A 111,886-nucleotide genomic window follows, 5' to 3' on the forward strand; every position below is an offset into this window, starting at 1 on the left:
CAACCGCCGCAACAACACTGGCCAGCATCAGGCCGAACGCATTACGCATCGCTACTCTTTCCACATACTCAAGGGGCACACAGGCGACATGCCATTAATGCGAACAAGGTCTTAACGCCTCCCCAACACGATCCGGTTCGGCCAATAAAAATAGGCCCTTGGCCAGAGTGACGTCGGTCACAGTCGGGTGGTCCGATCCGGCGCATGGTCGGGTCACCAACAACGGGCCCGCGTCGTGCGGTGCCAACGGGAGCCGAACATGACCGCCACTTTCACCAGCAGCTTTTTCACCAGCAGCTTTCGCAAGGCCGGTTTGGCGCTGGTTTTCACGGCCTCGATTTCAGCGCTTTCGTCGACTTCGGGCTTTGCTTTCAGCGCTGAAGCGCAGCAGATGTGCACCGGTGACGCGTTCCGTCTGTGCAGTTCGGAGATCCCGAATATTCCGGCCATCACTTCCTGCATGATCAGTAAGCGCGCCAGCCTCTCCAGCGGTTGCCGCACCGTCCTGGACCGGGATCTCGCCGCGCAGAAGTCCGGCAAGCTCGCCGCGCAGTAAGCGGTCGCCCCCCGATTTCCGACAAGCGCTTGCGGCGATGAGACGCAGGCGCTTTTTTCGGCCTCCCTGGCGTTCTTCCTCCCGAGCCGCTTGCCCGAACCGGTTTCCACTTCACTCGAAAACGCTATAGAACGCCCGGATCGCGTCCATTCGGTGTGAAGGCTTATTAAATGACCAAAATCCTGTTCGTCATTCCGTTGGTGCTGTTCGCTTCCACCGCTTCCGCGCAGCAGCAGGGGCATGACGCCTGCGCGCGCGACGTCTCGCGGTTTTGCCGGGCCCAGATGCAGGACGGCGACCAGATCGTGCTGGCGTGCCTGAAGCAGAACCGCGCGCGCATCAGCAAGGCCTGTCAGGCGATGCTGGCGAGCCACGGGCAGTAAGACATTCACCCGTCATTCCGGGGCGCGAAGCGAACCCGGAATCTCGAGGTTCCCCGATGCGCAATTGCGCATCTGAGGTTCATGCTTCGCGTGCCCCGGAATGACGGTGGAGATCAGGCTAGGCGGCGCCGCCGCCGGGCCCTCTTTTCGCGTCCCATTCTACTTTGCATGGGGTTGTTTTCGCGATTTTGTTGATGGACCCCCCATAGATCGTCCTCAGATGCGCAATTGCGCATCGGGGGATGACTTACGTACTGCTGCCCGCCGCCGTTGCGACCACCGGCAACACCTCGTTTGCCGCGTGGTCTGGCGTATCTTCTTTCCAGCGCACCGAGCCGAACGGCCGCTCCAGCATGCGGCGGACACGGACCGGTTCGGGTCCCAGATGAAAATCGATCGCCCGCTGATGCAGCGCGCGTTCGGACTGGGTGGCGCGGTTGCGCTGGCGCAGATAATCCAGCCAGGTCGGGCAGTGGTAGCGCTCGGTCCATAATTCGGGATCGGCGATATCGCGCGCGATCGACCAGCCATAGGCGCCGTTGCGCTGGCGGCTGAGCTGCACTTCCTGCATCACATTGTGGAACAGCCGGGCGTTGTCCTGCGAGACCCGGTACTCGATCTCGACCACCAGCGGGCCGCTGCGTCCGGTCAGCGACAGCCGCACCTCGGGGTCGGCGAGCACCTCGCTGGCGGCTTCGTTGCGTGCGCCGACCGGGGGCATGCGCAGCCATATCCCGAGCAGCGGTGACAGCAGCATCAGGCCGGCAGAGACCAGCAAGGCGGTTTCCACGCCCACCGCATCGGTAAGGTGTCCCCAGCCCCAGCTACCCATGGCGATGCCGCCGGCGATCGAGGCCTGGAACGCCGCCAGCGAGCGACCCGCGACCCAGCGCGGCGCCGAGAGCTGCACGCCGATATTGAACAAGGCAACCGCCAGCATCCAGACGCCGCCGGCCAGCACCAAAGCTGCCGCGGTCAGCACCGGCTCCCTGCTGAGCGCCACCGCGGCAATCGCGCCCGCCATCGATATCGCGCAGGCGCGTATCGCGGCCTCGCCGCTCACGCGCCGGCGCACCTCGGCGATATTCAGCGCGCCGATGACCGCGCCCATCCCGAAAGCACCCAGCATGATGCCGTAGGTCTGCGCGCCGCCATGCAGGAGATCGCGCGCGACCAGCGGCATCAGCGCCGAAACCGAGCCGCCGATCAGGCCGGTGACCAGCGTTCGTATCAGCACGATGCGGATCGACGGCGAGTTGGCGATGTAACGCACGCCGGAGACGATGGCGCGGTTGAGGCGCTCGCGCGGCAGGCGCGACGGTTCGTTGGCGCGGTTCCACAGAAACAGCACGATCATCAGCGGCAGATACAGCGCAGCATTCACCGCGAACGCCGCCACGGCGCCCGCGGTCGCCACCACGATGCCGCCGATCGCCGGGCCAAAGCTTCGGGCGATATTGTAGCTGATGCCGTTGAGCGCGACGGCCGACGGCAGCGTTTCCGCCGGCACCTGTTCGCTGACCGAGGCCTGCCAGGCAGGCCCGAACAGCGCCATGCCGCTGCCGACCACGAAACACAGCGCCAGCAGGATATTCGGGGTGACGAGGTTGAGCCACGCCAGCACCGTCAGCGCGGTTGCGCCCGATAGCGCGATGGCGAGCGAGACCAGCGCCACGATGCGACGGTCGTGCATGTCGGCGATGGCGCCGGCCGGCATCGCGATCAGCATGATCGGCAGCATCAGCGCGGTCTGCACCAGCGCTACCTTGTCGGCGGAGGACGTCATCTGCGTCATCGCCCAGGCGGCGCCGACGCCCTGGATCAGGATGCCGAGGTTGGAAACGAGGCTGGCGAGCCAGATGCGCCGGAACACCGAATGGCGCAGCGGGGCGGTAATGCTGTCGGGGGCAAAAGACTGGCGCTTCGGCTGGTCGGACATGTCCCGTTCCATTGGCCGGCTGTCACCGGCTCGATTCCATTGGAATTCAAAGTGATGCCTGCGAAAACCCCGCCCTGTCCAGTGGTTCCGCCGCTATCGATGGTGCTACAGCACAGCTAAGGTCCTGAAAAGTAACGGGAGGTTCCGAAATGAGCGTGTCGCGGCGGTTGATTCTGAAGAGCGTCGGGGCATTGCCCTTGCTGGGTGGTCCATTCGGCTTTTCGGCCTTTGCCCAGACCGCCCCCACAGCGCCCGCGCCCGCGGAAATGCCGCCAGTCCTGTTTGTGCATGGCAATGGCGACCATGCGGCGCTCTGGATCACCACGATGTGGCGGATGGAATCGAACGGCGTCGCGCGCGATCGGATGTTTGCGATCAATTTCACCAATCCGCTGGCGCGCACCGACGACGGGGTGGAGCAGGCCGATCGCTCCTCGACCGAGGACCAGCGCCGCGAACTTGCCGAGGCGGTCAAGAAATTGAAGCGCCGCACCGGAGCGTCGCGGATCGCGCTGGTCGGCAATTCGCGCGGCGGCAATTCGATCCGCAGCCTCATCAAGAACGGCGGTGGCGCCGATGTCAGTCATGCGGTGCTGTGCGGCGTTCCCAACCATGGCGTCTATGATTGGGACGAGGGCCTCGGCGGCGAGTTCAATGGCCGCGGCCCGTTCCTGCGCGGATTGAACGAGGGCGAAAACGAAGTGACGCCGGGCACGGCGTTCCTGACGCTGCGCAGCGACGGCCTCGACAAATATGCGCAAGCCGACGGCCGATTCGTCGGCAAGCCGGGGACGCCGACCGGCGTGACGGCGGAAGGGCCGGCGCTGAAGGGCGCGACCAATCTCGTGCTCGGCGCCGTCGATCATCGCGAGACCGCCTATCACCCGCGCGCGTTCCGCGAGATCTACAAATTCATCGCCGGCCGCGAACCGTCGCGGATCGAGATCATCCCGGAAGCGGCCGTCACATTGAGCGGGCTTGTGACGGGCACGCCGGGCGGCGTTCAAACCAATCGTCCGGTGCCGGGCGCTTCGGTCGATGTCTATCGTGTGTCGGCCGATACCGGTGAGCGGATCGGTGGCCCCGTCCATTCATCGCAGACCGGCGCGGATGGCCGCTGGGGTCCGGCCAAGGTCGAGCCGGTCTGGTACCTGGAAATCGTGCTGACATCGGCCGGCTCGGCGACGACGCATTTCTACCGCTCGCCGTTTCCGCGCTCCTCCGACATCGTGCATCTGCGCGCGGCGCGACCGCTTGGACCGGCCGATGCCGGCGCTGGCGCCGTGGTCCTGATGTCGCGGCCGCGCGGCTATTTCGGCCTGCCGCGCGACATCGTGTTGATCGACGGCAAGGAGCCGACGGATGTAAAGCCGGGAGTACCGACCGATTCCGTCACGACGTTGCGGCTTCCGGCTGCGGAGGCCGGCCGCCCCGTGGTGGCGGTGTTCAACCAGGAACGGATCGTGGCACGGGCCTGGCCTGCCTCCGAGAACCGAATTGCGGTAGCCGAGTTGACCTATTAGCCGTCTCCCGGAGCGTCGCGCCTTTGTCGCGCCCGGATCGGATACATAGATGGGCTCAAGGCGCTGTATCAACGCCGGGAAATGGCAGATCAAAATATGAGCATCGCCGAAGCCCACGATATGCCCGTCGCGCGAGAGCTGCTGATACCGCCGAGCCCGCCCCGGGCGCCCGCGACCATGACGGTGCTGGGGCGGATGATGGCGATGCGCGAAAGCATTCTCGGCACCTGGAGCCAGCGCGCTTACGAAGAGGACATCATTCAAGGCCGCTTTTTCGGGCGCAGCAGCTTCATCCTGAATACGCCGGATGCGATCCGGCATGTGCTGGTCGACAATTTCGAGAATTACACGCGCACGCCGGCCGGCTTTCGCGTATTGCGCCCCATCCTCGGCGAGGGGTTGCTCATCGCCGAGGGGCGGGCCTGGAGATATCAGCGCCGGACGTTGGCGCCGGCCTTCACGCCGCGCGCGGTGACCACGCTGGTTCCACACATGCTGGCGGCGACCGACGATACGATTGTCAAGCTCAGGGCCGCCAGCAACGCGCCGGTGGATTTGCGCGAGGCGATGCAGCGGATGACGCTCGAGATCGCCGGCCGCACGATGTTTTCGTTCGGCATGGACCGCCATGGTGCCACGCTGCGCGATTTCGTGATGGAGTATGGCGAACGGCTGGCGCGTCCGCATTTTCTGGATTTGCTGCTGCCGCTGAACTGGCCGAGCCCGCAGGATTTCTCGCGCGCCCGCTTTCGCAAGCGCTGGACCGCGTTCATCGGCACGCTGATGGCCGAACGCCGTGCCGCCGGCAAGAGCGAGGGCGCTCCGCCCAACGATCTGTTCGACCTGATGGGCGCGGCGCGCGATCCGGAGACCGGCGAGGCCTTTACCGACGAACAGCTCGGCGATCAGGTGGCGACCATGATTCTCGCCGGCCACGAGACCACAGCCACGGCGCTGTTCTGGTCGCTCTATTTGCTGGCGCTCGATCCGGCCACCCAGGAACAGGTCGCGGCCGAGGTGCAGGGCGCAACCGCCAACGGCGCGCTTGATCTCGATCGTCTGAAATTTACCCGCGCGGTGGTCGACGAGACCATGCGGCTTTATCCGCCGGCCTTCCTGATCGCGCGCGCGGCGGCAGGACCCGACACGATCGCCGGCATGCCGGTCAGGAAAAACGACGTCATTCTGATTGCGCCATGGCTGTTGCACCGGCATGAAAAGCTCTGGCGCGATCCGAACGCGTTCGTGCCGGCCCGCTTCATGACCGGCCCGCCGCCCGATCGCTTTGCCTATCTGCCGTTCGGTGTCGGCGCGCGCGTCTGCATCGGCGCGCATTTCGCCCTGGTGGAAGCAACCCTTGCGCTCGCCAAGATGATCGGCGCGTTTCGGGTCGGCTTACTCGACAAGGAGCCGGTGCTGCCGCTCGGCGTGGTGACGACCCAGCCTGACCGGTCGCCGATGTTTGCCATTACGCCGCGGTAGCGGGAGGGTTTTCGAGCGAAGTGGGTGTCGGTTGGGGTGAAGAAAACGCGTCGAAACAGGTTTCGAGCATTGCTGGTAGGCCGTTACGATCCCATCTAGGTTACCGGACATGAGCGATATCCAGGCCCAGTTTTCCGTGCTGAAGCAGACCGTCGATCCGGCGGTGGCCGATGCCATCGCGCGCCTGATCGAGACCGGCGAAGACCACGAGCTCAACCGCGTCAATGTGCTGGATTTCGCGCGGCAAACGGGGCTCGACGAGGAGCTGATCATCTCGGGCTTCCTCCACGCCTCGCGGCTTGGTCTGTTCGAACTCACCTGGAATGTGCTGTGTCCCGGCTGTGGCGGGGTGCTCGATGCGCATTCGACGCTGAAGTCGCTGCGGCATGATGATTACAATTGCGCGCTGTGCGCGGCGGGCTACGAAGCCTCGGTCGACGAACAGGTCGAGGTGGCCTTCACGGTGAGCCCGCGCGTCCGGCGCATCGCCGCGCATGACCCCAATACGCTGCCGATCTGGGAATACTTCAAACAGATCTTCTGGAGTTCCGGCGTCGACTTCAACAAGGAGTCGTTTGCGGCGCTGACCGACGAGGTGACGCTGGACGCGCTGGAGCTGCCGGCCGGCGAAAAAGCGGTCCTGTCGCTGCAATTGCCGGCGCAATTCATCATCGTGTTCGAACCGGTGACCCATGCCGCGCAATTCATCGACGTCCAGGGTGAGCCGACCAAGGAGCGTCAGCAACTGTCGCTGATGTACAACAACGTCCATGCCCCGACCGGAACCACCACCATGCGTCCCGGCCCGTTGCGGCTGTCGCTCGACAACCAGACCGGCGTGCGGGTGCTGCCGTCGGTGTTCATCGCCGCCGACGGGCTCCATCACCTGATCGGCAAGCGCAAGCCGTTCCTGACCGCCAAGCGGATGTTGACCAACCAGACCTTCCGTGACGTCTACAAGGCCGACAACCTCAATATCGATCAGCGGCTGAAGATCACGTCGCTGACATTCCTGTTCACCGACCTGAAGGGGTCGACGGCGCTGTATGAGCGGGTCGGCGACCTCACCGCCTTCGATCTGGTGCGCGCGCATTTCCACGCGTTGCTGGAAATCATCTCGTCCGAAAAAGGTGCGGTGGTCAAAACCATCGGAGATGCCGTGATGGCGACCTTCATCCGGCCCGAACACGCGCTGGCTGCGGCGCTTCGCATGCGGTCCGCAATGGCCGCGCTCAACGTCCGGCGCGGCACCGAGGATCTGGTCGTGAAGATCGGAATTCACGAAGGCCCGTGTCTCGCCGTGATGCTGAACGAGCGCCAGGACTATTTCGGTCAGACCGTCAATATCGCGGCGCGGGTGCAGAGCCTGTCGACGTCGCAGGAAATTCACATTACCGGCCCGGTGATCGACTCGCCCGCGGTCGCCACGATCCTGGAGCGGGAGGCGATCAAGCCGATCCAGAAGGAAGCGGCGTTGCGCGGCATCGCCGACAAGATCGTGGTGTACGAGATACCGTGAGATGAGGCCGTCATTCCGGGGCGCGAAGCGAACCCGGAATCTCGAACTTCCGGGTCTGGTGCTAACGCACCATCCCGGAATGACCGGGTTACATCGAGATTGCCGAAACGTAATGCTTGTCGCGGAGCCGGCGCAGATTGCGCCGGGTTGAATTCCACGCCATATAATCGGTATCAAACTTCATTCGATAGAGATCCCGATGCTCGACGGACTTCGTCAATTCATTGCCGACATTGTTTCCCCCAGCGAGCACGAGGAGCGGGCGTTCGATGATACCGGCTCCCGTCTGGCCGCGACCGCGCTTCTGGTCCACGTCGTCTCGCTCGATGGCGAGCCGACCGAGGTCGAGAAACGCAAATTGCACGGCCTGATCGAGAGCAGCTTCAAGCTCGATCCCGGCACCGCGGACCGGTTGATCGCCTCGGCGACCAAGGTCGAGGGCGAGGCGGTCGATCTCTACCATTTCACCAGCGTCATCATGCGCTCGGTCAACGAGGAGGGCCGGTTGCGCATCATCGAGATGATGTGGGAGCTGGTCTATGCCGACGGGCAGGTCAGCGAGTTCGAGGACAACGTCGTCTGGCGTGCCGCGGATCTGCTCGGCGTTTCCTCGCGCGACCGGATCGATCTCAAGCACCGAGTGGCGGAGCGGCAATCGGTCGGGTCCCCGGGCGCTTCGAAATCCGCCGACGCGGCGATGTGACATGCCGCCGTGCGGCGCTCCGCACTGAACTTAACAAAACTTTAATGTGCGGCGTCACGCGATAAGTCTCGAAAATACTGCATTTTCCGTGCGGGCGTCGCGGGTTTTCATACCGATATGCCTGCCGGTGGCTTGCGTCACACCACAAGCCTATGCTCTCGTCGCGTTGTTCGCAGTGTAACCTGAAATTGAATTAAGAGCTTTCAATCGTGACCGAGCGTGTGACGCTGATTACCGGTGCATCGGCGGGCATAGGCGCCGAGTTGGCGCGCGTTTTTGCAGCCAAGGGTCATCGTGTCGCGCTGGTCGCGCGCCGGACGGATCGTCTGACGTCGCTGGCGGGTGAGATCACGGCTGCGGGCGGCGCCGCGCCGCTCGTCATTCCCTGCGACCTTACGCAGCCCGATTCGGGCGACAGGATCGCCGAGGCTTTGGCTGCTGCCGGCGTCGAGGTCGACTACGTCGTCAACAATGCGGGCTTCGGCGTGTTCGGCAGGGCGGTCCAGCGCGACCGCGCCGACCAGCTCGACATCATTGCGGTCAATATCCGTGCGCTGACCGACCTGTCGTTGCGGTTTTCCGATCAATTGATCCGCAACCGCGGCGGCATCCTCAACATCGGTTCGATCGCGGGCTTTTTGCCGGGGCCGGGCATGGCGGTCTACTACGCATCCAAGGCTTATGTGCTGTCATTCACCGAAGCCTTGCGCGCCGAGTTGGCGCCGCGCGGCGTCCGGGTGACCGTGGTCTGTCCGGGCCCGGTGCCGTCGGAATTTCAGGCGCGTGCCGGATTTACCCCCGGCTTCGATTCGGCGGTGCTCAATGTCATGCCGGCCAATGTCGCGCAGCAGGCCTATCGCGGCCTGATGGCCAACAAGCGGGCAGTGATGCCCGGGCTCGGCATCAAGATCGTGCCGTTCTTGCTTCGCCTGTTCCCGCGCTCGTTTATCCTGGGTGCGGTCGGCCGGCTCCAGCTGCGCGAGCGCTGAGATTCCCCCGTTTTGAGCCGGAGCGTGACGCGGGACACAGCGTGGCCCACGATTTGCTTATATTTTTGCAAGTCCAGGATTTCTGCAAGTTCAAGTGAACTCACCCGAAATTAATACCCACCAAGGTATGGTTTTGGTTCGAGGTGCTCCAGGCAACGTCGATGTCGTTCTGGTCGAGCAAAAATGGCGACAATATCCTGCCCTTTCCGGGGCGAAGGGTGGTGCTTGCACCTGAGCCAGCGCCGCTATTGCCGGTCCTGATCGTTCTGCACCAGGAGACCTCGACCCCGGGCCGGGTCGGTAACGCGCTCCGCGCGCTCGGCCATCCCCTCGATATCAGGCGCCCGCGGTTCGGCGATCCCTTGCCGGAAACGCTGGATCGGCATGCCGGCGCGGTCATTTTCGGCGGCCCGATGAGCGCCAACGATTCCGATGAATATATTCGCCGGGAAATCGACTGGATCGAAATCCCGCTGCGCGAGCAGCGGCCGTTCCTGGGCATTTGCCTGGGCGCGCAGATGCTTGCCAGGCAGTTGGGGGCGCAGGTCGCGCCTCATCCCGAAGGCCGGGTTGAGGTCGGCTATTATCCGATCCGTCCGACCGAGGCCGGCCATGCGCTCTGTCCGAACTGGCCGGAGCGCGTCTATCATTGGCACGGCGAGGGATTTCAATTGCCCTGGGGCGCGGAATTGCTCGCCGAAGGCAATGACTTTCCGGTGCAGGCATTCCAGCACGGCCATGCGTTCGGTTTGCAGTTTCACCCCGATGTCACCTACGCGATGATGCATCGCTGGACCACGCGTGGCTGCGTGCGGATGGATTCGCCCGGCGCACATCCGCGTCATCTGCACTTTGCCGATCGCGCGGTGCACGACATGACCGAGCGGGCATGGCTGAAGCGCTTCATCGTTGGCTGGCTCGCGCGCATGCCGGCCTCGATCATGTCGGAAGCCGCGGAATAGCCGCCACGCGGAATTTGCGTCGCGGGTCCGGACATCTTTCTAAATCTGTGAATGTGCTAGTGTTGCTTCCGCAAGCAGGCGTACGGCCAACGCGGAATTGTCGACGACTAGACCGCGGCACGCCAACGAGAAAAAATCACAGGGAGATCGCCGTGGACTATCAGCATATTCTCTACGAGGTCAGCGACAAGATCGCGACCATCACGCTCAACCGGCCCGATCGCATGAATGCGTGGACGGCGATCATGGAGCGCGACGTGCGCCACGCGATGGAGACGGCCGCCGCCGACGACAATGTCCGCGTCATCGTGCTGACCGGCGCGGGGCGCGCGTTCTGCGCCGGCGCCGACATGGAGGGATTGAAGGCGATCGATCCCAGCGAGATCAGGCGCGGCGAGAACACACCGTTCGACATGAATCGCCGTGCCGACTGGCAGACGCGCTACGCCTATTACCCCGCGATCCCCAAGCCCGTGATCGGCATGCTGAACGGCGCCACCGCCGGCATCGGCCTCGTCCACGCGCTCTATTGCGACCTGCGGTTTGCCGCCGACAATACCGTGTTCACGACGGCCTTCTCACGCCGCGGCTTGATCGCCGAGCACGGCATCAGCTGGATGCTGCCGCTTCTCGTCGGCCATGCCAATGCGCTCGATCTCCTGATGTCGGCGCGCCGCGTCTATAGCGACGAAGCGCTGCGCATCGGACTGGTCAACCGGATCTACCCGCCGGATCAACTGCGCGAGCAGACCTATGCCTATGCGCGCGATCTCGCCGACTTCGTTTCGCCCAGCGCGATCTCGGTGATCAAGCGCCAGCTCTACGACGTACCGTTCCAGACGCTGGCGGAGGCGACCATCGACGCCAACCGCGAAATGCAGATCGCGCTCAAGGGCAGTGATTTCAAGGAGGGGGTGGCGAGCTTCATGGAGAAGCGGCCGCCAAGGTTTACGGGGAAGTAGGGGGGTCCTTCGCTGAGGCAGCCCGTCTTCGCCCTTTGGGCTACGCCGGGCACCACGCTTCGCCCGTTGGCCGTCACGTGGCTGCGCCACGCGAAGCCCAAAGCGTCGCCGAGTGAACCGGCGGCGAGAACAAATAGGATTGTTAGGATTACCAGCCCGTCTTCGCGGGCTACGCCGGGCACCACGCTTCGCCCTTCGAGCATCTCGTGGCTGCGCCACGCGAAGCCCGAAGGGCGAAGCGTGGTGGAGCCAGGCGGGATCGAACCGCCGACCTCGTCATTGCGAACGACGCGCTCTCCCAGCTGAGCTATGGCCCCGTTGCGACCGCCTTTAGGTATCCCTTGGGATGGCCCGGAAGCGGTGACAATCGGCGCCATTTACAGTCTGGCCCAAGGTCAAGTCAAGAACGGTGAAAGTGCCCGATTTCGGTGCCATTTTGCCGGGAACTTCCCTTGTTTGCCGGGGGCCGAACGGATATCTAGCAGATGTCCCACCTGCGAGCCCCCCTCACATGCGCGCCGTCCTCGACATCGTCATCATCGTCCTCGACCTCTATGTCTGGCTTTTGATCGCTTCGGCCATCCTTTCCTGGCTGATCGCCTTCAATGTCGTGAACACGCGTAACCAGTTCGTCTCGGCGGTGGCCGAATTCCTGTACCGGATTACGGAGCCGGTGCTGGCGCCGATTCGCCGGTTCCTGCCCAGCATGGGTGGGCTCGACATCTCGCCGATCATCCTGATCCTGATCATCATGTTCATCCAGCGGGTGATCGCCTACTACATCTACCCCAACGTCATCTGATCGCGGGCGCCCGTCGCTGACGGACGCTCCATGGATACAAAATGGATCCTTGGCGCTATTCCACCGAGGGCATCAGCATTGCATTGCGGGTAACCCCGCGCGGCGGCCGCGACGATATCGACGGCATTGAAACGCTCGCCAACGGGCGCAGCGTGGTCAAGGTCCGGGTTCGCGCCGTCGCCGATGGCGGCGAGGCCAACCGGGCGGTCATGGAATTGCTGGCAAAGGCGCTGGGCGTGCCGAAGGCCAGGGTCAGGATTCTGTCCGGCACCACCTCGCGGATGAAGCAGGTTGCCGTCGATGGCGATCCCAAAATGCTCGGCGAGATTCTTGGCGAGACCTTGCGGAAGGCAACGGCCGTCAAATTCGAAAAGACAAAGGGATTGAGATGACGGCAAGCATCATCGATGGAAAAGTCATTGCATCGGAGCTTCGTGGGCGCGTCGCCGAAGAGGTCGCCCGGGTCAAGCGCGATCATCAATTGACGCCGGGGCTGGCGGTGGTGCTGGTCGGCCATGATCCCGCCAGCGAGGTCTATGTCCGTAGCAAGCACAAGCAGACCCAGGCCGCCGGCATGGCCTCGTTCGACCGCAAACTGCCTGACGACGTCGCGCAAGCCGATCTGCTGGCGCTGATCGCAAAACTCAACCGCGACCCCGCGGTGCACGGCATTCTCGTGCAATTGCCGCTGCCGAAATCGATCCACACCGAAACCGTCATCAACGCCATCGATCCGGCCAAGGATGTCGACGGGTTGCATCCGAACAATGCCGGGCGCCTCGCCGGCGGCTTGACCGCGCTGTCGCCCTGCACGCCGCTCGGCTGCATCATCCTGACCAAGAGCGTGCATGCCTCGCTCGAGGGTCTGAACGCAATCGTCATCGGCCGCTCCAACCTGGTCGGCCGTCCGCTGGTGCAACTGCTGCTCAACGAAAATGCTACGGTGACGATCGCGCATTCGCGCTCGCGCAACCTGCCGCAACTCTGCGCCCGCGCCGATCTGGTCTATGCCGCTGTCGGCAAGCCTGAGATGGTGCGCGCGGACTGGGTCAAGCCGGGCGCCACCGTGATCGATGTCGGTATCAACCGGTTGCCGACATCAGAAGGCAAGACCCGGCTGGTCGGCGATGTCGCGTTCAAGGAAGTGGCTGAAGTGGCCGGCGCCATCACGCCGGTGCCCGGTGGTGTCGGACAGATGACGGTGGCGTGCCTCCTGGTCAACACGCTGCGCGCGGCGTGTGCGATCCACAAGCTGCCGGCGCCGGGAGTTTAGGCGGCTGTCATTCCGGGGCGATGCAAAGCATCGAACCCGGAATCTCGAGATTCCGGGTCTGGACCTTCGGACCATCCCGGAATGACGACTACGTCGTCACCCCGCGCTATTCTCGATCAACCGCCGGTAGAACCGGATCATGTCGGCATAGCCTTCGACGCTGAGGCGTTCGTTGGTGCCGTGAAAGCGCTTCAGGTCGTCGGAATTCGCGCGCACCGGCGAGAAGCGGAAAATCTTGTCGGTTACGCCGACATAGTGCCGCGAGTCGGTGGCGGCCACCATCAGGCCGGGCGCGACAACGACATCCGGAAAGACTTCGCGGATGGTGCGGTTCAGCATCTGGAACGATGGGCTTGCGGTTGCTGTTACCGGCGGCGGGTCGGTATTGCCGGGAAACGGTGTGATCGAAATGCGCTCGTTGGCAATCGTGGTCCGCACATGATCGACCACGCTCGATTGAGTGTCGCCGGGGATCAGGCGGAAGTTGACGGTCGCCTCGGCATTGCCGGGCAGGACGTTGTCCTTGTCGCCGGCGTTGAAGATGGTCAGCGCCGTCGTGGTGCGCACCATCGCCTCGGTGGGCCCGCTCTTTTCGAATTCGCGCAACAACAGCGGCTTGAACAGCCAGAGGTTCGACAGCGCCACGCGGTTGAAGCCGGCCATCTCGGGCGCAAGGGTGTCGAACATTTCCGCCACCGTGTTGCGCACCTGCATCGGCAGGCGATGATCTTCCAGCCGCGTCAGCGCCGCGCTCATCATGCCGATCGCGGTATCGCGCGGCGGCATCGACGAATGGCCGGGCGTCGCATGCGCGTTCAGCACCACCGTCGCGTAGCCCTTTTCGGCGACGCCGATCAGCGCGGCCGGCTTGTCGAGGCCCTTCATGATGCCTTCGGTGATCAACAGGCCCTCGTCGATCACGAAATCGAGGTGCACGCCGCGCGAGGCCAATAGCGCGGCGATCGACTTGGCGCCTGATGTACCCGCGGTTTCCTCGTCATGGCCGAAGGCAAAATAGACGGTTCGCTTCGGGCGGAATCCGGCCTTGGCCATCGCCTCGGCGGCTTCCAGCATCGAATACAGGTTGCCCTTGTCGTCCCAGGAGCCACGGCCCCAGATGTAGCCGTCGGCGATGACGCCGTCATAGGGCGGTTGTTGCCAGTCCTTTTCGGTGCCCGGTGCGACCGGCACCACGTCCTGATGCGCGAGCAGCCCGATCGGCTGCGCCTTTGAGTCGTTCTTGGGGTCGGAGCCCTCCCACGTGTAGAGCAGGCTGTAGTTGGCGACCAGTTCACGCCTGGCCGCGGCGTGGAACGCCGGAAAGCTCTTTTCGATATGGGCCTGCATGCCGCGCAGCGCCTCGGCGTGCTGCTCGGGCTTTTCGTAGCTCGAAATGGTCCGGAACCGGATCGCCTCGCTCAGTCGCGTCGCGGCCGCCTGTGCGTCGACCGCCGCGCGCGGCACCGCGACGACCTGAAGCTGTCGCGAGCCATGGGTGACGACATTGAACGCCAGCACCCCGGCGACAACGACGATTGCCGCGATCGCAAGCAGCAGGATGTTGCGGACAAAGCGGATGACGCGGCGCATGATGGGATCCTTGCTCCGAGTTTGTCATTCCGGGGCGCATCGAAGATGCGAACCCGGAATCTCGAGATCCCCAGATGCGCAATTGCGCATCTGAGGTTCGATGCTTTGCATCGCCCCGGGATGACGCTACGCGTCACTTTCCCTTGGCGCGCGCGATGCCTTCCAGGATCAGCTTGCGGGCGTCTTCGGCGTCGCCCCAGCGCAGCACCTTCACCCATTTGCCGGGCTCGAGATCCTTGTAGTGCTCGAAGAAGTGCTGGATCTGCTGCAGCGTGATGTCGGGAAGATCGTTGTAGTTCTTCACCTTGTCGTAGCGCTGGGTCAGCTTCGACGAGGGAACGGCGATGATCTTCTCGTCGCCGCCGGCTTCGTCTTCCATCAGCAGCACGCCGACCGGGCGGACGCTCATCACCGCGCCCGGGACGATGGCGCGGGTATTGGCCACCAGTACGTCGCAGGGGTCGCCGTCGCCCGACAGCGTATGTGGGATGAAACCGTAATTGCCGGGATAGCGCATCGCCGTATAGAGGAAGCGGTCGACCACCAGCGTGCCGGCGTCCTTGTCCATTTCATATTTGATCGGCTCGCCGCCAACCGGAACTTCGATGATGACGTTGACCTCGTGCGGCGGATTGTTTCCGATCGAAATGGCGTCAATGCGCATGGAGGGCTCCGGCTTTGCGTTGAGGGAGGCGCCCTGAAGCAGGCGCGTATCAGGTCCGGTTTAGACCGGCAGCAAAGCAGGGAAAAGGTTGAATCAGGCCTGATTCGAAAAAGTCGGCACCGGTTTTCCCTCGCGGCAAACGCGGAACGCGTTTGCGCGGAGATGATGCTCAATAAAGATGATGCTCAATAAAAGAGCGTCGGCTCAGTTGGTCCAGGCGAACGCGACCTTGTCGAGCGACTTCGGCCCGAACTTCTCCGAGGAGCGGGCGACCATGCGGCCGCCGAGGGCGCGGTAGAATTCCGTCGCCGGATCGTTGTCGGACAGCGCCCAGACCACCATGCTCTTCAGCCCGCTCTGCACCAGATCGCGCCGGGCGGCGGTGAACAGGCGGCGGCCGAAGCCGAGGCCCTGGAATTCCGGCCGCAGGTAGAGTTCGTAGATCTCGCCTTCGAAATGCAGGCTGCGGGCGCGGTTGCGGCCGTAGTTGGCGTAGCCGGCAACCTTGTCGCCGAACACCAGCACGCTGACGCGGCTGCCCTTGCGGATCGCGCTGTCCCACCATTGCGGGCCGCGACGGTTGATCAGCTTCTCAAGTTCGGCGCCGGGGATGATGCCCTGATACGCTGAGCGCCAGGCTTCATCATGGGTAGACGCTACCGCAGCTGCATCCGCAGCTTTGGCCGGTCGAACCTCGATCAGGGTTGTGCTCATGACCCAATCAAAGCAAGTCGGCGGCCCGGCTTCAAGGTCCATCCTTAATTATCGGTTAACCTGTGGATTTTCTGCATCAGTTTTTAACCCTTCTGTACCGAAAGAGGACAAGGAGCTGCATTCCCCGGCACTTGGCTGAAGCGAGGGATGGCAAAACCCTCCCGGAATCGCTTCGGTGAATGCCGCCGCGAAATCTCGTTCACGGAAAAATGCGCTGGATTTGATTCGCCGCCGGTATTCTGTTGGTCCATCCGCGTCTCCCTCCTTGGCTGCGTCAGGCCCATCCATGCATCTGGTGAGAGTGTTTTTCGCTAGCCTGGTCCTCGTTGCGCTCGGCGTCACGACCGTATCGGCGCAACCGGCTTTCGGCCCGCAGGGCGCCGAAGGAGAGCCAAATCGCCTGCAGCAATGGCTGGTGCCGTCGCCGGATCCGGGCACGCCGGCACATGCGGTGCTGTTTCGCCCGCCCGGCGATGGGCCGTTTCCGCTCGCCGTGATCGCCCATGCCACCACCCAGAACGTGCTGCGACGCGCGCAAATGCCGCAGCCGGAATACCGCGCACTGGCGGCATGGCTGGCGGGTCGCGGCTTTGCCGTGCTGGTTCCGGAACGTCCGGGCCATGGTGCGACGGGCGGGAAATACCTCGAAGACCAGGGCGGCTGCGACGAGGCCGACTACGCCAAATCCGGCCACGCCACCGCCGACGAAATCGCGGCGGCTGCAGACTTCCTGCGCAAGCAATCCTTCATCCGGCCGGACGGCATGGTCGTGATCGGCCATTCGGCCGGCGCCTGGGGCGCGCTGGCGCTGGCGAGCGAAGACCCCAGGGACATCGCCGCCATCATCGCCTTTGCGCCCGGCCGCGGCGGCCGTGCCAATGATTTTCCCAATCAGGTCTGTGCGCCGCACACGCTGCTTTCCGCCGCCGGTGCGTTCGGCAAGGCCGCGCGCGTCAAGGTGACGTGGCTGGTGGCGGCCAATGACAGCTATTTTTCGCTGGCGCTCTCGCGGCAACTGGCCGATGCGTTCCGTAACGCCGGCGGTCAGGTCGATTTTCGCCCGCTGCCGGCTTACGGCAGCGAGGGACACTGGCTGCCGGAAACCGAAGCCGGTGTAAAACTGGCCGGACCCGACCTCGATCGCGCCTTGAAGTCGCGATCCGCTGCTCCGGCCAAAAAGCGATGACGCTGTATTTGCCGCCTGGTGGCTTTGTTGACGCTGGATAACCGATGACCGACCGATGGCCCGACGACGACGTGATCCTGTACGACGGCGTCTGCATCTTCTGCTCGCGCTGGATCCGCTTCGTCGCCACCCGCGACACCGCGCGCCGCTTCCGCTTTACGGCGATTCAATCGCCTTACGGTACCAGATTGGCGCAAGCCTTCGGCATCGATCCCAACGATCCCGACACCAACGCGGTGGTTCGCGGCGGCGTCGCATACTTCAAATCCGATGCGGCGTTGACCGTGCTGAGTTCGCTGCCGGGATGGGGATGGACGCGCGTATTGTTTTGGGTGCCGAAGCCGGTTCGCAACGCGGTCTATAACCTCGTCGCGCGCAATCGCTACCGGATTTTCGGGAAATATGAGGAATGCTTCGTGCCGGACGCGGAGATGCGGGCACGGGTGATGGAGTAAATGGTATGGATTGCAATTCTGTAGCGTCCCCGAAATTCCAAGTACCCGCGGGCGAAGATTTTCTGCTGCTCCCGCCGACAGCGCAGGCCTACGCGTACCGCAATGTTGATCGCATGTTCGCGACGCGGCCGATCCACCGTGGCAATACGGTTTTGCAACTCGAGCGGGGCCTGGAAATATCGCCGCAGTACCAGGCCGATCAGGCGACGCATGGCGTCGACGCATATATCGATCGCGCCAACGTCGCGGGACTGCTGGTCATCAAGGACGAGAAGATCGTGCTGGAGCGCTACTCGCTCGGGCTGGAGGAGAACGTGCGCTGGTCGTCGATGTCGATGATCAAGTCGCTGACGTCGACATTGGTCGGCGCCGCGCTGCAGCAGGGCGCCATCTCGAGCCTCGATGATGCGGTCTCGAAATATATTCCGGCGCTGCGTGGCTGCGCCTACGACGCGGTCACCGTGCGCAGCCTGCTCACGATGTCTTCCGGCGTGCGCTGGAGCGAGGATTACACCGACCGGAATTCCGACGTGAACCGTTACAGCAAATCGCTCGGCGACAAGGTCCCCGGCGGCGTCCTGGCGCTGATGCGCAGCCTGAAAGCCGAGCACCCGCCCGGCCGTCATTTTTCCTACAATACCGGCGACACCTATGTGCTCGGCTGTCTGGTATCGGCGGCCACAGGAAAAAATCTCGCCGACTTCATGTCGGAGACGATCTGGTCTCCGCTCGGCATGGAGTTCGACGCGTTCTACACGCTGGAATCGGATGGCGGGCAGGAGATCGGCGGCAGCCGCGCCGGCATCGCGCTACGCGATTTCGGCCGCTTCGGCGTGTTTCTGCTGCGCAACGGCGTGATCGACACCACGCCTGTGCTTCCCGCCGACTGGATCGAAAGCGCGAACCGCCGATCGTTCGTCTTCGACTCCGAAACCAATCGCTATGGCGCAACGGGATACGGCTATAGCTGGTGGATCGATCCGGATGGCTCCATGGCCGCCGTCGGCTTTGCCGGCCAATCGCTCTACGTGAACCGCAAAGCCAGCGTCGTCATCGTTACGCTGTCATGCCAGCCGCAGCCGCCCTATTCGGAGAGCTACCGTGTCGATCTGAAGGCCGAGTACCATGCGTTCAAGAACGCGGTGCTGGCGGAGTTGGGTTGATACTCACGACTCTCCAGGTGATGAACTCATAAATTCAGCCCGCCAGCGACCTTAGTGCACTCAAATTTCGCGTCACTCTCAGTTGGCGGGTGTCGTTTCTTGAAATTCGCGAGCGATATCGGCCAAGGTTATCTTGCCGAACTGCTCCTTCAATACGACTTCAGCATTCGCAAATGCTTTGGAGAGTCGAGCATTTACTGCCTGCTCGACGGGGCACTTTGGATGATCTGACGACAAAGCCAGAGTGAAAACCGAGGTATCGGTTATGGCTCGATGAATTTCTAGAACAGTCACCTCTTCGGGTTTACGCAAGAGCTTCCAACCGCCGCCCGGGCCTCCTTCCGATGAGACGATTCCTTGCTGCTTGAGCTTGGCCATGGTTCGGCGCACCACCACCGGATTGGTGTTGAGCATGAGCGCAATTGTGTCTGACGTTTCAGTTCCCCCAAGAAGTTGCATGTGTGTGAGCACATGGAGCATTCGTGACAGGCGACTATCGGTTCGCACGGCGAACTCCCCTCGTTCTGACGAGACCATAACATCGTTTGTTACGCATTGGTTGACTCAGCCGAATTTGTAACATATGTAGTTACGGATTAGAAAGCGCGACGGTGCGACGCCGTTCATTCAAGGCGACGTCGGCTCGATCACTTTTCCAACTTTCACAGGATGGCCCACGCTCAGAGCGTCAGTCGGAATCTGCCCCGGCCATGGGAGAAGAAAATGCCGTATAGGTTTGTCGAAGCGAATGGCATCCGCATGAACGTCGCGGAACAAGGGAAAGGCCCTCTTGTTCTACTCTGTCACGGCTTCCCGGAAACGTCGCACTCATGGCGACATCAACTCGCATCTCTGGCCGACGCAGGTTTCCGCGCTGTGGCACCTGACATGCGCGGATATGGAAAGACTGACAGCCCCATCGAAACCGACCAGTACACCGTCTTTCATCTGGTAGGTGACATGGTAGGCCTGCTTGACGCCCTGGAGGTGGAAACAGCGACTATTGTTGGCAATGACTGGGGCGCAACGATCGCGTGGCAAGCAGCCTTGATGCGCCCGGATCGTTTTCGAGGCGTGGTGGCTCTCGGCGTCCCGATGATGGGCCAGTCCCCAATGCCTCCAACCCAGATATTCCCGCAGACCAGTCACGCACTGCTGTATGCACTCTATTTTCAAGCGCCAGGGACGGCCGAAGCGGAGTTCGAGCGAGATGTACTGACGACAATGCGAAAACTGCTTTTCGGCGCGTCTGGCGAAGCTGGGCCGCGTCGAGAAAATGATGGCACGCCCAATCCCTTCGGAATGGTGTCTCGTTGCGACGGACTTCTCGCGCCGCTACCGAATCCGGCTCGGTTGCCCATCTGGTTATCAAAAGCGGACCTGGAGATTTTTGCAACGGCCTTCGCTGAAAGCGGCTTTCGTGGTGGGCTCAACTACTACCGGAACCTCGACCGCAACTGGAGGCTTCAGGCTGCGCTGAATGGCAAAACGGTCGATATCCCGGCGCTGTATATCGTCGGCGAACGTGACGTGGGTCTGAGCATCCCGGGCATGAGGGAGTTAATCGCCGCAATGCCCGGTCTTGTTCCCATGCTTAAGGAACCGATATTTTTGCCGGGTTGCGGGCACTGGGCGCCGCAAGAGCGACCTCAGCAAGTCAGCACCGCGATCATCGACTTCGCGCGGAGCCTTTAGAAGCTCGGTCGTTACGCACTCCGTGATCGGTATTCCACGAGCCGCAGGCTAGTGGACTCGCACAGTTTCGAGCGAAGCAATAGATCGCGCCGCACGAAGAAAGAATGGATTGCTTCCGCCTTCGCTCGAGGAACTACGGCGGACAAGTCGTCGCGTTGCTCCTCGCAATGACGGTCGCTGAAGTCATTCCTTCAGCAGCGCAATAATCTCCCCCGCCGCTCGCTCGCCCGAATCCCGCGCCCCATGCGCGGTCGAGAAAAATCCCGGCGAGGTCGCTTCGCCCGCAAAGAACAGCCGCCCGTCGACCGGTGCGGCCAGCACCGCGCGCTTGTCGGCGTGGCCGGGCAAGGCATGGGAGTAGGAGCCGCGGGCGAAGGGATCGTGCGCCCAGCGCGATTCCGCGAGCGGTTTTAGCTTGCGGCGAAAGTCGTTGCCGAGGAAGGCCACGATCTCGTCGATGCTATGTTCGGCGAACGCGCCTGGCCCGGCGTCTTCCAGCGATTGTGCGAAACGGCCGCCGAAAAAACCTTCAATGCAGGGCTGGCCGAACGGGCGGATGTGATAGGTGCCCATCTCGGTGCGCATGGTAGCGCCGCGCAGATTGCCTTCGACCGGTAACGCTTCAGGTTCGTCGAGAGCGAGCGTCACCTTGTCGGCGAGGCCGAGCGGCAGGCCGCGCGCGGCGTCGACCTTGGCAGGCAGAGGCGGATCGAAGCGGATCGCCTCGTCGGCGATCAGGTTGGTCGGCACGGTGACGATCACCTTGTCGGCGCGGAGCGTGCCTCGCGAGGTCTCGATGCGGATGCGCTGGCCGGAATGATCGATCAGCGTCACCTCGCAATTGAGCGCGAGCGGGCATGATGCACCGTAGGCCGCCACCAGCGCGCCATAGCCGCGCCGGACGCGCCAGTTGGTCTCGGTGTCTTCATAGGCGTCCATGTCCAGGATCGAGACCTGGTCGAGTTCGCAGCCGTTGATGTAGGTCGAGATCGCGTCGATCATCGGATTCCAGCGATTGCCCGGTTCGAGGCAGAGACCGGCGGCGCTGTCGCGGCGATTTTTCTTGGCGACCTTGGCCGCTTGCTCGGCGCGGTCATAGAAGGCGTCGAGGGCAGCCATGAAATGGTCGCGCTCTTCCTTCGGGAACGCCTTGCCGTAGGCGCGTTCGCGCCAGGGCGGCAAGGTCTTGTTGATCTCGAAGTCGAGCTGTTCGGCGATTTTCACGAACGAGTTTTGGTCGGCCGAATGCAGCCAGCCACAGCCGACGTCGAAGACGACGTCAGGCGAGGCCATGATGCTGTGGGCGCGGCCGCCGACGCGGTCCCGCGCTTCCAGCACGAGGGTGGAGAGGCTTGAATGCTTCAGGGCATGCGCGGCGCCGAGGCCTGCGGCGCCGGCGCCGATGATGGCGACGTCTATTTCCGAGGGGAGAGACATGAGAAGGGGCGAATGGCGAATAGGGAGTGGCGAATAGGAAGGAAGCGTATCGCAGATCGAGCGGGCCCGAAAATGCTTTCTATTCGCTATTCGCTATTCGCTACTCGCGCCCTTACGCCACTTCCTGCTTGGACTTTTCCGCGCGCTTGCGGTCGTTGGCGTCCAAGAACTTCTTGCGCAGGCGGATCGACTTCGGGGTGATCTCGACCAGTTCGTCTTCCTCGATATAGGCCAGCGCCTTTTCCAGGGTCATGCGGATCGGCGGCGTCAGGCGCACCGCTTCGTCCTTCGATGTGGTGCGGATGTTGGTGAGCTGCTTGCCCTTGAGGATGTTGATCTCGAGGTCGTTGTCGCGGGTGTGCTCGCCGACGATCATGCCCTTGTAGACCTTCCAGCCCGGCTCGATCATCATCGGGCCGCGGTCTTCCAGCTTGAACATGGCGTAGGCGACCGCCTCGCCCTGATCGTTGGAGATCAGCACGCCGTTGCGGCGGCCCTGGATGTCGCCCTTGTAGGGCAGGTAGTTGTGAAACAGGCGGTTGATGATCGCCGTGCCCTTGGTGTCGGTCATCAGTTCACCCTGGTAGCCGATCAGGCCGCGGGTCGGCGCGTAGAATACCAGGCGCAGGCGGTTGCCGCCGGATGGGCGCATCTCGATCATCTCGGCCTTGCGCTCGCTCATCTTCTGCACGACCACGCCGGAGAACTCCTCGTCGACGTCGATCACGACTTCCTCGACCGGCTCCAGCAAGGTGCCGTTCTCGTCCTTGGTCAGCACCACGCGCGGGCGCGACACCGACAGCTCGAAACCTTCGCGGCGCATGGTCTCGATCAGGATCGCGAGCTGTAATTCGCCGCGGCCCGACACTTCCATGGCATCGCGGTCCTGCGATTCGACGACGCGGAGCGCGACGTTACCCTCGGCCTCGCGAAGCAGGCGGTCGCGGATCAGGCGGCTGGTGACCTTGTCGCCTTCGGTGCCGGCGAGCGGGGAGTTGTTGACGATGAACGACATCGACACCGTCGGCGGATCGATCGGCTGCGCCTGGATCGGCGTTTCGACGCTCGGATCGCAGAAGGTGTCAGCGACGGTGCCCTTGGGCAAGCCCGCGATCGCGACGATGTCACCGGCCTCGGCGAGGTCGACCGGCTGCCGTTCAAGGCCGCGGAACGCCAGGATCTTGGTGATGCGGCCGGTTTCCACCAGCTTGCCGTCGCGCGAAATCACCTTCACCGACTGGTTCGGTTTGACCGAGCCGGAGGCGATGCGGCCGGTGATGATGCGGCCGAGATAGGGGTTGGCCTCAAGGATGGTGCCGAGCAGCCGGAACGGGCCTTCCTCGACCACCGGCGGCGCCACGTGCTTGATTACGAGGTCGAACAGCGGCTGCATGCCGTCCTCATGGGAGGCCTCCGGGGTGGTCCCCATCCAACCGTTCTTGCCGGAACCGTAGAGGATCGGGAAATCGAGCTGGTCGTCGGTAGCGTCGAGCGCGGCGAACAGGTCAAACACCTCGTTCACGACTTCGGTGATGCGGGCGTCCGGACGGTCGACCTTGTTGATGGCGACGATCGGCTTCAGGCCGAGCTTGAGTGCCTTGCCGACCACGAACTTGGTCTGCGGCATCGGGCCTTCGGCGGCGTCGACCAGCACGATCACGCCGTCGACCATCGACAGGATGCGCTCGACCTCACCACCGAAATCGGCGTGGCCGGGGGTGTCGACGATGTTGATCTGAGTGTCTTTCCACTGCACCGAGGTGCACTTGGCCAGAATAGTGATGCCGCGTTCGCGCTCCAGATCGTTGGAGTCCATCGCGCGCTCTACCTGACGTTCGTTGTCGCGATAGGTGCCCGATTGTTGCAGCAGCTTGTCGACCAGCGTGGTTTTGCCGTGGTCGACGTGGGCGATGATGGCGATGTTGCGAAGCTTCATGATTCTCTTCTGCATCAGGACATAGGCTGGAGCGCGATCTCGCCGGAAAACCGGGACCCACTTTTCCGGATCGTGCTCAAAACCTGAAATTCGGGGGACACTTGGTCCCAAAAAGGGAAGCCCGGCCAAAAGGACCGGGCACACCTTACTCGTTGCGGCGCAATATATTCAGAAAACGTCAAAAAACAAGGGTTTATTGGCCGGTTGGTTAGCCGATTTCGGCATGGCAGTCGCTTGGCAGCGGCCTAATTCCCCTTTTCGGGGTCAGGATAGACCCCCCGTAAAACGTCCTCGAAATGGTTCTTCACGGCCTCGTTGCAAAGGCAGGACCGGGTCCGCAGGGCATCGGGGTTGCGGACCAGGATCGAGCCCCGGCGGGTCTCCAAAATACCCTCCGCCTTGAAGGTCTGGATCACCCGGCTGGTATAGGAGCGGCCGACCCCGAGCAGCGTCGCGAGCTGTTCATGGGTCAGCGGCACGACCTCCTCGCCATCCGTGCGCTCCATCGCCGAAATGATCCATTTCGCGGTTCGCTGCTCGATCGAATGGATGGCGTTGCAAGCCGTGGACTGGAAGATCTGCGCCAGCATACAGTCGGCGTAGCGGGCGAAAACATTGCTCAGCGTGCGCGATTTCGACTTCGCCGCATCGAGCTTGCTTACCGGCAGCCGCACGAAGGGGCCGGCGAATTTGACCATGATCCGGGTATAGGCCGGCAGAAAGCCCTGGCTGACGATGCCGCCGACCGCGCCTTCGCGGCCGATCAGGATGGTTTCGACGTCGCGGCCGTCCTCATTGGGAACCATGTAGGACGCCAGGCTGGGGCCGCAGGGGAAGTGCACGATCTCGACATTGTCGCCCGGGTTGTAGAGCAGGTCGCTGGGATTGCCGTCGGTCGCGGTCAGATACGGTTCGATCAGGGCAAAATCGGCGCTGTTCAGGCGGCGCAGCAGGTTGTTGAACGGCCGCTCGCCGGCCGCCTCGTTTGGTCGCGTCGGCATGACAGGTTCCCGTTCTGCGGCCCGGGGCACAATAATCCGATTGATACCGTCGGTATGTTCACAAGTGGACAGACGGTAGAACGGCGATGTGGTGGTTTGAGTTCCGGAACCTGCGGCGCGCTCCTCCCGAGGCGCCGGGCCCTCAGGTACTTCTTCGGGCTTCCGGCGAGGCATCCATGTTGAACCTGTCATCCGGTGCGGTCATGAAACCCGGCTTTGTCGACGGCGTGCCCAACGACGTGTTGATCGTCGAGGACGACCCGATCATCGCGCTCGACTTCGAAGACACGATTCTCGGCTTTGGCGTGAAGACGGTGCGCACCGCGGCCAGCGTGGCCAGGGCGCTCGATCTCGTCGACGAACGGCCGCCGGATTTTGCGCTGCTCGACGTCGGCCTGATCCGCGAGAAGAGTTTTGCGGTCGCCGAACGGCTGGAGGCGCTGAAGATTCCGTTCGCCTTCGTCACCGGCTATGGCAGCGATGCCCGACTGCCCGCGGCCTTCGCCAACAAGCCGCGGCTGCCCAAGCCGTATTCGACCGATGCGCTTCGGGCCTTGTTGAGCCAAGGCCGCGCCGCACGCTAAGCGTCGTCGAGTCTTTCAAACCGTCTTCGGATCGAGTGTCGTCGACCACAACGCAACGTCGGCGCGATCGCGCAGCGTCACCGTCATCTGCCCGCTGGCGCCATCGATCTTGACGTGGCCGAAGAACTGCATGCCAGCGGATGGCGGCAGGTTTTGCTTGTCGAGCCCCGGCGCCTTGATGAATCGCACCTCCGGACCGAAGGTGTTGTCGAGTTCGTTCGGGCCGAACGTGCCGGCGTGCAGCGGGCCGGAGACGAATTCCCAGAACGGATCGAATTCCTGGAACTGGGCCTTGTCCGGGTTGTAGTAGTGCGCGGCGGCGTAATGCACGTCCGCCGTCAGCCATACCGTGTTGACGACGCCTGACGTCTTGATGAAGCGAAGGATGTCGGCGATCTCCAGTTCGCGCCCGCGCGGCGGTCCGTCGCCCTGCGCAAATGCTTCCGAGCCCTTCTTGTTGGGCGCATCGTCATAGACGATGATGCTGAGCGGCATGTCGGAGGCGATCACCTTCCAGGTGGCGCGCGAGTTCAACAGCGCGCGCTTCAGCCAGGCAAGCTGATCGGGCCCGATGAAATAGCTGTCGGGCCCATAAGTGGTCTGCAGGTTCGGACCGTTGGGACTGCGATAGCTGCGCTCGTCCAGCATGAACACGTCGAGATGCGGACCGTAATTGAGCGTGCGATAGACCCGGCCCGGCTCCACGATGCTTTCACGCATCGGATACATTTCGTGAAACGCGCGGGCGGCGCGCGCCGCGAGCAGGGTGATGTCGCGCTCCTTGTAGGCGGCAGGCAACTGCTTCGAGGCCGACCAGTTGTTGGTGACCTCGTGGTCGTCCCACTGCACGAAGATCGGCACCTCGGCGTTGAAGGCGCGCAGGTTGTCGTCCATGAAATTGTACTTGTGAGCGGCGCGGAATTCGTCGAGCGTTTCGGCGACCTTGGCCTTTTCCGGGATCGTCACGTTCTTCCAGAGCTTGCCGTCGGCAAGCTTGACCTCGGCAGGGATCACCCCATCGGCATAGATGGTGTCACCGGAATGCAGCAGGAAATCCGGGCGATGCTTGCGCATGGTGGCAAAGGTGAACATGCCGCCGTCATCCGGGTTGATGCCCCAGCCCTGCCCGGCGACGTCGCCGCCCCAGACGAAACTGACGTCGCGGCGATCGGCCGGCGCGGTGCGGAATCGTCCGACCACCGCCTCGCTCTGGATATCGGTGTGGGAAAGGTCGCGAAAGCGGACACGGTAGAAAATGTCCTGTCCCGCGGGCAGGTTTTCCAGCAGCATTTTTGCGGTGAAATCGCTTTCGGGCAGAGCCGCGATCGGCGGCAGCGACCGCGCATTGGCAAACGATTCCGTGGTGGCGACCTCGACCATCATCTGCGCAGGCCGGTCGGCGCGCGCCCACACCACGCCGCCATCGGCGCCAACGTCGCCGGATTGCACGCCGTGCGTGATCAGTGGCCGGTCAGCGGCACGGCTGAGATAGGGCATTGCCAGCGCGCCGATGGCGCCGGACCCCGCGGTGGAAAGAAAGCGGCGTCGGGAAATGCGGAACGTCATGCGAGCCTCGTTTTTGGTTTGACGAGAATTGTCGGAGTGCGGTCATTCCGGGATGGTCCGAAGGACCAGACCTCAGGGGTGCAATTGCACCCCGGGGAATCTCGAGATTCCCAGATGTGCAACTGCACATCCCAGTTCGATGCTGACGCATCGCCCCGGAATGACTCGGAGTGAAAACGCTATAGGAAAGTTCCGTGACGGCCCGATTACAGAAATACGCCGCTCAGGCGGTACCGGCGGCCCGGAATTGCGCGCTCGCCCGCTGCAGGTTTTGCGGCATGCTCACCAACAGCGCCTTGCGGTCGGCGACGGCGCTGTGGAATTGCTCGATCGCGATGTTGAAGGCGGTCAGGGTTCCGTCCTCGATTGCGCCGTGCTCGAAGCACAGCAACGTATCGCGCAGGATGGCGTCGGCTTCCGACTGCATCCGGTCGAGTTCGTCCATCGAATCGCAGCTGCGGGCGGCGGCGAGCATGTCGAGCAGCCGGTCGCGCTGCGATGTGTTGAGGCTGCGCTCGTCCTTTTTCAGGTAGCCGGCAAACCACGCACCGGCGGAGCCCATCGCCGACAGTCCCATCAATCCCCACCAGATGAAATCGCTGTAGCGATCGAGGAAGGTTTTTTCCTCGCCGTCGACAAACGCGGCGGCGCCGGGATGGACCGGGATGGTGGCGTCCTTGTCGGTGTCAGGCGTCTCGATTTTCGCCGCCAGCGGAAATTCGGTCTTCAGGTTTTGCCGGATCGCAAATAATTGCCGGGTGAAGGCGGCGATGGTCGATTCCGAAACGCCTTTGCGCGCCACGATGTGGTGCGAGAAACTGATCGTCTTGACCTCGTCCTCGGGCTTGTCCGGCCCGGCGCCAAAGGTTCCGGCCGGGATTTCGGACGCCTCATAGGCCGGGTGGTTCTGCGCAATCGCGTCGGCCAGATCGATCGCCAGGAATTTCGGCGTTCCGCCGTCGCGGGTCGAAGCCGCGATCGCATCCGCGGTGATCTTGCTGTTGACGGGACCTGCGGCGAGATAGGCATCCGCCTTCTGGTTGCGAATGGCGTCGGCGGCCTCGTTGGCCGGGAACTGGATGATCTCGACCTTGGCAGGATCGACGCCGTATTGCTGCAGAACCACTTTCAGCAAATTGACGTTGGCCGGGGTGCGGCCGACGACGCCGACCTTGCGGCCGGCGAGCTGCGCGATTTTCGAGATCTTCGGCGCGGCCTTCTTGCCCTTGGTCTTTTGCGCGGGGGGCACCCAAAGCACCACGACGTTCTTGCGCAGCGTCGCCACCGCCAGTGCGTTCTTCGGCACATCGAGGTCGCCGCGGATGATGGCGAGATCGGCCTTGCCTTCGCCGAGCAGATTGGCGCTGGCGCCGGCGCCGTCGGTCTGAAGCGGGCGCAGCCGGACCTGGCTGCGTTGCTGATTGTTGAAGGCCTGCGTCAGCGCCTGGACCACCTTGAGGTCGTCGCTGTTGGCCGGGCCGACCGCGATCCGCAGCGTCACCGGGCGCATCGCAAAATAGTAACCTGCCGCCAGCGCGCCGACGATCGCCAGCACGCCGGCCAGCATGACGAATGTCAGCCGCTGCTTGGCCGGGCGGGCCGCGGGTGGGGCCAGCTTTTCGGCAGCGTCGGAGCCGTCGGTCATCAATCCCTGAACAATCGTTTGAGCTGCATTGTCATGTCGGCGACCTGCTTATGGGGCCATTCTAGCAAAATTCCCGCCGAACCGGGGTTACATCTACGTCATGGTTACCGGGGGCCGCGCGTGGCTATTGGACGCGCCTGTCGGTTCGTTTGGGCTGGGGATCCCGCGGGCGCCTATCGGTGTTAGGTTAGGTCGGTGTGAAACAGGGAGGCGATCATGGCGGAACGGTTGTCGGCGGAGGCGCGCCGAGCGGCGCTGGCGGAACTGCCCGGCTGGTCCGAGACCAGCGGTCGCGAGGCGATCGCCCGGACATTCTCCTTCAGCGATTTCAACGAAGCCTTCGGCTTCATGACCCGCGCGGCCCTGGTGGCCGAAAAGAAGGACCATCATCCGGAGTGGAAGAACGTCTACAAGACGGTGGACGTGGTGCTGGCGACCCATGACGCCCACGGCGTCACCCGGCTCGATATCGAGCTGGCCCTGGCCATGAATGCGATCGCGAGGCAACTGGGCGTCAGTTGATTCCGCGCCTCGTTCGGCCTTGCGGCAGCGGCCGGACGTCCCCAACTGTTGAGCGTAGCGTTTTCAGGCGAAGCGACCCGCCGCGCCGGCTTCGAGGGGGAGTGCCGTGATGGCATCGTCCGAACATACCGTGGGTTTCGAGCCAGCCGATCGGCTGGCGCAGGACCGCGAGAGCGTGCGCCGGCGCTTCTGGATCAAGCTGAAGCGGGTCGTCGCGAAGCTTCCCTTCGCCGAGGATCTGCTTGCGGCCTATTATTGCGCGTTCGACAAACAGACGCCGCGTCACGTCCAGGCGGCGCTGCTCGGCGCCATCGCCTATTTCATCCTGCCGTTCGACTTCATCCCCGACATGCTGCCGGTGCTCGGTTTCACCGATGATGCCGCGATCCTGGCCACCGCCATCCGCATGGTCGCGGGGCACATCACCCCGGAACATCGTGACGCCGCCCGCGCCGCGCTGAAGCGCGGAATTGAGACTTCAGAGGCGGAATAGCAAACGAAGTCCGCAGAGAACGCGACCAGCATTCATTTACAGTCATGCCCGGCCTTGTGCCGGGCATCCACGTCTTTGCTTTACATCAAACAAGAAAGACGTGGATGGCCGGGACAAGCCCGGCCATGACGAGGTTTACTTCGCCGCGCCGGCCGGGCGGACCTGCGCCCGCGCGTTCTTGTCGGCTTCCCACGCCTGGAACTGCTTGAACAGCGCTTCCCGGTCGGTATCGTTTTTCACGCTGGCGGCGGTCGTCGGACTTTGTTTCAGGAATTCGTCGAACCTGGCGCGCGTCACCGCTTCGATGTTGTGGTTCTTCAGCCATTGGTCGGCGGCCGGAAAGCGCTGCCAGTCCTGCAGCGGGGCCGACAGCGAGACTTCCTTCCACTTGGGATGGAAAGGCGGGTTCTGGAACGTCGGAAACTTGGTGAAGAAGGCGTCGACGAACAGCGCGAGCTTGCGATACCGGTCGGTGTTCGGCGCCCAATTATAGGCCGCCAGTACCGCGGGAACCGCGATGGTGTCGACGCGCTCTTCTCCGGAAATCAGGTTCGGATAATCCTTCGCGGTCAGGCTCGCGGGCAGATAGTCCTTCTGCAGCGGCTTGTCGTAGTTGACGTTCACGAGATGGAAGCGGTCGTCCTTGAACGTGCTGACGGACTTGTAGGGCTTGCCGCCGCAGACGATGACGGCGTCGATTTCGCCGGCCTTCAGCTTTTCCATCGCGATGCGCTGTTCGATATAGACGACCTTGGGCTTCATGCCGAGCCGCTCGAACACGGTCAGCGCGGTAACGAAGGTGCCGCCATTGGGAAGGTCGACGCTGACGGTCTTGCCCTCGAGATCCCTGAGGCTGCGGACCGATTTCGATGCGATGACGTGCACTTCCTCATTGTAGAGCTTGGTCACATAGGTGAACTGCTTCTTGATGTCCTTCGCAAAGCCCTTCCGCTCGAGATAGTCGAGCGTGTCGGAGCGCACGATGCCGAGATCGACGCCCTGCAGGAACAGAATATCGGCGACGCTCTGCACCGAACCGCGGCCGACGATCGGGAGTATGCGCAACTTGTTGCCGTCGTCGAGCACGGAGGCGAGGTCGGCGCCGAACTGTACGTAGGTGCCGCCGATCGTTCCCGAGATCAGCGTGACCGTGTTCTGGTTAAGCGCCTGCTTGGTGGCGGTCGAACCGAACTGGAAAATCGCCTTGAGGCTTTCGCTGACCTTGGCCGGATCGTATTCCGTTTCCTCGGCCTGCGCCGCCTGGCCGCAAACCATCGCGATGGCAACCAGTGCCAGTCCAAACAAACGTCGCATGTATCCCCCTGGGTATTGCCTGCCTTCGAGTAAGCTTAGTTTTGAGTCTGGAGGCGGCGCCTAGCGTCGACCGAGCCGAGTTGGGCCGCCTTCTGGTACCAGAGCCGCGCCGCGGCCGGATCGGGCGTGATGCTGCGCGTGTCCTGGGTGCCGAGCACCTGCGGGTCATACGTCCCCGCCAGCATCAGCGCCGCGTCCGCTTCCTGCGCATCCGCCGCACGCTCGAGCAGCAGGCGGGCGGAGGTGATGTCGCCGATCGCGAGCAGTCCCTTCGCGCGCTTCAGCAGCGTCGCAAGTTCATCCGGATCGATGCGCCTTGCCGACGGCGGCGGAACCACCTCCGCCGGGGCCGCTTGCGTCGCCGGTTCGATCGCCACCACCTTGCTCTTGAGCGCGTCCTGATAGGCGGCTGCGATTTCGTCGCGCGTCGGCGAGACCGATGTCAGCCCGGCAGGCTGAATACGCCGGGGCGTCGCATTATCCGGCGCCGGTTCGGAATTTGTCGGCCGCGCGGCGACGCTTTGTGGCGGCAGTGCAGCCTCTGTTGCGCTGAGCTGACCGGGTGTGTCGCCGGCGAGCGAGGCCTTCGCATTGGCAAACACCGAAAGCGGATTGTCCATCGACATGATCGCCAGCGCGATGCCGGCAACGGATGCTGCCGCGATTCCGCCCTTGAGAATTCGCGACCAGAGCAGCGCACGGCTGATGTTCCGCTCGCCGCCGCTGCCAAACCGGTGGTTGGGTTCGTCATCTTCATAATTGGAAAGGAATAGCGGAACCGGCTCGTTGGCCAGCGCATCGTCCTGCAGTTGTTCCGGCGCCTCATACAGCCCGACGGCTCGACCCGGTTGGCGCGTCTCATACAATCGGGGATCGCGGATGGCTTCGTCGAACCTGTCGTACGGATCCCTTGAATGAACCTGCCTTGTAATTTCAACCATGGCGATGCTCCCACTACGAACGCAACTGTGGGCATCCCGGCAACTGGTTGTAATTATTTCTGGCGCGCGGGAACCCTTACTGATTTCTAAATCGCACGCTGAATGGGTTCAAAAAACGACGCTCGCCGGCGCGAATTGGGAGATATTTTGGTTTGATTGAGGCGCGATCGCCTAATTCAGAGAATTGAAGTGCGGATTAACTAGCGAGTAAGTATCTCAAAATGCATGCGGGAACGAAGCGGTGAACGTCGCGAACATTCGGCCCGATGCGCGCGATCATGCGGCGCGAGTGTCCTGCAATGATACGGCGGCCGAGCATTGGCCGCCGTCTGTAACAAATGAACCGTTGTCGCTGCCGGCGGCTGTGGCTCGGCCAAACAACGACAACGTTATCGCCGGCAAAGCGCTGCGTCTCAGGGATGCAGGATCACCTTGCCCATCGCCTGCCGGCCGGCGAGGACTTTCAGCGCCTCGGCGGTTTGCGCCAGCGGGAAGGTGCGGTCGACATGCGAGGAGATCTTGCCTTCCGCCGTCCACTTCACGAGCTTCTCCAGATTGGCGCGGTTCTTTTCCGGGTTGAGCTTGGTCCATGCGCCCCAGAATACGCCGCGGATATCGCAGCCCTTGAGTAGTGCCAGGTTGAGCGGCATCTTCGGAATGTCGCCGGCGGCAAAACCGATCACCAGGAAGCGACCTTCCCATGCGATGGCGCGCAACGCGGCTTCGGCATAGCCGCCGCCGACCGGATCGAAAATAATGTCGACACCCTTGCCGCCGGTCAGCCGCTTCAGGCCTTCCTTCAGGTCTTCCTTGGTGTAGTTCAGCGTCAGCTCGGCGCCGTGCGCCTTGGCGAATTCGAGCTTTTCGTCCGAGGACGCGCAGGCGATCACCTTCAGGCCCATCAGTTTGCCGAGTTCGCAGGCGGCGAGGCCGGTACCGCCGGCAGCGCCCAGCACCGCCAGCGTCTCGCCGGGCTTCGGGCTGGCGCGATCTTCCAGCGCGTGCAGCGCCGTGCCGTAGATGATGATGATTCCGGCGGCGCGATCGAAATCCAGATTGTCCGGAATCTTCACGATCGTATTCGCCGGAAGCGCGATCTTTTCGCGCGCGCCGTTGTGGCCGCAGGAAGCCACCACGCGATCGCCGACCTTCAGGTCGGTAACCCCGGCGCCGACGCTTTCGATCACGCCCGCGACTTCGGCGGCCGGCGAGAACGGGAACGGCGGTTTGATCTGGTACTTGCCCTGGATCATCAGGATGTCGAAGAAATTCAGCGCGGCGGATTTGATCGCGATCACGGCCTGGCCCGGCTCGGCGACGGGATCGGGCACGTCGGCCAGCACGAGATCGTCGGGTTGGCAATATTGCGAGCAGAGAATGGCTTTCATGGACACACCTGATTTTCGGACGCACAAGGAAGGCTGGATGCTTCATGCCGGATTTGAAGCCGGGCTACAATCCGATTCGGATGCATTTGGGTTGTGCGCAGGACGACCGTCCCTCGACTGGATGCAGCGCCGAACAAACGCCTCGCCATGACGGGGCAACAGGGAGTGAAACAATGTTTGAAAAAGGCCTGCTGGCGGGGAAGCGGATTTTGGTCACCGGCGGCGGCTCCGGGCTCGGGGCCGCGATGGGGCGCCGCTTCGTCGAACTCGGCGCCGAGCTGATCATTTGCGGCCGCCGGCTCGAACTGCTGGAGGCGACCGCGGCGCAGATGCGCAGCGAAATCGGCGGCAAGGTTTCGGTGGCGCGATGCGATATCCGCGACGGCGCCGCGGTCGACGCCATGATGGATACGGTCTGGGGCGAGGCGCCAATTGACGTGCTGGTCAACAACGCCGCCGCGACCTTCATCGCGCAGACCGAACATTTGTCGTTCCGGGCCGCGGATGCGATCCTGGCGCCGACGCTGCATGGCACGATGTATTGCACGCTTGCCGCCGGCAAGCGCTGGATCGAGGGCAAGCACAAGGGCGTGGTGCTGAGCATTCTGTCGACCTCGACCATCACCGGGCGGGCCTTCACGGTGCCGTCGGCGATGGCAAAGACCGCCGTGCTGGCGATGACCAGGAGCCTTGCGGTGGAATGGGGCCCGAAGGGCATCCGCACGGTCGCGATCGCGCCGGGAGCCTTTCCGACGCCGGGCGCGGCGGGCCAGTTGCGGCCGGAGGGCCGCGACGAAAGCTGGGCGCATCGCAATCCGCTCGGTCGCGCCGGTGAACACAGCGAACTCGCCAATCTGGCGAGCTTCCTGATTTCCGACCAGGCCGGCTACATCAATGGCGAGATGGTGGTGCAGGACGGCGGCTCGCATTTGCGCAGTTCCGGCGCGGAGGATCTGCTGCAATGGACCGAAGCGCAGTGGGAGAAGCAGCGCGCCGGCCGCGCCGGTGGCTGAGTTCGCAGGCTGTGTAAAGCTTCCGCTAAAAGGTTTTGCTAAGAAGACTTGCATCAGAACGCGGACGTCGCGGCGGGTCAGCCGGTAACTGCCTTCCCAAAAAGGCATTTCCCGGCTATCCATGCTTGGCGGCACGGTGCGCCGCTGGGCCATCTTCCAGTCACAATGATAAGGGAATCAGTCGCCCGTGCGGGGAACACTGACATCTCTGATTGCTGCAGCTGTGTTGTGCGGGGTGACATCCTTCGCGCACGCGCAAACTGCTGCGCCTAAAGCCGCCAAGGATACGGCAAAGCCCGCGGCAGCGAAGCCTGCTGCCAAGCCGGATCCGGCGGCAACTGCAGCCGCAGGCGGCGCGGAGCCGAACCTGATCGGCCAATTCGGCACATGGGGCGCCTACACGGCGATGCCGAACGGCAAGAAGGTGTGCTTCGCATTGGCCAAGCCGTCTTCCTCGAAGACCAATCCGCCGAACCGTCCGCGCGATCCGGCCTACGCGTTCGTCTCGACGCGCCCGGCGGAAAAAGTCGTCAACGAAGTCTCGATCATGATCGGCTACGCGCTGAAGCCGGGCTCGGAATCCTCGCTCGAGGTCGGTGGCGCGTCCTATGCGATGTACACCCAGGGCGACGGGCTCTGGATCAAGAACGCCGCCGAGGAAGAGCGGATGGTCGATGCCATGCGCAAATCGGCCGATGTTACCGTCAAGGGCGTCTCCGCCAAGGGCACCGAGACCACCGATACCTTCTCGCTGAAGGGTTTGTCGCAGGCGCTCGACCGGCTGGCGCAGGATTGCCGGCGCTAAAGCATGATCCGGAAAAGTGGTCACCGGTTTTCCGGAAAGATCATGCTTCAAACAAGATGAGCTGCTTTTAAGCCCAAAATAGCGTTGTTTGTCGGCCCTGGAAGGCCTATTTGATCGCTATCTCCCCTCATGGCGAGGAGGCGCTTGCGCCGTCTCGAACCATGAGGCCCGGCTCTCATGCTTCGAGACGCGCTTTGCGCTCCTCAGGATGAGGGAGAAAATTTCTCAAGAACAGAAATTCAATGACCGTAAATTCAATCGAGACCGGTTCTGCGGCTGGAGCTCCCCTTGAGAAGCTCCCGCTCGAGACCTACGTGCCGCCCGCCAAGCCTTCGCTGATCGGCCTGTCGCGCGCCGAGATCGCGGATCGATTGGGCGAGATCGGGGTTGCGCCGGGCCAGCGCAAGATGCGGACGCAACAACTCTGGCACTGGATGTATGTCCGCGGCGCCAAAGAGTTCGACGAGATGACCAGCATTTCCAAGGAAATGCGCGCGCAGCTCGTGCAGCACTACACCGTCGCGCGTCCCGAAGTGGTCGCCGAGCAGATTTCCAACGACGGCACCCGCAAGTGGCTGCTGCGGCTGCCGAGCGGCGACGATGTCCAGAAGGCGCATGAAGTCGAATGCGTCTACATTCCCGAGACCGACCGCGGCACGCTGTGTGTCTCCTCGCAGGTCGGCTGCACGCTGAACTGCTCGTTCTGCCACACCGGCACGCAGCGGCTGGTACGCAACCTCACCGCGGGCGAGATTGTCGGCCAGATCATGGTGGCGCGCGACCGCCTCGACGACTGGGCCGATCGCGAGACCCCGACCGGCAGCCGCCGCGTCACCAATGTGGTGATGATGGGCATGGGCGAGCCGCTGTATAATTTCGACGCGGTGCGCGATGCGCTGCTGATCGTTGCCGACGGCGAAGGCATCGGCATTTCCCGTCGTCGCATTACGCTGTCGACCTCGGGCGTGGTGCCCAACATCATCCGTACCGGTGACGAGATCGGCGTGATGCTGGCGATCTCGCTGCATGCGGTGCGCGACGAATTGCGCAACGAGCTGGTGCCGCTCAACCGCAAGTATCCGATCGCCGAGTTGCTGCAGGCCTGCCGCGATTATCCGGGATCGTCGAACGCGCGACGCATCACCTTCGAATATGTGATGCTGAAGGGCGTCAACGATTCCCTCGATGACGCCAAGCTCCTGGTGAAGCTGCTCAAGGGCATTCACGCCAAGATCAATCTGATCCCGTTCAATCCGTGGCCGGGTACGCGCTACGAATGCTCGGACTGGGAGCAGATCGAAAAATTCTCCGAGTATATCTTCAACGCCGGCTACTCCTCGCCGGTTCGCACCCCGCGCGGCCGCGACATCCTCGCCGCCTGCGGCCAGTTGAAGTCGGAGACGGAAAAGTTGTCCGTGCGCGAGCGCGACGCGCTGCGCGCGATGGCGATGACGGACTAGATTCGATGGCGCTGATCGGCCGTCTCTTTGTCGTCTTCTTTGCTTTCCTGCTCGCGTGCTTCGCGGCCGGGGCGATCGTGGTCATTGCGGTGCTGTATCCGGAATTCAGCGATCTTGCGACCGGGCCGATCGACCAGAGCGCGATCAATGTCGTGCTCGGTTTCGGCTTCATCTTTCTTTCGGGCTTTGCGTTGTTGCCGGCGCTGATCGTGGTGCTGATCACCGAGGCCTTCTCTATCCGGGGCGTGCTCACTTACGCGGTCGGCGGCGCGATCGTCGGCGCGGCCTGCTATCTCGGCCTGACTCCGTTCGATCCGCAGACGATGCAATTCGACGGTATCGTGCGCCGTCACCTCGAGATCATGACCGGCGCGGGCATCGTTGCCGGTCTCGTCTACTGGATGATCGCCGGCCGCAATGCCGGCGCCTGGCGTGAACCGCCGCGTCCGTTGCGGCCGCCGCCGCCCTTGCCGTCGCAGTCGAGGCCGCTGCCGTGATGCTTTCCAACGCTTACTACCTCGGCTAAACCCCGCGCCATGAACCGGACCGGACTTCTCATCGCGCTCGCGCTCGCGCTTGTGATCGGATTGCTGTTCGGGATTTTCCCCGAACTCGATCTGAAGCTGGCGGCGCTGTTCTACGATCCCGCGACCAAATCGTTTCCGCTGAAGTCCGACGCCGTGGCCGCGTTCGCGCGCGATGGCGCGATGTGGGTGGCGTGGGCGCTGGCGCTGCCGGCACTGGTCGCCATCGTCGCAAAGCTGCTGCGGCCGGACCGGCCGATGTTGATCCCCGGCCGCGCCGCGGTGTTCCTGCTGGTCACGATACTTCTCTCCGCCGGCGTTCTCACCAACCTCACCTTCAAGAGCTATTGGGGCCGGCCGCGGCCGGTGATGGTGACGCAGTTCAACGGGCCCTGGGAATTCGTGCCGTATTGGGACCCGCGCGGGGAATGCGGGCGCAACTGCTCGTTCTTCTCCGGCGAGGGCGCCACCGCGTTCTGGACCTATGCTCCCGCGGTGCTGACGCCGCCGGCGTGGCGGCCGCTGGCCTATGCGGCGGCGACCCTGTTCGGGATCACCACCAGCGTGCTGCGGATGGCGTTCGGCGGGCACTTCTTCACCGATGTCGCGGCCGCTGGGCTGGTCAGCTTTCTGGTGATTTGGCTGGCCTATGCCTGGATCTACCGCTGGCCGTCGACCCGGCTGTCGGACGCGGCGATCGAGGCCGCGCTGGAGCGGTTGGGCCGGCCCGGCTATCGGCTGTGGCAGCGATGGCGCGGGCGCTCCCACTGGAGTAATCCGTCGGCGGGACCCTGACCCAGGCTCGCCCGCAGCGCCTCTTAAAACGCGTGCCCAGCCGCGTGAAATTTGCTATTCGCGCCCTCAACCCGCAAACGACAGGGCATTTCGAGCGATTGGAAGGTTTATGAGTACGATTTTGAAGAGCCTGCCCAAGGGCGAAAAAGTCGGCATCGCCTTCTCGGGCGGTCTCGACACCAGCGCGGCGCTATTGTGGATGAAGCAAAAGGGCGCGCGCACCTTCGCCTATACCGCCAACCTCGGCCAGCCTGACGAGGCCGACTACAACGAGATTCCGCGCAAGGCGATGGAATACGGCGCCGAGAAAGCCCGGCTGGTCGATTGCCGCACGCAACTGGTGCACGAAGGCATTGCCGCCATCCAGTCCGGCGCCTTCCACATCTCGACCGGCGGCATCACCTACTTCAACACCACGCCGCTCGGCCGCGCCGTGACCGGCACGATGCTGGTGGCGGCGATGAAGGAGGACGGCGTCAACGTCTGGGGCGATGGGTCCACCTTCAAGGGCAACGATATCGAGCGCTTCTACCGTTACGGCCTGCTGACCAATCCGAGCCTGCGCATCTACAAGCCATGGCTCGACCAGCAGTTCATCGACGAACTGGGCGGCCGCGCCGAAATGTCGGCGTTCATGACCGCGCATGGCTTCGGCTACAAGATGAGCGCCGAGAAGGCCTATTCGACCGACAGCAATATCCTCGGCGCCACCCACGAGGCCAAGGATCTCGAGCAGCTCGACAGCGGCATCAAGATCGTCAATCCGATCATGGGCGTGCCGTTCTGGCGCGACGACTGCGCCGTCAAGGCCGAGAAGGTCACCGTGCGGTTTGCCGAGGGCCAGCCGGTCGCGCTGAACGGCCAGACCTTCGCTGATCCGGTCGCGCTGTTCCTCGAGGCCAACGCCATCGGCGGCCGGCACGGCCTTGGCATGAGCGACCAGATCGAGAACCGGATCATCGAGGCCAAGAGCCGCGGCATCTACGAAGCGCCCGGCATGGCGCTGCTGCACATCGCCTATGAGCGTCTGGTCACCGGCATCCACAACGAAGACACCATCGAGCAGTACCGCATCAGCGGCATGCGTCTCGGCCGGTTACTCTACCAGGGGCGGTGGTTCGATTCCCAGGCGCTGATGCTGCGCGAAACCGCGCAGCGCTGGGTGGCGCGCGCGGTCACCGGCGAGGTGACGCTCGAGCTGCGCCGCGGCAACGACTACTCGATCCTGAACACCGAGAGCCCCAACCTGACCTATGCGCCGGAGCGGCTGAGCATGGAGAAGGTGGAGGATGCGCCATTCACGCCGGCCGATCGCATCGGCCAGCTGACGATGCGCAACCTCGATATCGCCGATACCCGCACCAAGCTCAATCTCTACGCCGAGAACGGCTTGCTCTCGAGTGGGGAAGGCTCCGACATCTTCCGGCTCGGCAGCGACAAGGGCTGAATTGTTCGCAACTCTACCCAGGTCATTGCGAGGAGCGTAAGCGACGAAGCAATCCACGCTTCATTTGAGTGGCGAGATGGATTGCTTCGCTCCGCTAGCAATGACGATAAAAATGGCCGGGATTGCTCCCGGCCATTTTCATTTGATGACGACCTGCCTCGGCGGCTTCGGCCTTACCGCGGCGGCGCGACGCCGGGCGGGGGCGGCGGCAGCGACGCCTGCCCACCATTGAGCAGCGGCGTGATGCGGCGGACGGTAACGCGCCGGTTGATCGCACTCGGCCCGTCGGTCTGCTCCTTCAGGTACTGCTTGCCGTAGCCCTGCGAGGTCAGGTTTTCGGCCGGCACGCCAAACTGCTGCGTCAGCAGCGTGGCCGCGGATTCGGCGCGGCGGTCCGACAGCGACAGGTTGTCGGTGTCGCTGCCGACCGCGTCGGTGTGTCCCTCGATCAGGAACACCTCGCGCGGGTTGCGCTGAATCGCCCGGTTGAGGCCGTCGGCGATCGCCTGCAGCTTCGCGGCCTGATCGGGCGGAATTTCCCACGATCCGGTTGCGAAGTTGATGGTGTTGACGTCGATGCTCGGCATCAACTGGCGCACGTTCGGGCTGTAGCGGATTTCGTCGAGCGTATAACGCCGCTCGATCCGGTCCACCGGCGGTGCCACCATGGTGTCGTAGATCAGCTCCGGCGGCGCTTCCTCGGAATCGACGATGTATCGATCATAGGGGATGCGGACCACCGGCGGCGGCAGGTCGACATAGAAGCCGCCGACCGCACGCGGATCGCGGTAGCTGTTGTCGATGATGATGATCTCGCGACCGCGGTCGTCGCGGCGAATCCGCCGCAGCAACTGGCCGTCGGGGCCGATCACCGTGATGATCTCCGATCCGTCGGGCCGGATCACGACCGTGCGGGTTTCGCCGCCGATGGTCTGGGTCCGGATGTCACGCGCACCGTACTGGAAGCGATCCATCTCGTTGTGACGGACATACTCCTGCCCGCCGGGATCGCGGATGATGATCCGGCCCGGCTCGGTGATGACGGTACGTCCGCCCTCCTGGACCTCGCGGCGTTGGCCGCGGAAGTCGCTGAGGTTGCGCGGTCCCTGCATGGCGGCACCCGGTGCGATCGGGGCCAGCGCGACAGCGGGCGGCGGTGCGGCCGGCAGCGGCGCGGTGATCTGAGGCGCGCGCTGGAATGCCGGCGTGACCGTCGGCGGCGCGTTCTGCGCGCGACCCGGAGGCACCGCGGAGTTCGGCCCGGCCGGCACCGCGGTGGGTGCCGCAGGTGCGCCCGCGGCCGCAGGTGCGCCCGCGGCCGGAGGTGCTCCAGCCGGAGCTGTCGTAACTGGAGGTGCCGCTCCCGGGACAGCACCCGGTGCGCCGCCCGGAGGCGGCCCGCCGGGACGTCCCTGCTGACCGGTTGGCCCACTTGTACCGGCAGGCGGTGTACCGGCAGGCGGTCCGCCCGGCGTACGCGGCGGCGGCGCCGTCGTCGGACTTCCACCTGCAGGAGGGGCAGCTGTCGGAGGCGTTGCCGTCGGTGCAGGTGTCGGCGCCGGTGCCTGCTTGGCGCCGGGAGGCGGCGGAGGTGGAGGCGTCGTCGGTTGCTTCGGCGCAACCGGAGGCGTCGTCGCTGCCGGGGGCGGCGGCGGAGGCGGTGGCGGCGTATGAACGGGCGGGGCCGCCGTGGGCGGAGCCGGGGGGGCCGGACGTGCGGGAGCAGCGGGCGGAGGCGGCGCGGGCGGCGTTGGACGCGCGGGCGCAGCCGCGGGAGGCGGCGGTGGCGGGGCCTGATGCTGCGGAGGAGGCGGTGGCGGCGGAGCCGGACGCGGAGCTGCAGCCGGGGGCGGTGGCGGAGCTGGACGCGGAGCTGCAGCCGGGGGAGGTGGCGGCGGCGGTGTTGGACGCGGGGCTGCAGCCGGGGGAGGTGGCGGCGGCGGTGCGGGATGCGGTGCTGCGGCGGGCGGCGGCGCCGGTTGCCTTGGCGCGGCGGCCGGCGGCGGCCCCTTCGGCCTTCCATCAGGGCCAAGCTCTTCCTTGGCTTGCGCCACGACGAGCGGCGCAGTTTGCGCATGCGATGTGGAAGTCGCCAGCTGTGCCACGGTCAAAGCAGTGGTGGCCAGCAGCAGGATGCGAAGGTTTGTCATGATGTCCTTAGGTCCCGGAAGGTTCTTGAAAGGCATGGATTAGCTTTTACGGATAAGCTTTTACCGAAGGTCTCGGCAGATCGATCAACGGCTAATCGTTAGGCCGGATTGTGGCAGGCTATGAAACTCGAATGCGATATATTTCGTCCACGCAACAGCATGCATGCATCATTGTTCATTACTCATTCAGGCCGCCCCCATTCAGGCCACGCTTTCAGCTCCAGGTCATGTTGTTGCCGAAATCAGTAGCCGGATTCGGCGTGCGAGGTCCATCCGGTCCGCGCAACGGAAGCTCGTCAGGCATCTTGCCCGGCAGCTCCTGCGGTGGCGGTGGCAAGCCCGGATCGTGCACCGGCGGCGGTATCTCCGGACGCGGATTGCCCGGAGGTGTTTCCTGCGGCGGTTCGGTCGGATGTCCCGGCGTTGCCGGCGGAATTTCTGGAGGTTCGATCGGCATCCGGGACAACGGCGTAGATGCGGCGATGTTCCGTGCGCATTGCAGTCACGACCTAACCGGAACCGCGAACCAGCAGCGTGTTGCTGCGGGTCTTGCCGGTCTCGGCGTAGCCGCGGGCGCGCATGTCGGCGATACAGTCTTCGAGCCACTCGTTTGCCGATAGATGCTCGATCACCACGGCGCGGGGCCACAGCGTTTGTGGGGCGTCCTTGAAGAAGGGAATCAGCGCGCGGTCCTCGAAACCCTCGATGTCGATCTTGAGCGCGTCGACCTGCGTAACGCCGGCATCCTCGAGGATACGCTGCAGCCGCAGCGACGGCACCTTGATGGCCTTGCTGGAAGCTTCACCCGTGACGATATGGCTGGCGCCGAAGTTGTCGCCATCGGTTTCGATCATCAGCTCGCCATCGGCGGCGCCGGCGGCGGCGGCCACCAGACTGACCTGGGTATAGCCGGAGGCTGAATTGTTGAAGGCGAGCCGCGCGTGGGTGACGGGATGCGGTTCGATCGCGATCACCTTGCCCGCAGGCCCGACATGGCGCGCCAGCACCATGGCGTAGGTGCCGACATTGGCGCCGACGTCGACGAACACGCCGCCGACAGGCGTATGCGCGCGCAGAAAATCCAGCTCGTCGATATTGTAATCGGGATTGAACAATGCGCCGCGTTCGGTGGCGCTGGCCTGGTGATAGAAGCGAAACGACGCGCCCTGATAGATGACATCGACGGGTCCGGCGCGCAGCAGATTGACCAGCCGCGACAGCATCGGGCGAAACGCGCCGCGCTTGAGCCGCGAACGATGCGCCAGCCGGATGATGGCGGCCTGCGCAGCAGTCGGGGCGAACGCGCCGAACGGCGCGGGCGAAGGGTCATTGTCGGGCGTCAAGCGGTTATCCTCGGTGAAAGCGGCACATGCATAGCCGGTTTTTCGGCGGCGATACAACGGCGCATCGGGCGTCCTCGGCGTGAATCGGATGGGTATCGCTTCGCTCCACCCATCGAATCTCGAATACGACTTCGCTATCTCGCGACACACTGCGCCCGAGTTTTGCCAATCATTCGCCTCTCTCGAAATCAAAGGGCGCAGGGAAGACCGGGGGTGCGCTGCACCCGCGGTCTCGCGTGCATGAGATGCGAGAAGATGCGCACACGAGCATGCAGGTCAGGTCCACACGACTTCACCGTAGGCAACGACAGCGCTCATCTTTCGCCGGGCAAAGCTGACCTGAAGGCATCTCCGCTTCAGGACACCTTAATGTTCGACCCGGTACAGGCGCCATCGCTTCGGCACGCCTTTGAGTTGGTGAACGCCGCGATCCTCGAAACGAATTCCGGACTGCGACATCTGATCCTTGACCGCGCTCGAGACCAGGACTTCGCCGGCGCGCGCTTTCGCGGCGACGCGCGCGCCGATGTGAAACGCGAGACCGACCACTTCGCCGCCGCTCACCGTGTATTCGCCCGCATGCAGGCCCACCCTGATCTCGAGACCCAGCGTGCGCACGGCCTCGCGGATCGCGGCCGCGCAACGGACGCCGGCTGCCGGCGCCTTGAACGTCGCGAGCAGTCCGTCCCCCGTCGTCACGACTTCCTTTCCGCGCAAGGTCTTCAACTCCTTGCGGACGGCGGCGTAATAGTGACCCATCACCTGCGTCCAGCGGGCATCGCCGAGCCGCGCGGCTTTTTCGGTAGACCGGACGATATCGACAAAGAGGATCGTGGCGAGCGCTTGTTCGAGCTCGGAGCTACGATCGGCGGTTCGGCGCCGGGTCGCAATACTTCCAGTCAGCAGTTCGTAGCGATGGTTGCGCCGCCGCGCGATCGCGGCTTTTGCATAATCGCTGGCACGCTGCACCGTGCCGCAACGAATTGTCTTGTCCCTGGGTGGAAGCGTCCAGTAGACCTTTCGTCCATCGCCGGCGCCATGGACCTCCACCGCGCCCCACTTCAGGAAAACTGCCGAGCCAACCCGTCGAATACACCATGCCTTTGACGTGTATCCGGAAACGTTTGACTGATGGAGTCCGACGCGAAGGAATTTGGGCATGAACGTGCGGCCGATCGAAAGGCGGTTTAGGCCTACCTGGGGTAAAGCGTAGTCATCCATTCCCGCATTGGCAACAGTACTGCCAATCGAAAACTTGCCAATGGTTCACGCGCCAATTCGCGTCGCAAGCACCCCGACGAGAGCGCTCCGGGTTAGTTCCGTAGGGCTCCGCGTTTTTCCTGCGCTGTTGCCGAAACGCGACAATCGCGAATCCGTCGTGTGGTACGCTCGGAGCGACCGTACGGATCGTGCGATGTAATGGTTCGTGATGGTTGGTTCACAAGGGGGACCACGGAATGAACCAGCGCTTCCTGCCGCTGACTTGTTTCCTCACCTTGACGGTGCTCGCAACGGTTTCGGGCGAAGCGACGGCGCTCGCCAGCCAAAAGCAAACCCATCATGCCAAGAAGGCGCATGGGGCAATGGGGGCGCGGCATCACCGCAATGCCGAACTGAAAAAGCATGGGCACGCGGCGCATGTCGCGGTGGCGCGACGCAAGTCGGCGCCGTCTGTCGATGCCGCAGCCGCGCCTCCACTCTCGGGCGACCTCGCAGCGGTCAAGAGCGCGATCGACTTGGCCCGCAGAGCCAAGACGGGTGAAGCGACCGTCATTGAAAAAGCAATCGGCGACCCAACGGCCCAGAGACTTGTCGAATGGTTCATTCTGCGACATCCGGATGCCGACGCGAGGTTCGACCGGTATGCGGCGTTCATTGCCGACAACCCGAACTGGCCGGGCATGGGGTTAATGCGAAGGCGCGCGGAGGCGCGCCTATGGCAAGAGCGGATTGACGCGACCACGGTTCGTCGTTTTACGGGCGATCGGCCGACAAGCACGAAGGGCCGTCTTGCGCTTGCGCGGGCGCTTCTTGACGGAGGCGATCGTGAGGGCGCCCGACGCTGGGCTCGCGAGGCCTGGCGGTCGGAGGAGCTTTCGGAACGCGCGGAAACCGAGGCGTTCGAAGTGTTCCGCGACCTGCTCACACGCGAGGACCACCGGGCACGGATGGACAAGCGCATCGGCGCGAAGGATTTTTCGGCAGCGAAGCGCGCAGCACAACGTCTCGGTAGCGACGAGGTTTCGATCGTGAAAGCCTGTGTGGCTTCGATGGCGAACGAGACCAAGGCGCTCGACCAGCTTGACGCCGTCGAAACCGCGGCACGGCAGGACCTTGGCTACACCCTATGCCTCATTCATTGGATGCGGCGTCACGATCGGATTGAAGGCGCAACCCGTCTGGTGCTGGCGGCGGTGCCGGAAACCATGGCGTTCCAGGACACCGATGAATGGTGGCGAGAACGGCGCCTTCTCGCTCGCAAGCTGCTTGATCTCGGCAGGTTCCGGACCGCCTATGAAGTCGTGCGCGACGCCGCCCCGCCGGCCAGTGAGAATTACCGGGCGGACTTTCATTTCATGTCCGGCTGGATCGCGTTGCGCTACCTGAATGATCCTGCGACGGCGCGCGCACACTTTGCCCATATCGACGATGGATCGGTCAATCCGACCGTGCTTGCGCGGGCGAACTACTGGCGAGGTCGCGCCGCCGAGGCGACCGGAGACAACGACGCCATGCGTGCGGGCTATGAAGCCGCCGCGCGCCACACCACGGCTTATTACGGACAGCTTGCACGAGCCAAACTCGGTCTTGAAAGACTTGAGCTGCGCGGACCGCGGCAAGCCGATCCGGCCAGCAGTCCTGCGTTTTCGGACCAAATCGTGCGTGCCGCCGACATGCTCTATGCGGTCGGCGAGCGCGACGTCGTGGTGAGTTTTGCGGTCGATCTCGCGGAACAGTCCGATGATGTGGCGACGCTGACGGCGTTGGGCGAGCTTGCCGGACGCCGCAACGATGCGCGCGGCATGTTGGAGATCGGGAAGACAGCGCTCGCCCGTGGGCTGGCGGTCGATCACTACGCCTTTCCAACGATCGGAATCCCGCAGCACAGTCCGATCGGGCCGGAAATAGAGCGCAGTGTCATCTATTCGGTAGCGCGTACTGAAAGCGCGTTCGACCAGCGCGACAAGTCGGCGGCAAACGCGGTCGGACTGATGCAGGTCACACCCGAAGCCGCCCGCGACACTGCCAAAAGGTTCGGCGTCGCCTACGATTGGGACCGCATGGTTTCGGATCCTGTCTATAACACGCAAATGGGCGCGGCCGAACTCAGCGCACTGTTAAAGGAATACGGTGGCTCTCACATCATGGCCTTCGCGGGTTATAATGCCGGCCGGGGCCGCGTCCGGGAGTGGGTAAAGCAGTACGGCGATCCTCGCGATCCCAATGTGGACGCGATCGACTGGGTGGAACGCATTCCATTTTCCGAAACGCGCAACTATGTCCAGCGAGTCATGGAGAATTTGCTGGTCTATCGTGTTCGGTTTGATAATGGCAGTGGCGCGTCGGTGATTGCGAAGTCGGATCAACGTCCCGGGATCTCCCAGGAGGCTAACTCGGTGCCGCTGTTGGCCACCGAAACACCGGCTTCTCGGTGAGACACGGGCCGAAAAGCTGGCGAGGGCTGGCGGATCAGCAGGTCATTGGTAAGCAGGCTGAATCTCTCGGCCTCCTATTGGGGGCAGGCGGGGGCCAAGAAGCCAGTTTGTAGTATTGCTCACATAGTGGGCGGGTTTTGGAATTGTCACGCGCCATTCGCCTGCTACGAAAAGGCTGCAGCTTATCCATACGCCGTATAAAGCGCTCAAGCGCCAACATGAGCCGGCTGGCGTCGCGGAATCGACACTCCGTTTGTCGGGATCCGCGCCGGTCGTTCGTCCTCTGGATGCACAGCCCTCTCGACAGCGTCCTGCAATGGCCCGGAGCCTTCCAATGATCCCCACCATCACAGCCTTCGAACGGTCGCCCGACCGCGGTAAAGGACAGGCACGGGACATGCGTGTTCGTTGGGCGCTCGAAGAAGTGGGCCAGCCTTACAACGTTCGTCTTGTTTCGTTCACCGCGATGAAGGAGCCCGCGCATCGTGCGCTGCATCCGTTCGGGCAGATTCCGACCTATCAAGAAGGCGAGCTCGCTCTGTTCGAGTCGGGGGCCATCGTGCTCCATATCGCGGAGCGCCATCGTGGCCTGCTGCCGGATGATACGAACGCCCGGACGCGCGCGATCGCATGGATGTTTGCCGCGCTCAGCACGCTGGAGCCTCCGATCGTCGATCTCGGTATCGCCATGCTGCTGGAGCTCGACAAGACCTGGTACGCGCAGCGCCTGCGTATCGTCGAGGATCGCATTCGCGTTCGGCTCGGTGAACTCTCCGCCCGCCTTGATAATGCCGACTGGCTCGATGGCGCGTTCAGCGCCGGTGACCTTCTGATGGTGACCGTGCTGCGCAGGTTGAACGGATCGGAAATCTTGCAGGAATATCCTGTTCTCTCCGCCTATGTCGCCCGCGGCGAAGCGCGGCCGGCCTTCAGGCGCGCTTTCGACGCCCAACTGGCGGTCTTCACCGCCGCATCGACCGGCTGATGAGGACCGCGTTGGGTTACGAACGGCCTATGAGCTTTTGCGACCAGCTCGAAGATCCTTTCCGCTTCCGGTGCCAAGAGCAGACATAGAAACCGGCGTTTGCGTTCAATCCCTCGCTCTTTCTGGCGTTCAATCCCTCGCTCTTTCGAGCGCATGCCGCGTGAGCTTTTGTTCGTCATCCGTCATTTGCGTCGGGCCGAGCTTGTAGGTCAGCTTGTCGATCTTGCCGGTGAAGCGGAACGGCAGCTTGTAACTGTCGTCCACCGTCGTGCGGGTGTCGCTCCCGATGTCAAAGGTTTCGTCGATCGCCATCAGGAAGGGAATCGAGTGCGGCATCGACTTTTTGGCGACCAGCTTACCGTCTGCCGTGAGCACGCCGGTGCCGCCCTTGCCGGGGCCGGGTCCATCATACTTGAATTCAAACACAATCGTGTGCTTGCCAGGCTTGAGCGCATCGCCGAAGACATCGCGATTTCCCACGCCGCCCTCCCAGCGATACCGCTTTAGATTGAGCATGTTGTAGGAAAACACCGGCTTGCCCCTGAGCAGATAGAGGCCGTATCCACCGAAGCGACCGCCGTACGTGGCGATCATTCCTTCGGCGCCGCCCTGGGGAACGGTTATCTCGGCAGTGATTGTGTAATCCTTGTTGAGGATGCTCGGGGTGTTACCGTCCGGAATGCCGGCATTCTCCCCCTTGAACGTGAAGACACTTCGCCCGGCGGTCGCGCTCGGCCGTGGAGTTACGAGCCGAGGCAGGACCGAGTTGTCCAGCGGCAAGACCTGGTATTTCGCCGCTTCCGTCAGGAACAACGCCTGCATTTCCTTCAACTTGTCGGGATTCTTGGCGGCGAGGTCGTTGTTTTGCGAAAAGTCCTCGGCGACGTTGTAGAGTTCCCATTTGTATTCGTTGATTTCAGGCAGCTTCGCCGTTCCCATGATCCACGGCGGCACCGGCGGCGTCGTATTGGCGTACCAGCCATTGTTGTAGATGCCGCGATTGGCGAACATCTCGAAATACTGCGTGTCGCGTTTTGACGGGGCGTTGGCATTAGCCTTGTCGAACGTGTAGGCCATGCTCACACCCTCAATGGGCTTCTGCGCGATGCCGTTGACCGTCGTCGGGGCCTGGATGCCGGTGGCTTCGAGGATGGTCGGCACGATGTCGATCATGTGGTGGAACTGGCTGCGGATGCCGCCGGGGTCCGTAATGTGACCAGGCCATGAGATGGCCATGCCTTGTCTTGTGCCGCCGAAATGCGAAGCTACCTGCTTGGTCCATTTGAATGGCGTGTCGAACGCCCACGACCAGGCCACCGACATATGCGGGTAGGTCTTGTCTGAGCCCCAGGCCTCATAGTTCAGCATCAGTTCGGCCTCAGGGAGGTCCAGAATAGCGTTGTAGGCAGTCATCTGGTTCGGGGTGCCTTCAAGGGTTCCTTCGGCGCTGGTGCCGTTGTCGCCGCTGATATAAATGATCAGCGTGTTGTCGAGTTTGCCCATGTCCTCGACCGCCTGGATGACACGGCCGATCTCATAGTCGGTATAGGCTGCGTAGCCGGCAAATACTTCAGCCTCGCGCGCGTACAGCTTCTTTCGGATCAGGGAGAGCGAGTCCCATTTCGGCAGGGTATCCGGCCAGGGGGTAAGCTGGGTATTGGCGGGAATGACTCCAAGCCGCTTCTGATTGGCGAAGATTTGCTCGCGCAGCTTCTCCCAACCCATGTCGAACTTGCCCTTGAACTTGTCGATCCATTCCTTCTTCGGCTGATGCGGCGAATGTGTCCCGCCCGGCACGTAGTAGACGAAGAACGGCTTGTCCGGTGCGGCGGCATCCAGGCCATTCATGTAGTTGATGGCGTCGTCCGCCATGTCAGTGATGAGGTTGTAGTTTTGTTTGCCGATCCATGGGAATACCTGGGTCGTGTTGCGAAACAGGTAGGGTGTCCACTGGTCGGTCTCGCCGCCCATGAACCCGTAGAAATATTCGAACCCCATGCCGACGGGCCATTGGTCGAATGGTCCGGCCGCGCTGTAGAGATAGGTGGGGGTGTTATGGTTCTTGCCGAACCACGATGTGGCGTATCCGTTGTCGCGGAGAATCGTTCCGATCGTCGCGCTATCTTGACCGATCACGGAATTGTAGCCCGGATAGCCGGTGGACATTTCGCCGATGACGCCGAACCCGACCGAATGGTGATTGCGGCCGGTGATCAACGCCGCCCGCGTCGGCGAGCAAAGCGCCGTGGAGTGAAACTGCGTATAGCGCAACCCTGACTTGGCAATGCGATCCATGTTCGGGGTAGGAATAACACCGCCGAAGGTGCCGGACACGCCATAGCCCTGGTCGTCCGTCATGATAAGCAACACGTTTGGCGCGCCTTTGGGCGGCACGACCGAGGGGGGCCAATACGGCTTGGAATCCTTGGCCGTCTCGTTGATCACGCCGCCGAACTTGGGAGGTTCAGGCGGAAGCTGCTTGCCATCGATTGTCAACGTGGCGCCGGGTGAGCCCGGCGTGCCCGTGATTTGCTGGGCCGCCGCGTTCGGCGCAAGCGACATGCACAGAAGGATACTTGTCGATGATAGGAAACTTGCAATTTTGATCACGATGCGCTCTCCACGACCGGAAGCCGACGAAATTTCGCGTCATGGAGTTTAGAGGGATCGCCGCGCCGGTCTATGCAATTTCGGCACGTGACGGGCGCCGGGTTTATTTCGGCGCGGATGTCCGTTCTCGGTCCCAGGAACGGACATAGACCGCCGTGTTCGACGCCGCGGGCGCGCATCCTGGTTGATCGCAGCGGTAGTATTTGACGCCGATTGTCGCTAACATTCAGTTGCCGGCTCAAACCGGCGGGGTTAGACGCTTCACGCCTCGGCGGGAGATTACCCTTGACCCGCGAACACTTAGTGCGACGGCTTACAGCCATATTCGCGGCCGATGTTGCGGGTTATAGCCGTTTGACGGGCATGGACGAAGAGGGCACGCACGTCCGGCTGAAGGAACACCTGCGGGTCCTGATTGATCCAAAGGTTGCCGCCTATCGCGGACACATCGTCAAAAATACCGGCGATGGGTTTCTAGCCGAGTTCAATAGCGTTGTGGACGCGATGCGCTGTGCGGTCGATGTTCAGCGCGGCATGGTGGAACGCAATTTAGGCGTACCACCGAGCACTCGCGTTGAGTTCCGCATTGGTATCAATGTCGGTGATATTATCGAAGATAACGGGGACATATTCGGCGACGGGGTCAACGTAGCAGCACGGCTCGAAGCCATTGCGGAGCCCGGCGGCATCTGTGTTTCCGATGATGCGCACCGACAACTGCGAGACAAGCTCGATATTGTGTTTGACGATGCCGGAGAGCAGATCCTCAAGAACATTGAACGACCGGTCCGCGTTTTCAAAATGAGGGATGGTGCAGCCGCAAGCCAAAGACCCACATTGGCGCTCCCGGACAAACCCTCGATTGCCGTGCTGCCTTTCCAGAACCTCAGTGCCGACCCGGACCAGGAGTATTTCGCCGATGGCGTCGTGGAAGACATCACGATGGCGCTGTCACGCTTTCACTGGCTGTTTGTAATCGCACGCAATTCAAGTTTTACCTACAAGGGCCGCCCCGTGGACGTAAAGCAGGTCGGCCGCGAGCTCGGGGTGCGCTACGTGCTCGAAGGTAGCGTGCGCAAGGCTGGAAATCGCATTCGTATCGCCGGTCAGCTTATCGATGCTGAAACCGGAGCACATCTCTGGGCAGACCGTTTTGATGGTGCGCTCGAAGACATGTTCGATCTACAAGACCAGGTGACGTCCAGCGTCGTCGGTGCAATCGCCCCGAAGCTTCTGTATGCGGAGATGAAGCGAGCCAAGCACAAACTAACCGAAAATCTCGATGCTTACGACTACTACCTGCGTGGGCTGGCGAGCGCCCGTCGGTGGACCAAGGACGCGAACAGCGAATCGCTCCGGCTCTTTCGCAAGGCGATCGAACTCGACCCCGGTCTGGCCTGCGCCTATGGCATGGCCGCGTGGTGCTACACGCAGCGCAAGGGGCGTGGTTGGATGATCGAGCACGTGCAGGAGAGTGCCGAAGCTACGCGGCTGGCCAGGAAAGCAGTCCAGCTCGGTGGGAATGACCCGGTAGCGCTGTGCATGGGTGGATATGCACTCGCCTTTGTAGCCCATGAGTTCGACGACGCTATGGCTTTCGTGGATCGTGGACTGGCGGTCAATCCGAACCTCGCGCAAGCCTGGAATCTTAGTGCGTGGGTGAGAGTTTGGAGAGGTGAGCCGGACCTCATACTTGATCACGCTGCGCGTGCTATGCGCCTGAGCCCACTCGATCCGTCGATGTACAACATGCAGGGAGCCATGGCGTATGCCCATTTTCTTGCGGGCCGCTATGACATGGCGTCGTCATGCGCCGAAAAGTCGATGCGCGACAATCCGGCGTTCCTGCTGGCAGTCTGCATGTCCGCAGCCAGCAATGCGCTTGCCGGCAGACTTGCGCCAGCACAGAAAGCCATGGCACGGGCGCTCGAACTTAACCCCGACTTGCGGGCCTCTAATCTCGGAGATTTAGCGCCGTTTCGCCGAGCGGAGGACCTTGCCTTGTTCGCCAAGGGTCTCCGCCAGGCAGGACTTCCGGACTGATGTTGCTTGCCTCGGTTGCACGTTCAACGAAACGGTCGCGCTTAGGCTCACGTCCGAAACGGGTCAAAAAGCCGACTTGGGCTTCCGGCGCAGAGCGGACATTCGACGAAGCCCTAACGTCGGTTAAGGGCCATCAGCAAAGGCTCAGGCGTTTGGCTGAAACCAGCCAAATATCGCAACAATGAGGCATGAGACCAGGGCGATTATTCGGAGGCCGATTGTTATCCAGTACCGGATCGGCGCGGCATCTCTAGGAATAATCATCTTCGACCAGTCCACGAGCAACCAATCTATAAGATCAGTATTGAAGTACGCAATTTTTCTCTCGACAAGGCCATGCCGCAGTTTGCGGTAGCAATCGACGCACAAATAGATCGCGACGACGCGGGCGACGATTTCATAAAGGAAAAACTGCATGGAAACATCCGTTGACCAAGTACTCGTTCGATGACAAGGCCGCATTATTGACCCATCGGCAGGGTTACGGCCGTCAATTGCATTGGGCTACCTGGTTTGGTGTGGCCGGATTTGGTGTTGGTTCAATTGCAGGAATGATCGTGGTGACGGTATGGGGGAGCCCAAGGTCCTGCGATCCGGGATTGGGTAAGTCGCGCCTAACGTCCGTTTCGGCCAAAAGCGGGCCTGGATGGTATGCCCGCTTCTGGCATATGCGGACATACAGCCGTGGCGGATGCCATTGACGCCGGCGGGCGGGGACACGACATATCCGGGACCGCCGATCGGGGGCACCTCCCGGGAGCAAGCTATGGACGCGCCGTCACACATCGATCCCGTCACCGCGTATTCCGACAGCGACGTCGTGCACTGGTTGACCAACGGCACGCGGGATGAGCGCTTCATCGACAACATCTTCGCCGAGATGTGTATCCGGCTCCAGCAAGCGGGCATTCCGGTCAAGCGGGCGACGCTTCATGTTCTGATCCACCATCCGCAATGGCTGGGCGCCCGGATCATGTGGGCCGACGGGATGCGCGAAGCCGAGCTGGCACGTGTGGACTACGATGTCCGCGGGCGATCCGAATATATCGGCAGCCCCGCCAACGAAATTCATGACGGCGCCACCGAGGTGCGCGAGAATCTCGAGCGCAATCCCTCGCTCGGCCGCCAGCACGCCGTCTATGACGAGATGCGGGCGAAAGGCCTGACCGACTATGTGGCGTGGCCGCTGTACCATACGCTCGGCAAGCGGCACATCGTGACCTTTGCCACCGACCGGCCCGGAGGTTTCGACGCCGCGCACATCGCGAGCCTGTCGAACGTGTTGCCGGTTCTGTCGCTGGTCAGCGAAATCCGGATCAAGAACCGGCTGGCGCGAACGCTGCTCGAAACCTATGTCGGGTCGCACGCCGGCGAACTCATTCTGGCCGGCGCTACCCGGCGCGGGACCGGGACGACGGTGAGCGCCGCCATCATGATCTGCGATCTGCGTGATTTTACAAAAATCTCCGACAACTGGCCGCGCGATGACGTCATCGATCTCCTCAACGGCTATTTCGACGCGATGTCGGAGCCGGTGGCGCGACATGGCGGGGAAATCCTGAAATTCATCGGCGACGGCATGCTCGCGATCTTCCCGCTCAGCCAGCCGTCGGCCTGCGCCAATCTGCTGCATGCCGTCTCCGAAGCCCGCCAGGCCATGGTCGCCCTGAACGAAAAGAACAGCGAAACCGGCCGTGCGCCGCTCAATTACGGCATCGGCATCCACGTCGGCGACGTCATGTACGGCAATATCGGGTCGCGCGCCCGGCTCGACTTCACCGTCATCGGTCCGGCGGTCAACATGGCTTCGCGTCTCGAAACCCTCACCAAGCAACTGGGCCGGACGGTGTTGCTGTCGCGCGCGTTTAGCGACTTCGTCAAAGACGATTTTGAACTCGAACGCGTCGGCGAATATCCGGTGCGCGGCTTCAACGACCCGATCGAACTGTTTGCGTATCACGGCTGAATGCCGGTTTGCCGTAAGGTAGCGAGCTGCCTTGGAGGGGCTGCAACGCCACGGCAATTGGGCAGCCTTACTCGATCACTTCGTCCGCGCTGAGCAGAATTGATGTCGGCAGGGTCAGACCGAGGGTACGGGCCGTTACTAAATTGGCCACAAGCCTGAAGCGGGTTGGACGCTCAATGGGCAACTCGGCGATAGCATTGCCTTGCAGTATCTTTCGCACCAGTACGCCCGATTGCGCGGCGCGGTTTCGTGCCCGCTCACGGATCGCGAGATGCGAGGTACGCTACAATCGCGAGAAGGTCCTGCTCGTCGAGATTGGCTACAACTGGGGCCATTAACGGGCTCCATTCTCCAGTTCGGGCGCCGTGCTGGAAGTCGTAGAGCTGCCGGAACATGTAGCTCGGTGAACGACCAGCAATGCTTGGCAGCGGTCCAAGTCCTTTAAGGTCCGCGCCATGGCACAACGCGCATTGGATCGTTTTGCCCGACCCACCTTTCACGACTAGCGCCTCGCCTTTGGCGAGGCTCCCGATTGGTGCATACGCTGTGAAGGTCGATCGAGGGTCGCGGCTTTCGAAGCGCAGCAGATCGTCGGGGACCTCCACGATCCGCGCTTCGATCGGCTCGCGCTCGCTGGTTTCCACCGCAGTCCAAATCAGACCCGCCACATAGGTCTTTGGCGCGGTTTCACTCTCGACCACCTTGATGCGTTTGAGCGGCTGCAAAGCCGAAAAGTAGGCCGCCGCGACTTCGATTTCGGTGTCAGTGATCGGCTTAGAAAGCTCGATCATTAGCTTTGCCGGAATTCGCCCGGGGAGGGTCGTACCACGCGCCCCGCTCTTGTAGTCGGCCATCTGCTGGATGATGTAGCTCTTCGGCAGCCCTGCAAGGTCCGCGTTTTCCGGACCACCAGGCCCGGTGGCGCGGTGACAAAATCCGCATGCGAACACACCGGGTTTGCGGCCGTTCGCGACGATGTCCGGCAGCGCGCCGTGGTCGCTGGGGTGCCAAACCGGCGCAATGAAACGATCACGCAGCTGGCTCCAGGTATAGCCGGCCGTGCTGTCTGGCACGCGAACTTGCTTTCCGTCATCGGCGGGAGGTTTGTAGTCGGGATTGTTGGGCGTGTAGGCCCAAGCGGGAGGACCGTCGGCGGCGGTTGCAATCGGTATCGCGAGCAAGCAGCAAACGATCACAGACGAGAGCAGCGCGGGAACAATCCTCATTTTCAGCCTCCCGAGTGTCCGAGCCGGCAGATATAGGGAGCTTGCCTCACCCATGAACTCCGGGCAAGCGCCCCCGAATGTCAACGTGCTCGCCATACCTGCCGCCCAAGCAAATCCGGCCGCGGTGGGTGCCCCGCTGAAGCCATTCAGCGGCGACGTTTGATCAGCGCTGGGTGCGGCCAATGTCTCAATTGGGGTCAAAAGCAGACTTCGAGGGCATGTCCGCTTCTGACGCCAGGCGGGTAATCGGTCAGACGCCGACATCGGCCAAGTGCCATCAAGAGATTTGGACGCTGAAGCGCTACAGCGGGCCTGTGACGAAGGTCCCGAAGATGCGCCGTGGGAACGATGTTGACGTCTCAACATTAGTCAGCCGCACTAATCTAAAGGACAAGGAGGAGCTACAATGACCTTCCGATCTGCCTGCTTTGCATCCAGCTTCGTTGTTTTCGCACTTGGTGGGCCCGCCCTTGCCGAGGATGGTTGCGGCGTCGGTTGCCATGCCACGAGCTCCGGGGCATGCGTCCGCGACGGATGGCAGCAAGGATTGCCGGTTCGTAACGAGTGCCCGGCCACGTCCCGACCGACGCCCCCTTGCGGCCAAGATTACCGATGGAGCCGGCAATCGATGATGTGCATCCTGCGCTGATGCTGCTGCCCTCCCTCTCTCCTTGTGGAGAGGGTGGATCGAAAGAGCGTCAGCTCATTCGAGTCGGGTGAGGGGTTCTCTCCGCGGAGGCAGACCCCTCATCCGCCGCTGCGCGCCACCTTAACTTGGTGTCATCGTCCGCCCCGGTGTACAATTGTGCACAAGGCGGACGATGAAAAAGAAATTTGAGGTTCGCCTAATCCCTCTCATGAGGAGACAACTCACGCCGCCTTGTTCGGCGCGTTGCGCTGGCGCAGAAGACGGCCGAGCAGGCGGCGCTGGCCCTTGCGCGGGATCAGGTCGATGTCGCTGACGAGCTTGGCGCCGCCCTTGCGCCGCTCCAGCACGATCTTGCGGCTGTGGAAGGCTTCCAGTTCGACGCGATGGGCGACGCTGACGATGGTGGCTTTCGGCAATTCCTTGATGACGATCTCCATCATCTTGTCCTGGCTCTTTTCGTCGAGCGCCGAGGTCGCCTCATCCAGCACCACGATGTCGGGGTTGTGCAGCAGCAATCGCGCGAACGCCAGCCGCTGCTTTTCGCCGCCGGACAGAGTCTGGTCCCACGGCGCGTCTTCCTCGATCTTCTCCTTGAGATGATCGAGGCCGACCTTGTGCAGGGCTTCGCACATTTGCGCGATGCTCCAGTCGTCGGCGGCGCCGGGATAGGCAATGGCGCGGCGTAACGTGCCGGACGGGATGTAAGGTTTTTGCGGCAGCATGAACAGCCGCCGGTCGGGGTGGAAGCTGACGCTGCCGCTACCCCACGGCCACAGCCCTGCGATGGCACGCACCAGCGTGCTCTTGCCGGTGCCGGATTCGCCGGCCACCAGCAGCCGTTCGCCGGGCCCGATCACCACCTCGGTTTCGCCGACCACCGCGGTGCCGTCATCGAGCGTCACAGAGAGATCGTTGAGGCTGAGCATGGCGTCGCCGTTGGTCTCGCCACGCTGGATGCGGCCGATGCCGTCGCCGCGTTCGGCGCGCTCCAGCCCGTCGAGCGACATCATCAGCGAGGCGATGCGCCGTGCGCAGGCGTTCCAGTCGGCCAGCCGCGGATAATTGTCGACCAGCCAGCCGAACGCGGTCTGCACGATGGTGAAGGCAGAAGCCGCCTGCATCACCTGTCCGAGCGTCATGCTGCCGTCGAGAAATTTCGGCGCACACAACAATAGCGGCACCACCGGCGCGATCAGGCTCGATCCCTGCGACACCAGCGTGGTGCGCATGTGCTGGCCGGCGAGCCGCGCCCATTGCCGCAGCACCTTCGTGAACGTCTTGTCGATGCCGTCGCGCTCTTCCTCCTCGCCGCCGAGCAGCGCGATGCTCTCGCCGTTTTCGCGCACCCGGGTCAGCGTGTAGCGAAACTCGGCCTCGGCCTGATTCTTGTCCTCGGACACCTGCACGAAGCGGCGTCCGATCGTCACGATCGCCCCTGATGCGATCGCCGCGTAGAGCACGGCGGCGATCACCAGAAAGCCTGGAATGGTCAGGGTCGATCCGCCGACGGTCACCGTCAGCGCGCCGCCGATGGTCCAGAGCACGGCGATGAAAGTCGCAGCCGACAGCAACGCCGAGGTGACGCCGGCGATGAAATCGACCGGCGAGTCGGTGGCGATCCGCAGGTCCTCGGCGATGCGGTATTCGGGATTCTTGTGGTCGCCGCCGACGAGGTTGAGCTGGTAGTAGCGGCCGTTGGCGAGCCAGCGCGACACCACGGAATTGGTCAGCCAGGCACGCCAGCGGCGCTGAATGCCCATGCGAGCGAACACCTGCACCACGCCAAGCAGAACGCTGCCGATCGCGAGCGGGAAGAACACCGCGGAGAGATAGAAGACGGTGGCGGAGTCTTTCTTCTCGATGGCATCGAAGATCGCCCGGTTCCAGACATTGATGCCGTATTGAAATCCGACATTGGCGACGATCAGGATCAGCAGACCGATCGTGAACAGCCACGCCAGCCGGTCGCCGCCTTTGCCCCAGAAGCCGCGCGCGCTGATCCAGAATCGCGTCAGCAGATAGTCTTTTCGCGCTTGCTCGGCCTCTTCCTCGGTCCATTCCGGATCGGGCTCGACCGCTTCCGGCGGCGGCGGTTCGACATGCTCGCCGTCTTCGGTGGTGATATCGACGGGATCCGATTTCTTTTCCGGGGTTTTCTTCGCAAGCGAATCCTTCGCCCGGGATTTCTTCGCGGACGGCTTGGAGTTGACAGACGATTTGGCCATGTCGCGGTAACGCGAAGGAAATCAAAAGGTTCCGTGGGGGCGGGGCTGCATCTCTCCACCGTCATTCCGGGTTCGATGCTGCGCATCGCCCCGGAATGACGGGAGGGTCTCACCCCGCTGCCGGCGTCGCCGTCGCCCGCCGCTCCCTACGCGAGCGGCCGAGCCGGTTCAGCACGCGCGCGAGCTGCTCGATCGAGTAGGGCTTTTGCAGCAGCTCGTAGCCGGTGCTGCCGTGTTCCGACAGCACATGGCTGTAGCCGCTGGTCAGCACGACCGGCAGACCGGCATGATGGCGGCGGATTTCCTGCGCCAGTTCGATGCCGGTCATCCCCGGCATCACCACATCGGTGAAGACCACGTCGAAACGGTCGGCATCGGCGGCCAGCTCTTCGAGGGCGTGGGTGGCGTTGCCGACCAGTTTGGCGGTGTAGCCGAGCCCGGCCAGCGAGTCGGCGGCAAATTTTCCGATTTCGGGATTGTCCTCGACCACCAGCACCGTCATGCCATGGCCGTCGATCGGCGGTGCATCCTGCTCCGGCATGTGTTGCGGGCTGCCGGCGCCGGCCGCGCGCGGCAGATACAGCGTGAAGGTACTGCCTTTGCCGAGTTCGCTGGCGACGACGACTTCGCCGCCGGACTGCTTGGCAAAGCCGAACACCTGCGACAGGCCGAGTCCGGTGCCCTGGCCGACCTGTTTGGTGGTGAAGAACGGCTCGAAGATTCGTTCGAACTGATCCCTGGGAATGCCGATGCCGGTATCCGCGACCGATACCGCGACATAGCCGGGGGAAGTGCGCGCCAGCGGATGGTGTGAAGGCGCAGCCGTCTCCGGCAAGGCGTCAGCGGTTCGCACCGTCACTGTGAGCCGGCCCGGGCCGTCGATCGCGTCCCGCGCATTGACCGCCATGTTGATGATGGCGGTCTCGAACTGGCCGGCGTCGGCGTTGATGTAGCAGGGCTCGTCCGGCGCCGTGATGACGATCTCGATCCGCGAACCGATCAGCGTGCCGATCATTTCGCCGAGCATCCGCACGTTATGCCCGACGTCGAACAACTCGGGTTTCAGCGTCTGCCGCCGCGCGAAAGCCAGCAACTGCCCGGTCAGCCTGGCGGCGCGCGTCACCGTGTCGGAGATCGCCTCGATATAGCGCAGCCGCTTCGGCTCCGGCAGGTCCGGCCGCCGCAGCAGGTCGACGGAAGCACGAATGATCGTGAGCAGGTTGTTGAAGTCATGGGCCACGCCGCCGGTGAGCTGGCCCAGCGCCTCCAGCCGCTGGCCGTGCTTGAGCGCCTCTTCGGCTTCCTGCCGCCTGGCGGCTTCGAAGTACAGACGGCGGGTCCGCCGCAACGCCGAGGCGAGCAGGACGAACAAGAGCGCGGTGGCCGGCGCGCCGAAGATCAAGTGCTGGCTCATGGTGGAGAGCCAGCGCGAGCGGATCGCCGACGTCTCGAGGCCGGCTGAGACATAGATCGGATATTCGGCGAGCCGCTGATAGCCGACGCGGCGCTCGATGCCGTCGGTCGGCGACGTCACGGTGATCAGCCCGGCGTAGGGATGGGCCGCGATCTTTTGCCCGATCGGACCGTTGCGATCGAGCCGAATATCGCGGTCGCTCGTCGGGAAGCGGGCCAGCACCATGCCATCGGTCAGGCCGAGCGCAAAAAAGCTGCCCGGCTCGCTGCCGATCCGGGCGTAGAAATTCTCGAAATATTCCGGGAGTACCGAAGCCTGGATCGCGCCGCCAAAGCTGCCGTCCTCGTTGGTGCGCCTGCGGCTGACGCCGAAGAACGCCGCGCCCTGATAGGGCGGCCGCGGCTTCAGCGCCTCGCCGATATAGGTCCCGATATCGCGGTCGACATGGGCCTTGAAATAATCCCGGTCCGAAAAATCGATCTCGGGTGCGGGCACGACCAGGCTGTTGACGAGCGCATGGCCCTTGGCGTCGAAAATCCAGGCCGATTTCACCTGCGGCAGCGAGTCCGCGAGTTGCTTCAGCCGCAGGTGCAGGGTTTCCTCACGGGAAACGATGCCGGCATCGGGGATGCCGCGGACGATCTCGGCGATTTCCGACAGACTGCGGTCGATGGTTTCGAACACCTTCAGCGCGTGCTCGTGCGCGACATCCAGCGTGCGCTCGATCTCGCGGTCGGCGGTTTGCCGGATCGAAACCCAGGACACCGTGGACGCAAGGACGAACAACCCCAGCGGAAGCGCCAATGAGGCGACCATCATCCACTGCAGCAGTCTCAGCGAGTTGCGTTGTGCGGTCTGCACGGGCGCTCCGAGTCTGCGCCGAGCTTACTGCAATCCGCCGCCGGGAATAAAGCGGCTTGCGAGCGGTGGAACCGGATCGATAAACTGATATTCAAATAGGCCGGACGAGAACCCCGGCGCGGCAAGGGGATTCTGCGTCATCCCGAGGTGCGAGCTCCGCGATGCACTTGCATCGCGTATTTCGGCGAGCCGCGAAGGATGCTGAGAGGCCTGCGGCCATCCTTCGAGACGGCGCTGCGCGCCTCCTTCTGCGATAATGGCGAAGCCGTTACGCGGGGAGGACGGTGGGCTTGCGGCGGACCCCTAGATCTGCCGCTCGACCATCTTCAGCTTGAGCTCGGCGATCGCTTCCGAGGGGTTGAGGCCCTTCGGGCACGCCTTGGCGCAGTTCATGATGGTGTGGCAGCGATAGAGCCGGAACGGGTCTTCGAGGTTGTCGAGCCGTTCGCCGGTAGCCTCGTCGCGGGAGTCCTTGACCCAGCGCGTCGCTTGCAACAATGCAGCAGGACCGAGGAAGCGCTCGCTGTTCCACCAGTAGCTTGGGCACGAGGTCGAGCAGCAGGCGCACAGGATGCACTCGTAGAGACCATCGAGCTTTTCGCGATCCTCGTGGCTCTGCCTCCATTCCTTCTGCGGCGTCGGCGTGGTGGTCTTCAGCCACGGCTCGATCGAGGCATATTGCGCATAGAAATTCGTCAGGTCGGGGACGAGGTCCTTCACGACAGGCTGGTGCGGCAGCGGATTGATCTTGACCGCGCCGTCCTTCACGTCGTGCATCGACTTGGTACAGGCCAGCGTATTCTGGCCGTCGATGTTCATGGCGCAGGAACCGCAGACGCCTTCGCGGCAGGAGCGGCGGAAGGTCAGCGTCGGATCGATGTGGTTCTTGATCCAGATCAGGCCGTCGAGCACCATCGGCCCGCAATCGTTGACGTCGATGTGGTAGGTATCGACGCTCGGATTCTTGCCGTCGTCCGGGTTCCAGCGGTAGACCCTGAACTCGCGCGTTTCCGTCGCGCCCGCCGGCTTCGGCCAGGCCTTGCCGCCGGAGATTTTTGAATTTTTCGGAAGCGCGAATTCAACCATTCTTCTGACCTTTCGTCATTCCGGGATGGTCCGAAGGACCAGACCCGGAATCTCGAGATTCCGGGTTCGATGCTTCGCATCGCCCCGGAATGACGGGCTGTTGTGGCTCCTCAATACACCCGCGCCTTCGGCGGGATGTACTGCACGTCGTTCGTCATCGTGTAATCATGCACCGGGCGGTAATCGATCGTGGACTTGCCACCGTTGTCGATCCACACCAGCGTGTGCTTCATCCAGTTCTTGTCGTCGCGGGCGGCGAAATCCTCGCGGGCGTGGGCGCCGCGGCTTTCGGTGCGGTTCGCCGCCGAGTCCATCGTCACCACGGCCTGCACGATCAGATTGTCGAATTCGAGCGTTTCGACCAGGTCCGAATTCCAGACCAGCGAGCGATCCGAGGTGCCGACGTCGCTGATGCCGCCATGCACCTTGTGAATCAGGTTCTGGCCTTCGTGCAGGATTTCGCCGGTGCGGAACACCGCGCAATTGGTCTGCATCACGTGCTGCATGCCGTCGCGCAGTTTCGCGGTCGGCGTGCCGCCCGAGGCGTAGCGATAATGGTCGAGCCGGCCGAGCGCCAGGTCGGCGGAGCCGGCCGGCAGTTCGGGCTGCTTGCCGTTCGGCGTCAGCTTTTCGGCGCAGCGCAACGCGGCGGCGCGGCCGAACACGACGAGATCGATCAGCGAGTTGGAGCCGAGGCGGTTGGCGCCGTGCACGGAGACGCAGGCGGCTTCGCCGATCGCCATCAGGCCGGGCACCACGGCGTTGTCGTCGCCGTTCTTCTTGGTCAGCACTTCGGCGTGGAAGTTGGTCGGGATGCCGCCCATGTTGTAGTGCACGGTCGGCACGATCGGGATCGGCTCGCGGGTGACGTCGACATTGGCGAAGATCTTCGCCGATTCGGAAATGCCGGGCAGCCGTTCGTGCAGCACCTTGGGATCGAGGTGGTCGAGGTGCAGGAAGATGTGATCCTTCTTCTTGCCGACGCCGCGGCCTTCGCGGATTTCGATCGTCATCGCGCGCGAGACCACGTCGCGCGACGCCAGATCCTTGGCGGACGGCGCATAGCGCTCCATGAAGCGCTCGCCGTCGGAATTGACGAGATAGCCGCCTTCGCCGCGCGCGCCTTCGGTGACGAGACAGCCCGAACCGTAGATGCCGGTCGGGTGGAACTGGATGAATTCCATGTCCTGCATCGGCAGCCCCGCGCGCAGCACCATGCCGCCGCCGTCGCCGGTGCAGGTATGGGCCGAGGTGCAGGAGGCATAGGCGCGGCCATAGCCGCCGGTGGCGAGGATCGTGGTCTGGGCGCGGAAGCGATGCAGCGTGCCGTCGTCGAGCTTGAGCGCGACGACGCCGCGGCAGACGCCCTGGTCGTCCATGATCAGGTCGATGGCGAAGAACTCGATGTAAAATTCGGCCGAGTGGCGCAGCGCCTGGCCGTACATCGTGTGCAGCATGGCGTGGCCGGTGCGGTCGGCGGCAGCACAGGTGCGCTGCGCCTGGCCCTTGCCGTAGTCCAGGGTCATGCCGCCGAACGGGCGCTGGTAGATCTTGCCGTCCTCGGTGCGCGAGAACGGCACGCCCCAATGTTCGAGCTCGTAGACGGCGTCGGGCGCATTGCGCACCATGTATTCGATCGCGTCCTGGTCGCCGAGCCAGTCCGACCCCTTGACGGTGTCGTACATGTGCCAGCGCCAGTCGTCCGGATGCATGTTGCCGAGCGAGGCCGAGATGCCGCCTTGCGCCGCGACCGTATGCGAGCGCGTCGGGAATACCTTGGTGATGCAGGCGGTGCGCAGGCCGGCCTCGCTGCAGCCGACCACGGCGCGCAGGCCGGCGCCGCCGGCCCCGACGACCACGACGTCGTAGGTGTGGTCTTCGATCGGATAGGCTTTTCCGTTGGTGGCGGGGCCACTGCCGTTGTTGCCGTTGCCGTTAGTTTCACCGGCCATGGGTTAGACTCCCGACGACAATTTTAGAATGGCGTAGATCGAGGCCAGCGCCACCGCGAAACAGAAGAAGTTGTTGGCCATCACGCTGGCGAGTTTCAGCTTCTCGTTATGGATGTAGTCCTCGATCACGACCTGCATGCCGATCTTCATGTGCCAGGCGCTGGCGATGATGAACAGCAGCAGGATGATCGCGATCGGCGCCGAGCCGAGAATTTGCGCCGCACCGGCCTGGTTGCGGCCGATCAGCATCAGGACCACCACGATGACGGGCACGATCAGCAGCACCATCGCCACGGCGGTGAGGCGCTGGCGCCAGAAATCGCCAGTGCCGGAATGCGAGGCGCCGAGCGCGCGGACACGCGCCAGCGGCGTGCGCATCGAGGGAGATTTTGGCGCGGTCATCGGCCACCTCCGATCGTGTAGGCGACGATCCAAACCAGCACCGTCAGCGTAATGCCGCCGATCGCGGCACCCCAGGTAAGGCCCTCGCGCTCGCTGGCCTTGAAGCCGTAGCCGAGGTCCCAGACGAAATGGCGCAGCCCGGAGAGCAGATGGTGCAGCAGCGCCCAGGTGTAGCCGAACACGATCAGCCGGCCGATGAAGCTGCCGGTAAAGGCCTGCACATGGGCGTAGGCGGTGGGGCCGGAGGCGGCGGCAATCAGCCACCAGGCCAGCAGCAGGGTGCCGAAATACAGCGCCACGCCGGTGGCGCGGTGGACGATGGAAAGCGCCATCGTCAGGGTCCAGCGATATGTCTGCAGATGCGGCGAAAGCGGTCGTTCGATCCTGGCGGTCATCGGCGGCTTTGAAGTTGGCGGGCCGCGGGACGGCCCTTCGGGGGATCGCGGTTAAAGTAATTCTATTTACGAAGTCGAAACAGCGAGCGCAACGACCAAAATCACCAATTCCGAACGGCGGTTCATACCTATGGAGGAGGCCTGCAATTGCAGGCGTTGACAAACCCCCATGGTGGTCCATGGCTGGCGCCGTGCTGGTATACCTGAAGCACGATTCATGAACGCGCGCGTCTCGTCGCTCGGCCAAGGGACTGCAGGGAAACGACAGGGGGAACCACGGATGGCAATCGCCGGGCTTAATGTCGCCGAGCTTGTCGAGCTGGCGCTGATGCTGGTCGCCGTCGGCGCGATATCGGGGTTTTTCGCCGGCGTGTTCGGGATCGGCGGCGGCGCGATCCTGGTGCCGGTGTTCTACGAATGCTTCCGGCTCGCCGGCGTGCCGCTGGAAGTGCGGATGCCGCTCTGCATCGGCACCTCGCTCGCCATCATCATCCCGACCTCGATCAGCTCGTTCCGCGCCCATTACGCCCGCGGGGCGGTGGATATGGCGATCCTCAAGGCCTGGCTGGTCCCGATCGTGATCGGTGTCATCGCCGGCGGCGTCACCGCGCGCTACGCGCCGGAGCGGCTGTTCAAAATTGTGTTCGTCTGCGTGGCCTGGACCGCCGCGGCGCGGCTGATCCTGGGCCGCGCGAGCTGGAAGCTCGGCGACGAATTCCCGCAAGGGTCGCTGATGAAGATCTACGGGTTCGTGGTCGGGCTGCTCTCGACCCTGATGGGAGTCGGCGGCGGGCTGTTCCTCAACCTCTTGATGACGTTCTACGGCCGGCCGATCCATCAGGCGGTCGCGACCTCGTCGGCGCTGGCGGTCCTGATCTCGATCCCCGGCGCGATCGGCTACGTCTATGCCGGTTGGCCGGCGGCCGCGCACTATCCCGACGTCACGGCGCTGCAACTGCCGTTCGCACTCGGTTATGTCTCGCTGATCGGCGCCTTGCTGGTCATGCCGACCAGCCTCCTGGTCGCGCCGTTCGGCGTGAGGGCCGCGCACGCGATGTCGAAGCGCACGCTGGAGCTGGCGTTCGGCAGCTACCTGTTCATCGTCGGCAGCCGCTTTGTGGTAAGTCTGGTGTCAGGGCAGTAAACTCTCCGCGGGAGTCGATATGACCAGCACGCCTCCTCCCATCATGCCAGCGACGATCCCGCCAGAACTCGATCGCTGGAATTGGGGCGCGTTTCTGCTCAATTGGATATGGGGTGTCGGCAACAACACCTTCATTGCATTACTGACGCTCATTCCCGGTGTCGGCATTATCATGATCTTCGTGCTTGGCGCCAAAGGCAGCCGTTGGGCATGGCGCAACGGGCGGTGGGACAGCATCGAGCATTTCAAACGGACCCAGCGCCTGTGGGCGATCTGGGGCGTCGTGATCTGGCTCGGCTCCATTGTGCTGTTCGGCGGAATCTTTGGCGGCACCTTCTATCTGCTCCAGCATTCGGGCGCCTACGAGCTTGGCGTATCGAGGCTCCAGGCCAGCGCCGAAGCGGCCGCCGTGCTCGGGACCCCGATCACGGCCGGCACGCCGCTGGGCTCGGTTTCGAGCAGCGGATCGTCCGGCCGCGCTTTTCTCAATTTTTCGGCGACCGGGCCGAAGGCCTCAGGGCGGATTTTCCTGGAGGCGATCAGGCAAGACGGTGTTTGGTCGCTCAAGCAACTCAGGCTCAAGGTCGACGGCCGCAATGATGCGATTGATCTTCTCCAGCAATCGAGAGCGGAGCTCGAAGGTTTCACCGTCGTTCCGGGGCGATGCGTAGCATCGAACCCGGAATCTCGAGATTCCGGGTCTGGTGCTAACGCACCATCCCGGAATGACGAAGGCGTGGATTGCGTCGCTTCGCGCAATGACGGCTGAAGTGCAGTCCTACTTCGCGTAGATATTCGCGTAGGTATCCCGCAAAATATTCTTCTGCACCTTGCCCATGGCGTTGCGCGGCAGTTCGTCGACGACGAACACGCGCTTCGGCATCTTGAATTTCGCCAGCCGGCCGTCGAGCGCCTTCAGGACGCCGGCTTCGGTAACGTCGGCTCCCTTGGTGCAGACCAGCACGGCGGTGACGCCTTCGCCGAAATCGGCATGCGGCACGCCGATCACGGCGGATTCGACCACGCCCGGCATGGCGTCGATCTCGCTCTCGATTTCCTTCGGATAGACGTTGAAGCCGCCGGAGATCACCAGATCCTTGCCGCGGCCGAGAATGTGCACATAGCCTTTGTCGTCGATCTTGCCGAGATCGCCGGTGATGAAGAAGCCGTCGGCACGGAATTCGGCTTTTGTTTTCTCCGGCATCCGCCAATAACCCTTGAACACGTTCGGGCCCTTGACCTCGATCATGCCGATGGTGTCGGGCGCGAGCGCCTTGCCGGTGTCGGGATCGGTGACGCGCACGGACACGCCGGGCAAGGGAAGGCCGACCGCGCCGGGGACACGATCGCCGTCATAGGGGTTCGAAGTGTTCATGTTGGTTTCGGTCATGCCGTAACGTTCGAGGATGGCAAAACCAGTTCGCGCCGACCATTCGCGATGGGTATCGGCGAGCAGCGGCGCCGAGCCCGAAATGAACAGCCGCATGTGCTTGGTGGATTCTTTCGTCAGCGCCGGGCTCTGCAGCAGCCTTGTATAGAAGGTCGGCACGCCCATCAGCACGGTGGCCCGCGGCATCAGCTTGATCATCAGTTCCGGATCGAGCTTCGGCAGGAAGATCATCGAGGCGCGCGCGAACAGCGTGACGTTGCTCGCCACGAACAGGCCATGGGTGTGATAGATCGGCAGCGCGTGGATCAGGACGTCCTTGTCGGTGAAGCGCCAGTAGTCGACCAGGCCCAGGGAATTCGACGCCAGATTGTCATGCGTCAACATCGCGCCCTTGGAGCGGCCGGTGGTGCCTGAGGTGTAGAGGATCGCGGCGAGGTCATCGTCGGCACGCGCGACAGTGCTGAATTCAGAGGGCGCCTTGGCGGCGGCATCGGTCAACGACCCCTTGCCGTCGGCGCCGAGCGTTTCGACCTTGGCATTGACCTTGGCTGCGATCGCGCCGATGCCTTCGGCCTTCGAGGGATCGCACACCACCAGCGACGGTTCGGCATCGCCGATGAAGTAGTCGAGTTCGTTCAGCGTGTAGGCGGTGTTGAGCGGCAGATACACCGCGCCTGCGCGCACCGTCGCGAGATACAGCACCAGCGCCGGCACCGATTTTTCGGTTTGCGCCGCAACACGATCGCCCGGCTTGACGCCGCGCGACACCAGCACATTCGCCATCTGGCCGGCGCGGGCGATCAGGTCGCCATAGCTGATATGCGTGCCATCGAGCATCTCGATCGCGAGCCGGTTCGGGTTGTCTGACTTGTCGAACAGGCGAGAAAACAGGTTGGCGTTCATGATGGTTTTCCGGGTCGCATTCATGCATCATTGCGGGGGGCGGTTGCGGTCCGGTTTGACGCGGCAACCACATAATTCAATAGCAAAAACGCCCTTCACTAAGCAACGGAGACAGTTTGCATGTCAAATGACGGGAAACGCGTGGCCTGGGTAACCGGCGGCGGCAGCGGGATCGGCGAGGCCGCGGCGGAGGCGCTGGCGGCCGATGGCTGGACCGTGGTGGTTTCGGGGCGCCGCAAAGACGCGCTGGACCAGGTGGTGGCGAACATCGCTCAAAAGGGCGGCAAGGCCGAGGCCATCGCGCTCGACGTCAGCAACAAGGCCGCCGTCAACAAGGCCGCCGACCAGATCGTCGCCAAACATGCCCGGATCGACCTGTTGGTCAACAGCGCCGGCATCAACGTGCCGAAGCGAAGCTGGGCCGACATGGAACTGGAAGGCTGGGACAAGCTCGTCGAAATCAATCTCAACGGCGTGTTGTATTGCATGCGCGCGGTGCTGCCGACCATGCGCAAGCAGCAGGACGGCTGCATCATCAATGTCGCGTCCTGGGCCGGCCGCCACGTCTCGAAGATGCCGGGCCCGGCCTACACCACGACCAAGCATGCGGTGCTGGCGCTGACCCATTCATTCAATATGGACGAATGTGTCAACGGCCTGCGCGCCTGCTGCTTCTCGCCCGGCGAGGTCGCGACCCCGATCCTGAAACTGCGCCCCGTTGTGCCGTCGGAAGCCGAGCAGGCGAAAATGCTGCAGCCCGAGGATTGCGGCCGCACCATCGCCTTCGTCGCCAGCATGCCGCCGCGGGTGTGCATGAACGAGATTTTGATCAGCCCGACGCACAACCGGGGATTCATCCAGACGCCGGGGAGCCGGGATTAGATCGCCGCGAAGGACGCGCGCAGGGCTTCCATCCCCCTGCGCGCCGGTGTGATACAGCCGAACCTGTTTCCGGTGTGCAGCAAACCCCGGAACATCCCGCTCGAACATTTTGAAGGCTTACCATGTTGCGTCCCGTCCACCTCCCTTCGCATTTCGCACTCGCTTGTATCGCCGCCTGCACGTTGGCCTTGTCAGCCGCAACCTCGCCGGCTGCGCCGGTGGATCGCATCCACGACCTGGCGCAGCAGGAAAAGGCCCCGCTGCTCGACACGCTGCGCGACCTGGTGAACATCGAATCCGGCAGCAAGGACGCCGAGGGTCTGGCCGGGCTGGCGACGTTGATCGGCGAACGCCTGACCCGACTGGGCGGCAAGGTCGAGATCATCGAACCGACCGATATCTATCGGATGGAAGACACGCCGCCCAAGTCGGGTGCCATGGTCCACGCCGAATTCAAGGGGACCGGCAGCAAGAAAATCATGCTGATCGCCCACATGGACACCGTCTATCTGCGCGGCATGCTGAAAGACCAACCCTTCCGCATCGATGGCGAGCGCGCCTACGGACTGGCCGTCTCTGACGACAAGCAGGGAGTAGCCCTCATCCTGCACGCCGTCGCGATGCTGCAAACACTGAAGTTCGCCGACTACGGCACGCTGACCGTGCTGATCAACGGCGACGAGGAGATCAGTTCGCCGGGCTCGCGCAGCACCATCACCCGCATGGCGGGCGGACAGGACGCCGTGTTCTCCTACGAAAGCGGCGGAGAGGACGGCCGCCTGCGCCTGGCCACCAGCGGCATCGGCGCGGCGTATCTGACGGTGGACGGCAAGGCCTCGCATGCCGGCTCGGCGCCGGACAAGGGCGTGAACGCGCTGGTCGAGCTGTCGCATCAGGTGCTGCAATTGAGCGACCTGTCGCGGCGCGACCAGGGCCTGAGCCTGAACTGGACGGTCTCGCAGGCCGGTACCAACCGCAACGTCATCCCGGCACAGGCCAGCGCCCAGGCGGACGCAAGGGCGCTGAGGGTGTCCGATTTCACCCAATTGGAAGCCACGATGCAGCAACGTGTGCAGACCCAGCGGATTCCCGACGCCAAGGTACAGCTCAGGTTCGAGATGCGCCGGCCGCCGCTGGAAGCCACGCCCGCGTCGCGCCGCCTGGCTGCCCACGGCAGCGCGATCTACGAGGAACTGGGGCTGCCATTGAAGGTGCTGGACGTGGCCACCGGCGGCGGTACCGATGCCGCGTTCGCCGCCCTCAAGACCACGGCCCCCGTCATCGAGGGTTTCGGCCTGAGCGGCTACGGCGCCCACTCCAACGACGCCGAGTACGTGAAGCTCGAGACAATCGTGCCGCGCCTCTATCTGTCGGTGCGCATGATCATGGATGTGGCGCAGGACAAGGTGAAATAAGGCGTCTCGGCGTTCGCCGGGACGGCGGCGGAGAGTCTCACACGATGATCTCGTTCAGTTCCTTGCCCGAATGTTCCGGCACCATCATGGTCACACCGATCGCCATCGCGACCATCAGCACGGGAATGCAGAGGAACGACAGCGCGAACGATCCGGAATACTGCTGCAGGGCCACGGTCACGAACGGGAACAGCACGAAGCCGACGAAGTAGGCAATCGCCCACACCACGCCATTGGCCGCACCCCTGATCCGCGTCGGAAATACTTCGGCGGTCAGTGTCGTGCTCGGTCCCCAGAAGCCGAGGAAACCAAAGCTCCAGGCCAGACCGAACACCCACAGCAGCAGATGGTTTTCGGTGTAGACCCACAGCGTCATGAAGATCGCGCCCTCGATCAGCGTCACGACAAACGCGAGCCGCCGGCCGATCTTGTCGGCGAGCCAGCCCGCGACGCAGAGGCCGAGGAATCCCGAGAGGCCCCAGAACACATAGAACAGGCTGTATTCGGCGGTCGACCAATGTTTCTCGGTGGCGAGATAGAGCGGCATCCAGCCGCCGACGGTGCCGAAGATACAGGTGCTGCAGCACGCCACGAACAGCGCCACCAGCGTGGCAGGCAGCACGTCGGGTAAAAACACCTGGCGGATGCCGACCGATTTTGCCTTGCCGAACCAGGCCTTGTCCTCGTCGCTGACACTGCCGGCGCGCGACAATGTCTCCGCGATGCGCTGCTTGCGATCCTGCGCGCGCACCCAATAGGGCGATTCGGGGCAGGTGGCGCGAACGTAGATCGCCAGCAGCGCGATCACGCCGGGCACCATCACCGCCACCCGCCAGCCGAAGTCGGCAGCCACTAATCCGGTAATGCCGCCCGCCAGCGACGCGCCGAGGCACCAGGTCGAACGCGTGATGCTGATCACCCGGCCGCGCAGCCGCGCCGGCCAGGTCTCGGCGACCAGCATCGATCCGAGCGACCATTCGCCGTTGAGCGCGAAGCCGACCATCGATCGCGCGATCACGAAAGTGGCAAAGGTCGGCGACAGGGCGGCGACCGGCATCAACAGCGAAAACAGCGCGATGTTGACGGCGAGCAGCGTGCGGCGCCCGAGCCGGTCCGACAGCCACGGCCAGAAATACAGCCCGGCAATTCCGAAGAACAATGCGATCTGCAGGCCGGAACGATACTCGGGAACGGTGAGCGCGAATTCCTTGATCACCAAAGGCGAGATCAGCGCGAAGATCACGCCGTCCATGCCGTCAAAACCCCAGCCCAGCGCGTTGGCGAAGGCGATGTGCCAATGGGTTTTGGTGACCTCTCCGCTTCCGGCGACGGCGCGATAATTGGCGTTCTGAAGATGCTTTTGTTCGAGCGGTCCAACTTCTCCGCCCACTGGACTTGCCGCAGGCGCGGCTAATCCATCCGCAGTGATGCTGCTCATGGTCGTCCTCCCGCATCGCGCCGCACCGTTGACGGCGCCCGTTATGACCGGCTTTCTTTTTTGCGCGATGCCGGATGGTTCAAGCTGGACTAACTCGGAGATTGCAGCAAGCCAATTGCTCGCGGCGGCGCACGCGTCATTTCCGCGGAGTGGAAATTAGTGTCGAGAGTTTCGGCTGTGCCTGCACGGCGTAGGGTCAAAATAGTTTCACGCATCACGATAATTTATTGTTCGAAACCAGCCCAAGACCTTCCCGTAACTCGGCCAACGACGGCGCAGTCGGACCCTCGCAAGGCTCCGCCGCTGTTGTTGACACCATCCGGCCGACATCCGTCGGCCACCTCATCAATCGGGAGACTATCCATGTCCAAGCGTATTGCACTTCTGTCCGCCGCCGCCTTCAGCATCCTCGCCCTCTCGGCCACCATCATGGCGCCGGCCAGCGCCGAGGAAAAGACCGTGATGGTCGGTGGCGCCGCGATGTTCCCGTCCAAGAACATCGTGCAGAACGCCGTCAACTCGAAGGACCACACCACGCTGGTCGCCGCGGTGAAGGCCGCCGGCCTGGTCGGTACGCTGGAAAGCAAGGGCCCGTTCACGGTGTTCGCGCCGACCAACGCCGCCTTCGGCAAGCTGCCGGCCGGCACCGTCGACACGCTGGTCAAGCCCGAGAACAAGGCGACCCTGACCAAGATCCTCACCTACCACGTGGTTCCCGGCAAGCTTGAAGCGTCCGACCTGAAGGACGGCCTGAAGCTCAAGACCGCCGAAGGTGAAGAGCTGACCGTCAAGAAGGCCGACGGCAAGGTCTGGATCATTGACGCCAAGGGCGGTTCCTCGATGGTCACGATCTCGAACGTCAATCAGTCGAACGGCGTGATCCACGTGGTCGACACCGTCCTGATGCCGGCATCCTGACTCTCGCGTGTCCTGAATGGTCCCAACAGGGCGCGTAAGACGGCGAGCCGGGGCAACCCGGCTCGCTTTTTTGTGACCGCAACAGCCGTCATGGATCGATTTGATTGCGTCATGGCAGTAACGGGAACCCGGTTCCCGGCGTATAAACCGGTACGAACCGCAACGGGAAACCTCTATGTCTGCCCTCACTGTCAGCGACGAGCACACGACGTCAGCCACGACGAAGATCATTCAGCCGGCCTGGGTGCGGGTGCTGCACTGGACCAACGCGGTCGCGATGGTGCTGATGATCATGTCGGGCTGGCAGATCTACAACGCTTCGCCGTTGTTCGGCTTTACGTTTCCGCCGTCGATCACGCTGGGCGGCTGGCTCGGCGGCGCGCTGCTATGGCACTTCGCCGCGATGTGGCTGTTGATGATCAACGGCCTGATCTATCTGGCGCTCGGTATTGCCACCGGCCGCTTCCGCAAGAAGCTGCTGCCGATCACCCCCGCCGGGGTCATTGCCGATACCAGGGCGGCGCTGACCTTCAAGCTCTCGCATGACGATCTCAGCAAATACAACTCCGTCCAGAAGCTGCTGTATGCCGGCATCATCGTCGTCGGCATCGTTATCGTGCTGTCCGGCCTCTCGATCTGGAAGCCGGTCCAGTTGCAATGGCTGACGGCATTGTTCGGCGGCTATGACATCGCCCGTTACGTTCACTTCATCTGCATGGCCGTTATCGTCGCCTTCCTGGTGGTTCATGTCGCGCTCGCGGTGCTGGTGCCGAAGAGCCTGCGCGCCATGATCATTGGCCGTTGATAAGGAGTAATATCATGGGCCGCATGCGCAAACTTCTGATCCCCGGGGTCGACAAGAAGCTTCTGATCCGGGACGCGGTGAAGTCGATGCCGGACCTGACGCGCCGGCGTTTCATCGCCGGCGGCGCCAGCCTCGGCGCGCTGACGCTCTTGACCGGCTGCGACGTGTCGGACAGCTTTTCGGCGGAATCGATGCTGAAGCAGGTTTCGAAGTTCAATGACGGCGTGCAGGCGTGGATGTTCAATCCCAACGCGCTGGCGCCGACGTTTTCGGAAAGCGATGTGACAAAACCGTTCCCGTTCAACGCCTATTACGACATCGACGACGCCCCCGAAATCGACGGCAAGACCTGGAAGCTCGAAGTGCGCGGCCTCGTCGACAACAACAGACCGTGGACGCTGGAAGAGCTTACCAAGCTGCCGCAGGTCAAGCAGATCACCCGCCACATCTGCGTCGAGGGCTGGAGCGCGATCGGAAGCTGGACCGGCACGCCGCTGCGGGATTTCCTGAAGATCATCGGCGCCGATACCCGCGCCAAATATGTCTGGTTCCAGTGCGCCGACAAGGACGGCTACAATTCGCCGCTCGACATGGCGACCGCGCTGCATCCGCAGAGCCAGATGACGTTCAAGTTCGCCGACGAGATTTTGCCCCGCGCCTACGGTTTCCCGATGAAGATTCGGGTGCCGACCAAGCTCGGCTTCAAGAATCCGAAATACGTGATGTCGATGGAAGTCACCAACGACTACAAGGGCGGCTACTGGGAAGACCAGGGGTACAATTCGTTCAGCGGGAGTTGAGGGCGTTTTCGCCGTCATTCCGGGATGGTCCGAAGGACCAGACCCGGAATCTCGAGATTCCGGGTTCGATGCTTTGCATCGCCCCGGAATGACTAGAAGACGTCAGGGACTCGCCGGCAGCTTCTTCTGAAACGCCGCCAACACCGCCCCGAGCGCCAGCATCGCGGCCGAGACGTTCAGCGCGATCGACAGGCTTCCCATCGCGTCGGTGATGGCGCCGACCACCAGCGGGCCCAATGTCTGGCCGATGCCGAAGGAGATCGTCATCGCCGCGATGGCGGTCGGCCAGGCCGCGGGCGGATAGTTGAGGCGGACAAAGGCGGTGGTGGAGCCGACCACCGCGAAGAACGCGACGCCGAATACCAGCGCCGACAACGCCAGCAGCCACACCGAGTGGCCGAAGATCGGCATTGCCGCACCAATCGCGTTGACGCCGAGGATGATCGTGGTGGCGAGGCCGCCGCGATCGAGCGCGAGCACGCGCCGCCACACCCACGGCGTTACGAAGGCGCTCAAGCCGATCAGGCTCCAGAACGCGCTCTGGGCCGCGGCGCCGCCGCCGGCATCGCGCACATAGGCGATCATGAAGGTCATGTAGGCGATGTAACCGGCGCCGAACAGGAAGTAGGCGGCGAGATAAATCACGACCGGCGCGATTACGAATTTGGCGGTGGCGGTAGCTGTGCCGATGGCGTTCGCGTGCAGCGGCGCCAGCAGCAGCGGGAGGGTCATCGCGATCGCGAGCAGCGTCATCGCCCACCACACGATCCACCACGAGCCCGGCCCAAACGCCTGCAGCACGAACGGCGCCGCCAGGCCCGAGGCCAGGATGCCGATGCCCGGGCCGGCATAGAACAGGCTGAGCAGGAAATTCGCCCGCTCGGGTCGCGACTGCGCGATCGTTGCCGCCAGCGCGCCGCCGCCGACGAATCCGGCCGCGGCGCCGACGCCGGCGAGCAGGCGGGCAAAACTCAGTACGACGAAATTGCCCGACAGCGCACAGAGCGCCAGCGACAGCACGCAGGCCAGCGTCCCCCATCGCACCGAAGCGGCGAGGCCGAAGCGCCGGATCATGCGCGAGGCGAGCAGGGCGCCGGCGAGATAGCCGGCGGCGTTGATCGTGTTCATGAAGCCGGCCGCGGAATACGACCAGGTCAGCGAATCCCGCATGTCCGGCAGCACCAGCGCATAGGCGAAGCGGCCGATGCCAAGACCGACGGTCGGCGCCAGCGACAGAATAAGAATCAGCCGCGCGGGATGCGGGTAGAGCTGTTGAGCGTCAGGGGATTTCACGGAAGGCTCCGGCAGGGGCCACATTGTGACAGGCAAAACCTGCGTTGCACAGCCGGCCGGTTCGCAAGGGTGTCTTGTCATTCCCGCAACGATAGTATCGCTTGTAACCTGAACCCCTGGAGTCCCAAATGCGCGCCATCCCTTTTCTCTATTTCCAGGGCGATTGCGAAAGCGCGCTGCAGTTCTACCAGGCCTGCGGCCTCGGCAAGATCGTGGAGCTGAGGCGGATCGAAGGGACCCCACTGGCGGAACGCGATGGCCCGGCCTGGAATCGGAAAGTACTGTTTTCCCGCTTCGAAGGCCCGTGGCTCAGTCTCTGCGCATCCGACGGTGCCGATTCAGAGCCGATGAAGGGATGCGCGATCTTCATCGAGGCTGACGACGCCGGCACGGCCGAGGCGCTGTTCGACGCGTTGTCGGCGGGCGGGCGGATCACTGTGGCGTTCAAAAAGCAGTTTTGGGGCGATCACTACGGGAATTTTACCGACAAATTCGGCGTGCAATGGGCGGTTTCCAGCGCGGCCAAAGCCGGCGAATAAGACTAGCGAGTAGGTCAGCCGATCAGCACCAGGGCCACGCCCGCGACGGTGAGCAGCGTTCCCGCCACGATGCGCGGCGTGATCGCGATATGCTTGAGCATGATCGCGCTCAAGCCGACGGTGACGAGCGGATAGATCGCGGCCAACGGCGCCACCAGCGTGATCGGCCCGTTGCGGACGGCGGCAAACAGGCTGAGCGCGCTGAGCCCGTTGCAGATGCCGGTGACCATGAACCAGAGCCGGCCTGATTGGGGTGCTTCCACGACGAAGCTTCCCTTGCGCAACCGCTGCACCGTCAGCACCACCAGCGACGACATGATGTAGCCGATCAGGCAGGCCCATAATGGACTCGGCCAGATCTCGAGGCCAAGCTTGACGATCGGCGGCACCACGCCGCGCACCAGCGCACTGGTGAGCGGCAGCAACAGCGCCCAGCTCCGCCAGCTGCCGAGATCGCGCGGCCGCGTCACCGTGATGATAACCGCGCCTGTTACCGCGACCACGGCGCCGACCAGTTGATGGGACTGCAGCGGCTCATGCAGCAGCAGCACCGCCAGCGTCACCGCAAACAGCGGCGCGAGGTTGCCCAGCGTCGAGGTGACGACCGGCCCCAGCGCGCGGTTGGAGGCAAAGGTCAGCAGCGTCAGCGACGCCGGGAAAAACAGCCCGATCGCGGCAAAAATCGGAAATCCCCGCCAGACCACCGGCTCGTTCCGCAGGATCAGCGGCGACAGCAGCAGAAACAGAACGGTAAAGCAGGGAACGCTGATGGCGGCGCCCGACAGCGGCTCGACCGTCCGCAGGCCCCGTTGCGCCGTGACCACCCCGGCGCCGAGAAAAATCGCGGACGCGAAGGCGAAAAGTACCGCTGGGGTCATGGGGTCCGTCTTGTTGTTCTTGGGGCGGGCTTGGCCGGGCTGGCTTTGGGATTGTCGCTTGGCCAAGCCGCCTTGCCAATCCGCCTCGGGCGTTTTAGCACTCCGCCCGCCTGTCATTCCGGGGCGCGCGCCCGAACTCGGGTTTACCCGAGTTCGGCAATATCATGATCCAAGTCGGCAACAGCCGGCTTGGATGCGCGAACCCGGAATCTCGTCGCTTCGTAATCTCTGGATTCCGGGTCCGGCGCGCTGCGCCGTCCCGGAATGACCAAAAACAAGGACCCTCTCATGGCGACCCATAAACTGCTGCTTCTCCCCGGCGACGGCATCGGCCCCGAAGTGATGGGGGAGGTGAAACGCCTGATCGACTGGATCAACGCCGAAGGCATTGCGCGTTTCGAGACCGAGCAGGGGCTGGTCGGCGGGTCGGCCTATGACGCGCACAAGGTTTCCATCAGCGAAGGCGACATGGCCAAGGCTGTCGCCGCCGACGCCGTGATCTTCGGCGCCGTGGGCGGTCCGAAGTGGGACAGCGTGCCCTACGAGGTGCGGCCCGAAGCCGGACTGTTGCGGCTGCGCAAGGATCTCGGCCTGTTCGCCAACCTGCGTCCGGCGGTGTGCTACCCGGCGCTGGCGGAAGCCTCCAGCCTGAAGCGCGAGATCGTCGAAGGCCTCGACATCATGATCGTGCGCGAACTCACCGGCGGCGTGTATTTCGGCGAGCCGAAGACCATCACCGATCTCGGCAACGGCCAGAAGCGCGCCATCGATACCCAGGTCTACGACACTTACGAGATCGAGCGTATCGCCCGCGTCGCGTTCGACCTGGCGCGCAAGCGCCGCAACAAGCTGACCTCGATGGAAAAGCGTAACGTCATGAAGTCAGGCGTGCTCTGGAACGAGGTGGTGACGCAGGTGCATATGCGCGAATACAAGGATGTCACGCTCGAGCATCAGCTCGCCGATTCCGGCGGCATGAACCTGGTGAAGGCGCCGAAGCAGTTCGACGTCATCGTGACCGACAACCTGTTCGGCGACATGCTCTCGGATATCGCGGCGATGCTGACGGGGTCGCTCGGCATGCTGCCCTCGGCCTCGCTCGGCGAGATCGACGCCAAGACCAAGAAGCGCCGCTCGCTGTTCGAGCCAGTGCACGGCTCGGCGCCGGATATCGCCGGCAAAGGCCTCGCCAATCCGATCGCGATGATTTCCTCGTTTGCGATGGCACTGCGCTATTCGTTCGACATGGGCGCGCTGGCCGACAAGATCGAAGCCGCGATTGCGGCCGTGCTGGCGAGCGGGCTGCGCACCGCCGACATCAAGTCCGAGGGCACGACGGCGGCCAGCACCACGCAGATGGGCGATGCGATCTTGAAGGAATTGCAGAAGCTGCACGCGTAGGCGACCGGACGCCGCCAAGACACGCTCACAAAACAAAAAGCCCGGTCGCGAGACCGGGCTTTTTTTTGAAGAAAAGTTGTCGCTATCAATACAGCGGGAACGGCGTCGGGACGCCACCGAGATCCGATGGCGGATTGAGCGGCTGGCGGTCGATCGGCCGGTTGTTGTTTTCGCGCGCGAACGATGGGTACCCATACGGCGACGGGAACGCGTAATCCTGGAATTTGCGGTCGCCCGGCAGCACTTCGGTGCCGGCGTCGAGCCAGGAACGCGTGGTGACGTAAATACGGGTGCGCGGCCCCTGCTGGTAGACCCGGTTCGGACCCTGCCCGCCGTAAGTAATGCGGCCGTCCTTGTCGTATTTCGGCCGGGACTGGGCACTCGCGGAGGTCGCACTGACAGCGACGAGGGCTGTAGCAGCAAGCAGCATCGCGAGCTTGCTCGCAGCGGTGAATTTCGGGGTCATTGCGTCCTCGTCTTGGTCAGCCCCGCGCGGGTGGCTGGCGGATCGTCACATCTGGTTGGGTCCATTGTAGCCGCCCCTGACATGGCGTCGCTAGGTCAATTGCGCCACACCGGCTCACAATAATGCCACGCCAAGTGAAAAAGTTTCATGAAAACCAGTGTCTTGGCCGGATGTCGCCACAATTGCCCCAACCGTCATTCCGGGGCGATGCGCAGCATCGAGCCCGGAATCTCGAGATTCCGGGTCTGGTCCTTCGGACCATCCCGGAATGACCAACCGGGGCCGGTATCAAAGCGCGCCGCGCAGCCGCGGGTTGTCGGCGCCGGTCAGCCAATCCGCTGACAGCGCCGGTGCCGATGTCGCCGTGCAATCGCTTCGCCGCAGCTCGGCATGGGTGAATAATTCCGCCAGTTTGGGCTCGTTTCCGGCCGTCAACAGCATCAGGCGGTTCAGTATGCAGCCGATTGCGGCGCGGCGGGCCGGGAGCGTGTCTGCTTTGTTATCCCCTTGACATGACCAGCCGGAAATCCGGAAATTGGGGTCGTCGATGCGCTTCATGAAGCCGAGACAGGCGCGGGCGTCGTCCGCCCCGCCAATCAGGCGAAGCAGCGTCACCGGGCCGAATTTGCTGTCGATGACCCCTGCGGCTTCGAGCGCCAGCGCCCCGTCCGGGTCCATCCGCGCCGCAAGCGCGTCGATCGCGGGTCCGGCCTGGTGCAGTTCGCCGCCCGGGTGATACAGCTCGAGCTCGGCGACCGGCTTGTTGTCGGTGCCGCTCCAATGGAAGACGTCCTTGCGGCCGCCCTCGGGATGCCGAAGGATCTCGTAAACCTCTGTTTTGTCTTGGAAAATAAATTGGCTGACGGCAAAGGCCGGGACCGCGCGCGAGGCTACGCTCCAGGCGTCCCTGGCCGGGGGTTCCGCGGCGGCGGCGTCCGGCAACTGGTCCCATAGCGCGAAGGCGCCGATGGCGATCAGGGCCAGCATCATTACATAGGCGCAGAGCCGTGCCAGCGTAGCGCAGACCTCGTCCGCAAAGCTCGTCAGCGCGGGATGGATTCTTGTCGTATAATTGGAAGTGGCCCGTGGGGCCGGAAACGAATGCATCAAACGCCCAAACGCACGGTAAATCGTTGTCTTATGGGCTTTTCTCGCATAGAAGCGCTGCCTCTTCCCTTTCCGCTGTGAGCGGCGGGCAAGCATTTTTCTTCGGAGAGTGAACGATGGGTTACAAAGTCGCGGTGGTCGGTGCGACCGGCAATGTCGGACGGGAAATGCTCAACATCCTGGACGAGCGCAAATTCCCCGCCGACGAGGTCGTGGTGCTGGCCTCGCGCCGCAGCGTCGGCGTCGAGGTTTCCTATGGCGACCGCACCCTGAAGGTCAAAGCGCTCGAGCACTATGATTTTTCGGACGTCGATATCTGCCTGATGTCGGCCGGTGGTGCGGTGTCGAAGGAATGGTCGCCGAAGATCGGCGCCGCCGGCGCCGTGGTGATCGACAATTCGTCGGCCTGGCGGATGGATCCGGACGTGCCGCTGATCGTGCCGGAAGTGAACGCGGATGCAGTCGCGGGCTTCACCAAGAAGAACATCATCGCCAACCCGAACTGCTCGACCGCGCAACTCGTGGTCGCGCTGAAGCCGCTGCACGACAAGGCCACCATCACCCGCGTCGTGGTCGCGACCTATCAATCGGTGTCGGGCGCCGGCAAGGATGCGATGGACGAACTGTTCACGCAGACCAAGGCCGTCTACACCAACAGCGAACTCATCAATAAGAAATTCCCGAAGCGTATCGCCTTCAACGTCATCCCCGAGATCGACGTGTTCATGGAGGACGGCTACACCAAGGAAGAGTGGAAGATGATGATGGAGACCAAGAAGATTCTTGATCCCAAAATCAGGCTGACCGCGACCTGCGTTCGCGTGCCGGTGTTCGTCGGCCATTCCGAAGCCGTCAACATCGAATTCGCCAACCCGATCACCGCCGACGAAGCGCGCAACATCCTGCGCAACGCGCCGGGTTGCCTCGTCATCGACAAGCACGAGCCGGGCGGCTACGTCACGCCCTACGAGGCGGCCGGCGAGGACGCGACCTATATCAGCCGCATCCGCGAGGACAATACGGTCGAGAACGGCCTGTCGCTGTGGTGCGTCTCCGACAACCTGCGCAAGGGCGCCGCGCTGAACGCGATCCAGATCGCGGAATGCCTGATCAACCGCAAGCTGATCAGCGCGAAAAAGAAAGCCGCTTGAGCCGGTCGAGCAGGATCGGCAAATGGCGAATGGATTGCCTATTCGCTATTCGCCCACCAGTTCGCTGACGCCGCGAAATTCCTTGGCCTCCGCATCGAGCACGAACAGCGAGCCTTCGGCGACGCCGAAATAGGCGCCGTGCAGGCTCATGTCGCCACGCTCGACGCTATTGCGCACGAACGGAAACGTCATCAGGTTCTCGAGCGAGCGAAATACCGCGGCCTTCTCGATCCGCGTCGTAAAATCCTGCCGGCTTTCGTGCTCGCGCTGGCTGACCTTTTCGCCGGGCTTGATGAACATCTGCATCCATCGCCCGATGAAGTCGCCCGGCGTCAGCGGATCAATGTCATCAATAAAGGCGCGGATGCCGCCGCATTGGGCGTGGCCGAGCACCACGACATGCTTCACCCGCAAGACCTGCACCGCATATTCCAGCGCCGCCGACACGCCGTGCGCGCCGCCGTCGGGCTGGAATACCGGCACCAGATTGGCGACGTTGCGCACCACGAACAGCTCGCCCGGACCGGCGTCGAAAATCACTTCCGGCGAAACCCGGGAATCGCAGCAGCCGATCACCATCACCGCGGGGGACTGGCCGCGCTCGGAAAGTTCCCGGTAGCGTGTCTGCTCGGTCGGCAGTCGCTGCGAGGTGAATGTCCGGTAGCCTTCGATCAGATGTTCAGGGAATGGAGCCATGTTTTCAGCCTTCATTGGCCCCTGCCTAACCACAAGCCGATGACGGGAACAAGGCTTTCGGGGCGCGGCCCGAAATGTTAGGGCGTGGGCTTCCGAAAGAAACTCGAGGAAACCAGCCCATGATCCGTCCCCGCCGCAGCCTGTTGTTCATGCCGGGATCGAACGCGCGTGCGCTGGAAAAAGCGCGCATGCTGCCCGCCGACGGCATCATTCTGGATCTCGAGGACTCCGTGGCGCCGGACGCCAAGGCGGTGGCCCGCGACCAGATCGCCAAGGCGGTGGCGGCCGGCGGGTTTGGCAAGCGCGAGGTGCTGATCCGCATCAACAGCCTCGATTCGCCCTGGTGGGTTGACGATGTCGGCATGGCCGGCAAGTCCAAACCGGACGGCATCCTGGTTCCCAAAATCTCCACCGTCGACGATCTCAACGCCGTCGCCGACCGTCTCAGCGACATCAACGCTGATGCCTCGATCAAGGTCTGGGCCATGATCGAGACCGCGCGCGCGGTGCTGGATGCCGACAAGCTCGCCGCCGCGGCCAAGGATTCCGAAATCAGGCTCGCCGGCTTCGTGTTCGGGCCGAACGACATTTCGCGGGAAACGCGGATCCGGATGCAGCCGGGCCGCGCGGCGATGATCCCGATGATCACGCACTGTATTCTGGCGACGCGCGCGCACGGGCTTGAAATTCTCGATGGTCCCTACAGCGACATCGGCAATATCGACGGCTTTGCCGCGGAATGCGCCCAGGGCCGCGATCTCGGCTTTGACGGCAAGACGCTGATCCATCCGAGCCAAATCGATGCCTGCAACGTCATCTTCACGCCGCCGGCCGAAGAAGTCGCGGAAGCCCGCAAGATCATCGCGGCGTTTGCCAAGCCCGAAAACGCCTCGCGCGGCGCGATCCAACTCGACGGCCGGATGGTGGAGCGGCTGCATGCCGAGATGGCCAAGCGCACGATTGCGATTGCGGATGCGATCGCAGCGATGGGAAGTTAGGCGCGCTTACGCGCTCGCCCGCGGGCCGAGACCGTCGATGGTCGGGGCGTTGCCGCAATATTCGTCGTAATGCGCGGCGGCAGTACCGGCGGCAAGTTCGCGATCGCATTGGTGCTTGTGGTTGCACAGCGTGCAGACGCGCTCCATATCGCGCAGCACCAGCGGCTCGGTACGCGCCAGCGCTTCCTTGTCGATTCCGAGCGCCTTCAGCATTTTCGGCAGTTCGTCGGCGGCGTGAGGCCCCTGACGGACCAGCGCTTCCAGATCGGCGGAAGACATCCGCAATTCGCTGGCGATCCGCCCGAAATTGGCCGCGTCCATCTCGCGCATTTCCTTCAACTCGCCGCGGTGTTTCAGCCAGTCGCCAAACGCATTGATCAGCAGTTCGACCCGGGGAAAGGGATGCTCTTGGACGGTCATCGGACGCCTCCGTTCGCAGCAAGATTTGATCCAAATGAACCCAAACGGGGTCGAGCGTCGTTGCGCTGGATCAAACGGGCATCGGGCGATGGCGAAACACATCATCGCGATTGTGGATGCGATCTTACCCTCCCTCTCCAGGGGGGTGAATCAACGCGCTCCAAACTTCTCCGCCGCCCAGGCATACAGGCTGCCGGGGATCGGCTTTTCACCGCCGCGGCCTTTGGGCGAGATGTGCAAGCCGATAATGTCGGGATCGGCGAGCAGCGCCGAAAAATCCGATCGCTCGAAAAACAGTTTCGGCTCGGCATGCACCGCATAGAAGGATTGCTTCGGCAACGCGTGCTGCAATTCATTCGACCGCCGCGCCAAGGCGGTCAGCGCGGCCGGGCCGAAGATCGCGACCCTGATGTCGGCGAGACGGTTTGAACGTCCGCGCCACTGTCTCCATGCGAAAGTCAGCCGATGGCGCAGCGCCAGCCAGTCCGGCGTCAATTCGTCCTGTTCCATCAGGCTTTCGAACGCGCGGACGATCGGATCGTCCGGCGGCAGATATAGAACCGAATTGCCGAGCTGGCGCGGACGCTCCCAGGCGAAATAGGGTTTTGCCGGATCGACCTCGACCGGCTTCAGCAACAGTACGTCGGCGTCGAGCCACAGCCCGGCCGTTTCCGCCATCAGCCGCATGCGGAAGAAATCGCTGAACTGCAGAATGGTCCAGTCGCGCCAGCTTCCGTCGGGTTCCGGCGGACGAAGCCGTTCGGCAAAGGAATGCGGCAGGATCGCTTCGGCCTCGGCATTGCCGACGCCGTCGGGCAGGCCGACCAGCGGATCGAAACTGTAGACGGTGACCTTGTGTCCGGCCGCAACCTGCGACCGCAGGCAGGTCAGCCTTAGCCCGTCGAGCGGGCCATGCCAGAAGCTGACGACGTCAGGCCGCATCCGCGTCGCCCCATAGAAAAAGAGCCCCGATTTTTGGTCGGGGCTCTCCGGAAAACGTCAGGCCCAGGCGCGCTCTTTTTTGGCCTTGGCTTCGTAGGTGTCGATCGAGGCCCTCTTCTCCATCGTCAATCCGATGTCGTCGAGGCCGTTCATCAGGCAGTGCTTGCGGAACGGATCGATCTCGAACTTTGCCTTGCCGCCGTCGGGACCGCGGATTTCCTGATTGGCGAGATCGATGGTCAGCGTCGCGTTGGCGCCACGCTCGGCATCGTCAAACAGCTTGTCGAGATCTTCCTGGGTCACGCGGATCGGCAGAATGCCGTTCTTGAAGCAGTTGTTGTAGAAGATGTCGCCGAACGAGGTCGAGATCACGCAGCGGATGCCGAAATCCAGCAGCGCCCACGGCGCGTGCTCGCGGCTCGAGCCGCAGCCGAAATTGTCGCCGGCGACCAGCACCTTCGAATTCCGGTAGGCCGGCTTGTTGAGGATGAAGTCGGGATTCTCGCTGCCGTCATCCTTGTAGCGCTGTTCCGCGAAAAGCCCCTTGCCGAGGCCGGTGCGCTTGATGGTTTTCAGATACTGCTTCGGAATGATCATGTCGGTGTCGACATTGATGATCTTCAGCGGCGCCGCGACGCCTTCCAGTGTGGTGAACTTTTCCATCGATCGCTTCCCGGTCTAAAATGAGGGATAGGGCGGCTGATTTATACCGAATAGGGCCTTGGCAAAAGGCTAATTTCCGCAATCCTAGCCTGCGCGAGCCTCGATCGCCTCCATATCGGCGTCCGAGAGCCCGAAATGGTGTCCAATTTCGTGAATCAGGACGTGGCGGACGATATGGCCCAGCGTTTCCTCATGCTCGGCCCAGTAATCGAGGATCGGCCGGCGGTAGAGCCAGATCATGTTGGGCAGGCGGGCGATGTCGCCCTGGCTCTGCTGCGGCAGGCCGGTGCCCTGGAACAGGCCAAGCAGGTCGAATTCGGATTGCGCCTGCAACTCGTCCAGTACTTCGTCGGTCGGAAAATCATCGACGCGGACGATCACGCCCTCGCACAGGGTCCGAAAACCCGCCGGCAGGCGCTCGAATACCTGGTGCGCCATGGCTTCCATTTCGGCAAGCGAGGGGGCTTTTGCGTTGGTCCACATGGCCTCTGTTTAGCGCATCATCCCGGAAAAGTGGGAACCGGTTTTCCCCCGCGGGCGCGCACGCTTTTGCGGGAGTTGACCTTGGCGCGCCAATCGGAGACCGTACGGCCCGGTATCAGGCTTGGGTGGATGGGATGACGCGTTTTGTGACGGTTGCGCTTGGGGCTGCTTTTACCGGGCTTATGCTCGCGGGCACGGCAGCGCAGGCGCAGACGGCGATGTCGGGCGCACAGGGCGCGCGGAAGCCGGCAGTTACCGACGCGTCCTCGCAGAGCCGGAAGCTGCGGCGCGTGCCGATCTATCGGCCCGATTGGGAGCCGGACGTCTATCCCCGTTACAACCCCGGTCCCAACGCGGTACGGGATTGCACCGCAACCTACGTAACGGAACAGCGGCCGAGTGGCACCGTGATTACTCCGCGCATGAACTGCTACTGGCGCCGCGGCTAAGCGTTCTCCCGTCGATCCTTCCGTCGATCAGCTAGCGTCCGCGCACGGCGCCGATCAGTCCGGCGCCGACGACAAGCGCCGATGCGCCGTAGACGAGGATGGCCATCGCCACCTGGGTGAAGTGACTTGCGGTTCCCATGCCGCCGCCGGGGCCCTGTGAGGCGAGAGCGGCACTGGCCCACCACACTTCTATAACGATCACTTCCGTAACGACCATCGCGGCTGCGATCGCAGCACGCGATATCGATCCGCCTATGCGAGACGATGTCATGACGATCTCCCGAAAGAACAAACTGCAGAAGATACGACGGTAGTCTACGCCGGTTTTGCGCCGGCGCGTAAAATCAGCGGAACAACGTTCTGCGTTCCGCATTCATGTTCGCGGCGCAAACGTTCACACCGCATTCACGTGATCACCATCAGCATGTGAACTGCGTCGCGTCGATGCGACTCACATGAACCCAAGGAGACCATAGATGCAGGTGACGAAAGTGCTGGGACTTGCCGCCGTTGGCGCATTGCTCGTTCTCGCCGCTCCGACCGAACGCGCGCAAGCGTTGTCGCTCAGCAATCCCGGCGCCGCCGCGGCGGTTCAGCAGGATACCAGGGCGGATACCACCGAAGTAAGGTGGGGACGCCATCATGGCGGCTGGCATCGCGGCTGGCATCGTCACCGCTGGCACCATCGTCACTGGCGCCGCTGGTAATATCTCACGGCGTTCAAATAGGCCCGTTCATCGCGGGCCTATTTTCGCTTCAGCGGTCTTTTCGTTTCAATCTCGGCTGGCGCATGATGTCGCGGTTGCGAAACCGGCTCGATCACTTCACGTTATCCCGCAAGGTCGATCCAAATCAGGAGCTCATCATGAAGCGTTTGATCGGCGCCGCCCTTGTCACGGGCGTGCTCGCGTTTGCCGGCCCGTCAGGGATCAACCAGGCCGCCGCGGCGACGCCGCAAATGAAGGCGCCGACATCAGCTGTTTCAGCCGCGACCGAGCCCAGCGCGCGCCGGCACCATCGGCGCCACTATCATTACGGCTATCGTCCGTATTATCGGCCCTACTATTACGCGCGGCCCTATTACTATCGGCCGTATCCCTATTACGCGCCGGCCCCGTTCCCGTTCGGTCTTGGATTTGGTCCGTTCTGGTGATGAAGGATCCTCTCTTGTCGTCCCGGCCAAGCCAACGGGTCGCGCGAATGCGCGCCCGATGACAGGCTCCGCGCGAGCCGGGATCCATACCGCGTGATCTATCGATGAGGCAGTGCGGTTGACGCCTTCCTCAACAACCAAATCCTGTGGTTATGGGTCACTGCTTCCGCAGGGACGACGAAAGAGTTTGAATGCGGAGAGCATTTCATCTCTACGGTCCGCGCATTCATGGCGCGTTCACGTGCCCGTCGCTAATGTCACGATGGGAGCGACCGCACATCAGCGCGGCGAGGCCAGCCGGGCGCAACGCTTCGTCGCCGGTTAGGGAGGATTATCGATGACGATATCCGATCCCGGACGCGGCTTGGTCCGCCGTCTGGGCCTTGCGGCTGCGGCGATCTTTGTTCTCGCAGCCAGTCCACAACAGCGCGCCGAGGCGCTCTCGCTTGCCAGTCCGGGCACCGCGCCGTCAGCGAAAGTCGCGACCGACGGATCGATGATCCAGGTTCGCGGCGGTCATGGCGGTGGTGGCGGCCATGTCGGTGGCGGCGGCCATGGCGGTGGCGGTTTCCACGGCGGAGGTGGTGGCTTCCACGGCGGCGGAGGTTTCCACGGTGGTGGCTTTCACGGCGGCGGTTTTCACGGCGGCGGTTTCCGCGCCGCTCCGGTGTTCCACGGCGGTGGCTATCGCGCCGTTCACTTTGGCGGCTATCGCCATGCCTACTTCCGGCCGCACTTCTTTCACCGGCCGCACTTCGTCCACCGGGTTCACTTCCGGCGCTTCTACGGATCGTCCTATTACCCCGCCTACTACGGATATCCGTATCGCTACTGCCGGGTGGTCTGGACCTATTACGGGCCGCGCAAGATCTGCCGGTATCGCCCGTGGTACCGTCACCACTATTGGCGTCACCACTGGCACCACTACCGCTACTGGTGAGGCTTCCCCAAAATGAAACAGGCGCCCGTTCGGGCGCCTGATTTTCGTCGGTCGTCGTCCTGAATGAACTCTAATCCCAGTTCGTGAACTTCCAGGGCTTGATTTTCCATGGCGTGAGGTTTTCGAGCCGCCACTGTTCAACGCGATCCGATCGATGGCTAAGGCGTGAGGTTTGCTTGACCGCCGCCGACGGGAGATCGACCATGCGCGACTGATTGCTGCGGCGCGACTGCCTAGTCGCCTCGCTGATCATATCGACGAATTCAGGCTTATCCGCCATGGCTGGTTCCCTCGCGAAAGTGCTTCCGCAAGGGATCAGTCTGCGCCCTGGCTGTTAACGAGGCGTTTCCAGAACGCCTCGTTGTCGAGACAAACCGCGCCTTTTGTTCTGGCGCGTTTTCTAGCGCAGATAAGTCTACGCAATCTGCGCAAGCTTGATTGCCATGCGAACCGGTGCCCACCCACGGATCGAGTCCGAGGGCACGCTTCGCTCGAAAACGCTTTTAATGCCAGTCCCGGATATCGACGAAATGCCCGGCAATCGCCGCGGCGGCAGCCATCGCCGGCGACACCAGGTGGGTGCGGCCCTTGAAACCCTGACGGCCCTCGAAGTTGCGGTTCGAGGTCGAGGCGCAGCGCTCTTCCGGCGCCAGCTTGTCGGGGTTCATGGCGAGGCACATCGAGCAACCCGGCTCGCGCCATTCGAAGCCGGCCGCAATGAAGATCTTGTCGAGGCCTTCGGCTTCCGCCTGCTCCTTCACGATGCCCGAACCCGGCACGATCATCGCGTTGACATGACTGCTGACGGTCTTGCCCTCGGCGACCTTGGCGGCTGCGCGCAGATCCTCGATGCGACCGTTGGTGCAGGAGCCGATGAAGACGCGGTCGAGCTTGATGTCGGTGATTTTCGTCCCCGCGGTCAGGCCCATATATTTCAGCGCGCGATGCTTTGACAGCCGCTTGGCTTCGTCGGCGATCTTGTCGGGATCCGGCACCAGGCCGGAAATCGACACCACGTCCTCGGGTGAGGTGCCCCAGGTCACGATCGGCGGCAGCTTGGCCGCATCCAGCTTGAGCTCGTGATCGAAATGCGCGCCCTGGTCGGAGCGCAGCGTGTCCCAGTAACGCATCGCCGCGTCCCAAGTCTCGCCCTTCGGCGACTTCGGACGGCCTTTGAGGAACTCGAACGCTTTTTCGTCCGGCGCGATCAGGCCGGCGCGGGCGCCGCCTTCGATCGACATGTTGCAGACGGTCATGCGGCCTTCCATCGACAGTGCGCGGATCGCATCGCCGGCATATTCCAGCACATAGCCGGTGCCGCCGGCGGTGCCGATCTCGCCGATGATCGCCAGGATGATGTCCTTGCCGGTGACGCCGTCGGGCAATTTGCCGTCGACCGACACACGCATGTTCTTGGCCTTCTTCTGGATCAGCGTCTGCGTCGCCAGCACGTGCTCGACTTCCGAGGTGCCGATGCCGTGCGCCAGTGCGCCGAACGCGCCATGCGTCGAGGTGTGACTGTCACCGCAGACGATGGTGGTGCCGGGCAGCGTGAAGCCCTGCTCCGGGCCGATGACGTGGACGATGCCCTGACGCTTGTCGAATTCGTTGAAGTACTCGATGCCGAATTCCTTGGCGTTCTCCTGCATCACCCGCATCTGCTCGATGCTCTCCGGATCGGGATTGGGCTTGGAGCGGTCGGTGGTCGGGATGTTGTGATCGACCACGGCCAACGTCTTCTCCGGCGCGCGGACCTTGCGGCCGGTGGAGCGCAGGCCTTCGAACGCCTGCGGCGAGGTCACCTCGTGCACCAGGTGGCGATCGATATAGAGCAGGCAGGTGCCGTCATCGGCTTCGTGCACCAGATGGTCGTTCCAGATCTTGTCGTACAGCGTGGTGGGTTTGGACATGAGCGCAAGCTCCAAAAGAAATTCTGTGTGGATGGTCAGGCGCGGCAACGCGCGAGCAGAACGAGATTCAGCGCAGCCTCAGGCTGCGCTGCTAAGCTCTGAGGTCGCCGAGGTCGCGAAGCGTCCGAAGAAGCGGCCAGGCAGCCGCGAGCGATCGTCGATCACGATGGGAGCGACGCGCCGGCCGGCATTGCTGGTCTGATCTGGAACCATTCTAGCCTCATACCACACGCCATATCTAAGCGCGATATGCGTTTGCCGCCACCCGTCATTGCGAGCGGAGCGAGAGTGCATCGTCATTCCGGGGCGATGCGTAGCATCGAACCCGGAATCTCGAGATTCCGGGTCTGGTGCTAGCGCACCATCCCGGAATGACGGCATTCGTTCGTCGCTTCCGCTCTTCGCAATGACGAAGGGCAACAAAAAAGCGCGGGGTGAGCCCGCGCTTTTCCGAAATTCCAGTGCGACAGATTTACTCGCCGACGGCGGCAGCGCGCTCGGTCTTTTCGACGATGCGGGCCGACTTGCCGCGCAGCTGACGCAGGTAATACAGCTTGGCTCGACGCACCTTGCCGCGGCGCACCACCTTGATCGAGTCGATCATCGGCGACATCACGGGGAATACGCGCTCGACGCCTTCGCCGTAGGAGATCTTGCGAACGGTGAAGCTCTCGTTGAGCCCGCCGCCGGAACGGCCGATGCAGACGCCTTCATAGGCCTGCACGCGGGTGCGCTCGCCTTCGACCACCTTGACGTTGACGATCACGGTATCGCCGGGGCCAAATTCCGGAATCGTCTTGGTGGCGGCCAGCTTGTCGAACTGCTCTTTTTCGAGCTCTTGAATGAGGTTCATCTGAAATCTCCATCGGCGGCGCGCCCAGCCAGTCCAGCGCGGGCTGCGCGAACGTCCATCTATCCATGCGCGGATTTGGCGCCCGTATAAGGCAAAGGCGCGCGCTTGTCACCCGTCTGTCGTGCTTTTTGTCCCGGTCTGGCGGGACTTTGTGGCCCATAGATCCGGCCGCCGCGCCCGGGTCAGAGCCTCGGACTCGGCCCGGCGCCAGGTCGCGACCCTGGCATGGTCGCCGGAAGTGAGGGTTTCCGGGATGGTGCGGCCCTCGAACTCCTGCGGCCGGGTGTATTGGGGGTATTCCAGTAGTCCTTCGGAAAAGCTCTCCTCCGTGCCGGAGGCCAATTTGCCCATCACGCCCGGCAAAAGCCGGACGCAGGCGTCAATCAGCGCCATCGCGGCGATTTCGCCGCCTGACAGCACGTAGTCGCCGATCGAGACCTCTTCGAGGTTCCGCGCGTCGATGACCCGCTGGTCGATGCCCTCGAACCGGCCGCAGACGATCAGGGGCCCCGGCCCGGCGGCGAGTTCCACCACCCGCGACTGGGTCAATGGCCGACCCCGCGGGCTCATCAAGAGGCGCGGGCGGCTTTCGCTGCTATCGGCGGCATCGATGGCCGCAGCCAGCACGTCGGCGCGCAGCACCATGCCCGGGCCGCCGCCGGCCGGGGTGTCATCGACGCTGCGGTGCTTGTCGGTGGCGGAGTCCCGGATGTCGCGGGCCTCCAGCGACCACAGGCCGGAGGCCAGCGCCTTGCCCGCCAGGCTGACGCCGAGCGGTCCGGGAAACATGTCCGGGAAAAGCGTGAGAACGGTGGCGCGCCAGGTCATTGGGGAAGCCATCACGTGAGTGTCGGAACGTCGTCGCCTTCGATTTCCTGCGGCAGTTCGATCACGACGCGTCCGCCTGCAAGATCGACCGTGGGCACCACTGCGTTGGTGAACGGCAGCAGCATCGTGGGGCCGGAGGGCGGCGCGATCTCGATGATGTCGCCGGCGCCGAAATTATGGATCGCCAGCACGCGGCCGATCGGTTCGTTGGCCGCGTTGACGGCGGCAAGCCCGATCAGGTCGGCGTGGTAATATTCGTCCTCGTCGGTCGCGGGCAATTTTTCGCGCGCGACATAGAGCTCGATGCCGTTGAGGCGTTCGGCATCCTCGCGGGTGGCAACGCCCTTCAGCGTCGCCACCAGATGGTCCTTGGCCGGACGGGCGTGCGTCACCTCGAACTGGCGCGCGCCGTCTTTGGTCATCAGCGGGCCGTAATCCATCACGGCCAGCGGGTCTTCGGTAAACGGCCACAGTTTCACCGCGCCGCGCACGCCATGCGCGGCGCCGATACGGGCGACGCAAATCGGTGCTGCCACCGTCGTGCGCCGTTACGTCTTACTTCGAAGCGGCTTCAGCGGCGGCCTTGCGCTCCTTGCGCGGCACGGCCTTTTCCGGGTTGTTGCGCGCGGCGCGCTTGACGACGCCGGCGGCGTCCAGGAAGCGGGTCACGCGGTCCGACGGCTGCGCGCCCTTGGCGAGCCAGGCCTTGACCTTGTCCATGTCGAGCTTGAGGCGCGCCTCATTGTCCTTCGGCAACAGCGGATTGAAATGGCCGAGACGCTCGATGAAGCGGCCGTCGCGGGGGAAGCGCGAGTCGGCGACGACGACGTGATAGACCGGACGCTTCTTGGTGCCTGCACGAGCGAGGCGAATAACGACTGACATTTGATTCTCCTGAGTGTGGTTGGATTAAGCGATGGTTTTATTAGTTCGTCATCGCGAGGAGCGAAGCGACGAAGCAATCCAGCTTCTTTGTTGGCGAAGGATGGATTGCTTCGCGGAGCCTGTCATCGGGCCGGCCAGAGGCCGGACCCGTTGGCTCGCAATGACGGAAGCGGTCATTTTTTCTTCCCCGGAAAACCGAGGCCCGGCAAATTCGGCTTGCCGCTGAGTCCGGTTAAACCCGGCAGGTTCGGCAGGCCCTGACGCAGGCCGGCCGGAAGATCCTTGGGCAGTGCAGGCATGCCGCCCGGCGCTGCGCCGCCCGGCATTTTCTCCGCCAGCGCCTTCATCTGATCCGGCGACGGCATGCCGCCGCCAAAACCCATCGCCTGCGCGATGCCGGCCATCGGGCCGCGCTTGCCCGAACCCATCGCCTTCATCATGTCGGCCATGTTCCGGTGCATCTTGAGCAGCTTGTTGACTTCCTCGACCTTGGAGCCGGCGCCGGCGGCGATCCTTTTTTTACGGCTGGCCTTGAGGATGTCGGGATTCTTGCGCTCCTGCCGCGTCATCGAATCGATCACCGCGACCTGGCGCTTGATGATCTTGTCGTCAATCCCGGCATTGGCGATCTGGTTCTTCATCTTGGCGATGCCGGGCATCATGCCCATCAACCCACTGATGCCGCCCATGTTCGCCATCTGCAGCAACTGCTCGCGCATGTCGGTGAGATCGAACTGACCCTTGCGCATGCGCTCGGCGGTGCGCGCGGCCTTTTCGGCGTCGATATTGGCGGCGGCCTTTTCGACCAGCGACACCACGTCGCCCATGCCGAGAATGCGCCCCGCGATGCGGCTCGGATGGAAATCTTCCAGCGCATCGGTCTTTTCGCCGGTGCCGATCAGCTTGATCGGCTTGCCGGTGACGGCGCGCATCGACAATGCAGCACCGCCGCGGCCGTCGCCGTCGACGCGGGTCAGCACGATGCCGGTGAGGCCGACGCGCGCATCGAAGGCGCGCGCGAGATTGACCGCGTCCTGGCCGGTCAAGGCATCCGCGACCAGCAGCACTTCATGCGGGTTGGCGGTGGATTTGATCTCCGCGGCCTCGCTCATCATTTCTTCGTCGAGCGTGGTGCGGCCGGCGGTGTCGAGCAGCACCACGTCGTAGCCGCCGAGCTTGCCGGCTTCGAGCGCGCGGCGCGCGATCTGCGCCGGCTTCTGGCCGGGCACGATCGGCAGCGTCGGAATGTCGAGGTCGCGGCCGAGCACGGCCAACTGCTCCATCGCCGCCGGGCGGTAGATGTCGAGCGAGGCCATCAGCACCTTGCGCTTGTCGCGCTGGGTCATGCGGCGCGCGAGTTTCGCGGTGGTGGTGGTTTTACCGGAGCCCTGCAGGCCGACCATCATGATCGCGACCGGCGGCACTGCGTTGAGGTCGATGGTCTGGCCGTCGGAGCCGAGCGTATTGACCAGCTCATCATGGACGATCTTGACCACCATCTGGCCGGGGGTGACCGACTTGACGACGGTGGCGCCGACCGCCTGCTCGCGGACGCGGTCGGTGAAGCTGCGGACCACGTCGAGCGAGACGTCGGCTTCCAGCAGCGCGCGGCGCACCTCGCGCATCGCGGCATCGACGTCGGTTTCCGACAGCGAACCGCGGCCCGTCAGCCGATCGAGTATCCCACCAAGCTTTTCCGACAGACTGTCGAACAATGCCGTTATCCTGCTGCTCTCCTCACCCTGAGGAGCAGGCGAAGCCTGCGTCTCGAAGGGTGGGCCGGGTATCGTGGCCTCATCCTTCGAGACGCCGCTGCGCGGCTCCTCAGGATGAGGGTCATCCAAACAATTTTACGCCCGAGGGCGCATCGCGCTGTCGGGCGTTGGCCTCCGGTCTCAAGGGCCGGGCGGCGGGTCGAAAAGAACCTCTTTTCGAGAAGTGCCGGGGTTAAACCCCCGGAAAGCGGCAAAGTCAAGGAAAGTCGGAGAGAGGTTTTATTATACCTCTATTATGCCATTGTAATAATTGATGTTTTGGAAATGGTTGAATTTTCGGCCGCCGATGAGGGCGTCGTTGCCCCGCAGGGTTCCTGTTGGGCCGGCGCACGCCATATATCGGAACATGCCGCTTCGCTTCCTCCTGTCGTGATCCCGCCCCGTGCCCATCACCCGCCGCCGCGTTTTTGGAGTGCTCGCCGCGGCCGCCGCGGCCGTGGGCGTGCCGTCAATCTGGATGTCCCGCATGAAAACCTATGACGGCCCCGTCTCCGACCATTTCGACGGCCTGCAGTTCTTCGATCCCGACGGCGCACCGCCGAAGTCGCTCGGCGAGGTGCTGCGCTGGCAGTTCGGCTCTGGCCGGAAACGCGAAAACTGGCCGGAGTGGGTGCCTAGCCCCCATGCCGACACGCCACCCGCGCGGATCGAGGGCGGCAAGTTGCGGCTGTCGTTCGTCGGCCATGCGAGCTGGCTGATCCAGACCGCCGGTCTCAACATCCTGGTCGATCCCGTGTGGTCGAGGCGCGCTTCGCCGTTCTCGTTTGCCGGGCCGAAGCGGCACAACGACCCCGGCATCGTGTTCGACGCGCTGCCGAAGATCGATATCGTGCTGGTGTCGCACGGCCATTACGACCATCTCGACCTCGCGACGCTGTCCAGGCTTGCCGCAAAATTTTCGCCGCGGGTGATCACGCCGCTCGGCAACGACGTCACGATGCGCGATGCGGATGCGGCGATCAAAGCCGAGGCGTTCGACTGGCAGGATCGCGTCGAACTCGGTAACGGCCTTGCGGTGACCCTGGTGCCGACGCGCCACTGGTCGGCGCGCGGATTGTTCGACCGCAACAAGGCGCTGTGGGCGAGTTTTGTATTGGAGACGCCGGCCGGCAGGCTCTACATCGTCTGCGATTCCGGCTACGGCGACGGCAAGCATTTCCGCCGCGTGGCCGAGAAGCACGGCCCGCTGCGGCTGGCGATCCTCCCCATCGGCGCCTATGAGCCGCGCTGGTTCATGAAGGACCAGCACATGAATCCGCACGACGCGGTGAAGGCGCTGTCCGACTGCGGCGCGCAAGCAGCACTGGCGCATCATCACGGCACGTTCCAGTTGACCGACGAAGCGATCGATGCGCCTGTGATCGCGCTCGGCGCGGCGCTCGATGAGGCGAAGATTCCGCGCGAGCGGTTTGCGGCGCTGAAGCCGGGGCAGGTAGTCGAGATCTAGTCCATCGTCGTCCTGGCGCCCGTGCGCAACTGGGCACTGTGCCGTGACGACGAATTGCCGCGCCGCAGGTCGCGGCGGTTCTCCGAGCACGTCATCGGTGACGAGAAATTGCACGCCAGTCGGGGAATAATCACTGGATCGTGAAACAGATTTACGTCCGGGAAAACAGTCAGGAAATCTCCATAGCAACTCAAGCTCGCCTGAAGCCCGGCTTTAGGACTGCCATGCGAACCGCGACTAAGCGTCAGGCTGAGGGGCTGTACCTTCAGAAGGATTTTTTAGCATGGCTATCACGGCGACGTTTTCTCCCAGCGGTTTTCTCACGATCTTCGGCGATGCGAACAAGAACAGCGTCATCGTGGGCCGCGATGCGGCCGGCAACATTCTTGTAAATGGCGGCGCTGTTCAAATTCAGGGTGGCAAAGCAACGGTCGCCAACACCGCAAAAATCCAGATGTTCGGTCAGGACGGCAACGACACCCTTACGATCGACGAAACCAACGGTGCGATGCCCGCTGCCCTGATGTTCGGTGGCGGAGGCAATGACACCATCACCGGTGGTTCGGGCAATGACATGCTGTTCGGTCAGGCCGGCGACGACATTCTGCTCGGCAAAGGCGGTAACGATCTGCTGTTCGGGGGCGCGGGTAACGATACCCTCACCGGCGGCGCCGGCGACGACCAGATGTTCGGCGAGGCCGGTAACGATCGCATGATCTGGAATCCGGGCGACGGCAGCGACCTTATGGAAGGCGGCGACGGCAACGACACCGCCGAAGTCAACGGTGGCAACGGCGCCGAGGTATTCACGATCACGGCCAACGGCACGCGGGTACGCTTCGATCGCATCAGCCCCGCTCCCTTCTCGCTTGATATCGGAACCACCGAAAACCTGGTGGTCAACGCCAATGGCGGCGACGACGTCATCACGGCGGGGAATGGTCTTGCTAGCCTGATCAAGCTCACCATCGATGGCGGCGCGGGCAACGACACCATCACCGGCGGTGACGGCAACGACATGCTGATCGGCGGCGACGGCAACGACGTCATCACCGGCGGCCGTGGCAACGACACAGCGCAGCTCGGCACCGGTAACGACACGTTCGTCTGGAATCCCGGCGATGGCAGCGACGTCGTCGAGGGCGGCGACGGCATGGACACGCTGCAGTTCAACGGCTCCAACGTCGGCGAAAAGATCGATCTCTCCGCCAACGGAACCCGCGCGCGGCTCACGCGCGATGTCGGCGCCGTCACCATGGATCTCAACGGCATGGAGCAGGTCAACATCGTGGCGTTGGGTGGTGCGGACAACGTCACGGTCGGCGATCTGACCAAGACCGGCATCAAGCAGGTGAACATCGATTTGAGCGCTACGCCTGGCAGCGGCCAGGGCGATGCCCAGGCGGACACCGTGTCTGTCAACGGCACCGGCGGCGATGACCAGATCCAGATCTCGAATTCCGGGACCTCGGTCATCGTCGCGGGGCTGGCGGCGCAGATCGGCATCAGCGGTACGGAGGCCGGCGATACGTTGACCGTCAGCGCCGGCAACGGCAACGACACCATCAATGCGTCCGGTGCTCAATCGAGCGCCATGAACCTTGTCCTGGATGGCGGTGCCGGCAACGACACCATCATCGGCAGCGGCGGCAGCGACACCCTGCTGGGCGGCGACGGCAACGATACGGTTACCGGAGGCCGCGGCAATGACGTGGCCTTGCTCGGCAGCGGCAACGATACCTTCGTCTGGAATCCCGGCGATGGCAGCGACACCGTCGAGGGCCAGGACGGCACCGACACCTTGGTGTTCAACGGCGCCAATGTCGGCGAGAACATGGATATCTCGGCCAATGGCGGCCGGGTGCGGCTGTTCCGCGACGTCGGCAACATCACGATGGATCTCAACAGCGTCGAGCATATTCAGCTCAACGCTTTGGGCGGCGCCGACACCATCACGGTCAACGATCTCTCCGGAACCGGTGTCACCCAGGTGGCGATCGATCTGGCCGCCACGCCGGGCACGCCCGGCGGCGACGGCCAGCGTGACACGGTGATCGCCAACGGGACGGCCGCGGACGACCACATCAGCGTCGTCAACAGCGGTGGCTCGGTGGTGGTCAACGGTCTGGCCGCACAGGTGTCGATCGCGAACGCCGAAGCCGGCGACGCGCTCGTCGTCAACGGCCTCGGCGGCAATGACGTGATCGACGCGTCGGCGATCACGGCCGCACAGCTCCAGCTAACGCTCAACGGTGGCGACGGCAACGACACCATCACGGGCAGTGCCGGTGACGATATCGTCAACGGTGGTCGCGGCAACGACGTGGCGTTGCTCGGCGCCGGCAACGATACCTTCGTCTGGAATCCGGGCGACGGCAGCGACACGGTCGAAGGCCAGTCCGGCACCGACACGCTGCAGTTCAACGGCGCCAACATTGCCGAGAACATCGACATCTCGGCCAATGGCGGCCGGGTGCGGCTGTTCCGGGACGTTGCCAACATCACGATGGATCTCAACGGCGTCGAGAACATCAACGTGGCGGCGCTGGGAGGTGCCGACACCATCACCGTCAACGATCTGACCGGGACTGCCGTCAAGCAGGTCGCGATCGATCTCAGCGGTACGCCCGGCAGCGGCGTCGGTGACGGCCAGGCGGATACCATTATTATCAACGCGACCAACGGCAACGACGTCATCAACATCAGCGAGAGCAACGGCGTGATTACCGTGTCGGGCCTCGGCGACGATGTGACGATCAAAGGCTTCGATGCCAACGATCGCATCGTGATCAACGGTCTCGGCGGTGACGATGTCATCACCGCGTCCGGCCTTCCGGTTGGTATCCAGCTCACCGCCAATGGCGGCGACGGCGATGACGTCATCATCGGCGGCCTAGGCAATGACATCCTGACCGGCGGAAACGGCGACGACATCCTGATCGGCGGCGGCGGGCAAGACGTGCTCGACGGCGGGCCCGGCGACAACGTCCTGATCCAGGGTTTTGCCGCCCCGGCGGGGGCTGCGAGTGCCGCTCTCCTCGGCCAGTTCATGGCGTCGAGCTTTGTCCCGGCGGGCCCGGGCCTCGGTGCGATCCCGATGGCCGATCCGCAGGCGGGTCAGCAGCCGGTGTTGGCGATGCCACAGCACGCGTGATCGCGGCGTTGCCTTGATGAAGACCGCCTTGGAGAAAAGTGATGAACGCTGAAGCCGGCAGCACGGATCGACTAGATCAGGGACTCGAAACCCTGGTGATCTTGCTGCATTTCCAGGGCGTCGCGGCCGATCGCGAGCAGATCAGACATCGGCTGGGAACGGACAAGATCGGCGCATCGGAGATCCTCCGGTGCGCCAAAGACCTCGGGCTAAAGGCGCGGTCGTTCCGCACCGACTGGTCGCGGCTCGCCCGGACGCCGTTGCCCGCGATCGCGAGCCTGCGTGACGGCGGCTTCATGGTGATCGGCAAGGCCGCCGACGACCAGGTCCTGGTCCAGGTACCCGGGGAGGCTCGCCCCGCTTTCATGACCCGGGCGGAACTGCTCGCCATCTGGGACGGCGGGCTGATCCTGATGACGCGCCGCGCAGGGCTGTCGGACGTCACCCGGCGCTTCGACATCACGTGGTTTCTCGGCGCGATCCACAAGTACCGGCGTCTGCTCGGCGAAGTGCTGGTCGCGTCGTTCTTCCTGCAAATCTTTGCGCTGGTCTCGCCGCTGTTCTTCCAGGTGGTGATCGACAAGGTGCTGGTGCATCGCTCGCTGAGCACGCTTGACGTACTGGTGATCGGCCTCGTCGCCATCTCGATGTTCGAGACCATTCTCGGCATCCTGCGAACCTACCTGTTTGCGCACACGACCAACCGCATCGACGTCGAACTCGGTGCGCGCCTGTTCCGTCATCTGCTGGCATTGCCGATGGCCTACTTCCAGGCACGGCGGGTCGGCGATTCCGTGGCGAGGGTGCGCGAACTCGAGAACATCCGCAATTTTCTCACCAGCTCTGCCTTGACGCTGGCGATCGACCTGCTGTTCACCTTCGTGTTTCTCGCGGTCATGTTCGCTTATTCGCCGCCGCTGACTTGGATCGTGCTCGGCTCGTTCCCGTTCTACATCGCGATCTCGGCCGGCGTGACGCCGCTGTTCCGGCGACGGCTCGACGATAAATTCCGGCGCGGCGCCGAGAACCAGGCCTTCCTGGTCGAGAGCGTGACCGGGATCGAGACGCTCAAGGCGATGGCGGTCGAGCCCCAGATGCAGCGGCGCTGGGAGGAGCAACTCGCGGGCTATGTCACGGCGAGCTTTCGGGTCCTCAGCCTAGGCAATACCGCGAGCCAGATGGTCCAGTTCGTCAGCAAGGTCGTTACCGCGGCGATCCTGTATTTCGGCGCCCGGCTGGTGATCGATGGCGGCCTGTCGGTCGGCGAACTCGTGGCCTTCAATATTTTGGCCGGCCGGGTCAGCGCCCCGGTGTTGCGTCTGGCGCAGATCTGGCAGGACTTTCACCAGGCGCGGCTTTCGGTGCAGCGGCTGGGCGATATCCTGAACACGACCGCGGAGCCGACCTATTCGGCGGGTCGCACACAGGTGCCCGCGCTCCGCGGCAACATCAGCTTCGACCACGTGACGTTTCGTTACCGGGTCGATGGCCAGGAAATCCTGCACGATATCAGCTTCGATGTCCCGGCCGGACAGATGGTCGGCATCGTCGGTCCGTCCGGCTCGGGCAAGAGCACGTTTGCAAAACTGGTGCAGCGGCTTTACGTGCCGGAAAGCGGACGGGTCCTGATTGACGGGACCGATATTGCGATGGCCGATCCGGCCGGGCTGCGTCGCCAGATCGGCGTGGTGCTGCAGGAAAACGTGCTGTTCAACCGTTCGGTGCGCGAGAACATCGCGCTCAGCGATCCGGCGATGCCGATGGAGCGCATCGTCGCAGCGGCCACGCTGGCGGGCGCGCATGAATTCATCCTCGAACTGCCCGAAGGCTACGACACCGTCGTCGGCGAGCGGGGCTCGACGCTCTCCGGTGGCCAGCGCCAGCGGATCGCCATTGCCCGCGCGTTGATCGCCGACCCCCGAATCCTGATCTTCGACGAGGCAACCAGCGCGCTCGACTACGAGAGCGAGCGCATCATTCAGCAGAACATGAAGGAGATCGCCAGGGGACGCACGGTTTTGATCATCGCGCACCGGCTCTCCACCGTCCGGGCGGCGGACCGCATCGTGACGCTGGAACGCGGCCGCCTGGTCGAGGACGGAACCCACGATGCCCTGATCAAGACCGGCGGCCGCTACGCGACGCTGCATCGGATGCAGGGAGGAATCTATGAAGTCGGCTAGCCAGACCTTGCCGGTCAAGCCGGCGCAAACCGTCATTCCGTTCAAGCCCAGGCCGGAGAGGCGCGGCGACGAACTCGCTTTTTTGCCGGCCGCGCTCGAGATCGTGGAGACGCCGCCGTCGCCAATCGGCCGCCTGCTGGTGGCGAACATCATCCTGCTGTTCTGTCTGGCGCTGATCTGGTCCTGGTTCGGGACCATCGACATCGTGGCATCGGCAACCGGCAAGATCATGCCGAGCGGCCGCACCAAGGTGATCCAGCCGTTCGAGACCGGCGTGGTGCGTTCGATCGGGGTGCAGGACGGGCAGGTGGTGAAAGCCGGCGACGTGCTGATCGAGCTCGATCCGACCGTCAACGCGGCCGAACGCGATCATTCCCAAAACGATCTGCTCGCCGAGCAGCTTAACATCGCGCGGCTGCGTGCCGCGCTTGCGGCCGTCGACGATCGCGAGCCGGATTTCGTCGCGCCTGCCGGCGCCGATCCGGGTTTGGTCGGCACCCAGCGCCAGCTCCTGCTCAATCAGGTGACCGAGCACCGCGCCAAGATCGCGGCGCTGGCACGTCAACAGGCGCAGAAGGAGGCCGAACAGGCCACGACCGCAGCCACCATCCACAAGCTCGAAGCGATGATTCCGGTGGTCCAGCAACGCGTCGATATCCGCAAGACGTTGATGGAACGGGAGCTGAGTTCGAAGATCACCTATTTCGAGACCCTGCAGTTGCTGGTCGAACAGCAGGAGGAACTCAGCGTCCAGAAAAGCCATCTAACGGAAGCGGAGGCGGCGGTGGCAGCGATTCGCGAGACCCGCGGCCAGGCAGCGGCCGAATACCGGCACACGCTGTCGGACGAACTCGCCAAGGCCGAGCAAAAGGCCGGCGGACTTGCCCAGGACCTGATCAAGGCCCAGCAGAAGACCAGACTTCAGCAGTTGACTTCGCCGGTGGACGGCGTGGTGCAGCAGCTCGCGATCCACACGGTCGGCGGTGTCGTCACCCCCGCGCAGGCGCTGTTGGTCATCGTTCCAAGCGACAGCCGGCTGGAAATCGAGGCGATGGTATCGAACCGCGACATCGGCTTTGTCCACCCCGGACAAGAAGCCGAGATCAAGATCGATACTTTCAATTTCACCCGCTACGGGCTGCTGCGCGGCAAGGTCCTGAACGTGTCGCAGGATGCCATCATTCGAGATCAACAGCAGGATCGCTCGGGCGACCGCCGCGCGGGCACGCCAAACGACTCCAGCGAACCGAAGGGCCAGGAGTTGAACTACAGCGCCCGCGTATCGCTTGATCGCACCAAGATGCGGATCGACGATCGGATGGTTGATTTGTCGCCCGGTATGGCGGTGACAGTGGAGATCAAGACCGGGTCGCGCACGATTCTGGATTATCTGCTGTCGCCGCTCATTCGTTATCAGCAGGATGTTCTGCACGAGCGGTGATCGTCATTGCGAGCCAACGGGTCCGGCCTCTGGCCGGCCCGATGACAGGCTCCGCGAAGCAATCCATCGCGCAACAAAGCAAGTGTGGATTGCTTCGTCGCTGACGCTCCTCGCAATGACGACGGAATGCGTAGCCGCGACGACGGCAGATTATTCCTTCGCCTTGATCGCCCAGGACACGCCCACCGTCACCGACAGCGTCTCTTCGCCCTGTGCTACCGGGGCGCCGGCTGCCATGGGCGCCATCATCTTGCCGCGCAACACAGGGGGAGCCGAGCCTTCCTCGGAAATGTTGAGCGGTTCGCCGAGCGTTACGCCGGCCGCCTTGGCGTAAATTTCAGCCTTGCGGCGGGCGTCGGCGATCGCCTTCTCCCGGGCGTCATCGAGCAGCTTTGAGGTCTGCGACACCATGAAATTGATGCCGCCAAGTTCGTTGGCGCCGGCGCCGACCAGGACGTCGATGATGTTGGCGACCTTGGTGACGTCGCGCAGCCGCACCGTGACGCGGTTGCTGGCGCGATAGCCGGTGACGGGTGACGGACCGGAGCGGTTCGGCGCGTATTGCGGCTGCAGCGACAACCGCGAGGTCTGATAGTCCTTTTCCTCGATGCCGGCGCCCTTCAGCGCCAGCAACACCTTGCCCATCGCCGCGTTGTTGGCGTCGGAGGCCTCGCGCGCGGTCTTGGCGTCGGAGGTCACGCCGCCGTCGATCTGCGCCTGGTCCGGCGGCACCGACACGGTGGCCTCGCCGATCACGGAGATTATCGGCGGTGGCGTCTGCGCGAACGCAGGCGTGGCGACCCAGCCGGCGGCAACGACGGCGAGCGCGAGCGAATGCTTCATGCGGATCACTTCAGCGGCACATAGACGTTGATCACCAGCTTGTCTTCCGCGGTCTTCAAGGGATCGGTGATGTACTCCTCGATGAAGGTGTCTTTGGCTTCCAGTTTCTTGTCGTCGAGGTGATTGGTGATCGCCTCATAAGTGTTGTCCATGTTGTCATAGGAACCGCGATGGACGAACTTCAGTGCCTTGCCCTCGGGCGATTTGCCCATGCTCATGTCCTTGGCCAGGTTCTTCGGATCCTGTTCGACCGGAATTTCGGCCAGGTAGGTGAAGCCGGTATCGTCGGTCGAGGTGTAGACGATCATCGCATTGCCGGTGGCCTTGATGCCCTGCTTGTCGAGCAGCGCGGTCAGCGCCTTGAACGAATCGATCAGGGTGTCGAACGCCGCATCCCAATTGGCGGTACCCTTCATGACCACCACCTTTTTGGGCTCCAGCGCGAACGGCTCGCCGAACGGGTCGGCGGTCTGAACGGTCGCGGCCGGCGGCGGGGCGGCCGGGGTCTGCGCGGTGGCCGGCGGGGGTGACGGCGCTGCCGACGGGCTTGCCTCCGGGGCCGGCGTCGCTGAGGGCGCGGGGGTAGCCGATGCGGCAGGGGTGGGAGTCGTGGCCGGCGTCGCGGTGGGGGGTGCGGAGGTGGCGGGTGCCGGCGTGGCCTGCGGGGTCGGGGTTGGCGTGGCTGCCGGGGCCTGCGCCAAAGCGGCTCCGGCCAGCGCGATCGCCACGACAGGGATCAGCGCGACCAGGGCCGAGCGGAACGTGCGGATACGGTTCATTCAGTCATTCTCCATCCCACCAAGCGCCTGCGGCACATCGAGCGCTCGCGGCGTGTCCCGGCCGATGCCCGCAAAAGGCGCGATCCGTTCCTAACACGTGAGGTCTGCTTTCGTCCCATGACAGATGCGTCATGCACCCCTGCGCACTAGGCAATTGGCTATCATTCGCCATATAAGCAGGCGGAAATTGGGAAAATCCATGAGCGCGCTTGCCAATCACGCCTTTGCCAAGATGAACGGGATCGGCAACGAAATCGTGGTGGTGGATCTGCGCGATTCGAAGGCCGCCGTCACCGCCGAGGAGGCGCGCGCGGTGGCTTCGCCGGCGGGCGTGCCCTATGACCAGCTGATGGTACTGCAGCCGCCGCGGCTGCAGGGCACCGAGGCCTTCATCAAGATCTACAACAATGACGGCTCGGAAGCCGGCGCCTGCGGCAACGGCATGCGCTGCGTGGTGCGCCGCCTGTTCGAGAAGACCGGCCAGTCCGCCGTGACGTTCGAGACCCGGGCCGGGCTGTTGAATTGCTGGCAGGGGCCGGCGCCCGATCTCTATACGGTGGATATGGGCGCGCCGAAGTTCGGCTGGCAGGACATTCCGCTGGCCGAGGAGTTTCGCGACACCCGCTACATCGAGTTGCAGGTCGGGCCGATCGACGCGCCGATCCTGCATTCGCCCTCGGTGGTGAGCATGGGCAACCCGCATGCGATCTTCTGGGTCGACGACGTCAACGCCTATGATCTCGAACGCTTCGGGCCGTTGTTGGAAAATCACCCGATCTTTCCCGATCGCGCCAACATCACGCTGGCCCACATCGTCGATCGCGATCACATTACGATGCGCACCTGGGAACGCGGCGCCGGTCTGACGCGCGCCTGCGGTTCGGCGGCCTGCGCCACCGCGGTCGCCGCCGCCCGGCTGAAGCGCACCAACCGTACCGTCGAGTTGACGCTACCCGGCGGCAAGCTCTCGATCGAATGGCGCGAGCGCGACGATCATGTGCTGATGACCGGCACCGCCGATTTCGAATATGAGGGCCGTTTCGATCCGGCGCTGTTCGCGTCGGTTGCTTAAGTGGCTGGCGTGAGATGAGCGTCGACGTCCTCACCTTCGGCTGCCGCCTCAACGCCTTCGAATCCGAGGTGATCGCGCGCGAGGCCGAGCGCGCTGGCCTCTGCGATACCGTCGTCATCAACAGTTGCGCCGTCACCAACGAGGCGGTGGCGCAGGCGCGGCAATCGATCCGGCGACTGAAGCGCGAGCGCCCCGAGGTGCGCATCGTCGTCACCGGCTGCGCGGCGCAGACCCAGCCCGACATGTTTGCCGGGATGGCCGAGGTCGATCGCGTCGTCGGCAATGACGAGAAAATGCGTGGGCAGGCCTGGCGCGAGGCGCGTGCGGCGTTCGATGGCGGCTTTGGCATCGAGACAAGCGAGAAAATCGCGGTCGCCGACATCATGTCGGTGAAGGAAATGGCGCCGCACCTGCTCGACGGCTTCAAGGCCGGATTGCCTCGCGTATTCGTGCAGGTGCAGAACGGCTGCGACCATCGCTGCACCTTCTGCATCATCCCCTACGGCCGCGGCAATTCGCGCTCGGTGCCGATGGGCGCCGTCGTCGATCAGGTTCGTGCGCTGGTCGAACGCGGCCATGCCGAGATCGTGCTGACCGGCGTCGATATGACAAGCTACGGCGCCGACCTGCCGGGCGAGCCGAAGCTCGGGCAACTTGCAAAACAGATCCTGCGACATGTCCCGGAATTGAAACGCTTACGGATTTCCTCGATCGACTCGATCGAGGCCGACCGCGACCTGCTCGACGTTATCGCGGATGATGCGCGGCTGATGCCGCATCTGCACCTGTCGCTGCAGTCCGGCGACGATCTGATCCTGAAGCGGATGAAACGGCGGCATTTGCGCCGCGACGCCATTGAATTCTGCGCGCAGGTGCGGCGGCTGCGGCCGGACATTGCGCTCGGTGCCGATATCATCGCAGGTTTTCCGACCGAGACCGAAGAAATGTTCGCGCGTTCGCGGGATCTGGTCGACGAATGCGATCTCACCTTCCTGCATGTGTTTCCCTATTCGAAACGTCCGGGCACGCCGGCGGCGCGGATGCCGCAGGTGGCGGGCGAGGTGATCAGGGAGCGCGCGAAGCGATTGCGCGCGGCGGGTGAGACGGCGCTGCAGAAGCGGCTGGCGGCGGAGGCAGGCGCAACGCGTCAGGTTTTGATCGAGAGCAAGCGCCAGGGCCGCACCGAGCATTTCCTGCCGGTGGCGATCTCAGGCGAAACGCCGGGCGCGGTGCGGGCGCTGGTTGTGACGGGAAATGATGGCGCGCGGCTGACGGTGTGAGCCGCAAGTTTCGCTGTCATCGCCCGGCTTGCCGCCTCCGCTAAAGCTGCGGCGAGCCAACATAGGGAAGCCTCGGCGAAGCCTTGGCGTAGCCGGGACCGGGCGACCCAGTACGCCGCGGCTTCTCGATTCAAATCACACCCGCCTCTGGAATACTGGATCATCCGCCTTCGCGGATGATGACAACGGAGGTTGGGAGGGGAAGGGGAACGCCGCTACTCGCCGTTCCACCCGCACTTGCGCAGCCGCTCGTGCATATGTTCCGGCGCCGGCGCCACCACGCGCACCGGCTCCTTGTTCCTTGAAATCGGAATCCCGATCTCGCGGGAATGCAGATGCAGGACGGGTTCACCGAAGCGCGGGCCGTTGCCATAGATGTTGTCGCCGACGATCGGCCAGCCCGTGGCCGACGTGTGCACGCGCAGTTGATGGGTGCGGCCGGTGACCGGTTCCAGCGCCAGCCAGGCGAGGCCGTCGCCACGTCCGCAGACTTTCCAGTTTGTGACGGCTTTTTGACCGTCCGGGTCCGGCTTCTGCCACCAGCCGCGTTCCTCGTTGAGGCGGCCAAGCGGCATGTCGATGGTGCCTTCGTCCTCAGCTGGCCCGCCTTCGACCACCGCCCAATAGGTCTTTGAAATCTTGCCGTGCTTGAACAGCAGGCCAAGCGAGGCGGTGGCCTTGCGGTGGCGTCCCAGCACCAGGCAGCCGGAGGTATCCTTGTCGAGCCGGTGGGCCAGCACCGGCGGCCGCGGCAGGCCGAATCGCAGGCCGTCGAACGAGGCCTCCAGATTGGCGCCGCCCTTGGGGCCGCGATGCACCGGCAGGCCGGCGGGCTTGTCGATGACCAGCATCAGGCCGTCGCGGTGAAGCACGCGGGCCTGGATTTCTTCCGCGGTCAATCCGGGAATATCAAACGGTTTGTTGTGACTTTCGCTCATGGCGCGAAACCGCTAACACAGCCCCGACATGAACGATACCACTCCCGGAACCCCCAAATTGAGCTGGTGGCGGCGGCTCTCGGGCGGCCTGAAGCGAACCTCGAGTTCGCTCGGGTCCGCCGTTGCCGATCTCGTCACCAAGCGCAAGCTCGACCGCGCCATGCTCGACGATATCGAGGATGTGCTGCTGCGCGCCGATCTCGGCACCGAAGTCGCAGGTCGCATCGCGACCGCCGTCGGCGCCGGCCGCTACGACAAGGCGATATCGGCCGAAGACGTCAAAACGGTGGTCGCGACCGAAGTCGAGAAAGTGCTGGCGCCGGTCGCCAAGCCGCTGGAGATCGACGCCTCGCAAAAGCCGTTCGTCATTCTGGTGGTCGGCGTCAACGGTTCCGGCAAGACCACCACCATCGGCAAGCTGGCGGCGAAACTTTCCGCCGAAGGGCGCAAGATGATGCTCGCCGCCGGCGACACCTTTCGTGCCGCCGCGATCGAACAGCTCAAGGTCTGGGGCGAGCGCACCAAGTCGCCGGTCATCGCCGGCGCGCAGGGCTCGGATTCGGCAAGCCTTGCCTTCAACGCGCTGACCGCGGCGAAGGAGCAGAAGGTCGACGTGTTGCTGGTCGACACCGCCGGCCGGCTGCAGAACAAGGCCGAGCTGATGAACGAACTGGAAAAGGTCGTTCGCGTTATCAAGAAGGTCGACGCGTCGGCGCCGCATGCCGTGCTGCTGGTGCTCGACGCCACGGTGGGACAAAATGCGCTGTCGCAGGTCGAGGCATTTCATCGTACCGCAGGGGTTACCGGCCTTGTCATGACCAAGCTCGACGGTACCGCGCGCGGCGGCATTCTGGTGGCGCTGGCGGAGAAGTTCAAACTGCCGGTGCACTTCATCGGGGTCGGCGAAAGCATCGAAGACCTGGCGCCGTTCACCGCGCGGGATTTCGCCAACGCGATCGCAGGAATTGAGTCTTAGGTTTTCACTTGCCATGCCCCGCGAAGGCGGGGCATCCAGTACGCCGCGCTGCTGATCGGAATCGAGGCGCCCCGGAATACTGGATCACCCGCTCCAGTGCGCAACGCGCACAAGGCGGGTGATGACGGCAGACACAGGATATGAAATGGACAAGACCCAGCCGCATCCGCTGTTCAAGCTCGCGACCGAACTCGGGCCACTGCTCGTGTTCTTTATCGCCAACGCCAAAGCCAATCTGTTTGTCGCCACCGGCGCCTTCATGGTGGCGATCGTGGCGGCGATGATCGCGTCCTATGTGGTGACGCGGCACATTCCGATCATGGCTGTTGTCACCGGCGTCATCGTCATCGTGTTCGGGACGCTGACGCTGGTGCTGCACGACGAAACCTTCATCAAGGTGAAGCCGACCATCATCTACGGCCTGTTCGCCGCGATCCTCGGCGGCGGGCTGCTGTTCGGCCGCTCCTTCATCGCCATCATGTTCGACCAGATGTTCAACCTGACGCCGCAGGGCTGGCGCATCCTGACGCTGCGCTGGGCGCTGTTCTTCTTCGGCATGGCGATCTTGAACGAAATCATCTGGCGCACCCAGACGACGGACTTCTGGGTGAATTTTAAAGTGTTCGGCGTTACGCCGCTGACGATGATCTTTGCGATCGCCCAGATGCCGCTGACCAAGCGCTATCATCTGGAGCCGGCCACGCTCGAGGCGAGCGAGGCGGATGGCGGCGATGTGACGAAGTAGGGGCGCGGTTGCGCGGCTCCGTCATTGCCTGCAACAAACGCGAAGCGTTTGCGCAAGGGAGCGAAGCGACGAAGCAATCCATTCTTTCTTTACGTGGGAAGATGGATTGCTTCGCTTCGCTCGCAATGACGAGAAGATCAGCTCTTCTGCTTGGCGATGATCTTGTCCTTGATCCCGTCATAGGTCTTCTGCGGGACGATGTTCTTGCTCACCAGGTCGTCCTTGCCCTTGTAGGGGCGGCCCGCGATGATCTTGGCCGAATAGGCCTTGCCGATGCCGGGCAGCGCGTCGAGCTGGTCGGCGGTTGCCGAATTGATGTCGAGCAGCTCGGCCTTCGGCGCCGGCGCCATCTTCGATTCGGCGGCTGGTGCCTTCGGAGCCGGAGCCATCATCTTGCCGTCGGATTTGGCGGCGGGCTGCGCGGTCTGGGCCATCGACGGGGTCGCCGTCAGCATGCCCAAGGTGAGCGCGGTTGCGAGAACGGAAGCGAGCGTGAAATGGCGCATAGAAGTGTCCCTCCAAGGACGGTTTAAGTAACAGCATTGAATTAGCTTCGGATTCGTGGCGGCGCCATGGCCCCAGAATGAACGGCAGATAAAAGCGAATAATTATTTGGAGTTAATTGTTGTCTTGTCATTCCGGGGCGCATCGAAGATGCGAACCCGGAATCTCGAGATTCCGGGTTCATCGCTGCGCGATGCCCCGGAATGACGGCGAGCAGTTACGTCCCCGCGCGCAGCGCCTTCTCGATTTCAACCTTCAGCACGCTGTCGATATTGTCCGGCGTCACCGGCCCGACCATCTTGTAGAGGATGGTGCCTTGGCGGCCGACCACGAAGGTCTCGGGCACGCCGTAGACGCCCCATTCGATCGAGCCGCGGCCGTTGGCATCGACGCCGACGATGCCGAACGGATTGCCGTAGCGGCCGAGGAAGCGGCGGGCGTTGTCGGGGGAATCCTTGTAGTTGATGCCGACGAGCTGCAGCCGCTTGTCTTTGGCCAGTTGAACAAACAGCGGTGCCTCGTCGTGGCAGGGCACGCACCAGGAGGCCCAGACGTTGACGACGCTGACCTTGCCCTTGAACGCGGATGGATCGAGCCCAGGCACCGCGGCACCGTTGACGGCGAGGCCCTCCAGCGCCGGCAGCGCGGTTTGCGGCGCCGGGCGGCCGATCAAGGCCGAGGGGATCCTGGATGGATCGCCGCCATGCAGCCGCACCAGAAACAGTCCGGCGAGTGCTGCGAAGCCGATCAGCGGCAACGCCACCAGCCAGCGCCGGCTGTTCGGCCCGACATCCGATGGTGCGGGTTCGCTCATCGGATATCCGTTGCGTTGCGGCCGGACCGGCGCGTCACGCCGCTGGCCTCGAGTTCGCGCAACCGCGCCTTCTGCCGGCGATAGTCGATCGCGATCCAGACGATCAGGATCAGCACCACCGCCGCCACCAGCGCATAGGACGTTACGATGAAGGTGGCGTAGGAACCGAGTGCCATGGCGTCACGCCGCCTGCTGGCTGGCTTGCATCATCTGCAAGGCGCGGACGCGGCGGCGCAGGATCTCGTTGCGCATCGCCGCCAGATGCAGGGTAACGAACAGCAGCGAAAATCCGACCGCCATCACCAGCAACGGAATCAGGAAGGCTTTGTCGAGCGACGGGCCGCCCATCCGCATCACCGAGGCCGGCTGATGCAGCGTGTTCCACCAGTCGACCGAGAATTTTATGATCGGCAGGTTGATCGCGCCGACCAGTGTCAGGATTGCCGCCGCGCGCGCGGCGCGCGAGGGATCGTCGACCGCGCGCCACAGCGCGATCAGGCCGAGATACATCAGAAACAAAATCAGCACCGAGGTCAGCCGTGCGTCCCATTCCCAATAGGTGCCCCACATCGGCTTGCCCCACAGCGAGCCGGTGACCAGCGCCAGGAAGGTAAAGGCGGCGCCGATCGGCGCGGCGGCCTTGGCGGCGACGTCGGCGAGCGGATGCCGCCATACCAGCGTGCCCAGCGCCGAAAGGCTCATCACGCCCCAGACGAACATCGACAGCCACGCATTCGGCACATGGATGAACATGATCTTGACGGTGGCGCGCTGCTGGTAGTCGTCGGGCGCCATCGCCGATTGATAGAGGCCGATCAGCAACAGGATCGCGGTTGCGCCCGCCAGCCACGGCAGCACGCGTGCCGTCAGCGACAGGAACTTGGTGGGATTGGCGAGGTCGAGCAGCGTCATGGCATCCTGATAGTCGTCAGCGGCGGGGCAGGCAATGCGGCTTGGTTTGTTTCATTTCGCCTCCGCGAGAGTTGATCGGCGTCAAATGGGTGTCAGTCCAGTCCATGCCGCAGGCTGGCCGCCGCCGCGAACGGCCCGATCACGAAACTGACCAGCGACAGCGCGCACAGGATCGAAAACGGCGTTCCGAACGACAGCGGTCCTGATATCGCGGCCTGCGAGGCCGCGACGCCGAAGATCAGCACCGGGATCGACAGCGGCAGCACCAGCACCGCCAGCAACAACCCGCCGCGATGTAATGTCACGGCCAGCGCCGCGCCGATCATGCCGGTAAATGTCAGCGCCGGGGTCCCGACCAATAGCGTCAGCGCCACCGCCGCGGTCGCGGCGGCATCGAGGTTCAACAGCAACCCGAGCACAGGCGTTGCGATCACCAGCGGTAACCCGGCGGCGAGCCAGTGCGCCAGCGCTTTCGCCGCACAGGCGAGTTCCAGCGGGGTCCGGCCCATCACGATCAGGTCGAGGGAACCGTCGTCATGGTCCGATGTGAACAGGCGATCGAGCGTCAGCAGGCTCGCGAGCAGCGCGCCGAGCCAAAGGATCGCAGGGCCAAGCCGGGTCAGCAGCGCGAGATCCGGCCCGATCGCAAACGGCATCAGCACCGTGACGGTCAGGAAAAACAGCACGCCGATCAGTGCGCCGCCCCCGACCCGCAGTGCGATTTTGATGTCCCGTCGGATCAACGCGGCGAGGGCGGTCATGCGGCGCCCCCCATCCGCAATTCCCCTGCCTCGATGCCGAGCGGGGCGTGGGTGGCGGCGATGACGATGCCGCCGCCGGCCAGATGGTCGCGCGTCAGGCCGGCGAACAGGCCTTGAC

At 63.4% G+C, this 111,886-nt stretch carries 110 protein-coding genes and 1 tRNA gene (2 of these 111 only partly in view); 53 read left to right on the forward strand and 58 right to left on the reverse strand.

The features are described 5' to 3' along the window. On the reverse strand, nt 1-49 hold the beginning of the coding sequence (locus FFI89_RS01590; RefSeq protein WP_138832274.1) for a polysaccharide deacetylase family protein. The gene continues 968 nt to the left of window position 1, outside the view; 49 of the gene's 1,017 nt are visible here — the first part of the coding sequence; its start codon is at nt 47-49; the stop codon falls past the left edge of the window. A gap of 210 nt (nt 50-259) precedes the next feature. On the opposite strand from FFI89_RS01590, the gene FFI89_RS01595 reads away from it, so the two are divergent. Further along, a complete protein-coding gene (locus FFI89_RS01595) occupies nt 260-556 on the forward strand; it encodes a hypothetical protein (RefSeq protein ID WP_246669350.1) in 297 nt (98 codons plus the stop codon). 170 nt (nt 557-726) lie between these two features. After that, nucleotides 727-939 (forward strand): hypothetical protein, encoded by a 213-nt coding sequence (locus FFI89_RS01600; RefSeq protein ID WP_138832276.1) that lies wholly within the window; start codon nt 727-729, stop codon nt 937-939. 247 nt (nt 940-1,186) lie between these two features. Here FFI89_RS01600 and FFI89_RS01605 read toward each other — a convergent pair whose 3' ends face one another. Further along, a complete protein-coding gene (locus FFI89_RS01605; protein WP_138832278.1) occupies nt 1,187-2,878 on the reverse strand; it encodes an MFS transporter in 1,692 nt (563 codons plus the stop codon). 149 nt (nt 2,879-3,027) lie between these two features. Here FFI89_RS01605 and FFI89_RS01610 point away from each other — a divergent pair, with 149 nt between their 5' ends. From FFI89_RS01610 to FFI89_RS01640, 7 genes are all read left to right on the forward strand, one after another. Beyond that, the gene (locus FFI89_RS01610) at nt 3,028-4,401 is read left to right on the forward strand and encodes a hydrolase (protein ID WP_138832280.1); all 1,374 of its coding nucleotides are present in this window, start codon (nt 3,028-3,030) and stop codon (nt 4,399-4,401) included. Nucleotides 4,402-4,497: 96 nt separating this feature from the next. Then, complete coding sequence (locus tag FFI89_RS01615; protein ID WP_138832282.1) at nt 4,498-5,883, forward strand: cytochrome P450; 1,386 nt, start codon at nt 4,498-4,500, stop codon at nt 5,881-5,883. 109 nt (nt 5,884-5,992) lie between these two features. Next, entirely contained in the window at nt 5,993-7,402 is a 1,410-nt protein-coding gene (locus FFI89_RS01620; RefSeq protein ID WP_138832284.1) for an adenylate/guanylate cyclase domain-containing protein, read from the forward strand. Nucleotides 7,403-7,601: 199 nt separating this feature from the next. After that, complete coding sequence (locus FFI89_RS01625; protein ID WP_138832286.1) at nt 7,602-8,105, forward strand: TerB family tellurite resistance protein; 504 nt, start codon at nt 7,602-7,604, stop codon at nt 8,103-8,105. 209 nt (nt 8,106-8,314) lie between these two features. After that, entirely contained in the window at nt 8,315-9,094 is a 780-nt protein-coding gene (locus tag FFI89_RS01630; protein ID WP_138832288.1) for an SDR family oxidoreductase, read from the forward strand. Between the two features lie 161 nt (nt 9,095-9,255). Next, nucleotides 9,256-10,056, forward strand: a complete 801-nt coding sequence (locus FFI89_RS01635) for a glutamine amidotransferase (protein WP_138832289.1) — start codon at nt 9,256-9,258, stop codon at nt 10,054-10,056. Between the two features lie 152 nt (nt 10,057-10,208). Continuing rightward, nucleotides 10,209-11,018 carry an enoyl-CoA hydratase gene (locus FFI89_RS01640; protein ID WP_138832291.1) on the forward strand — a complete coding sequence of 270 codons (810 nt, stop codon included), beginning with the start codon at nt 10,209-10,211 and terminating at the stop codon, nt 11,016-11,018. 241 nt (nt 11,019-11,259) lie between these two features. On the opposite strand, the gene FFI89_RS01645 is transcribed toward FFI89_RS01640, so the two are convergent. Beyond that, a tRNA-Ala gene (locus FFI89_RS01645) sits at nt 11,260-11,335 on the reverse strand. A gap of 194 nt (nt 11,336-11,529) precedes the next feature. Between FFI89_RS01645 and FFI89_RS01650 the strand changes: the two genes are divergently transcribed. From FFI89_RS01650 to folD, 3 genes are read left to right on the forward strand one after another with little or no spacing between them, the layout of a single operon-like run. Continuing rightward, a complete protein-coding gene (locus FFI89_RS01650) occupies nt 11,530-11,820 on the forward strand; it encodes a YggT family protein (protein ID WP_138832293.1) in 291 nt (96 codons plus the stop codon). A gap of 41 nt (nt 11,821-11,861) precedes the next feature. Beyond that, nucleotides 11,862-12,212, forward strand: coding sequence for a DUF167 domain-containing protein (locus FFI89_RS01655; protein WP_138832295.1), 351 nt, complete (start codon nt 11,862-11,864; stop codon nt 12,210-12,212). Then, complete coding sequence (folD, locus tag FFI89_RS01660; protein ID WP_138832297.1) at nt 12,209-13,093, forward strand: bifunctional methylenetetrahydrofolate dehydrogenase/methenyltetrahydrofolate cyclohydrolase FolD; 885 nt, start codon at nt 12,209-12,211, stop codon at nt 13,091-13,093. Before FFI89_RS01655 ends, folD begins: the two co-directional genes overlap by 4 nt. A 96-nt stretch (nt 13,094-13,189) precedes the next feature. On the opposite strand, the gene FFI89_RS01665 is transcribed toward folD, so the two are convergent. The 3 genes from FFI89_RS01665 to FFI89_RS01675 all read right to left on the reverse strand — a co-directional run bounded on the left by FFI89_RS01665 (nt 13,190) and on the right by FFI89_RS01675 (nt 16,061). Beyond that, nucleotides 13,190-14,683 (reverse strand): M20 family peptidase, encoded by a 1,494-nt coding sequence (locus FFI89_RS01665; protein WP_138832299.1) that lies wholly within the window; start codon nt 14,681-14,683, stop codon nt 13,190-13,192. Between the two features lie 133 nt (nt 14,684-14,816). Beyond that, the gene (ppa, locus tag FFI89_RS01670) at nt 14,817-15,347 is read right to left on the reverse strand and encodes an inorganic diphosphatase (protein WP_138832301.1); all 531 of its coding nucleotides are present in this window, start codon (nt 15,345-15,347) and stop codon (nt 14,817-14,819) included. A gap of 204 nt (nt 15,348-15,551) precedes the next feature. Beyond that, nucleotides 15,552-16,061, reverse strand: a complete 510-nt coding sequence (locus FFI89_RS01675) for a GNAT family N-acetyltransferase (protein WP_138832303.1) — start codon at nt 16,059-16,061, stop codon at nt 15,552-15,554. Between the two features lie 286 nt (nt 16,062-16,347). On the opposite strand from FFI89_RS01675, the gene FFI89_RS01680 reads away from it, so the two are divergent. From FFI89_RS01680 to FFI89_RS01690, 3 genes are all read left to right on the forward strand, one after another. Further along, nucleotides 16,348-17,247, forward strand: a complete 900-nt coding sequence (locus FFI89_RS01680; RefSeq protein ID WP_138832305.1) for a S9 family peptidase — start codon at nt 16,348-16,350, stop codon at nt 17,245-17,247. A 44-nt stretch (nt 17,248-17,291) separates the two neighbouring features. Then, nucleotides 17,292-17,702 carry a thiol-disulfide oxidoreductase DCC family protein gene (locus FFI89_RS01685; protein WP_138832307.1) on the forward strand — a complete coding sequence of 137 codons (411 nt, stop codon included), beginning with the start codon at nt 17,292-17,294 and terminating at the stop codon, nt 17,700-17,702. Nucleotides 17,703-17,815: 113 nt separating this feature from the next. Next, nucleotides 17,816-18,865, forward strand: coding sequence for a serine hydrolase (locus tag FFI89_RS01690; protein ID WP_210249063.1), 1,050 nt, complete (start codon nt 17,816-17,818; stop codon nt 18,863-18,865). A gap of 78 nt (nt 18,866-18,943) precedes the next feature. Here FFI89_RS01690 and FFI89_RS01695 read toward each other — a convergent pair whose 3' ends face one another. Further along, a complete protein-coding gene (locus FFI89_RS01695) occupies nt 18,944-19,372 on the reverse strand; it encodes an Rrf2 family transcriptional regulator (RefSeq protein ID WP_246669351.1) in 429 nt (142 codons plus the stop codon). A gap of 216 nt (nt 19,373-19,588) precedes the next feature. Between FFI89_RS01695 and FFI89_RS01700 the strand changes: the two genes are divergently transcribed. Then, nucleotides 19,589-20,560: an alpha/beta fold hydrolase gene (locus FFI89_RS01700; protein ID WP_138832313.1), complete on the forward strand. Its 972-nt coding sequence runs from the start codon at nt 19,589-19,591 to the stop codon at nt 20,558-20,560. 183 nt (nt 20,561-20,743) lie between these two features. On the opposite strand, the gene FFI89_RS01705 is transcribed toward FFI89_RS01700, so the two are convergent. The 3 genes from FFI89_RS01705 to FFI89_RS01715 all read right to left on the reverse strand — a co-directional run bounded on the left by FFI89_RS01705 (nt 20,744) and on the right by FFI89_RS01715 (nt 24,934). After that, nucleotides 20,744-21,997 (reverse strand): NAD(P)/FAD-dependent oxidoreductase, encoded by a 1,254-nt coding sequence (locus FFI89_RS01705; RefSeq protein ID WP_138832314.1) that lies wholly within the window; start codon nt 21,995-21,997, stop codon nt 20,744-20,746. A 112-nt stretch (nt 21,998-22,109) separates the two neighbouring features. Then, nucleotides 22,110-23,933, reverse strand: a complete 1,824-nt coding sequence (typA, locus tag FFI89_RS01710; RefSeq protein ID WP_092518200.1) for a translational GTPase TypA — start codon at nt 23,931-23,933, stop codon at nt 22,110-22,112. A gap of 245 nt (nt 23,934-24,178) precedes the next feature. Continuing rightward, a complete protein-coding gene (locus FFI89_RS01715; RefSeq protein ID WP_138832316.1) occupies nt 24,179-24,934 on the reverse strand; it encodes a Crp/Fnr family transcriptional regulator in 756 nt (251 codons plus the stop codon). Between the two features lie 176 nt (nt 24,935-25,110). On the opposite strand from FFI89_RS01715, the gene FFI89_RS01720 reads away from it, so the two are divergent. Beyond that, nucleotides 25,111-25,518, forward strand: coding sequence for a response regulator (locus FFI89_RS01720; protein WP_168212744.1), 408 nt, complete (start codon nt 25,111-25,113; stop codon nt 25,516-25,518). Between the two features lie 15 nt (nt 25,519-25,533). Here FFI89_RS01720 and FFI89_RS01725 read toward each other — a convergent pair whose 3' ends face one another. Beyond that, a complete protein-coding gene (locus FFI89_RS01725) occupies nt 25,534-27,084 on the reverse strand; it encodes an alkaline phosphatase (protein ID WP_138832318.1) in 1,551 nt (516 codons plus the stop codon). A 223-nt stretch (nt 27,085-27,307) separates the two neighbouring features. After that, entirely contained in the window at nt 27,308-28,729 is a 1,422-nt protein-coding gene (locus FFI89_RS01735; RefSeq protein WP_138832320.1) for a TAXI family TRAP transporter solute-binding subunit, read from the reverse strand. A gap of 216 nt (nt 28,730-28,945) precedes the next feature. Between FFI89_RS01735 and FFI89_RS01740 the strand changes: the two genes are divergently transcribed. Together FFI89_RS01740 and FFI89_RS01745 are read left to right on the forward strand one after the other, a co-directional pair. After that, entirely contained in the window at nt 28,946-29,251 is a 306-nt protein-coding gene (locus FFI89_RS01740) for a 4a-hydroxytetrahydrobiopterin dehydratase (RefSeq protein ID WP_138832322.1), read from the forward strand. Nucleotides 29,252-29,360: 109 nt separating this feature from the next. Then, a complete protein-coding gene (locus tag FFI89_RS01745) occupies nt 29,361-29,744 on the forward strand; it encodes a YkvA family protein (protein ID WP_138832324.1) in 384 nt (127 codons plus the stop codon). Nucleotides 29,745-29,879: 135 nt separating this feature from the next. Here the strand turns inward: FFI89_RS01745 and FFI89_RS01750 are convergent, their stop codons facing one another. The 3 genes from FFI89_RS01750 to FFI89_RS01760 form a co-directional block, all read right to left on the reverse strand. Then, nucleotides 29,880-31,058 carry a TAXI family TRAP transporter solute-binding subunit gene (locus FFI89_RS01750; protein ID WP_138832326.1) on the reverse strand — a complete coding sequence of 393 codons (1,179 nt, stop codon included), beginning with the start codon at nt 31,056-31,058 and terminating at the stop codon, nt 29,880-29,882. A 35-nt stretch (nt 31,059-31,093) separates the two neighbouring features. Beyond that, a complete protein-coding gene (locus FFI89_RS01755) occupies nt 31,094-31,999 on the reverse strand; it encodes a hypothetical protein (RefSeq protein ID WP_138832328.1) in 906 nt (301 codons plus the stop codon). A 413-nt stretch (nt 32,000-32,412) separates the two neighbouring features. Beyond that, nucleotides 32,413-33,387, reverse strand: coding sequence for an NADPH:quinone oxidoreductase family protein (locus tag FFI89_RS01760; RefSeq protein WP_138832330.1), 975 nt, complete (start codon nt 33,385-33,387; stop codon nt 32,413-32,415). Nucleotides 33,388-33,560: 173 nt separating this feature from the next. On the opposite strand from FFI89_RS01760, the gene FFI89_RS01765 reads away from it, so the two are divergent. From FFI89_RS01765 to argG, 6 genes are all read left to right on the forward strand, one after another. Beyond that, complete coding sequence (locus tag FFI89_RS01765) at nt 33,561-34,400, forward strand: SDR family oxidoreductase (protein WP_138832332.1); 840 nt, start codon at nt 33,561-33,563, stop codon at nt 34,398-34,400. A 187-nt stretch (nt 34,401-34,587) separates the two neighbouring features. Continuing rightward, nucleotides 34,588-35,205 carry an invasion associated locus B family protein gene (locus tag FFI89_RS01770; RefSeq protein ID WP_138832334.1) on the forward strand — a complete coding sequence of 206 codons (618 nt, stop codon included), beginning with the start codon at nt 34,588-34,590 and terminating at the stop codon, nt 35,203-35,205. A gap of 242 nt (nt 35,206-35,447) precedes the next feature. Continuing rightward, nucleotides 35,448-36,665, forward strand: coding sequence for a 23S rRNA (adenine(2503)-C(2))-methyltransferase RlmN (rlmN, locus tag FFI89_RS01775; RefSeq protein WP_138832336.1), 1,218 nt, complete (start codon nt 35,448-35,450; stop codon nt 36,663-36,665). 5 nt (nt 36,666-36,670) lie between these two features. Then, the gene (locus FFI89_RS01780) at nt 36,671-37,162 is read left to right on the forward strand and encodes a hypothetical protein (protein WP_138832338.1); all 492 of its coding nucleotides are present in this window, start codon (nt 36,671-36,673) and stop codon (nt 37,160-37,162) included. Nucleotides 37,163-37,201: 39 nt separating this feature from the next. Further along, nucleotides 37,202-37,984: a phosphatase PAP2 family protein gene (locus FFI89_RS01785; protein ID WP_138832340.1), complete on the forward strand. Its 783-nt coding sequence runs from the start codon at nt 37,202-37,204 to the stop codon at nt 37,982-37,984. 109 nt (nt 37,985-38,093) lie between these two features. After that, on the forward strand, nt 38,094-39,431 hold the full coding sequence (gene argG, locus FFI89_RS01790; protein ID WP_138832342.1) for an argininosuccinate synthase: 1,338 nt from the start codon (nt 38,094-38,096) through the stop codon (nt 39,429-39,431). Nucleotides 39,432-39,604: 173 nt separating this feature from the next. Here the strand turns inward: argG and FFI89_RS01795 are convergent, their stop codons facing one another. From FFI89_RS01795 to FFI89_RS01810, 4 genes are all read right to left on the reverse strand, one after another. Then, complete coding sequence (locus FFI89_RS01795) at nt 39,605-41,581, reverse strand: OmpA family protein (RefSeq protein WP_138832344.1); 1,977 nt, start codon at nt 41,579-41,581, stop codon at nt 39,605-39,607. 214 nt (nt 41,582-41,795) lie between these two features. After that, nucleotides 41,796-42,038 (reverse strand): hypothetical protein, encoded by a 243-nt coding sequence (locus tag FFI89_RS01800; protein WP_138832345.1) that lies wholly within the window; start codon nt 42,036-42,038, stop codon nt 41,796-41,798. 52 nt (nt 42,039-42,090) lie between these two features. Next, nucleotides 42,091-42,924, reverse strand: a complete 834-nt coding sequence (locus FFI89_RS01805; RefSeq protein WP_138832347.1) for an FkbM family methyltransferase — start codon at nt 42,922-42,924, stop codon at nt 42,091-42,093. Between the two features lie 366 nt (nt 42,925-43,290). Further along, nucleotides 43,291-44,085, reverse strand: coding sequence for an adenylate/guanylate cyclase domain-containing protein (locus FFI89_RS01810; RefSeq protein ID WP_138832349.1), 795 nt, complete (start codon nt 44,083-44,085; stop codon nt 43,291-43,293). Between the two features lie 296 nt (nt 44,086-44,381). Between FFI89_RS01810 and FFI89_RS01815 the strand changes: the two genes are divergently transcribed. Together FFI89_RS01815 and FFI89_RS01820 are read left to right on the forward strand one after the other, a co-directional pair. Continuing rightward, entirely contained in the window at nt 44,382-46,580 is a 2,199-nt protein-coding gene (locus FFI89_RS01815; RefSeq protein WP_138832351.1) for a lytic transglycosylase domain-containing protein, read from the forward strand. A 334-nt stretch (nt 46,581-46,914) separates the two neighbouring features. Continuing rightward, the gene (locus tag FFI89_RS01820) at nt 46,915-47,565 is read left to right on the forward strand and encodes a glutathione S-transferase family protein (RefSeq protein WP_168212745.1); all 651 of its coding nucleotides are present in this window, start codon (nt 46,915-46,917) and stop codon (nt 47,563-47,565) included. A 129-nt stretch (nt 47,566-47,694) separates the two neighbouring features. Here FFI89_RS01820 and FFI89_RS01825 read toward each other — a convergent pair whose 3' ends face one another. Then, entirely contained in the window at nt 47,695-50,127 is a 2,433-nt protein-coding gene (locus FFI89_RS01825; protein ID WP_138832353.1) for an arylsulfatase, read from the reverse strand. A 411-nt stretch (nt 50,128-50,538) separates the two neighbouring features. On the opposite strand from FFI89_RS01825, the gene FFI89_RS01830 reads away from it, so the two are divergent. Then, the gene (locus FFI89_RS01830) at nt 50,539-52,218 is read left to right on the forward strand and encodes an adenylate/guanylate cyclase domain-containing protein (RefSeq protein WP_246669572.1); all 1,680 of its coding nucleotides are present in this window, start codon (nt 50,539-50,541) and stop codon (nt 52,216-52,218) included. Nucleotides 52,219-52,362: 144 nt separating this feature from the next. On the opposite strand, the gene FFI89_RS01835 is transcribed toward FFI89_RS01830, so the two are convergent. Continuing rightward, nucleotides 52,363-52,635 (reverse strand): hypothetical protein, encoded by a 273-nt coding sequence (locus tag FFI89_RS01835; RefSeq protein ID WP_138832355.1) that lies wholly within the window; start codon nt 52,633-52,635, stop codon nt 52,363-52,365. Between the two features lie 349 nt (nt 52,636-52,984). Between FFI89_RS01835 and FFI89_RS01840 the strand changes: the two genes are divergently transcribed. Continuing rightward, nucleotides 52,985-54,184, forward strand: a complete 1,200-nt coding sequence (locus tag FFI89_RS01840; RefSeq protein ID WP_138832357.1) for an adenylate/guanylate cyclase domain-containing protein — start codon at nt 52,985-52,987, stop codon at nt 54,182-54,184. Between the two features lie 67 nt (nt 54,185-54,251). Here the strand turns inward: FFI89_RS01840 and FFI89_RS35310 are convergent, their stop codons facing one another. Both FFI89_RS35310 and FFI89_RS01850 read right to left on the reverse strand, forming a co-directional pair. Beyond that, nucleotides 54,252-54,404 carry an ABC transporter substrate binding protein gene (locus FFI89_RS35310; RefSeq protein WP_168212746.1) on the reverse strand — a complete coding sequence of 51 codons (153 nt, stop codon included), beginning with the start codon at nt 54,402-54,404 and terminating at the stop codon, nt 54,252-54,254. A 37-nt stretch (nt 54,405-54,441) separates the two neighbouring features. Further along, nucleotides 54,442-55,410 (reverse strand): c-type cytochrome, encoded by a 969-nt coding sequence (locus tag FFI89_RS01850; protein WP_138832359.1) that lies wholly within the window; start codon nt 55,408-55,410, stop codon nt 54,442-54,444. Between the two features lie 406 nt (nt 55,411-55,816). Between FFI89_RS01850 and FFI89_RS35315 the strand changes: the two genes are divergently transcribed. Then, entirely contained in the window at nt 55,817-56,059 is a 243-nt protein-coding gene (locus FFI89_RS35315) for a GCG_CRPN prefix-to-repeats domain-containing protein (RefSeq protein ID WP_138832361.1), read from the forward strand. Between the two features lie 221 nt (nt 56,060-56,280). On the opposite strand, the gene FFI89_RS01860 is transcribed toward FFI89_RS35315, so the two are convergent. The 6 genes from FFI89_RS01860 to sdhC all read right to left on the reverse strand — a co-directional run bounded on the left by FFI89_RS01860 (nt 56,281) and on the right by sdhC (nt 64,394). Beyond that, nucleotides 56,281-58,284, reverse strand: a complete 2,004-nt coding sequence (locus FFI89_RS01860) for an ABC transporter ATP-binding protein/permease (protein WP_138832363.1) — start codon at nt 58,282-58,284, stop codon at nt 56,281-56,283. Nucleotides 58,285-58,393: 109 nt separating this feature from the next. Next, nucleotides 58,394-60,559 carry a hybrid sensor histidine kinase/response regulator gene (locus FFI89_RS01865; RefSeq protein WP_138832365.1) on the reverse strand — a complete coding sequence of 722 codons (2,166 nt, stop codon included), beginning with the start codon at nt 60,557-60,559 and terminating at the stop codon, nt 58,394-58,396. A gap of 303 nt (nt 60,560-60,862) precedes the next feature. After that, complete coding sequence (locus FFI89_RS01870) at nt 60,863-61,645, reverse strand: succinate dehydrogenase iron-sulfur subunit (protein ID WP_138832366.1); 783 nt, start codon at nt 61,643-61,645, stop codon at nt 60,863-60,865. Between the two features lie 110 nt (nt 61,646-61,755). Continuing rightward, on the reverse strand, nt 61,756-63,597 hold the full coding sequence (sdhA, locus tag FFI89_RS01875; RefSeq protein ID WP_138832368.1) for a succinate dehydrogenase flavoprotein subunit: 1,842 nt from the start codon (nt 63,595-63,597) through the stop codon (nt 61,756-61,758). A gap of 3 nt (nt 63,598-63,600) precedes the next feature. Next, complete coding sequence (sdhD, locus tag FFI89_RS01880; protein WP_079587878.1) at nt 63,601-63,975, reverse strand: succinate dehydrogenase, hydrophobic membrane anchor protein; 375 nt, start codon at nt 63,973-63,975, stop codon at nt 63,601-63,603. Between the two features lie 20 nt (nt 63,976-63,995). Next, entirely contained in the window at nt 63,996-64,394 is a 399-nt protein-coding gene (sdhC, locus tag FFI89_RS01885; RefSeq protein ID WP_138832372.1) for a succinate dehydrogenase, cytochrome b556 subunit, read from the reverse strand. A 280-nt stretch (nt 64,395-64,674) separates the two neighbouring features. Between sdhC and FFI89_RS01890 the strand changes: the two genes are divergently transcribed. After that, entirely contained in the window at nt 64,675-65,538 is an 864-nt protein-coding gene (locus FFI89_RS01890) for a sulfite exporter TauE/SafE family protein (protein WP_138832374.1), read from the forward strand. 19 nt (nt 65,539-65,557) lie between these two features. Next, on the forward strand, nt 65,558-66,307 hold the full coding sequence (locus tag FFI89_RS01895; RefSeq protein ID WP_138832376.1) for a cytochrome c oxidase assembly factor Coa1 family protein: 750 nt from the start codon (nt 65,558-65,560) through the stop codon (nt 66,305-66,307). A 9-nt stretch (nt 66,308-66,316) separates the two neighbouring features. Here the strand turns inward: FFI89_RS01895 and FFI89_RS01900 are convergent, their stop codons facing one another. Continuing rightward, nucleotides 66,317-67,831 (reverse strand): malonyl-CoA synthase, encoded by a 1,515-nt coding sequence (locus FFI89_RS01900; protein ID WP_138832377.1) that lies wholly within the window; start codon nt 67,829-67,831, stop codon nt 66,317-66,319. A 120-nt stretch (nt 67,832-67,951) separates the two neighbouring features. Between FFI89_RS01900 and FFI89_RS01905 the strand changes: the two genes are divergently transcribed. Together FFI89_RS01905 and FFI89_RS01910 are read left to right on the forward strand one after the other, a co-directional pair. Further along, nucleotides 67,952-68,713, forward strand: coding sequence for an SDR family oxidoreductase (locus FFI89_RS01905; protein ID WP_138832379.1), 762 nt, complete (start codon nt 67,952-67,954; stop codon nt 68,711-68,713). A gap of 122 nt (nt 68,714-68,835) precedes the next feature. Continuing rightward, nucleotides 68,836-70,128, forward strand: coding sequence for a M20/M25/M40 family metallo-hydrolase (locus FFI89_RS01910; RefSeq protein ID WP_138832381.1), 1,293 nt, complete (start codon nt 68,836-68,838; stop codon nt 70,126-70,128). A 37-nt stretch (nt 70,129-70,165) separates the two neighbouring features. On the opposite strand, the gene FFI89_RS01915 is transcribed toward FFI89_RS01910, so the two are convergent. After that, a complete protein-coding gene (locus tag FFI89_RS01915; protein WP_138832383.1) occupies nt 70,166-71,566 on the reverse strand; it encodes an MFS transporter in 1,401 nt (466 codons plus the stop codon). Nucleotides 71,567-71,929: 363 nt separating this feature from the next. Here FFI89_RS01915 and FFI89_RS01920 point away from each other — a divergent pair, with 363 nt between their 5' ends. The 3 genes from FFI89_RS01920 (at nt 71,930) to FFI89_RS01930 (ending at nt 74,089) form a co-directional block, all read left to right on the forward strand. Next, nucleotides 71,930-72,484 carry a fasciclin domain-containing protein gene (locus FFI89_RS01920; protein WP_138832385.1) on the forward strand — a complete coding sequence of 185 codons (555 nt, stop codon included), beginning with the start codon at nt 71,930-71,932 and terminating at the stop codon, nt 72,482-72,484. Between the two features lie 175 nt (nt 72,485-72,659). After that, nucleotides 72,660-73,289, forward strand: coding sequence for a cytochrome b/b6 domain-containing protein (locus FFI89_RS01925; protein ID WP_138832387.1), 630 nt, complete (start codon nt 72,660-72,662; stop codon nt 73,287-73,289). 14 nt (nt 73,290-73,303) lie between these two features. Further along, nucleotides 73,304-74,089 carry a molybdopterin-dependent oxidoreductase gene (locus FFI89_RS01930; protein ID WP_138832389.1) on the forward strand — a complete coding sequence of 262 codons (786 nt, stop codon included), beginning with the start codon at nt 73,304-73,306 and terminating at the stop codon, nt 74,087-74,089. 102 nt (nt 74,090-74,191) lie between these two features. On the opposite strand, the gene FFI89_RS01935 is transcribed toward FFI89_RS01930, so the two are convergent. Continuing rightward, nucleotides 74,192-75,382, reverse strand: coding sequence for a YbfB/YjiJ family MFS transporter (locus FFI89_RS01935; protein ID WP_246669352.1), 1,191 nt, complete (start codon nt 75,380-75,382; stop codon nt 74,192-74,194). A 128-nt stretch (nt 75,383-75,510) separates the two neighbouring features. On the opposite strand from FFI89_RS01935, the gene FFI89_RS01940 reads away from it, so the two are divergent. Next, the gene (locus FFI89_RS01940) at nt 75,511-75,921 is read left to right on the forward strand and encodes a VOC family protein (protein ID WP_138832393.1); all 411 of its coding nucleotides are present in this window, start codon (nt 75,511-75,513) and stop codon (nt 75,919-75,921) included. Nucleotides 75,922-75,935: 14 nt separating this feature from the next. On the opposite strand, the gene FFI89_RS01945 is transcribed toward FFI89_RS01940, so the two are convergent. Beyond that, nucleotides 75,936-76,799, reverse strand: a complete 864-nt coding sequence (locus FFI89_RS01945; protein ID WP_168212748.1) for an EamA family transporter — start codon at nt 76,797-76,799, stop codon at nt 75,936-75,938. A 288-nt stretch (nt 76,800-77,087) separates the two neighbouring features. Between FFI89_RS01945 and leuB the strand changes: the two genes are divergently transcribed. Continuing rightward, entirely contained in the window at nt 77,088-78,200 is a 1,113-nt protein-coding gene (gene leuB, locus FFI89_RS01950; protein ID WP_138832397.1) for a 3-isopropylmalate dehydrogenase, read from the forward strand. An 85-nt stretch (nt 78,201-78,285) separates the two neighbouring features. On the opposite strand, the gene FFI89_RS01955 is transcribed toward leuB, so the two are convergent. Together FFI89_RS01955 and FFI89_RS01960 are read right to left on the reverse strand one after the other, a co-directional pair. Further along, nucleotides 78,286-78,666 (reverse strand): hypothetical protein, encoded by a 381-nt coding sequence (locus tag FFI89_RS01955; protein ID WP_138832399.1) that lies wholly within the window; start codon nt 78,664-78,666, stop codon nt 78,286-78,288. Between the two features lie 288 nt (nt 78,667-78,954). Further along, a complete protein-coding gene (locus FFI89_RS01960; protein WP_138836021.1) occupies nt 78,955-79,773 on the reverse strand; it encodes a hypothetical protein in 819 nt (272 codons plus the stop codon). A gap of 116 nt (nt 79,774-79,889) precedes the next feature. Between FFI89_RS01960 and FFI89_RS01965 the strand changes: the two genes are divergently transcribed. Beyond that, nucleotides 79,890-80,924 (forward strand): aspartate-semialdehyde dehydrogenase, encoded by a 1,035-nt coding sequence (locus FFI89_RS01965; protein ID WP_138832401.1) that lies wholly within the window; start codon nt 79,890-79,892, stop codon nt 80,922-80,924. A 45-nt stretch (nt 80,925-80,969) separates the two neighbouring features. Here FFI89_RS01965 and FFI89_RS01970 read toward each other — a convergent pair whose 3' ends face one another. Then, on the reverse strand, nt 80,970-81,620 hold the full coding sequence (locus tag FFI89_RS01970) for a carbonic anhydrase (RefSeq protein WP_138832403.1): 651 nt from the start codon (nt 81,618-81,620) through the stop codon (nt 80,970-80,972). Between the two features lie 119 nt (nt 81,621-81,739). Here FFI89_RS01970 and FFI89_RS01975 point away from each other — a divergent pair, with 119 nt between their 5' ends. Next, a complete protein-coding gene (locus tag FFI89_RS01975) occupies nt 81,740-82,618 on the forward strand; it encodes a CoA ester lyase (RefSeq protein WP_138832405.1) in 879 nt (292 codons plus the stop codon). 6 nt (nt 82,619-82,624) lie between these two features. Here FFI89_RS01975 and FFI89_RS01980 read toward each other — a convergent pair whose 3' ends face one another. The 4 genes from FFI89_RS01980 to FFI89_RS01995 all read right to left on the reverse strand — a co-directional run bounded on the left by FFI89_RS01980 (nt 82,625) and on the right by FFI89_RS01995 (nt 85,126). Continuing rightward, the gene (locus tag FFI89_RS01980; protein ID WP_138832407.1) at nt 82,625-83,038 is read right to left on the reverse strand and encodes a DUF6455 family protein; all 414 of its coding nucleotides are present in this window, start codon (nt 83,036-83,038) and stop codon (nt 82,625-82,627) included. A gap of 150 nt (nt 83,039-83,188) precedes the next feature. Next, nucleotides 83,189-83,980 (reverse strand): hypothetical protein, encoded by a 792-nt coding sequence (locus tag FFI89_RS01985; RefSeq protein ID WP_138832409.1) that lies wholly within the window; start codon nt 83,978-83,980, stop codon nt 83,189-83,191. A 57-nt stretch (nt 83,981-84,037) separates the two neighbouring features. Then, a complete protein-coding gene (gene leuD / locus FFI89_RS01990) occupies nt 84,038-84,643 on the reverse strand; it encodes a 3-isopropylmalate dehydratase small subunit (protein WP_138832411.1) in 606 nt (201 codons plus the stop codon). A gap of 84 nt (nt 84,644-84,727) precedes the next feature. Continuing rightward, nucleotides 84,728-85,126, reverse strand: coding sequence for a metallopeptidase family protein (locus FFI89_RS01995; RefSeq protein ID WP_138832413.1), 399 nt, complete (start codon nt 85,124-85,126; stop codon nt 84,728-84,730). 134 nt (nt 85,127-85,260) lie between these two features. On the opposite strand from FFI89_RS01995, the gene FFI89_RS02000 reads away from it, so the two are divergent. Continuing rightward, nucleotides 85,261-85,575 carry a hypothetical protein gene (locus FFI89_RS02000; RefSeq protein ID WP_138832415.1) on the forward strand — a complete coding sequence of 105 codons (315 nt, stop codon included), beginning with the start codon at nt 85,261-85,263 and terminating at the stop codon, nt 85,573-85,575. A gap of 31 nt (nt 85,576-85,606) precedes the next feature. Here the strand turns inward: FFI89_RS02000 and FFI89_RS02005 are convergent, their stop codons facing one another. Beyond that, nucleotides 85,607-85,846: a hypothetical protein gene (locus FFI89_RS02005; RefSeq protein ID WP_246669353.1), complete on the reverse strand. Its 240-nt coding sequence runs from the start codon at nt 85,844-85,846 to the stop codon at nt 85,607-85,609. A gap of 205 nt (nt 85,847-86,051) precedes the next feature. Here FFI89_RS02005 and FFI89_RS02010 point away from each other — a divergent pair, with 205 nt between their 5' ends. From FFI89_RS02010 to FFI89_RS34670, 3 genes are all read left to right on the forward strand, one after another. After that, nucleotides 86,052-86,282: a hypothetical protein gene (locus FFI89_RS02010; protein WP_138832417.1), complete on the forward strand. Its 231-nt coding sequence runs from the start codon at nt 86,052-86,054 to the stop codon at nt 86,280-86,282. Between the two features lie 158 nt (nt 86,283-86,440). Then, a complete protein-coding gene (locus FFI89_RS02015; RefSeq protein ID WP_138832419.1) occupies nt 86,441-86,728 on the forward strand; it encodes a hypothetical protein in 288 nt (95 codons plus the stop codon). Between the two features lie 337 nt (nt 86,729-87,065). Beyond that, nucleotides 87,066-87,668: a hypothetical protein gene (locus FFI89_RS34670; RefSeq protein WP_210249064.1), complete on the forward strand. Its 603-nt coding sequence runs from the start codon at nt 87,066-87,068 to the stop codon at nt 87,666-87,668. Between the two features lie 70 nt (nt 87,669-87,738). Here the strand turns inward: FFI89_RS34670 and FFI89_RS02020 are convergent, their stop codons facing one another. The 8 genes from FFI89_RS02020 to ffh form a co-directional block, all read right to left on the reverse strand. Next, nucleotides 87,739-87,948 carry a hypothetical protein gene (locus FFI89_RS02020; protein ID WP_138832421.1) on the reverse strand — a complete coding sequence of 70 codons (210 nt, stop codon included), beginning with the start codon at nt 87,946-87,948 and terminating at the stop codon, nt 87,739-87,741. Nucleotides 87,949-88,171: 223 nt separating this feature from the next. Beyond that, nucleotides 88,172-89,578 carry a 3-isopropylmalate dehydratase large subunit gene (gene leuC / locus FFI89_RS02025; protein WP_138832423.1) on the reverse strand — a complete coding sequence of 469 codons (1,407 nt, stop codon included), beginning with the start codon at nt 89,576-89,578 and terminating at the stop codon, nt 88,172-88,174. 78 nt (nt 89,579-89,656) lie between these two features. Then, nucleotides 89,657-89,791 (reverse strand): hypothetical protein, encoded by a 135-nt coding sequence (locus FFI89_RS35145; RefSeq protein ID WP_256379168.1) that lies wholly within the window; start codon nt 89,789-89,791, stop codon nt 89,657-89,659. 259 nt (nt 89,792-90,050) lie between these two features. After that, a complete protein-coding gene (gene rplS / locus FFI89_RS02030) occupies nt 90,051-90,431 on the reverse strand; it encodes a 50S ribosomal protein L19 (RefSeq protein WP_074821565.1) in 381 nt (126 codons plus the stop codon). A gap of 108 nt (nt 90,432-90,539) precedes the next feature. Continuing rightward, entirely contained in the window at nt 90,540-91,259 is a 720-nt protein-coding gene (gene trmD / locus FFI89_RS02035; protein ID WP_138836025.1) for a tRNA (guanosine(37)-N1)-methyltransferase TrmD, read from the reverse strand. Between the two features lie 11 nt (nt 91,260-91,270). Continuing rightward, nucleotides 91,271-91,795 carry a ribosome maturation factor RimM gene (rimM, locus tag FFI89_RS02040; RefSeq protein WP_138832425.1) on the reverse strand — a complete coding sequence of 175 codons (525 nt, stop codon included), beginning with the start codon at nt 91,793-91,795 and terminating at the stop codon, nt 91,271-91,273. Between the two features lie 19 nt (nt 91,796-91,814). Beyond that, nucleotides 91,815-92,144 carry a 30S ribosomal protein S16 gene (rpsP, locus tag FFI89_RS02045; protein ID WP_138832427.1) on the reverse strand — a complete coding sequence of 110 codons (330 nt, stop codon included), beginning with the start codon at nt 92,142-92,144 and terminating at the stop codon, nt 91,815-91,817. Between the two features lie 173 nt (nt 92,145-92,317). Next, complete coding sequence (gene ffh / locus FFI89_RS02050) at nt 92,318-93,859, reverse strand: signal recognition particle protein (protein WP_138832429.1); 1,542 nt, start codon at nt 93,857-93,859, stop codon at nt 92,318-92,320. A 442-nt stretch (nt 93,860-94,301) separates the two neighbouring features. Between ffh and FFI89_RS02055 the strand changes: the two genes are divergently transcribed. The 4 genes from FFI89_RS02055 (at nt 94,302) to FFI89_RS02070 (ending at nt 102,144) form a co-directional block, all read left to right on the forward strand. Further along, complete coding sequence (locus FFI89_RS02055; protein ID WP_168212749.1) at nt 94,302-95,366, forward strand: MBL fold metallo-hydrolase; 1,065 nt, start codon at nt 94,302-94,304, stop codon at nt 95,364-95,366. A 283-nt stretch (nt 95,367-95,649) separates the two neighbouring features. Then, nucleotides 95,650-98,520 carry a calcium-binding protein gene (locus tag FFI89_RS02060; protein WP_138832431.1) on the forward strand — a complete coding sequence of 957 codons (2,871 nt, stop codon included), beginning with the start codon at nt 95,650-95,652 and terminating at the stop codon, nt 98,518-98,520. 41 nt (nt 98,521-98,561) lie between these two features. Further along, on the forward strand, nt 98,562-100,703 hold the full coding sequence (locus tag FFI89_RS02065) for a type I secretion system permease/ATPase (protein ID WP_138832432.1): 2,142 nt from the start codon (nt 98,562-98,564) through the stop codon (nt 100,701-100,703). After that, the gene (locus tag FFI89_RS02070; RefSeq protein WP_138832434.1) at nt 100,690-102,144 is read left to right on the forward strand and encodes an HlyD family type I secretion periplasmic adaptor subunit; all 1,455 of its coding nucleotides are present in this window, start codon (nt 100,690-100,692) and stop codon (nt 102,142-102,144) included. Before FFI89_RS02065 ends, FFI89_RS02070 begins: the two co-directional genes overlap by 14 nt. A 150-nt stretch (nt 102,145-102,294) precedes the next feature. On the opposite strand, the gene FFI89_RS02075 is transcribed toward FFI89_RS02070, so the two are convergent. After that, complete coding sequence (locus tag FFI89_RS02075; RefSeq protein WP_138832436.1) at nt 102,295-102,987, reverse strand: SIMPL domain-containing protein; 693 nt, start codon at nt 102,985-102,987, stop codon at nt 102,295-102,297. A gap of 5 nt (nt 102,988-102,992) precedes the next feature. Next, complete coding sequence (locus FFI89_RS02080) at nt 102,993-103,766, reverse strand: GyrI-like domain-containing protein (protein WP_138832438.1); 774 nt, start codon at nt 103,764-103,766, stop codon at nt 102,993-102,995. 199 nt (nt 103,767-103,965) lie between these two features. Between FFI89_RS02080 and dapF the strand changes: the two genes are divergently transcribed. Then, complete coding sequence (gene dapF, locus FFI89_RS02085; RefSeq protein ID WP_138832440.1) at nt 103,966-104,838, forward strand: diaminopimelate epimerase; 873 nt, start codon at nt 103,966-103,968, stop codon at nt 104,836-104,838. 14 nt (nt 104,839-104,852) lie between these two features. Next, nucleotides 104,853-106,118 carry a tRNA (N(6)-L-threonylcarbamoyladenosine(37)-C(2))-methylthiotransferase MtaB gene (mtaB, locus tag FFI89_RS02090; RefSeq protein WP_138832442.1) on the forward strand — a complete coding sequence of 422 codons (1,266 nt, stop codon included), beginning with the start codon at nt 104,853-104,855 and terminating at the stop codon, nt 106,116-106,118. 215 nt (nt 106,119-106,333) lie between these two features. On the opposite strand, the gene FFI89_RS02095 is transcribed toward mtaB, so the two are convergent. Continuing rightward, complete coding sequence (locus tag FFI89_RS02095; RefSeq protein ID WP_168212750.1) at nt 106,334-107,056, reverse strand: RluA family pseudouridine synthase; 723 nt, start codon at nt 107,054-107,056, stop codon at nt 106,334-106,336. Nucleotides 107,057-107,084: 28 nt separating this feature from the next. On the opposite strand from FFI89_RS02095, the gene ftsY reads away from it, so the two are divergent. Together ftsY and FFI89_RS02105 are read left to right on the forward strand one after the other, a co-directional pair. Then, nucleotides 107,085-108,032 carry a signal recognition particle-docking protein FtsY gene (gene ftsY, locus FFI89_RS02100; protein ID WP_138832444.1) on the forward strand — a complete coding sequence of 316 codons (948 nt, stop codon included), beginning with the start codon at nt 107,085-107,087 and terminating at the stop codon, nt 108,030-108,032. A gap of 145 nt (nt 108,033-108,177) precedes the next feature. Continuing rightward, nucleotides 108,178-108,777: a septation protein A gene (locus tag FFI89_RS02105; protein WP_138832446.1), complete on the forward strand. Its 600-nt coding sequence runs from the start codon at nt 108,178-108,180 to the stop codon at nt 108,775-108,777. Between the two features lie 137 nt (nt 108,778-108,914). Here the strand turns inward: FFI89_RS02105 and FFI89_RS02115 are convergent, their stop codons facing one another. From FFI89_RS02115 to ccmA, 6 genes are all read right to left on the reverse strand, one after another. After that, nucleotides 108,915-109,283, reverse strand: a complete 369-nt coding sequence (locus tag FFI89_RS02115; RefSeq protein WP_138832450.1) for a helix-hairpin-helix domain-containing protein — start codon at nt 109,281-109,283, stop codon at nt 108,915-108,917. A 215-nt stretch (nt 109,284-109,498) separates the two neighbouring features. Then, nucleotides 109,499-110,095 (reverse strand): DsbE family thiol:disulfide interchange protein, encoded by a 597-nt coding sequence (locus FFI89_RS02120; RefSeq protein ID WP_138832452.1) that lies wholly within the window; start codon nt 110,093-110,095, stop codon nt 109,499-109,501. After that, a complete protein-coding gene (gene ccmD / locus FFI89_RS02125) occupies nt 110,092-110,271 on the reverse strand; it encodes a heme exporter protein CcmD (protein WP_138832454.1) in 180 nt (59 codons plus the stop codon). The genes FFI89_RS02120 and ccmD overlap by 4 nt, the downstream gene beginning before the upstream one ends. Before the next feature lie 4 nt (nt 110,272-110,275). Continuing rightward, nucleotides 110,276-111,007, reverse strand: a complete 732-nt coding sequence (locus FFI89_RS02130) for a heme ABC transporter permease (RefSeq protein WP_138832456.1) — start codon at nt 111,005-111,007, stop codon at nt 110,276-110,278. Nucleotides 111,008-111,099: 92 nt separating this feature from the next. Then, a complete protein-coding gene (gene ccmB, locus FFI89_RS02135) occupies nt 111,100-111,768 on the reverse strand; it encodes a heme exporter protein CcmB (protein WP_138832458.1) in 669 nt (222 codons plus the stop codon). Continuing rightward, nucleotides 111,765-111,886, reverse strand: partial view of a heme ABC exporter ATP-binding protein CcmA gene (gene ccmA / locus FFI89_RS02140; RefSeq protein WP_138832460.1) — the 3' portion only. The gene runs 481 nt beyond the window's last position; the window shows 122 of its 603 coding nt (coding positions 482-603); its start codon lies beyond the right edge, outside the window — the gene reads right to left on this strand; its stop codon occupies nt 111,765-111,767. The genes ccmB and ccmA overlap by 4 nt, the downstream gene beginning before the upstream one ends.

Origin of the sequence: Bradyrhizobium sp. KBS0727, from assembly GCF_005937885.2 — a bacterium.
In the GTDB taxonomy this organism is placed as follows: Bacteria; Pseudomonadota; Alphaproteobacteria; order Rhizobiales; family Xanthobacteraceae; genus Bradyrhizobium.

Excerpts from the sequence above, each read along its gene's own strand:
- FFI89_RS01595 (WP_246669350.1), top strand. The coding sequence starts at position 260 with ATGACCGCCACTTTCACCAGCAGCTTTTTCACCAGCAGCTTTCGCAAG.
- FFI89_RS01600 (WP_138832276.1), top strand. The coding sequence starts at position 727 with ATGACCAAAATCCTGTTCGTCATTCCGTTGGTGCTGTTCGCTTCCACC.
- FFI89_RS01605 (WP_138832278.1), bottom strand. The coding sequence starts at position 2,878 with ATGTCCGACCAGCCGAAGCGCCAGTCTTTTGCCCCCGACAGCATTACC.
- FFI89_RS01610 (WP_138832280.1), top strand. The coding sequence starts at position 3,028 with ATGAGCGTGTCGCGGCGGTTGATTCTGAAGAGCGTCGGGGCATTGCCC.
- FFI89_RS01615 (WP_138832282.1), top strand. The coding sequence starts at position 4,498 with ATGAGCATCGCCGAAGCCCACGATATGCCCGTCGCGCGAGAGCTGCTG.
- FFI89_RS01620 (WP_138832284.1), top strand. The coding sequence starts at position 5,993 with ATGAGCGATATCCAGGCCCAGTTTTCCGTGCTGAAGCAGACCGTCGAT.
- FFI89_RS01625 (WP_138832286.1), top strand. The coding sequence starts at position 7,602 with ATGCTCGACGGACTTCGTCAATTCATTGCCGACATTGTTTCCCCCAGC.
- FFI89_RS01635 (WP_138832289.1), top strand. The coding sequence starts at position 9,256 with ATGTCGTTCTGGTCGAGCAAAAATGGCGACAATATCCTGCCCTTTCCG.
- FFI89_RS01650 (WP_138832293.1), top strand. The coding sequence starts at position 11,530 with ATGCGCGCCGTCCTCGACATCGTCATCATCGTCCTCGACCTCTATGTC.
- FFI89_RS01655 (WP_138832295.1), top strand. The coding sequence starts at position 11,862 with ATGGATCCTTGGCGCTATTCCACCGAGGGCATCAGCATTGCATTGCGG.
- folD (WP_138832297.1), top strand. The coding sequence starts at position 12,209 with ATGACGGCAAGCATCATCGATGGAAAAGTCATTGCATCGGAGCTTCGT.
- FFI89_RS01665 (WP_138832299.1), bottom strand. The coding sequence starts at position 14,683 with ATGCGCCGCGTCATCCGCTTTGTCCGCAACATCCTGCTGCTTGCGATC.
- ppa (WP_138832301.1), bottom strand. The coding sequence starts at position 15,347 with ATGCGCATTGACGCCATTTCGATCGGAAACAATCCGCCGCACGAGGTC.
- FFI89_RS01675 (WP_138832303.1), bottom strand. The coding sequence starts at position 16,061 with ATGAGCACAACCCTGATCGAGGTTCGACCGGCCAAAGCTGCGGATGCA.
- FFI89_RS01680 (WP_138832305.1), top strand. The coding sequence starts at position 16,348 with ATGCATCTGGTGAGAGTGTTTTTCGCTAGCCTGGTCCTCGTTGCGCTC.
- FFI89_RS01685 (WP_138832307.1), top strand. The coding sequence starts at position 17,292 with ATGACCGACCGATGGCCCGACGACGACGTGATCCTGTACGACGGCGTC.
- FFI89_RS01690 (WP_210249063.1), top strand. The coding sequence starts at position 17,816 with ATGTTCGCGACGCGGCCGATCCACCGTGGCAATACGGTTTTGCAACTC.
- FFI89_RS01700 (WP_138832313.1), top strand. The coding sequence starts at position 19,589 with ATGCCGTATAGGTTTGTCGAAGCGAATGGCATCCGCATGAACGTCGCG.
- FFI89_RS01705 (WP_138832314.1), bottom strand. The coding sequence starts at position 21,997 with ATGTCTCTCCCCTCGGAAATAGACGTCGCCATCATCGGCGCCGGCGCC.
- typA (WP_092518200.1), bottom strand. The coding sequence starts at position 23,933 with ATGAAGCTTCGCAACATCGCCATCATCGCCCACGTCGACCACGGCAAA.
- FFI89_RS01715 (WP_138832316.1), bottom strand. The coding sequence starts at position 24,934 with ATGCCGACGCGACCAAACGAGGCGGCCGGCGAGCGGCCGTTCAACAAC.
- FFI89_RS01720 (WP_168212744.1), top strand. The coding sequence starts at position 25,111 with ATGTTGAACCTGTCATCCGGTGCGGTCATGAAACCCGGCTTTGTCGAC.
- FFI89_RS01725 (WP_138832318.1), bottom strand. The coding sequence starts at position 27,084 with ATGACGTTCCGCATTTCCCGACGCCGCTTTCTTTCCACCGCGGGGTCC.
- FFI89_RS01735 (WP_138832320.1), bottom strand. The coding sequence starts at position 28,729 with ATGACCGACGGCTCCGACGCTGCCGAAAAGCTGGCCCCACCCGCGGCC.
- FFI89_RS01740 (WP_138832322.1), top strand. The coding sequence starts at position 28,946 with ATGGCGGAACGGTTGTCGGCGGAGGCGCGCCGAGCGGCGCTGGCGGAA.
- FFI89_RS01745 (WP_138832324.1), top strand. The coding sequence starts at position 29,361 with ATGGCATCGTCCGAACATACCGTGGGTTTCGAGCCAGCCGATCGGCTG.
- FFI89_RS01750 (WP_138832326.1), bottom strand. The coding sequence starts at position 31,058 with ATGCGACGTTTGTTTGGACTGGCACTGGTTGCCATCGCGATGGTTTGC.
- FFI89_RS01755 (WP_138832328.1), bottom strand. The coding sequence starts at position 31,999 with ATGGTTGAAATTACAAGGCAGGTTCATTCAAGGGATCCGTACGACAGG.
- FFI89_RS01760 (WP_138832330.1), bottom strand. The coding sequence starts at position 33,387 with ATGAAAGCCATTCTCTGCTCGCAATATTGCCAACCCGACGATCTCGTG.
- FFI89_RS01765 (WP_138832332.1), top strand. The coding sequence starts at position 33,561 with ATGTTTGAAAAAGGCCTGCTGGCGGGGAAGCGGATTTTGGTCACCGGC.
- rlmN (WP_138832336.1), top strand. The coding sequence starts at position 35,448 with ATGACCGTAAATTCAATCGAGACCGGTTCTGCGGCTGGAGCTCCCCTT.
- FFI89_RS01780 (WP_138832338.1), top strand. The coding sequence starts at position 36,671 with ATGGCGCTGATCGGCCGTCTCTTTGTCGTCTTCTTTGCTTTCCTGCTC.
- FFI89_RS01785 (WP_138832340.1), top strand. The coding sequence starts at position 37,202 with ATGAACCGGACCGGACTTCTCATCGCGCTCGCGCTCGCGCTTGTGATC.
- argG (WP_138832342.1), top strand. The coding sequence starts at position 38,094 with ATGAGTACGATTTTGAAGAGCCTGCCCAAGGGCGAAAAAGTCGGCATC.
- FFI89_RS01795 (WP_138832344.1), bottom strand. The coding sequence starts at position 41,581 with ATGACAAACCTTCGCATCCTGCTGCTGGCCACCACTGCTTTGACCGTG.
- FFI89_RS01800 (WP_138832345.1), bottom strand. The coding sequence starts at position 42,038 with ATGCCGATCGAACCTCCAGAAATTCCGCCGGCAACGCCGGGACATCCG.
- FFI89_RS01810 (WP_138832349.1), bottom strand. The coding sequence starts at position 44,085 with ATGCCCAAATTCCTTCGCGTCGGACTCCATCAGTCAAACGTTTCCGGA.
- FFI89_RS01815 (WP_138832351.1), top strand. The coding sequence starts at position 44,382 with ATGAACCAGCGCTTCCTGCCGCTGACTTGTTTCCTCACCTTGACGGTG.
- FFI89_RS01820 (WP_168212745.1), top strand. The coding sequence starts at position 46,915 with ATGATCCCCACCATCACAGCCTTCGAACGGTCGCCCGACCGCGGTAAA.
- FFI89_RS01825 (WP_138832353.1), bottom strand. The coding sequence starts at position 50,127 with ATGTCGCTTGCGCCGAACGCGGCGGCCCAGCAAATCACGGGCACGCCG.
- FFI89_RS01830 (WP_246669572.1), top strand. The coding sequence starts at position 50,539 with ATGGACGAAGAGGGCACGCACGTCCGGCTGAAGGAACACCTGCGGGTC.
- FFI89_RS01835 (WP_138832355.1), bottom strand. The coding sequence starts at position 52,635 with ATGCAGTTTTTCCTTTATGAAATCGTCGCCCGCGTCGTCGCGATCTAT.
- FFI89_RS01840 (WP_138832357.1), top strand. The coding sequence starts at position 52,985 with ATGGACGCGCCGTCACACATCGATCCCGTCACCGCGTATTCCGACAGC.
- FFI89_RS01850 (WP_138832359.1), bottom strand. The coding sequence starts at position 55,410 with ATGAGGATTGTTCCCGCGCTGCTCTCGTCTGTGATCGTTTGCTGCTTG.
- FFI89_RS35315 (WP_138832361.1), top strand. The coding sequence starts at position 55,817 with ATGACCTTCCGATCTGCCTGCTTTGCATCCAGCTTCGTTGTTTTCGCA.
- FFI89_RS01860 (WP_138832363.1), bottom strand. The coding sequence starts at position 58,284 with ATGGCCAAATCGTCTGTCAACTCCAAGCCGTCCGCGAAGAAATCCCGG.
- FFI89_RS01870 (WP_138832366.1), bottom strand. The coding sequence starts at position 61,645 with ATGGTTGAATTCGCGCTTCCGAAAAATTCAAAAATCTCCGGCGGCAAG.
- sdhA (WP_138832368.1), bottom strand. The coding sequence starts at position 63,597 with ATGGCCGGTGAAACTAACGGCAACGGCAACAACGGCAGTGGCCCCGCC.
- sdhD (WP_079587878.1), bottom strand. The coding sequence starts at position 63,975 with ATGCGCACGCCGCTGGCGCGTGTCCGCGCGCTCGGCGCCTCGCATTCC.
- sdhC (WP_138832372.1), bottom strand. The coding sequence starts at position 64,394 with ATGACCGCCAGGATCGAACGACCGCTTTCGCCGCATCTGCAGACATAT.
- FFI89_RS01890 (WP_138832374.1), top strand. The coding sequence starts at position 64,675 with ATGGCAATCGCCGGGCTTAATGTCGCCGAGCTTGTCGAGCTGGCGCTG.
- FFI89_RS01895 (WP_138832376.1), top strand. The coding sequence starts at position 65,558 with ATGACCAGCACGCCTCCTCCCATCATGCCAGCGACGATCCCGCCAGAA.
- FFI89_RS01900 (WP_138832377.1), bottom strand. The coding sequence starts at position 67,831 with ATGAACGCCAACCTGTTTTCTCGCCTGTTCGACAAGTCAGACAACCCG.
- FFI89_RS01905 (WP_138832379.1), top strand. The coding sequence starts at position 67,952 with ATGTCAAATGACGGGAAACGCGTGGCCTGGGTAACCGGCGGCGGCAGC.
- FFI89_RS01910 (WP_138832381.1), top strand. The coding sequence starts at position 68,836 with ATGTTGCGTCCCGTCCACCTCCCTTCGCATTTCGCACTCGCTTGTATC.
- FFI89_RS01915 (WP_138832383.1), bottom strand. The coding sequence starts at position 71,566 with ATGAGCAGCATCACTGCGGATGGATTAGCCGCGCCTGCGGCAAGTCCA.
- FFI89_RS01920 (WP_138832385.1), top strand. The coding sequence starts at position 71,930 with ATGTCCAAGCGTATTGCACTTCTGTCCGCCGCCGCCTTCAGCATCCTC.
- FFI89_RS01925 (WP_138832387.1), top strand. The coding sequence starts at position 72,660 with ATGTCTGCCCTCACTGTCAGCGACGAGCACACGACGTCAGCCACGACG.
- FFI89_RS01930 (WP_138832389.1), top strand. The coding sequence starts at position 73,304 with ATGGGCCGCATGCGCAAACTTCTGATCCCCGGGGTCGACAAGAAGCTT.
- FFI89_RS01940 (WP_138832393.1), top strand. The coding sequence starts at position 75,511 with ATGCGCGCCATCCCTTTTCTCTATTTCCAGGGCGATTGCGAAAGCGCG.
- FFI89_RS01945 (WP_168212748.1), bottom strand. The coding sequence starts at position 76,799 with ATGACCCCAGCGGTACTTTTCGCCTTCGCGTCCGCGATTTTTCTCGGC.
- leuB (WP_138832397.1), top strand. The coding sequence starts at position 77,088 with ATGGCGACCCATAAACTGCTGCTTCTCCCCGGCGACGGCATCGGCCCC.
- FFI89_RS01955 (WP_138832399.1), bottom strand. The coding sequence starts at position 78,666 with ATGACCCCGAAATTCACCGCTGCGAGCAAGCTCGCGATGCTGCTTGCT.
- FFI89_RS01960 (WP_138836021.1), bottom strand. The coding sequence starts at position 79,773 with ATGCATTCGTTTCCGGCCCCACGGGCCACTTCCAATTATACGACAAGA.
- FFI89_RS01965 (WP_138832401.1), top strand. The coding sequence starts at position 79,890 with ATGGGTTACAAAGTCGCGGTGGTCGGTGCGACCGGCAATGTCGGACGG.
- FFI89_RS01970 (WP_138832403.1), bottom strand. The coding sequence starts at position 81,620 with ATGGCTCCATTCCCTGAACATCTGATCGAAGGCTACCGGACATTCACC.
- FFI89_RS01975 (WP_138832405.1), top strand. The coding sequence starts at position 81,740 with ATGATCCGTCCCCGCCGCAGCCTGTTGTTCATGCCGGGATCGAACGCG.
- FFI89_RS01980 (WP_138832407.1), bottom strand. The coding sequence starts at position 83,038 with ATGACCGTCCAAGAGCATCCCTTTCCCCGGGTCGAACTGCTGATCAAT.
- FFI89_RS01985 (WP_138832409.1), bottom strand. The coding sequence starts at position 83,980 with ATGCGGCCTGACGTCGTCAGCTTCTGGCATGGCCCGCTCGACGGGCTA.
- leuD (WP_138832411.1), bottom strand. The coding sequence starts at position 84,643 with ATGGAAAAGTTCACCACACTGGAAGGCGTCGCGGCGCCGCTGAAGATC.
- FFI89_RS01995 (WP_138832413.1), bottom strand. The coding sequence starts at position 85,126 with ATGTGGACCAACGCAAAAGCCCCCTCGCTTGCCGAAATGGAAGCCATG.
- FFI89_RS02000 (WP_138832415.1), top strand. The coding sequence starts at position 85,261 with ATGACGCGTTTTGTGACGGTTGCGCTTGGGGCTGCTTTTACCGGGCTT.
- FFI89_RS02005 (WP_246669353.1), bottom strand. The coding sequence starts at position 85,846 with ATGACATCGTCTCGCATAGGCGGATCGATATCGCGTGCTGCGATCGCA.
- FFI89_RS02010 (WP_138832417.1), top strand. The coding sequence starts at position 86,052 with ATGCAGGTGACGAAAGTGCTGGGACTTGCCGCCGTTGGCGCATTGCTC.
- FFI89_RS02015 (WP_138832419.1), top strand. The coding sequence starts at position 86,441 with ATGAAGCGTTTGATCGGCGCCGCCCTTGTCACGGGCGTGCTCGCGTTT.
- FFI89_RS34670 (WP_210249064.1), top strand. The coding sequence starts at position 87,066 with ATGACGATATCCGATCCCGGACGCGGCTTGGTCCGCCGTCTGGGCCTT.
- FFI89_RS02020 (WP_138832421.1), bottom strand. The coding sequence starts at position 87,948 with ATGGCGGATAAGCCTGAATTCGTCGATATGATCAGCGAGGCGACTAGG.
- leuC (WP_138832423.1), bottom strand. The coding sequence starts at position 89,578 with ATGTCCAAACCCACCACGCTGTACGACAAGATCTGGAACGACCATCTG.
- FFI89_RS35145 (WP_256379168.1), bottom strand. The coding sequence starts at position 89,791 with ATGGTTCCAGATCAGACCAGCAATGCCGGCCGGCGCGTCGCTCCCATC.
- rplS (WP_074821565.1), bottom strand. The coding sequence starts at position 90,431 with ATGAACCTCATTCAAGAGCTCGAAAAAGAGCAGTTCGACAAGCTGGCC.
- trmD (WP_138836025.1), bottom strand. The coding sequence starts at position 91,259 with ATGACCTGGCGCGCCACCGTTCTCACGCTTTTCCCGGACATGTTTCCC.
- rpsP (WP_138832427.1), bottom strand. The coding sequence starts at position 92,144 with ATGTCAGTCGTTATTCGCCTCGCTCGTGCAGGCACCAAGAAGCGTCCG.
- FFI89_RS02060 (WP_138832431.1), top strand. The coding sequence starts at position 95,650 with ATGGCTATCACGGCGACGTTTTCTCCCAGCGGTTTTCTCACGATCTTC.
- FFI89_RS02065 (WP_138832432.1), top strand. The coding sequence starts at position 98,562 with ATGAACGCTGAAGCCGGCAGCACGGATCGACTAGATCAGGGACTCGAA.
- FFI89_RS02070 (WP_138832434.1), top strand. The coding sequence starts at position 100,690 with ATGAAGTCGGCTAGCCAGACCTTGCCGGTCAAGCCGGCGCAAACCGTC.
- FFI89_RS02075 (WP_138832436.1), bottom strand. The coding sequence starts at position 102,987 with ATGAAGCATTCGCTCGCGCTCGCCGTCGTTGCCGCCGGCTGGGTCGCC.
- FFI89_RS02080 (WP_138832438.1), bottom strand. The coding sequence starts at position 103,766 with ATGAACCGTATCCGCACGTTCCGCTCGGCCCTGGTCGCGCTGATCCCT.
- dapF (WP_138832440.1), top strand. The coding sequence starts at position 103,966 with ATGAGCGCGCTTGCCAATCACGCCTTTGCCAAGATGAACGGGATCGGC.
- mtaB (WP_138832442.1), top strand. The coding sequence starts at position 104,853 with ATGAGCGTCGACGTCCTCACCTTCGGCTGCCGCCTCAACGCCTTCGAA.
- FFI89_RS02095 (WP_168212750.1), bottom strand. The coding sequence starts at position 107,056 with ATGAGCGAAAGTCACAACAAACCGTTTGATATTCCCGGATTGACCGCG.
- ftsY (WP_138832444.1), top strand. The coding sequence starts at position 107,085 with ATGAACGATACCACTCCCGGAACCCCCAAATTGAGCTGGTGGCGGCGG.
- FFI89_RS02105 (WP_138832446.1), top strand. The coding sequence starts at position 108,178 with ATGGACAAGACCCAGCCGCATCCGCTGTTCAAGCTCGCGACCGAACTC.
- FFI89_RS02115 (WP_138832450.1), bottom strand. The coding sequence starts at position 109,283 with ATGCGCCATTTCACGCTCGCTTCCGTTCTCGCAACCGCGCTCACCTTG.
- FFI89_RS02120 (WP_138832452.1), bottom strand. The coding sequence starts at position 110,095 with ATGAGCGAACCCGCACCATCGGATGTCGGGCCGAACAGCCGGCGCTGG.
- ccmD (WP_138832454.1), bottom strand. The coding sequence starts at position 110,271 with ATGGCACTCGGTTCCTACGCCACCTTCATCGTAACGTCCTATGCGCTG.
- FFI89_RS02130 (WP_138832456.1), bottom strand. The coding sequence starts at position 111,007 with ATGACGCTGCTCGACCTCGCCAATCCCACCAAGTTCCTGTCGCTGACG.
- ccmB (WP_138832458.1), bottom strand. The coding sequence starts at position 111,768 with ATGACCGCCCTCGCCGCGTTGATCCGACGGGACATCAAAATCGCACTG.